This is a genomic window from Shewanella sp. 5S214 (assembly GCF_041439795.1).
GTDB classification, from domain to species: domain Bacteria; phylum Pseudomonadota; class Gammaproteobacteria; order Enterobacterales; family Shewanellaceae; genus Shewanella; species Shewanella vesiculosa.
Genome location: NZ_JBGOOV010000010.1, coordinates 1 through 115,343, shown reverse-complemented (window position 1 = coordinate 115,343; position 115,343 = coordinate 1). Strand labels below are relative to the sequence as shown.

The window sequence follows — 115,343 nt, the reverse complement described above, 5'->3', positions numbered from 1 at the left end:
TGATCCGTTATGAGTTTAAGCGTGGTTGTTTAGTGGGTAACTTAGGGCAAGAAGTTGGCGTATTACCAGAAAGTTTTAGGCCGCAAATTATTGAGATATTGGTGAGTTGGCAAGACTGTCTAGCTCGGTGTCTTAAAGAGGCGCAATTACATGGAGAGCTGGCAGAAAGTGCAAACTGTCAACTTTTAGCTGAAAACTTTTGGGTCGGTTGGGAAGGGGCTGTCAGTCGAGCAAAGTTGGTGCAACAGGCCACACCGCTGGATAATTACTGCGATCTTTTTATGGCTGCATTACCCAAGTAATTTTAGCTTAGCCACTCTATTTTAAGTTGGTACAAGTTCACTCAAAATGTATTCATTAATAGACGAGTAGTCTAAATTAGGAGAAGACAATGTTTCATGGCATGTTAATTGAAAAAGATGATCAAGGTTATCGTACTACAGTGAAAAGCATTGATGAAAATGTGCTTCCTGCAGGAGATGTAACGGTAAAAGTACTTTATAGCACGCTTAATTATAAAGATGCCCTCGCTATTACAGGTAAAGCACCTGTGGTGAGAACATTTCCTATGGTGCCTGGTATTGATTTAGTGGGCGTAGTCGAACATAGCGATAGTGATAAATTTGCCGCTGGTGATACGGTATTATTGAATGGTTTTGGTGTCGGTGAAACCCATTGTGGTGGTTTAGCCACTAAAGCACGTTTAAAAAGTGAATGGCTCATTCCACTACCAAGCGCATTTTCCCCGCAGCAAGCCATGGCGATTGGCACCGCAGGCTACACGGCAATGTTATGTGTAATGGCACTTGAGAAAAATGGTGTCACACCCGATAAGGGTGAAGTGTTAGTGACCGGTGCTAATGGCGGTGTCGGCAGTTTTGCTATCGCAATTTTGGCCAAGCTTGGATATCAGGTAGTGGCATCTACCGGGCGGGTTGATCAAAGTGATTATTTGAAAAAGTTAGGCGCTAAAGACATTATTGAGCGTGCGAGCTTATCAGAAGCTGGTCGACCTTTGGCTAAGGAGCGTTGGGCTGGGGCGATAGATTCTGTTGGCAGTCATACATTAGCCAATGTGTGTGCCAGTACAAAATATGGTGGGACTGTGGCAGCATGTGGTTTAGCACAGGGGATGGATTTTCCAGCGAGTGTCGCGCCTTTCATTTTACGCTGTGTGACGTTAGCGGGTGTTGACAGTGTGATGCGACCGTTAGCCGATCGTATTGAAGCATGGCAACGTCTTGGTGAAATCCTTGATCCTGCCATTTTTGATGACATAGTTCATGAAGTCAGTTTGATTGAGGCGATTGATGTCGCCAGTGACTTATTGGCAGGTAAGGTTCGCGGCCGTGTTGTTGTTGATGTAAATCGTTAACATTCATGTTTAATCAGTTAGCCTAAGTTAATGATCGATTAGCTCGCTAAATATTAAAAATGCGACTAAGTAGGGTTATTTTGTTTAAGATGAGCTAATATTGATTTGTGGTTTATTTTTGAACTATTATGTTTGTGAGATAGTATCAAGTAATCAGTAAATAAACGCTGGTATTAAGATATTTTTAGTGTTGATATCAGCGTAAAAAGGCCATTAAATACTTTAAATATTATAATCTTAACTCTTTTTTATTTTACGATTGTTTTTATGATGACTGAACCGTAACAGTTCTTAATCAGTATGGTTAACATGTCAAGGATGATGAAATATTTATGCGCGAGAACATTCTGCTACACAAGCAAGTGACAATATTTATTGTTGATGACGACGATGTAGATGTCATTGGTATTGAAAGAGCCCTCAAGAAACTTAGAATCGCTAATCCCACCATACGCGCCAAAGATGGTATCGAAGCGCTAGAACTGCTTCGTAAAAAAGCCATTGCCAAACCTTATATTATTTTACTTGATATCAATATGCCTCGAATGGGCGGAATCGACTTTTTGAAAGAACTCCGTGCTGACGATGATCTGTGCGGAAGTGTTGTCTTTATATTGACGACTTCAAGTGACGATCAAGATAAAATGTTAGCCTACAAAAAAAATGTTGCTGGATACATAGTCAAAAAACAAGTTGGCGAATCCTTTTTGAACATTGTTGATATGTTGGGGCATTATTGGCGTGTAGTGGAGTTGCCGTACAATGAATAACGTCGCTGCTAACCAAGAGTTACCTATTACGCTGTTAATTATCGATGACGACCTTGTTGATAGGAAATCAATTAGGCGTGCTTTAATGTCCAGTCATCGGCCTATTATTATAATAGAGGCCAAAACAGGCGCAGAAGGGATCGCTCAGTTCGAAAACAATATTGTTGATGTGCTCTTGATTGATTACCGGTTGCCAGATATTGACGGTTTAGCATTAATTAAAGTTCTATTAGCGCGAAAAAAAACAGACGCAACGATTATTATGGTGAGTCAGCATGAAGATGAAATTTTATCATTAAATGCACTCAATGTTGGCGCGCACGACTTCCTGTTAAAAACCGAGGTCAATTCCGAACGTTTAATGAGAACTATCCGTCAGGCGCAACATCGTCAGTTTCTTGAAGGCGTAGTGCGTGAGAAAAATAACGCATTAGAATGGCTAGCAAATAGAGATTCATTAACACAATTAATCAATCGTTATACTTTTGAGAAAACACTTAAAGATGCTTGTACTAGAGTGTTATTCACCGGTGATAACATCGCGCTTCTGTTTATCGATTTAGACAATTTTAAAAAAGTGAATGACACATTAGGCCATTTTACTGGGGATAAGCTGTTACAAAACGTAGCCACTAGATTAGCTTCAGTAATTAAAGACGGTGATTGTTTAGCGCGTCTTGGCGGTGACGAATTCGTTATTTTGGCGAATAATATTGATTCAGAGCAACAAACATTCGCCATTGCCACTCAAGTTATTGATGCATTGACCCCTCCTTTACAAGTCGGAAATACGGCTTTTTCGATAACAGCCAGTATTGGTATTTCTATGTTAGGTGAGTTTGCCTCTTCACCTGAAGCAATGATGAAGTGTGCTGATATTGCCATGTATAAAGCTAAGCAGAACGGTCGAAATCACTTCTGTTTGTATACCGATATTCTTCATCAAGAAACACAGAGCAACGCCATTCTTGAAGAAGAAATGTCTTATGCGCTGCAATTGCAGCAGTTCGTAGTTTATTACCAACCTCAAATTTGTACAAAAACGAAAAAAGTTAAAGGGGTTGAGGCTCTGATCCGTTGGGATCATCCTACCCGAGGTGTTTTAGCGCCAGGTGTATTTCTTGATATGGCTGAAGAATTAAATTTAATTAGTGAGATCGGTCAGTGGGTATTACAAACGGCTTGTAATCAATTAAAGCAATGGCAGTTGCAATATAACCTCTTAGACGAAGAGCTGACCATATCGGTCAATTTGTCTGCCTTACAATTACAAGATGTGCGATTGCTCAGTTTAGTTTCTCATGCCTTAGAATCGAGTCAATTATCACCATGTTGTTTAGAGCTAGAAATTACTGAAAGCTCGATTATTCATAGCCCTGAAAACATAGTTGAAAGGCTCCATGAGCTGACCAGAAAAAATGTAAAATTAGCTTTGGATGACTTTGGTACCGGCTATTCATCGATTAAACATTTACACCTGTTTCCTATTCATTCTTTAAAAGTGGATAAGAGTTTTATTGCTGCCTATAAACAAAAAAAATCCCAAGATAAAGTGCTTGAAGCCATGATTAACTTTGCTAAATACCTTGGACTATGTGTGATTGCCGAAGGGGTAGAAACTGCAGAGCAGCTTGATTTTTGCCAATCTCAAGGCTGCGATTTGATACAAGGTTATTATTATTCTAAACCGATTTGCGCCGCAGATTTTGAAGCTAAATATTTAGCCATATAGTGAGTGAACTGCATATTTGGTAATGAAACACTATTGAGATAATTATGTTAAAGCAAATACCTTTGTTAAATCGTATTAAACCGCATTCATCGGCAATCACTTTTGTATTTGCGGCAGTGTTAATGCTGATTATTTGTCATTTTGTTTATTGGCAAGAAGTCGGCTCGATACAGCGTGAAATTGATACCGTCGCGCGCGCGAAAGCCGACATACTTAGAGAACACATAGATAACTTAAAACGTGAAACTTTATTCCTATCTAAACTGCCTGATGTAAAAGGCATTGCATCACTTGCTCACCAACCAGTATTAGACACTGAACAGCAAGCCCAATTTAATACCCATATTGCTCACTTAAAAGACGTATTTAAATATTATATTCAAAGTATTCCTGAGCTAGAACAAGCGCGTTTTATTGATAGTAAAACGGGCTTTGAGACGATTCGAGTAGAACGAATGAAAGGTAGCGTAATCGCGTTACCTGATTCATCTTTACAACAAAAAAGTGATAGAGATTATTTTATTGAAGCTCAAAAATTACAAGAGGGTGATGTATACGTATCGCCTTTTAATCTCAATCAAGAAAATGGCTCACTTGTCTTCCCTTACTTACCGGTAATGCGGGTGAGTACATTAGTTTTTTCTCAAGCGAAACCGCAAAAAGAATCGATTGGGCAAATCGTGATTAATGTGTCTGCTGAAGTACTATTTTCTCAACTAGATATCACCAGCACTTACTCAAATATTAATATCTATTTAGTCAATGATGCTGGTGATTACTTACTTCATCCAGATAAGACGAAAACCTTTGGCTTTGATATTGGTCAACGATACACACTAGAAGACGATTTTACTGATGTTGGTGACGGTATGTACCTCACCAAGGATGACAGTGATTTTTTTAGTTGGCTTAAGGTATTATTTTTTTCTGAGGAGAATGTTTACTTAGATAGCACCAATACACAGCGAAAAGTGGTGGTGCTTGCGGTGGCAAATAATCACCTAGCAATAACCAAAACACTCACGGTGATTTTTTGGTATTGGGTCATTATTGGCATTTTAATACTGCTATTGAAGAACACAAAAAATGAAGTCGCATTAAAGGCTAAGCAACAACACCTCAATACTGTTTTGACTATGGAGCAAGAACTAAACTCAATATTAAGCCATGCCCCTAATGGTATTATGGTGGTTAATCGACAAGGTATTATCACCCTCGCCAATACTCAAGTTGAACGTATTTTTGGCTACTCTCAAGGTGAGTTGTTAGGCCAATCGATGAATGTACTATTACCGGCAAGGTTTTGTCATGTACACCCTAATTTTATGCAAGCGTTTTTCTCTGCACCTGAAACTAAATTAATGGGCGGCGGTCGAGAATTATATGGCTTACACAAAACCGCCAAAGAAGTACCGCTTGAGATAGGTTTGAGTGTTATTGAATATAAGGGTGAGTTACAAGCTATTTGCGGTATTGTTGACATCACATTGAGAAGGCAATTAGAGCATTTGTTTGAGATGGTTGTAGATACCTTACCCAATGCGGTTTTGCTGGTTGATTATAATGGCGTTATTGAGTTAGTTAATAAACAGACTGAGAGGCTGTTTGGTTATTCAAGAGACGATCTCTTAGGTAACAATATTGCTATGCTGGTGCCTGAGTCTTTTCGTGAACAGCATTTAGCCTGGCGACAATCGTTCTTTATTGCCGCAGGTGAAGAGATTGATACCGAACGCTATTATATTAGTGGTTTATGCAAAGATGGCACTATATTCCCGTTATCCATTGGGTTATGCACTATTGAAACGCATAAAGGTAAAAAACTGCTTTCATCTATTGTTGATTTAACGGATAGCGAACTCGAAGCAAGCGCATTAAAAAAGGTCACCGAAAATTTAGACCGCACCAGTAAAATGGCTGGCATTGGTGGCTGGGAGCTCGATTTAATCACCAACGAGTTGTTTTATTCTGAAGAGACCTATCGTATTCATGGCTTGCCATTGGGTTCTAAATTATCTCTAGACGAAGCCATTGCATTTTATACGCCAGATTCACAACCGATTATCCGCAAAACCCTTACAGAAGCCATTGAAATGGGGAAAGATTGGAATGTTGAGGTGCGTTTTACTAATGCTGCCAATAAGCTCATATGGGTCAAGGTTGCGGGCACTATAGAGTATGAAAATGGTAAAGCCGTTAGGCTTGCAGGAACCATGCAAGATATTTCAGAACGCAAATATTTCATTGAGGAACTTTCCAGAAGTAATACCGAACTGGATAACTTTGCCTACGTTGCCTCGCATGATCTTAAATCGCCTTTACGCGGCATTGATCAATTAGCCAGCTGGTTAGAAGAAGATTTAAAAGACAAATTAGAAGATGAAGATGCTGAGCATTTACGCTTAATGCGTGGTCGTATTAGCCGGATGGAAAAACTGTTAGATGACTTACTCTCCTATTCAAGAGCGGGCAAAAAAGGCGATGTTATTCATTCAATTAATATAAAGTCTGTGGTCGAAAATGTGTTTGATTTATGCAATACCAAAAATGCCTTTTCGCTGGAGTTTGAGTCCGCGACAACCGACATAACGACTGCTAGTGTGCCACTTGAGCAAGTGATAAGAAACCTGATTAATAATGCGATTAAACATCATGACACCGGAAAAGGCACTGTATATGTATCTATGGTGGTGAACGCTCCTTTTTATGAATTTGTGGTTAGAGATGATGGCCCAGGGATACTTGATGAGTTCTCTGAGAAAATATTTACCATGTTCACCACCTTAAAACCTCGAGATGAAGTGGAAGGCAGTGGCATGGGGTTAGCGATTGTGAAAAAGATAGTGGTCGCCATGGGTGGCGAAATTAGCTTAGATACGAGTGTGCAAAAGGGCGCTTGTTTCAAGTTTACTTGGCCAATGGAAATACAAAACTTGATGCCCAACTCCAGAGATGGCGAATAGTGTTAATCTTGCTATCGTATGGATCATTCTTGAAAAAGATTTTATAGGCGCCTCAGCACTTTAGTTTAGCACTTTAGCTCAGCGCTTTAGTTCAGCAACTTAGCTTGGCACCTGATTGGTAAGCTAAATTACGCTGTAAATCGCTACATAAACTGAAATGTTTAGCCCCTACGGATAACTCAACATTTAGCGTATCTGTTGAATCTTTTGGAGGCGATGTTTGGTTAATTTATAAAGTCGTTTATTTGGGTGTCACTATTTATCGCTTATATGCTTAATAATGATATAAGTGATAGTGAAGCGTCATCTGTAAGAAAGTCCATTTAATTTCAATGCGCATCAGCGACTATGCAAGATGCATAAAGACGATAGCGTCATTTCACGGTAAACTATGTAGATTGTAGAGACAGCTTTTTGAGGTCATGAGAAAACATGGTAGAACTGCAGCAAAATAATCCACTTCACGGTTTAAAATCAGAAACGATGATTTCTGAGTTAGTGGCATTTTATGATTGGAAAATTTTATACGCCGCGTTGCGTTTAGAATGTTTCAACACTAATCCCAATATAGAAGCTTGTGTTAAGTTTCTTAAAAAAACCGAATGGGCCAGAGAACGCGTTGAAAATTTTTATTTGTATCGTTTTAAGCGTATGCCAAAAGGTAACTCTGCACAATTTGAACTAAAACCCCGAGAACGTGGCTTTGCTGACGGTATTTTACCACGCAAACCGCAACCTTTAACGGTTGAGTTAGTCGCAGAAATGAAAGCCAAAGCAACCGCCGATTATGAACAAATGAAGCATAATCAAAGTCGTTCATATGCTTCTCCGTCATCAGTTTCATATTCATCATCGAGTCGTTCAAATGACAGCGATGCAGCGACACAGCGTAGTAATAAAAATAAGCCTCAGCCGACATTTGATCCCAACAATCCGTGGAATAAATAACGGCTCGATTAATCTCATGTCCATACTAACGCAACCCAAAGATAATCATAATATTTTGGGGTTGCGTTTTTTATTGGGCATAAATTATATCTTGGTTAGCGATATAGCGTTCAGTGCCTTTCTAAGATTAGGTTGGCTATTTTTGTCAAGGTGTAGACACGCGACACAATGATTGCTTAAATAGAAATGCATGTCTTTGTTGTAATTAACTACGGCGCATTCGTATCAAGGTAACTGGGGTTATGTTGGTCGTGTTGTTAGCTTAATTTGAGGCATAAGGGATTAAGTACCTCACCCATTTTGCTATTAGCATTGGGATACAACAGGATAATAATAATGAAACTGAATAAAACCTTACTCGCCATGGGTATCGCATCTAGCGTGGTTATTGTTGGTTGCGGTGACGACACTCAATACGGTAAAACTCCTCAAGTCACACCTGAGCCTGAAGCCGCTCCTCTACTGCAAGCTTTTGCCCCTAATGGCACTTTAAAAGCGCAAATTCGTCGTACCCAATATGGGGTGCCGCACATTACCGCTGACAATTTAGAAAGTCTTGGTTTCGGTAACGGTTATGCCCAAGCGCAGGATAATTTATGTGTGATGGCGGATGGATTTATCAAAGCCAATTCAGAACGGTCGATGTACTTTGGTCCTCATGCATCGCTTGATTTTACAACTGGTCTTCCGACCAGTGAAGATAACGGTAACCTCATTTCCGACTTTGCATATAAAGCGTTAAAAATACGCCAGCTTGCTGAAAACCAATATTCGCAGTTTAGTTATAATTCGCGAGCACTAATGGAAGGGTTTAGTGCTGGATATAATCAATATCTTAGCGACATTGAAGCCGGGACTCAAACTGGCGAACCATTTTGCGCCGGTCAGCCGTGGGTTAAACCCATTACCGGTGTTGATGTGGCCAGCTATTTATTTTCTATCGCATTATTACCTGGTGCGGCAAACTTTTTAGATTTGATTTTTTATGCTAACCCCGGTGATGGCCAAGAATATTTACCGCGTATAGTGGGACCGGCACCGTCTGCAGCACAGACCGCGTTTGTACATGATATGAACAACACTTTAATTGCCCGTGCGGCAAACATTACCACTCCAGAAACGAATCCTCGTAATTTGGGATCTAATGGTTGGGGATTAGGCAAAGACAAAACCGAAAATGGCAAAGGCATGGTGTTGGGTAATCCACATTTTCCGCATACTGGTAATTTACGCTTTTGGCAGTCACATTTAACCATACCAGGACAAATGGATGTGATGGGCGGTTCGTTAGTCGGCATGCCAGGGTTGGTTAACATAGGCTTTAACAAAGATGTTGCTTGGACGCATACCTTTTCTACCGCCGAACACTTTGTGATGTATAACCTTGAGTTAGTTTCAGGTGACAGATTGCAATATTTGTATGACGGTTCGCCATTGCCGATCACCAAAGAAACGGTTTCGATATTAGTTAATGGCGGCGCGGCAGGCATGCTGGTGGCGGAAAAAGATATTTATACCACAGCTAAAGGTCCAATGGTTGAAGCGCCGCCCACATTAGCGCCGTTTGGGTGGGATGATGGCCAAGCTTTCTTTATTCAAGATGCCAATATGGCCAACAAAGATCCGATTGATCATTGGTTAGCCATGAACCTCGCTAGCAATAAAGATGAATTTCAACAAGCGTTTAAAAATTATGATGGGGTAATATTCAATAACACCATGTATGCCGATAAAGAAGGTAATGCATTTTATATTGATGATTCTACTGTGCCGGGTTTTTCTGATTTAATGATCGATATTATTAGAACCACCCCAGCGATTGTTGCGGCTAAAGCACAGGCAGGATTTACTATTTTACCTGGTAATACCTCCGCATTTAGTTTTAGCGAGCCTATGCCTTACGAGCGTGCGCCCAAGCTTGAGCGAAGTGACTTTGTACAAAATTCAAATAACTCATTTTGGTCGACCAACCTTGCCGCTCCTTTAGAAAACTTCTCTCCTTTATACGGACCAGAACGAGGCCCATTGTCGCTCCGCACTCGCATGGGATTAACCTTAATGAATGATGCTGCGGGTGATGACGGGAAATTTAATATTGACGAATTAGAAGCTGCTTTGTTATCTAACCGCGCCTATCTCGCTGAAATCGTGTTAACTGATTTAATTAGCCAATGTGATCAACAAGGTTCTACGCCTGTGATGGTGAGTGCAACATTGTCTAAAGATATCTCAGCATCGTGTGCAGCATTAAAAGCCTGGAACGGTAAACAAGATAATGATAGTAAAGGGGGTGCGTTAATTCGTGAGTTTGCCCATCAATTTGATCAAAATACTATGTTAACTGAGCCGTTTGATTATATGAGCGCCGCAAGCACACCTAATAAGCTTAATACTGATGGCAGCGCATTAATGGCTTTAGCCCATGCTGCGTTGAATCTCGAAGCGGCAGGCTTTGCTGTTGATGCTGCATTAGGGGACGTGCAATTTGTTGAAAAGTCACTCCCTGATGGCAGTGCTTCTGGGGTTAAGTTACCTTGGCCTGGTAGTCATAATGCTGAGGGGGGATTCAACGTATTTTCAACCAGCTTATCTGGTGATGACACCTTAATCCCTCAACATAAATACGCACCAGTATTAGATGTTGTGACAGGTAAAGCGACAGCATCAGGATTAACCGCACAAGGATATCAAGTGCGTTATGGTTCAAGTTGGATGATGACAGTCAGCTTTACTGATGATGGTCCTAAAGCAAAAGGTATTTTGACTTATTCGGAATCGAGTAACGTACTAAGCCCGAGCTTTTCTGATCAGAGTGAATTGTATTCTACACAAAAGCAGTTACGTCCGTTGTTATTCACTGAGGCAGAGATCCAAGCATCACTTGAATCCACTACAGAGCTGACCTACCAACGAAATTAGTAGTGGTCAGACCAAATAAACCAACCTGTTAGTTGCAGGTTGGTTTTCCATCAACAATTAACTAAGTTTGTGATTAAAATCAATAAAGCTATCAAATTAGCCCCATTCTGTGCCGCTTTTAGATTATCAACCCCTACTTTGGTATAAGAAGACCTAGCTTGACCTATTCTTGTAACTACAACAAACTCACAACTAAATATTATTATAATTAATGGGATAACAAAACAATGTTGATTTTTCTTATTTGTATTGGCGTGCTGCTGCTTGCATACAAGTTTTATAGTCCGTTTGTAGAACGACAAGCTGGTATTGACCCTAACGCAAAAACCCCCCAAGCGCGTTTTGAAGATGGTGTTGACTATGTTCCTGTTCATCCAGCGAAAGCGTTTTTAATTCAATTTCTTAATATTGCCGGAGTTGGACCGATATTCGGCCCCATTTTAGGTGCGTTGTACGGCCCTATTGCACTGGTGTGGATTGTGCTGGGTAATATACTGGGTGGTGCAGTACACGATTATTTTTCTGGCGTAATGAGCATTAAGGAAGACGGTAAAAGCTTACCTGAAATTGCAGGGCATTATTTTAACATCTACTTTAAAGCGGCCATGTTGATCTTTACCGCTATGCTGCTGTTCTTTGTTGGCGTGGTGTTTATCATGAGCCCAGCAGGTTTGCTGAGTAACTTAGATTATTTTAAAGATACTATTTTTGCTAATAATACCTTTTGGGTATTAGTTATTTTAGCTTACTACTTCTTCGCAACATTACTGCCGATAGACAAAATTATTACTAAGCTTTATCCCTTTTTTGGCGCGCTAATGATTGTGATGACAACCTCTATTGCAGTGGCGTTATTAATCCATGCGCCACAACTACCAGAATTTGGCGATGTATTTGCTTATTTTAATCACAGCCACTACAACAATGATTTATTAGAGCCTAATCCAGACGGTTTACCTGTATGGCCATTATTGTTTGTGACCATTACTTGTGGTGCCATCAGTGGTTTCCATTCAACGCAAGCTCCGATTATGGCCCGTTGTTTAACCAACGAAAAGTATGTTCGTCCAGTGTATTATGGCGCCATGGTTGCTGAAGGTATTGTTGCTTGTGTATGGGCAACAGCGGGTATTGCTGCATTCCCTGGTGGTTATGTTGAGCTAAAAGCTATTCTTGCTCAAGGTGGCCCAGGTATGGTGGTTAACCAAGTAGCAACCACTTACTTAGGTGTTATCGGTGGTATTATGGCGGTTATCGCGGTTGCTGTATTCCCTATTACATCTGGTGATACTGCATTTAGATCGTTACGTCTAACCATTATCGATGCGTTTAAAATTCCACAAAGCATGACTAACCGTCTGTTAGTTGCGGTACCTGTGTTAATTATCGCTTACTTTATGACCAAAATTGACTTTACGTTAATTTGGCGTTACTTCGCATTCTCTAATATGTTGTTATCTACCAGCGTATTGTGGCTAGCGACTAAGTATCTGTTTGATCGCGGCGCGTTCCATTGGATTGTTAGTCTGCCTGCTATTATCGGTACTTGTGTGACTCTGTCGTACATTTTAACCGCCGGTATTGGCTTAGGTTTTCCACAAGAGATGAGCCAGCCAGCGGGTATCGTGGTGGGGGTAGTGTGTCTTATCGCTCTGATTATTGCGCACAACAAGCGTAAAGTGACTCCTGCTGCATAATTTTTTACAGCGTTAATTCATTCAAAGGGCTGCTTAATGCAGCCCTTTTTATTGCTCAGCTAAAAATCGATGTGATTAGTGACCCACACGATCAAGCTTTTGTATCAGTTCCATCTTAATACTATTGGGTGTTTGACTGTGCCAGTAGCCACTGACGTAAGCAAATAGCGGTAACATGAACATAGTGGTCAGCAACACTATCAATATCCCTCTGGCGGACAGCTGAATACCATTACGAGTACTAAATTGTAGAGCTTGTTTTTTTGGACAAGCTGATACACAACGCATACAGGCTTGGCACTCGTCGGAGCGAATATTTTTTTGAGTATGGACTGATATATTAGCAGGGCATGCGCGAGTACATTTATCGCAACTCATGCCTTTGGCATCAATTAAACAATGTTGAGTATCGCGGCGTATTTTGAATGGGCTTAAAAAACTGACAATACCTAACAGTGCGCCATAGGGGCAAATATAACGGCAAAAACCTTGGCGACGCCATGCTGCTAAGGCAAAGATAAGACTAAAACCTATTAGTGCTACTATGGATGGCATCATAAAAAACACAGCCATTTTTAAGTCAGCTACTTTGTGATAATTGCCCTCTAAGTAGTGGGGAATACTTGCCGATGGCATAGAAATGACCAAATAAAGCAGCGCTGCGAGTAGCAAATACTTGACCATTCTCAGTGGCCAGTCAATCCATGCTGGTGGTAATAGTTCAGCATGAATAACACGCTTTCTGAGTTTATACAGGTATTCACCAGCAAGTCCCAGCGGGCAAGCCCAGCCACAAAAAGCGCGTTTGCACACCACACCGGTAAGTAGTACGACACAGAGCATCACTACCGCCGCGGGGTGATTTTGATCCCACAGGCCTAAGGTTAAAATTGCTTTAAGTTCTATGCCGCCAGCAATAGGTAAAAATGCATCACCGATATCGGGTCGCATTAACCAAGGTGTTTCTCCAGCATATAATAAGCCTGCGTTGATGGCATATTGCACCCCGACTAATAACATCGCCAGGGCAAAAAAATGTTGGCAAATTTCACGTACTTGGTTGGGTCTACCTTCAGCATTAGCAAATGCAGGTTGGTATTGCCCTACTGCGGTGACGATTAATACTGACACGAGCAATAGGAGCAATAATGGCCAAAAAAAACTGGCTAAGGTGGCACCAAGTAATAATGCTCCGCTAGCGAGTGCCCCCCATTTTTTGCCACTCCAATACAGTAGGCTGGTGCTATACACTAGGGCTAGCATTAAGGTGATTGATTCAATTGTGCTCATTATCCAATGCCTGTGCTGTGGTTCTCTCGGTTAATAATGATAAAACCTCAGCATTCAAGCGAATGTGAGTTGGGTCGCCAAACTTAATAATAGTTTTCTAAATATATGATCTATATTGGTTTGTTTTATTTATGTAAACATTGTTAAGTCTTGTGTTAATTAGCTTGTTTCAATTGATTGTCATTAACCTGTCTTATTTTTTCGTTAACGTATTAAGATGATTTTGTGACAGTAAAAAGTGGCTAATGGCTAGGTTTTCATTTGAGCATTCCTTCGAGATAGACACCTTAAAGCGCTTGATTGCTCAGCATCAGCAGCAATTTCGCCATCAGTCCTTGGCAGATTTATATTACCGTGGTGAAAAATTGTCGGTTACAGCCATTGAGCTAGGTCAACAGCAACAGCCATGTCCTACGGTATTGTTTGTTGGCGGAGTCCATGGGGTTGAGCGCATCGGTGCCCAAGTGATTTTGGCCTTTTTAGACAGCCTACTCAATCGGTTACCATGGGATACTCACTTACAGCAATTATTGCAACACGTGCGCTTAGCCTTTGTCCCCGTGGTGAATCCGGTTGGCTTTTTGCGTGGCAGCCGAGGCAATGGTAACAATGTTGATTTAATGCGTAATGCTCCCATTGATTCAGATGAAGACGTGACCTTTCTTGTCGGCGGTCAGCGACTTTCGCCGCGTTTGCCTTGGTATCGAGGGCAAAATGGTATGGAGCTAGAAACCCATGCGTTAGTGAGCTATGTGCAACAATTACAGCAAGACAGCAGCAGTGTTATGGTGCTCGATGCTCACTCAGGTTTTGGTTTACAGGATCATTTGTGGTTTCCCCATGCGCATACTCGACAACCCTTTGAAGGCATAGGTTATATTTATCAGTTAATGCAGTTGTTCGAAAAAGGCTATCCGCATCACAGCCATTATCAGTTAGCACCTCAAAGCCATTTCTATCGTACTCACGGTGATATTTGGGATTATTTGGTGGCGAGTAATGTCAGCGGGAAACCGTTTATTCCGTTAACCTTAGAAATGGGCTCGTGGGCTTGGGTACGTAAAAATCCACGTCAGCTATTTAACTTCTCTGGTTATTTTAATCCGCAAAAAACACATCGGCATCAACGTATTTTACGCCGTCACCTGGTGTTAATGCAGTTCATTATAGATGCAGCTTATGCGCAAATTATTGAACAAATAAAACCCCAACAACTGACACAATTGACTCAACAAGCTAAGCGCTTCTGGTCTAAAAAGGCTAAGTGAGGATAAACGATGACCACCTTAGTGTTACTCAGAGGCTTAATGCGCGACAGCCGCCATTGGTATGGTTTTGACCAGCGTTTAAACCAGCAAGGGCTCAATGTCATTTGTGTTGACTTGCCCGGTAATGGCCTACTGGTCAATCAACCTAGCCCAGGTAAGATGCAAGACTATTGCGAGGCGGTGTGGCAACAAATTGATGCCGCTTTGCTCAAGCAGGCCATGCGGCCAAGCCAAGTTAAGTTGGTCTTGGTGGGATTATCAATGGGCGGTATGTTGGCGCTAACCATGGCGGCGCAGTGTCGCTCACGAATTCAGCATGTGGTGTTAATTAACAGCAGTGCGGCCAACTTGTCGCCTTGGTATTATCGGTTTCAATGTGTCGGCTTAGTGACCTCTATAACGCATGTTTTGCTGAGGTTTTTGCGCTCTGGTTTAGCGAGCTCTCAGCAAGCCAACACAGGCAAAGGTCACTGGTTAGAAGCGATTGTCGTTGATTTTACCAGCAGGCATTTTAGTCACAACATTGAAGTGATTAATGCTTGGAGTTTACTGAGATTGCAATGCCATACATCATTTATCAATGGACTAAGGCAATTGTACGCCTCGGCCCGTTTTCATAGTCCTGAATTGAATAACATACCGGTCAGCGTGATAGTCGCCAATCAAGATAAGTTAGCGCACCCCAAATGCAGCGAACAGTTAGCGCTATTTTATCAAACACAGTTACATAAAATGGATGATTGCGGCCATGATGCCAGTCTCGATCAGCCACTGAAATTACAGCAAGTATTACTGGATATTATTCGTTAGAAGTCAGTTGTTAGGGCTTATCGAATCGTGATTAGTGACTCTAGCTTGCTTGCCATTTTTTTATGTCTTGCTGCCAAGCATCGGCGGTAAAGTCGATAAATGCTCTGACGACGGTTTGTTGATAACTGCGTGACAAATACACGGCCCATATGGTTTTACCTGGTACCGTCAGTTGGGGTAATACTTCAACCAGTTCTTGGCGTTCAAGGTAGCCATTGGCTAAATCGGTAGGTAAACACACTATGCCATTGCCGCGACGGGCTGCATTGATTAATACGCCCATGTCGTTGGCTTGTAAATTACCGCTCACATCCAATAGGTGAGGTTGTGAGTCTGCAATTATTTCCCAGCGTTGCTGACTAGAGTGGCGTAAACAGTTGTGTTGCAATAAGTCATTAACCGATTCGATGGCTGAATGTTTGGCGAGATAGTCTGGGGAGGCACAAATGACGCTATCGATGTGCATTAAGCGTCTAGCTATTAAGCTTTCATCTGGCTGATGGGTGTAACGCAGGGCGATATCAACCCTGTCGTTAACCAATTGTGAGACATTATCCGACAGTAATAGTTGTATATTAACCTGAGGATGTTGCAGGCAAAAATCCTCAACTACGTCATACAGTTTGTGTTGCCCAAGTCCAATGGGCGAGGCGATACGGATACTGCCTACCAGTTCATTATTATGACTATTGGCGCGACTCTCCATCGCGGTGACTTCACTTAAAATACGCTGGCAATAATTCAGTGCTTCTTCGCCTTGTAAGGTAAGACTCACTTGGCGAGTGGTGCGATGTAATAATCGCAACCCCAACCATTGCTCAACTTCTTTGATATGGCGTGACACTTGTAAACGGCTTAAACCTAGTTGCTCGGCAGCTTGGGTAAAGCTGCCACAACTGGCCACTTCCACAAAGCTGCGTATAGCAGATATTTTGTCCATAACATCATCCTATCGCGACAGCCAAAGGTTATAAGCTTTCTATATTTTCCAATAGGTTATCGGCTTTGTTAATAATGGCCTGTTGCGTGTGCGCATCCATTTTTTGCCAGTTTTTATACACCATAGTCATGCGAGGGTTGTGTTGAAATTTCTCTTGATGGCGTTGAATAAAATGCCAATATAAACTGTTGAATGGGCAGGCGTTATCTTCTGTCTTGAGTTTGACATTGTAATGGCAGCTTTTGCAATAGTCGCTCATTTTGTTCAAATAGTTACCGCTGGCGGCATACGGTTTGGTGGCCACAATGCCGCCGTCGGCAAATTGAGTCATCCCGCGGGTATTGGGCATTTCGACCCATTCGATGGCATCAATGTAAATGCCTAAATACCACTGGTCGACGTCATCTGGATTGATACCCGCGAGTAAACTAAAACAGCCCGTGACCATTAACCGTTGAATATGGTGGGCATAGGCATAATCGAGCGACTGTTTTATGGTGTGGTGCATGCAATTCATCTTAGTGTTGGCGGTCCAAAAATACTCCGGCAGGGGTCGTTGTGCTTGCAAGGCATTTTGCGTCGCGTAGTCGGGCATATTGATCCAATAAATACCGCGGACATATTCGCGCCAACCGAGTATTTGGCGGACAAAACCCTCTACTTGAGCCAGTGAAATATCATCTTGATGCGCTTGCCAATGGGCGATAACTTTATTGATGACTTCGCTAGGTGAAATCATTTTGCTGTTAAGCGCAAACGATAATCTTGAATGATATAGACTCCAATCCGCACGACTATTCTCGGTCATTGCATCTTGGAAATGACCAAAGCGGATTAATAAATGCTGGCAAAAAAAGTCAAGTAACTCACGTGATTGGCGTCGATTAAGCGGCCATAATAATTGGCTTTCTGCTTTGCCTATGGTGTTGATATTATGGCGCTTAAGTCGGGCTAAAATATCACTGACGTCGTTGGCAAACATTAATGGCGCAGGAATATCGCCAAGGTCATTCTTTTTAAAGCTGGCACGGTTTTGCTGGTCAAAGTTCCACTGGCCTCCCAAAGGTTCTCCATCTTGCATCAGCACATTAAAACGTTTGCGCATCCGCCGATAAAAGAACTCCATTTTGGCGTGTTTTTTCGGGGTGAATTCAGTTTGAATATCGCTAAACGGCAGTAAAAAATGTTCACTGTCAGTGCTATTGATAGCAATGCCTGGTAATAAAAGAGAGCCCAATTGCTGGGCTAAACGGTATTCGTCAGCGTGCTGGTATTGAAAATGGGTTAATTGATGCGTTGCAGTAATGTGTTCAAGCAAGGCGGGTAGGTCGGCATAGTGCTGGGTTTCATCTAAGGTCAGGTACAAAACTTGATGACCACTCTTGGATAAAGCCTGTGCAAATTGCGCCATAGAGGCAAAAAAGGCGCAAACCTTCTGCACATGATGAGTGACGTAGCTTGCTTCTTGTCCCAACTCGGCAATCAAATACACCACATTAGGATCGACTTGTTTAAACCAGGAGTGTGACGCATTAAGTTGATCGCCCAAGATGAGTCTCAATGTGCTGGTTTCCGGCAATAATGTTGGTGAAGCATTGGTGTAAAGTGTCGTCATGGTGATTACCTTTATTCAGATTTATGTCGGCGACAGCGTTCAGAACAATATTTAACCTTGTCCCAATCTTTAGCCCATTTTTTACGCCACGCAAACGGGCGTTGGCAAACTAAACAGACTTTATGCTCAAGATGGCGTTTTTTATGTGTCATGACGGTCTTTAGCCTGAGTTGTTGTGGCTATCGGTTTGCCCTTAGTTCGTTTTCGCTTAGGGCTAACATGACGACCTAATACCGCAGCGATATGGCGTTTAACTTGAGGTTGATCGCGGTATGACCACAAGCGATCGCGGGCAATTTGTGATGCCAGAGTAAGATCTATCATAGGTTCAGGGTAATCACGGCCTAAGATTAGGCCATTGAAAATAGCTTCCATTGGCGGTTGCAGCCAAGGTTGATGAATATACTCATTGGGTAAGTTGGTGAGCTCTGGGCACCACAATCGAATAAACTCCCCGCGTGGATCTTGGTCTTGTGACTGCTTGATGGGATTGTATAAGCGTATGGTGTTAATGCCTGTCACCGAGGCTTGCATCTGCAGTTGCGGGTAATGGATCCCAGGTTCAAAATCGAGAAAATAATTGGCTAACGGTAAGCTAGCATGTTGCCACGCAATGTTTAAATGATGGGTCACAAAACTGACCAACATGGCGCGCATTCTAAAATTGATATAACCAGTCTCTCGTAAACAGCGCATGCAGGCATCAATAATGGGGATCCCCGTTTGGCCTTCAGCCCAGCGCTGAATATCTTGCGCTACGTTGTCGTCGCTGCGATAAGGATAATCTAGATACCCAGGGTTTACCGGGGTGAATTCCATGCTGCATTGGCTTTCAAATTTCTGCATAAAATGGCAATGCCAATGTAGGCGCGACATCATCGCCAATAAAGGCTTTTTCCACGCTTTATTGCTGGTTTGTACTGCGTTATAACGGGTTAATGTCGCTTGATACACTTGCTTTAAACTGATGTTTCCCCATGCTAAATAAGGTGATAAGCGTGAACAGTGGCTGCGACTTAAGCTCGGGCTCGAAATACTGCGTTGGTAGTCTTTACCACGGTAGCTTAGAAAACTGCTCAGTATTGCTCTAGCCGCTTTAGGACCACCCGTTTGGAATTGATCATTGTCTGTAATGATGGCCTGATCGATAAGCGGAGTATGGTAGTTGTCGAGCTTTTGCAGCTGACATTGTTGCCAATTTGGGACCGCAATACGGCTGTTCATCACTTGTTGCCAGTGTTGATCCCAGGCTTGACGATGCTTGCGCCCTCGAACTACCGCACCTGTTGGTGATTGTTGCCAAGGGATCTGTTGCTGATGACACCAGAGTGCCACCGCTTTATCGCGCTCAAAGCTGTTGTGTAGACCAATCTCTTGATGGCTGAACATAGTGTTAATTTCAAACTGTTGTGATAACTCGTCCAGTAAATCAATTATTGGTACACAAAAGGCATACACCTGACCATTAAATCGCGCCAGTTGTTGATTCATATCTTGCAGCGACTGCCACACAAAGCGCCAATGACGTTGATTATAATGCGGGTCAGCCAGCATAAAGGGTTCAAAATCATAAATAAGCAAGCAGGGTAAATCATGGTTAAACGCATCGACCAGCGGCTGATGATCAGACAAGCGCAAGTCGCGTTTAAACCAGACGATATTAATAGCCTGTTTGATCGTGTCGGGCATGGCGCCAAAAATCTCATGGTGAATTAGGCTATTAGATACGCATTAGCATGCCGTTTAGATTGCTTTAAACTTCACAATTATGATTTATTTTGTATCTCTAAATGAAACAATTAAGCGCAATAAGTGATATTTATCTCGGATTATGTTGTCTATACACTGGCTTCATTGTTAATTAATAGAGCGAGACAAAACATGAAACTAGCAGTATTAGGCGCAACAGGTTGGATTGGTGGCACTATCATGCAGCAGGCTATTAGCCGTGGTCATGAAGTGGTTGCCGTCGTTCGCGACGCCAGCAAAGTCAGTCAAGATGTGGCCGTACGAACACTTGATTTAACCACTATGACAAGCGATGCCATAGCTAGCGCATTTGCCGACGTTGATGTGGTGATAGCGTCAATCGGCGGCCGCGCCGCACAAAATCATCAAGTGGTAGCACAAACCGCACAGCAATTATTACAGCACTTACCTCAAGCAGGCACACCGCGTTTGTTGTGGGTCGGTGGTGCTGGTAGTTTAGAAGTCGCGCCAGGGGTGACGTTAGTGTCAACAGCAGAATTCCCTGAAGAATATAAAGCCGAAGCCATCGCCCAAGGTGAAGCATTGGCAGTATTCTGCGCTACTGATTCTGCTATCAAGTGGACTTATGTTAGTCCCGCCGCCTTTATTTTCCCTGGCGAGTCCGAAGGCCCGTACCGTGTAGGTGGCGATGAATTCTTTACTGATGCAGACGGCCAAAGCCGAGTGTCAGTAGTCGATTACGCCAAAGCCATGTTAGATGAAGCCGAAAATGCCAAGCATATTAATCAACGTATTAGCGTTGCTTACTAAGTTTATTGAGTGAGCTGATTTATAGAAACAGGCCTAAACCTATACGTAAAGGCTATGCTCTAAAAACGATGCTATTGATAGCATTTTGAGTTTAACGGTACATGCCAGATAACCATGAAACAATCATTTATCATCGTTAAATGGGTACTAGGCACTACCTATTATCTTATATAAATCATAGATATAATAAAAAGGGTGCCAAAATTATTGGCACCCAGTAGCCTTAACCTTTTTTCTTTCTAGGTTTGACTATCTCTGTCGTATTTGACTCTTTTTTCAATTTACGTTTTTCTTTTAACGATAACAATGGTTTTTTCATTTCATGCTTAGACATATTATCACCTAATAATAAATAAAATATTAATAATGCTTATTTAATGCAATAAAAGAGATTGTTGAAATAAATAACCCATCGCCCTCCTTAATCATCTGTCACAGTTAATGCGTAGCTTAATTTAAAAATTTAAGCGTAGATTGCCTTTCTACTCAGAATAACGTATCTCAACCATTTAATAAGATTGTGAGACATGACTATTTAATAAATCTATTTTTAATAGTCCATATAATTAAAATTCGCCATTCTAAGCGAGCTTAAAACTATATCAACGCAATGATTTAATTAAAGATGAGTATTTTTTGATCTGTAAAAACAGATGGGCGTAAAGGGACGCCCGCTTAAACGGGGAATTCTAGGGCGAAGCTCCCTAAAAAAATAATAGAATTAAATATAATAATTGATATTTTCATAACATCAATATAGCAGCTTAAATAATAACTTCAAGCAAATTTGTGGAAATAAAAAAGATAATAGTAACCTTAATATTTTAAATATATGACAAGTCATGAAACCATCAGTTTTCGCTAGATTTAATAAAATTACGGTCACATCGTTATGGTCTGCTATTGATTGAAATCGCTTAATGATAAGTATGCACAATTGGTAACGTCAGTGGATCCAACCCGCTAAATCTCTCGACCCAACATACACAGGTTTTAACAACATTGAGATTAATACTTCTGGGTAAAAGCTTCGGGATAACATTTTTAGGATAAAAAAGGCTCAATGATGTATTACATCAGAAGGTGAAAAGCTTAGTAAGGGCATGATATATATTTCTATGAAAAATATATCATGCTCTTAGGTTTTAATATTAAGCTTATAAGGTTCAAGTGATTGATTTTTATTTCAATTTTTTGCTAGGTAAGTTCAACGTGTATCAATAATTTCGAGCTTAGCGGTTGTATTCGCCAGCTCTTTCAGGTTGATAGAAAATTTCTTTAATTTTAATTTTTATTAACCCTCCACCAGGCTTAGGCCATTCAATTTCATCACCTTGAGAAAGCCCAAGTAACGCACTGCCAACAGGTGCAAGAATAGATATTTTATCACCACTTAAATCAAGGTCTTTGGGATAAACAAGAGTCATCATAAATTCATCACGAGACGATTCGACAGTAAATTTAACTGTTGAATTCATCGTCACAATTGTAGGCGGCACTTCCGTTGGTTCAACTATATTTGCACGGGCGAGCTCTTCTTCTAGCTCACTAATGCCGACCATTTTTTTTGTCGGTAATGACTCAATTAACTTAAAGAGTCTTATAGAATCCAGTGACGAAATAGTTATTTCAGGTCGGTTACTCATTTATCCCTCAAACAGTCCAGTAATTAATGCTTTAAAATTCACCTTGTGATCAAACTTTAATTTAAAAGAAAGTTTAATGAGGTAAAATATATTGATTATAAAATTTATGTACGATCTGAGATGCTATCCCTAATACATTAAAAATACCTTAATAAATTTAATTATTAATCTATAGTGATAAAAATATATACGCCGCCTAAATGATTAACCATAAGAACATCAATAAAGCTACTATCACAACCGACCTCGGTATTTTTATGTATTATCCCATTGATGGCAAAACTCAATAAAGCTTTTCAGCAGCGGGCTATGGTATTTGTCTTTATGAACCACTAACCAAAATGGTCGTTGCATATTAAGATGATTGCTCGCTTGAGGTAGATCCAGCCGAACTACGCGGCCATCGTTAATGGCATATTGTGCCGCTAAAGTTGATAAGCAACCTAAGCCGAGTCCCGCGGAAACACTGTTAATTAGCGCTTCTGTAGTATTAAGTTCAAACACTTCATGCCACGACGCTATTTGCGGCGCTATGGTATGTAAGAAAAACTCTCGCGAGCCTGAGCCTGCTTCACGTAATACCCATTCACTGTGTTCTAAATGGCTAAACTTGCACTTAGCTTGTTGGCTTATAGGTAACTGAGGCGCTGCGATAATACACATCTCATCATGGCTGAATTGAGTAGCGATAAGTTCTGGATGATGACTTTTCCCTTCGATCAAGCCGATATCTAGTTCGTAATCCAGCAGTTTTTGGCAAATAAGCCGTGAATTAGAAATCACCACACTTTGCGAGAAATGCTGATATTGCTGCCGAAATTGGCTCAATAACCCCGGAACAACATGGTTCCCTAGGGTGTCACTGGCACCTATTTTCAATTGACCTGAAAAAGCGTGGTCTGCATCAAACAATTGGCTGATGTTATTTGCTCTACTAAGCAGCTCGTCGGCCAGAGGTAACAGCTTGTGACCTTCTTGATTAAGAATTAAGCGGTTGTTAACCCGATCAAATAGCGCATGACCGAGTTGTTTTTCTAATTCTGCCAGTGCCATGCTCACCGCTGCTTTAGACAAATATAACGCCTCGGCTGCTGCCGTTAGGGTTTTATGTTGAGTAATGCTGCTAAAAACATTGAGCTGTTTGAGTGAAATATTCATCGCGCCTGACTTAGTGAAGGTATTGGCTAATAAACCGATAAAATGGCGGCAGTGACTTTTAAACCGCTAATCGTTTAGTTTTTCTGAACGTATGTTCCGTATAATTGGATATATATAAACAAAGTGCAAGCGTAATATTGGCTTATTCTCTGATGGGTAGTTTGAGGTTGTAATGATTCGAGCAGTAAAAAATTCACTAATGGCCGTACCAACGCCGATGGCAGGGCTGGCGTTGGGTATTGCAAGTTTAGGTTGGAGTTGGGAAAACCTTGTGGATTTGCACCATTATGGACAATGGTTCTCGGCTGCTATTGCCAGTGTGTTGTTACTGATTTTGAGTGGCAAATTTATATTACATTCAAACCTATTGCGTCAAGATCTTGCTCATCCTGTGGTAGGCAGTGTGGTGCCTACCTTTGCCATGGCATTAATGGTGGTATCAAATTCGTTGGGCCATGTCTCTGCGTTAGCGGGTGATTTATTATGGTCATTTGCGGTACTGCTGCACATTAGTTTTTTAGTGGGGTTTATTTATCATCGCAGTAAGCAGTTTTCATTAACTCACATGGTACCGAGTTGGTTTGTTCCGCCGATTGGCATTGTGGTTGCCGACGTTTCTTTTTCAGGTAATGAGCATTTATTATGGGTTGCTCATGGGGCACTGCTTTTTGGAATGTTGTGCTATGCGGTGATGTTACCCATGATGCTTTACCGTCTTATTTTTAGAGAACAAATTCCCGATGCAGCTAAACCAACACTAGCCATTCTAGCCGCGCCAGCCAGCTTGTCTTTAGCAGGATATCTAACCATTACTCAGCAACCATCTCCGGTGATCGTTGGGCTATTATTTGGTATTGGGGTGTTAATGACGGCGATTATTTATCTGTCATTTTTTAAGTTATTACGGCTACCTTTTAGCCCTGGTTATGCCGCTTTTACTTTCCCTATGGTGATAGGTGCGACTGCGTTATTTAAAATGTCGTTATGGATGGAAAGCATCGGCATTGCAAACGAGTATGTACAGCAAATTCATGGTTTAGCTGAACTTGAACTGCTTGTCGCTACTGTGGTGGTCAGTTATGTTTGTCTGCGATACCTGCATTTTTATCAGCCAAAGAAGGTACAACTGGCTTCTTAATTTGCAATAAATATACTATTAGTCAATGCCTTCACTAACACTGTATGCGGCATTTAATATGAGCGAACCAGCATGACTCCAGCAATTGAAATGGCGAAAAAGCATAAAATAGATTTTGAAGTGCATGAATATCATCATGATACTAATAGTGAATCTTATGGTTTAGAAGCGGCGCAAAAACTGGCTGTACCCGCTGCACAGGTGTTTAAAACCTTGGTGGTGAGTGTGGATAATCAATCGCTGGTGGTTGGCATCGTGCCTGTATCGTCGATGCTGAGTATGAAGTTAATCGCTAAAGCTGCGGGCGCTAAAAAAGCCCACATGGCAGAAGCATTAGCAGTAGAGCGTTCGAGCGGTTATGTATTAGGTGGTGTTAGCCCATTAGGTCAAAAAAAGCGTTTAATGACAGTGATTGACGCCTCTGCGCAGCAGTTCGATTGTATCTATGTCAGCGCTGGCAAAAGAGGCTTAGAGATTTCACTAAGCCCAGCCGATTTACAATGCTTACTCAATGCTAAGTTTGCTGATATTTGCGCTCAAACATAATGACATTTGCCATTAACTAATCGCGTTGCCTTTGTGCGGGGCTCAAGCAGCTGATCATTGCACTATCAAGATTCAAGCTATCAAGAGTCAAACTAGCAAGATCCACTTCAGCAATCATAGTGATACAGGATTATTAATTTATTTTTGCTTTAAACTCTGCTTGAGTTTGGTTATTGGCTTTTTGGTACCAATAATCCAGCATTCTCATCACTTCTGCTTGGGTGATATCTTCAGCTGTAACTTCAATTACGTCAGCGCTCGGGCTAATGACCTGACTACTGTGATCGCTTGCTATGGTTGCCCCAGATACAGGATTAAGTGATGGGTTGATTACAGTGCTAGACGCAACAGCCGCTATGGCAGCAGAAGCATTATATTGAGCCATTTCTTGGATAAAATCGCGTCCAATTTGTAAGCCTGATTTAATCAATTTATCTTGGGTAAATGCAATCTTGTTACCACTGCTATCGGTTAATGTTATGGCTGGTTTTAGATTAAATTTTTTGGCACTTGCCGCTGAGTTTATTGGCGGTAGCGTTAATCGATAATCTTGCTCACTGGCGTTAAAGCGCAAGACAATTACGTCAGAGATAAAGTCATTTTGGCTACCATTATCGCGGTAACGAGCTTGATAGCGAAAGGCTATTTGCTGCATACCATTAGGCAGAGTTGAGTCTAGCAATACCTTAGACTGTTGGTGTGATGCCTTATTATTGACGAATACCGTTTCGGTTCTGTCGGGCAAATGCAAACTAGCCGCGATAGCGTATTGGCTGAATAAACTAAAGCAAAGTAACGCGATAATGCTACGCATAATGTGATTCCGTGTAGATTGATTAAGTGGTTGTGAATGCTGGGCGATAATGCTCTGGTAATTCAAAGGTTTTTAGACTGTGACTGATGGGGCATACAAAGCGGAAAAAACACGATGTTAGCGCTAAATCGGGGCAATGTTCAGCACCATTTCCATGTAAACGGTCGCCCACTACCGGATGGCCAAGACTAGCCATATGAATCCGAATTTGATGTTTACGTCCTGTGTCTATTTTTACCTGCACCTTGGATTGATCCAACGTAGCGTCGTAGGTGAGTAAAGTGGCGTGTGATAGCGCGGGCTTATTATCAACAGGGCTATCAATGGTAACGGGCTTGCTCGGAAATGCACCTTCAACAATCACTTGATAGTATTTTTCTAATGCACGTGTTTCAAATAGTTTAGCGATGGCTGCAGTGGTTTTTTTACTGTGTCCAAGCACTAATAAACCGGTTGCAGCGCGGTCCAGACGATGAATAATAAACGCATTGCGTTGCGGTTGTAAGTTCAACTCGGCGTAGCGGTTGATTGTGGTGTGATCACTCCACTTTGAACCTTGGCAACGCATACCATAAGGCTTATACCAAATACTGTATTCACCTTCATCAAACAGTAACTCTGCCGGAGCAACTTGTTCGTCTAAAATATATTGATTGTAATAAAGATGCAGTTTATCTCCGGGTTGCAGAGGTTTTTTCGCGCGCCGAATACGATTGGTTTGCTTGCCGTGACTGTGCCATATAGCGCCTTTTTGCATGGCATCTTTTAGCACTTGTTTACTCAAACCACTGGTTTGTGCCAGTAAATTGATAGCATCAGTACCATGTTCAGTTACATCAATATGGTATTCAGTTTTATCTACAATCATTTGCAACTCTATAGATCCATTCGGTACACGGTCATTTAGGGGTAAATGTTACCTTATTTGGCTGCTGTATGTTTATTAGTTAATGAAACTTTCTCTTGCGTCGCGTATCTGGGTATCATCTGCGGCAAAGTTGTTTTAGCATAATGCGACAAAACATAGCAGCAATTGGAGTAGGTAATTTGGAACACATCATTTGGGATCTTGACCCTGTGCTGATCTCGTTCATGGGGTTAAAGGTTCATTGGTATGGGGCGTTATTTGCATTAGCGATTGCGACTGGCTTTCAAGTGATGAAGCGCATTTACACAAAAGAGGGTTTAGATGTTGAATCTCTCGACAACCTGCTGGTTTATTGTGTGGTCGGCATTATTGTTGGTGCGCGTTTAGCCCATTGTATTTTCTACGATCCGAGTTATTACTTGGCACATCCGTTGAAAATTTTCGCCATTTGGGAAGGGGGACTTGCCAGCCATGGTGGTGGACTAGGGGCGATATTGGCCTTGTATTATTACCAGCGCAAAGTGAAGTTACCGTTTTTATTTTTACTTGATCGTTTAGCGATCGCGACTGCCATATTTGGCTTTTTTGTGCGTTTGGCAAACTTTGCTAATTCAGAGATTATAGGTGATCCAACCACGCAGCCATGGGGCATTATTTTTAAGCGGATTGATATGATACCGCGTCACCCTGCGCAACTGTATGAGTCGTTTGCTTATTTATTGATATTTGTTGGCCTTTACGCCATTTATAAATATACCAATATGAAGCAAAAGCACGGTGCGATATTTGGCGTGTTTTTAGTGTCGGTCTTTAGTGCGCGTATTGCGATTGAAAGCGTTAAAGTCAGTCAAGCGGCCTACCATGAATCAATACTCAGTGCCGGACAATGGTTAAGCTTACCGTTTTTATTCACTGGCATTGTATTGCTGATTATGGCTTACCGTAAACCCAGTTAAGCGCTGAGATACCATATAGAATCTATAACAAAAACGTCCTATGCCAGATGGCATAGGACGTTTTTTTATAAGGATGATTTAGCCATAAGTGACTTATTTATCCTACTGTTATTTTCTATAATGGTTTCATACCAGCAGGCAAATATTTAAAGCGCTGCATTTGTTCGTAATGCGTGTTGACAATTTTTTGCACTTGTTCAGTCGTGAGTTTAGTTTTCCACTGATGCTTGCCACCATTTCTAAAGAAGGCATTAGCATTTTCGTGTTTCTCTACAAAGCCGCGTTTATTTTCTTGGGCTTTTAGTTGTGCGAAAGAAGAGTGCTTAATGGCATTTTTTAATCTAACAGGATCCTTTTTCAAGCCTAAAAATGACTCCACTTTTCTGAAGGCTTTTTTGGGGTCATCCAAAATATCTTCGTAGCGTAAAATCAACTTTGAAGCATCATCGGCGGTCCAACTAGACACGTGCATAGACCAAGAGGTAATGATTTGCGGCACATGTGGTACTTCATTTGGTGTGCCAGTCATTTCTTCTGCCATATAAGCTATGGCTTCATCTATGGTGTAATCAAAGTAATTGGCCATTGAAATGGCCACATCTAGCGGGTTACGAACCACATAAATTGCCCCTGATGTTACCGTCGAATTATGCAGTGGCTGGCTATTATATTCGCCCAAGTAGTTGTGGGTTTTGACAAATGTAGTGCCATTGGCTTGGTGAGCAATATCAGCCTGAACCTGTGGCCTCAGTACACTAATTTCTTCTAAAGTTAGTTCGGTGGTGGCCGTTTTATCTTTGGGTAAATAAGGTCGATAACGGTGCGCAGCCGATTCCGCTGTCGAAATGGTGTGCATGGTATTGATGTCGATTGGCTGATCTTGATTTTGAATGTAATTTTCTAAAAATGCACGCACCCAGGTATTACCCGATTTAGGGTAAGAGGCCACCCAAAGTATGTTTCCCATCCGTAATCCTTTGTTATTATTTTTGCATCGTTCAATGCTGTAAAACTACCGATAATTGTCCGAAATGGCAAGTTTACTGGGGTGTTTAGCGAGGAATTAGAGTGTGATTATAGCGATGATAATATCACTCAATGTAAACCTTGTTATGCATATCACCCTTGATCCCTCACGGTTTATTGTTAAGTAATAAGATTGATTGCTTTACATCAAATCGCGGGTAAATGTAACATGTTTGTTAATGAATGCCTTGCAACAGTTTGCTAGAGGTAATTTAGGCTGTATTAGGTATAAAACAACAAGGAGAGTTTTTGATGAATGTTAATGCAACGCTGGTTGGTCAGTTAATTGTTATTTTCGCATTGGTAGTGGGTGTTATCAGTTATTTTATTGGTCGTCGTAAAACACAATCGCCGATTCTGGCTGGTGTGCTTGGCGCTGTATTATCAATTGTACCGCTATTTGGTTTGATCTATTTAGTGGTGTTGATGCTAAAGAGTGATGTTAATTTAGGCGCAGAAACCGCAAGTCGTTAGCAAGGATGTGTACAATATTGTGACTAAGGACAGCACATATGAAGTATTTACCTTGTTTAGTCGCTAGTGTTTTAGTGTTATATGCGAACTCACTAGCATTTCAACTATCGGTAAAATATTCGCCGGTAATCGATTATCTTCTATTGGTGCCCGATTTGAATAGTCACAGTTGGGAGTACTTATTAATCGCGGGATATGAATCCTTGATTCGGCTGCTGGCAACTTTGTTTATTTTATTGATATTTAGGAAGATTGTTCCTCAGTCTCCCTTTAATGTTAAGGCTGCTGCTTTGATACAGTTGCCATTCGTGCTTCTAGTCGTACTAAATTTCGATTCAACTGATTCAACATTAATTCCTGGCTCTGCTTACGAAGCATTCCGTTTAATCGGTTCTATTTCAGAGTGTGTTTCAGTATTAATGGCTTACGGCTTAATCGTTGCGTACAACAAATTCACCTCAGAAAAAATTGCGGTTACCTCTTCACCATAGCGTTGGGTATTATCAGTTGAGCCTTAAAAGGTGATAGCCAAGTTTTGTGGTACTTTACCGCGCTAACTCGGCTCTCATTCAGTCGCTGTGTCCGTGGGGTTACCCTGTAAACGCTTTGATTTTACCTAAGCAACCCTTTATACTTGCCGCTGCATTTTTATGCAGTGCGCGTTTATTAAATTTTAAGCTTAATGTACATATATTAAAGAGGTTGTCTTTCCGTAATGAATATTAAGCCGCATTAGTTTTTCCTCCCCTATTTGGATCGCTAAGATCCGTCCGTAATTGCTGCCTTGTTGGTAGTTTTTGTTGTATATCATTATCCAATATCATTTTGTCGTATTAATGAGTTAATTTCACTGCTGACGCGCGCAGATATTTCTGGCGTTAACATCTGTTATTGGCATATTGGCTAACATTAAAACAGAGTAAAACACATGATACAAAGCATGAAAAAAGAGTGGTTCTCTAACATCCGTGGAGACCTATTAGCCGGTATTGTTGTCGCGCTGGCGTTAATTCCTGAAGCGATTGCCTTTTCGATTATTGCCGGGGTGGATCCCAAAGTTGGCCTATATGCTTCCTTCTGTATTGCAGTCGTGATTGCGTTTACCGGCGGTCGTCCGGGCATGATTTCGGCCGCGACTGGCGCTATGGCGCTATTGATGGTGACCTTAGTCAAAGAGCATGGTCTTGAGTATTTATTAGCGGCGACGTTATTGACCGGCCTGTTTCAAATTGCAGCAGGTTACTTAAAACTGGGCAGTTTGATGCGATTTGTCTCGCGTTCGGTCGTGACCGGTTTTGTGAATGCGCTGGCCATTTTGATTTTTATGGCACAGTTACCTGAGCTTACAAATGTGACGTGGCATGTGTACGCCATGACCGCAGCTGGACTGGGGATTATTTACTTATTCCCATTAATCCCTGTGATCGGAAAATCCTTACCGTCACCTTTAATATGTATTGTTGGCTTAACCATTTTTGCGGTGTATATGGGATTAGATATCCGTACCGTAGGCGATATGGGGCAGTTGCCAGATACCTTACCGATTTTCCTTTGGCCAGAAGTGCCATTAACCCTTGAAACCTTAATGATCATCTTGCCTTATTCTGCTGGTCTTGCGGTTGTTGGTTTATTGGAATCGATGATGACAGCAACTATTGTTGATGACTTAACCGATACCCCAAGTGATAAAAACCGCGAATGTAAAGGCCAGGGTATTGCCAATATCGGTGCGGGTTTACTGGGCGGTATGGCGGGTTGTGCCATGATCGGTCAATCAATTATTAACGTTAAGTCTGGTGGTCGTGGGCGTTTGTCGACATTTTCGGCGGGTCTTTTTCTGTTAGTGTTAATCGTATTTCTGGGGGATTGGTTAAAAATGATCCCGATGGCAGCACTTGTCGCGGTGATGATCATGGTGTCTATTGGAACCTTCTCTTGGGATTCTATCCGTAATCTTAAACATCATCCTTTATCGACCAATCTTGTGATGGTTGCCACAGTAGTTGTCGTTGTCGCTACCCATAATTTAGCGATTGGGGTATTTGTGGGTGTGCTACTTGCCTCGTTATTCTTTGCCAATAAAGTGGGCCGTTTTATGGTGGTTAAAAGCAGCGACACTACTGCAGAAACCGGGCGTCATTATCACATTATTGGCCAAGTCTTTTTTGCCTCAGCAGATAAGTTCAGTAACTCATTTGATTTCAGAGAAGTGGTTGATAAGGTGACGATTGATTTATCTCAAGCACATTTTTGGGATATTACCGCCGTATCTGCTCTGGATAAAGTAGTGATTAAATTCCGCCGTGAAGGGACTGAAGTTGAGATAATTGGCCTTAACGCCGCCAGCGCGACCATAGTCGATAAATTTGGTGTGCATGATAAACCAGAAGACGTTGAAAAAATGATGTCTGGTCACTAAGCCCATAGCAACAGCATAAAAGGATAATAATGATGACAAATGTGATTGCCTGTATTGATGGTTCAAAAGCCACACACGCGGTATCTGATGCTAGTGGGTGGGCGGCGATGAAGTTGCATGCCCCGGTGACGTTATTACATGTATTGGATAAGTCTGCCTACCCGACAGAGTTAAATTTGTCGGGAAATATTGGCCTTGGGAGTCGTGAGCATCTGCTGGCTGAAATGGTTGAGCTTGAAGGACGCATGAGTAAACTCGCGCTCGAACAAGGTAAATATATGCTCCAAGATGCTCAAACCAGCATTGTAGCTGGACAACCTTCAGTGGTGGTGCAAACACTGCAGCGCCATGGGGATTTAGTGGAAACGCTACTGGAGCAGGAAGCCGATGCCAGACTGGTGGTTATTGGTCGTCAAGGTGAGCAACATCAAGATCAGGCGCAAGCGATTGGCAGTCATTTAGAAAGTGTTATTCGCACCCTTAAACAGCCAATTTTAGTAGTGATGGCTGAGTTTACAACGCCAAGCCGTTTTATGATTGCCTATGATGGCAGTGCCACCTCGAAAACCGTGCTTGAACGAGTGATAAGCAGCCCACTACTTAAAGGGCTCGAATGTCATTTAGTGATGGTGTCAGATAATCAGTCTCAAGCGCTAACCGAATTGACCTCAGTTGCCGACTCTCTTACTGAGGCTGGTTTTGAGGTAACAACTGCGGTTTGTCAGGGCGAAGTGCAAACGGCTCTTGAAGCTTATCAACTCGCACACCAAATTGATTTAATGGTCATGGGGGCTTATGGCCATTCACGTATTCGTGAGTTTTTTGTTGGGAGTAATACCACACGGATGATCAGTAAAAGTCATATTCCATTGTTGTTATTGCGCTAAGCAAAAAAGACTAGCGTCGCTTCGCTGCTAGGGCGGACTATGTCCTGCTAGGATCGCTTCGCTGCTAGGGCGGACTACGTCCTGCAAGGATCGCTTCGCTGCTAGGGCGGACTTACGTCCTGCTAGGATCGCTTCGCTGCTAGGGCGGACTTACGTCCTGCTAGGGTCGCTTCGCTGCTAGGGCGTGACTTCGTCACTGCTAGGGTCGCTTCGCTGCTAGGGCGTGACTTCGTCACTGCTAGAGTCGCTTCGCTGCTAGGATTTTATAGGATCTCGCCGCGTAGCGTCCTAGCAGCGCAGCGATCTAGGCTTTTGCTTTTAAAGCGTTCTGCGCTTTAATTCACTAAGACACTAGCGGTTAGGCCAAGCTCGTCGTACTTGGCCGTAGTGACTTTTCTGCTTTAACCGCACACACCTTATACTCAGGGATTTTAGCAATCGGATCTAATGCATTGATGGTCAGCTTATTGGCTGCCGCTTCGGCAAAGTGAAACGGTAAAAATAATACTCCTACCTGAGCTCGCTTAGTGACAAAGGCGGCTATCTCTATTTCTCCTCGGCGAGTGCTCAGTGTTAGCATATCACCGTTATTGACGCCCAATTGCTCGGCATCAAAAACCGATATCATCACTCTGGGCGCACCTTTAATATCCAGTTCCGGGGTTTTGCGCGTCATGGTGCCAGTATGGAACTGTTCCAACAAACGGCCTGTTGACAGGGTTAATGGATACTCGCTATCGGGCATTTCGGCAGGGAGACGGTAACTCACCGGGATCATTCTGCCTTTGCCGCGTAAAAATGTCTCTGTGTGTAAAATCGGTGTGCCAGGATGGTTTTCATCAAGGCACGGCCACTGTAAACCATCTACCTTGTGTTCAAGGCGTTGCCAGGTTAACCCTTGGTATTGCGGGGTAACCTGATTAATTTCTTGCCAAATATCTTTGGTGCTGTGGTAATGCCAGTCTGCATCAAGGCTATTGGCAATCATTTGGATTATTTTCCAGTCTACCAGCGCATCTCCTGGTGGGGTTAACGCCACCCGTAATTGTTGTACCCGACGTTCGGTATTGGTGAAATGGCCATCTTTTTCGGCAAAGGCGGTTGCGGGTAATACCACATGAGCCATTTGGGCGGTTTCGGTTAAAAAGATGTCTTGCACCAGCATGAATTTGATTTTGGATAGTGCAGCGATCACATGGGCTTGATCCGGATCGCTTAGCACTGGGTTTTCACCTAAAACATACAGTGCATCGATTTTGCCTTTGACAATAGCTTGCATGATTTCTGTCGCTGCTAATCCTATGTTTGGATTAAGCGAAGTATTGCCCCAAGCTTTAGCAAACTTAGCTTGATGAATCGGGTCATTAATTTTTTGATAGCCGGGATAATAATTGGGTAAGGCACCCATATCACAAGCACCTTGAACGTTACTTTGGCCGCGCAACGGATTTAGCCCGCCGCCATTGACGCCGATATTTCCACACAGTAGTTGTAAGTTAGAGGTAGACACCACGTTGTCATAACCCGAGGTATGCTGGGTGATGCCCATGGCGTAATACAAGGCCGTTTTGTTTGCGGTGCCGATCATTTTTGCCATAGTGGCAATATCTTTTGCCCTTACACCAGTAATTAACGCCGCATTGGTTAAGTTATAATCTGGCTTCATCACTTCTTGCTTAAGCAATTGATAGTCTTCAATACGGCTATTGATGTAGTGCATATCTTGCCAGTTATTGATGATAATTTGCTGCATGATGGCATTGAGTAACATCACATCTGTGCCCGGCTTATGTGAGACATATAAATGGGCGCTGTCTGCGATAGTGGTTTTCTTTGGGTCGGCCACAATTAAGCGCGCGCCGTGTTGATTGACGGCTCGTTTAATATGCGAGGCAATAATAGGGTGGGCGCTGGTGGTATCCGAGCCGATGATAAAAATCACATCTGAGTCTTTAATACTGGGAATATCATTGGTCATTGCCCCGCCACCAAGGGTATCGGACAAGCCGGCAACTGATGATGAATGACACAGTCTCGCGCAATGATCTATATTGTTGGTACCCATGATACTGCGGGTCAATTTCTGCATTAAATAGTTTTCTTCATTGGTGCATTTAGCCGAAGATAATGCGGCAAACTTGCTTGGCCCAGTGGCATCTTTAATCGGTTGCAGTTGCTCGGCAATATAGCGAATGGCCTCGCTCCAAGTGGCGGGTTGTAGCTGACCATTTTTACGAATTAATGGCGTGGTAAGACGTTTAGGGCTGTTTAAAAAATCAAATCCAGAGCGTCCTTTGACACACAGCATCCCCTCATTCACCTGTGAGTGAGTATCGCCTGTGACGCGCATAACGTGATTTTTGCTTTGGTCGACATGCAGTTCAACCCGGCAACCAACGCCACAATATGTGCACACGGTTGAGGTTCTGGTTAACGCTCTATCGCTGCCTTGGGTTTTATCGCGGGCATCAACCAAAGCACCAGTGGGGCAGACTTGTACGCAGTTACCACATTGCACACAATCGCTGTCATTCATCGATGCAGTAAAGCCAACACGAGGGGCGTTGCGGCTAATGCCTGCGGTTGTAGCGTCAGGAAGTGCTTGATAGCTATTGGCTTCAAAAGCGATAACATTATGACCACTTTGCTGATGGCAGGCGTCAATACAGGCTCCGCAACTGATGCAACGATTGGCATCAAAAGTAATAAAAGGTGCACTGTTATCGACTTTAAATTTACGCGCCTGGGTTTGGTCTAGAGTTTTGCCATCGACTTTATATTCGGTGGCATAGTCACGTAACTGACAAGCGGTATTAGCTTGGCAAGCACATTCTAAACAGCGCATAGCTTCTTTTATTGCCTCATCGGCAATGAAGCCTAGCTCAACTTCGCCAAAGTTCAGTGCGCGATTTAATTGCGATAGCTCAGGCATTTTTAGTCGCGAACGTTTAACTGTGCCCGGGTATAAGTCTGCAGACAATGACGCCGTGTTATCGGCTTTTGTTGAGTTAAAATCTTGAGGCTGTAAATGACAGGTTAACCCCTCAGTGAGTAATCCTTCAATTGCTTCAGCGGCTTTTCGGCCATCGGCCACCGCACCCACGGCGGTTCCTGGGCCGGTGCGAGAATCACCAATAACAAACAGTTTCTCCACTCCTGCAGACATAGTTTGCTCACAACCAAGAAAAGTATGCCAGCGGGTGAGGGCAAGGTGACCGGTGTCGATTTGGTTTTCTGGTTGGTCTAAAAAGTCTAAATCTACCTGTTGAGATACCGCCGCAATAACGGTATCAAAAGCTTCTTCAAAGGTTTCACCTGTGGCTTTAGGCGAGCGTCGCCCTGATGCATCGGGCTCACCGAGCGCCATTTTAGCAAACGTCACAGACTTGACTCGGCCTTGGTCATCACTGTGGTTTTCAATTGGATTGGTAAGAAAGTGAAACTTAACCCCTTCGACCTCGGCTTCATGTATTTCATAGGGTTCTGCGGGCATTTCATCGCGGCTACGGCGATAGATTAAGGTCACATCAGCACCATCGCGCACAGCGGTTCGGGCACAATCAATTGCGGTGTTACCCCCACCAATAACGGCGACTTTTTTGCCAGTGATTAATGTCTTGTTGGTGCAATAATCGCGTAAATAGTCGACACCCAAATAGCAGCCTGCTAAATCGCTGCCAGGGTAATTCATTGGCACCGCTTTTTGTGCGCCAATAGCGAGGCAAACAGCATCATAATTGGCGACTAAATCGTGTAGATTGATGTCACGACCGAGTTCTACGCCAGTTTGTATCTTAAGTCCGTTGCGAGTGAGTAGTTCAATTTCTTTATCCAGAATGTCTTTGGGTAAGCGGTACTCTGGGATGCCGTAACGTAACCAGCCGCCCGCTTTGGCTGCTGATTCCATAATAGTGACATCGTGACCATTATTAGACAGATAATAACCGGCAGTTAGCCCCGCAGGGCCACTGCCGATAATGGCAATACGCTTATTGGTTGCCGGTGCTCTTGGTGGTACATAAGACTCTAGATCATGTAAATCTAAATCTGCGGCATGACGTTTTAATTGGCGAATCGCCACAGGTTCATCAACAAGCCCTCGGCGACACTGGGCTTCACAAAAAGCAGGGCAGACACGGCCAATTGACAGTGGCATAGGTAAGGTTTTTTTGATCACTTTGACCGCTTCTTTATGCTCACCTCTGCCGATATGATACAGATAAGACTGCACGTCAACACCCGCAGGACAGGCAGTTTGGCAAGGGGCTTCACAATCGGCAAAATGGTCGCTGAGAATATGCTTAAGTGCATCTTGACGGATTTTGCTTAAACCGATCGACCGAGTTATCACCTCTAAACCCGCTTCAAGCGGCGTTTCACATGCGCGAACACATCGTAAACTTCCATCATTATTTTTTATGTGTACTTGGCATAAGTTACAGTGCTGCTTGGCTTGATTGTGGGAGAAATCACACAAGCTGGGGATATTAATACCGGCGTCAGTGGCAGCTTTTAATAAGTTATCTGCCTTAGGCAGCGATAACGATATGCCGTCGATAGTGATATCTATCATTGCAATACCTTCTAATTGGTTGAGTCACTGGCTAGGTTTTGCTGCCATTGAGAATACGACGATGAGGGCTTTATTGAGCGACCAAAGCGCAGATCGACTGTGTCTATAGAGGGGAGAACTGTCAGTCATGCAGGTCCATCTTGATAACTTTTTCTCGCCTCCCTAGTCGTATTAGCAGCCATTTACAATAGCCATATACAATGTAGCCAGTTTAATTTGCTGGGCGATACTCAGTTGTGACCTAGATCATTTTTAATGAAGATAAATGAAGCTCATAAATTTAATTGCTATTAAACAATTGCTTGGTGTGTTTTTCTGACTTGTTGAGATGACGAGTTTGGTGAGGTTTTTATATTGCTGTTCTGTATGTTAAACAGTTGGATGCGTTACTGGTTTCGCTGGCGCTAAATTGAAACAGGCTCAACGGATGCCGTTGAGCCTGTTTGTTGTTGCTGCAGTATTTGTTGCCGTTGTATTTGTGGCTATTACAGTGGTTATTTCAGTTTAAATACCACTTCCACTCTGTCGCTAATTGTCACTTGGCCTTGCTGATAAGTTTGCGCGACATCTGAACTTACTTTCATGCTGGCGCGGTACATTTCTGGTTGATTTGATTGTTGCGGAAAGTATCTCACCTGCCATACTCCGTCAATTTCTTCACCAAAGCCTTTGGCTAACGATTGCGCTTTTTGCTTGGCATCCACAATGGCAGCTTGGCGTGCTTGCTCAATAATATCGGCTTCTTTGCTGGATTTTAGCTGTATATTACTGATGTTATTAATGCCTTCTACTAAAGCGCTGTCGAGTAATTCATTTAAGCTGTTCAGATCCACTACTGTGACTGTCATTTGGCGACTTGCGCTATAGCCGGTTAGCTTACGTGGTTCATTTTGCACATACATGTATTGTGGGTTGAGTTGTAAATTAGCACTTTGAATGTGTTTTTTATCAACACCCGCTTTGAGTAAACGCTGCATAAATTGGCTGACCGCTTGGTCGGCTTGATCTTTAGCCGCTTTAGCGCTATCGGCTTCGACTAATACTTCAACATTGATGATAGCCATGTCTGCAGACGCTTCTATGGTGCTGGTTCCCACGGTTTCAATATTTGCGAAACTAAGCTCGGCCGCTTGCACCGTGGATAAACTGCTGCTGGCGGTTAAGGTAAATAATGCGCCAGAGATAATGCTGGTAAGTAAAGTTTTATTCATTGATGACTCCGCTAATGGTTAGCTTAATGCTGTGAAAATACAGGTTTAAATGGGTCTGTTAAGAGTGTAAACGTAGCCAAATTAAAAAAGGGTTTTTTTATTGATCATTATTTACATTAAAAGATATCAGCATAGGTTTTAAGCTGCTCAAGTCATATGAGCAACCCAGACTTTATCATCTTAACATTCATATTGCAGGGTGCGCTTTTTGCTGCAGGCGGTACTCGCTTGGCGTGGTACCTTGCCAGCGCTTAAATGCTCGGCGAAAATTAGCTACATCCACATAGCCTAATTGATAGGAAAGTTGTTTAATACTGCCTTGAGATTGTGACAAGTAGTGCTTGGCAATCTGATGATTTACCGACGCCACAATACTTTTATAGCTACTTTGCTGTTGGGCTAAATGGCGATGTACCGTGCGAGGTGTCATGTGAAAATGCGCTGCAGTGTCGCTTAAGCTTGGCAATGGCACCGGGCTTTGCAGTAAATACTGGTATAGCTTGTCGCTCAAACTTTGTTGACCGTTAAGCTGCTTAAGTTCGTTAATACACCATTGTTTAGCTTGCATAAATGAGCTGGGGTCGGCCATATCAAGAGGTTGTGTCATTGATGCTAGGGTTAACATTAGCTGGGTCTTAGCTTGATTAAAATGAACCGGAGCCTTAAATAATTCTGCGTACTGCTGCCAATAACTGGGTGGCGCAAAACTGATATTCACCTGGCATAATGGTGACGATTGCGGCGTGAGTTGTTGTAACAACTTAGTCAGGGTCACTAAAAGAGCATCCATATAGGGTTGCTGTATCATGCCCAGTGGTTGAACTGCTTCAAGGGTAACAACCAAAGCCTTGGTCGTTTCGTGGATGCTTATCTTAACCAGCGGCGTACGGGTGTTAATAAACTGCTTTAATGTCTCAATGGCTTGTTTGAGAGTGCTGCTGTTAAGCATGGCAAATCCCATCATGCCATGAGTGTTAATACCGATACGATTACCCACATGTAAACCTAAGTCTGGTCTGGCCGAAAGGTGAATGGCAGAGGCGATTAGGCGTTGATAATCATCAAAACTTACTTGATAGTGCGGGTCTTGTAATTGCTCAAGTGTCATACCATTATGAGCTAGCCAGATATTAACATTACAGTCCCACTGGCGCAGCTGTTGGTAAACTTGGTTTAAGTAAAAAATCGGCAGTGGCTGCATAGCATCCTTATCAATGGCTTTTATAGCAATCCTGTTTATCAGTTGTAATGGATTTATCCGTACTTGTCTATTAATGACCCCTTTATGTCCATCTCCCCCTCTTTGCTAGCTTGTCTGCTGGCGTAAAGTAAACCTTTAACCTTTAAAGGACTGTATATGTTGTCGATGTTTACCGCCAAAGCAGTGAGCTTAACCATTAATGACGCCCTTGTGGTTGAGCAAGCCAGCGTAAAACACACTATTTTAACTTCGGCACTGGCAGCCAATATTGCCTTTCCCCATCATTGCCAGGTTGGCAGTTGTGGCGCTTGTCGGTGCCAGTTAGTGTCCGGTGAGGTTAAACAATTAACCGACAGTGCTTATGTGCTGTCAGCCAAAGCAATCGCTCAAGGAATGATTTTGGCGTGTCAAAGCATGCCAATATCTGCTGTCAATATTAAGGTTAATCTGCTTCAGCGTCAGTTGGCTGATGAACCGCAAGAGTGAGGAGATGTTAATGTTTAAGTACCTTAAGTTTATGTCGCTTCACCTTATGGCGCTGATCGCCATTGCCAGTATTACTTTAGGTGAGTCGTACATTAGTATGGGTTTTGCCATTTGGGTAGCGGTGTACTTAGGCGGCGATATGATATTTGGTGATGATGTACAAGCGCCAAGCTATCGCTTTACAGCTTTACTGACGTGGCAGTTATGGCTGGCGTTGCCCTTAACCGTGATGTTGGTATTTGTGTGCTGCTGGCAATTTGCCAGTCAAGATATTGGTCAATATGGGGCTTGGGTCAGCAGTCTTAGTGGTTATGATGTGTTACTCGCGCGTGAAAATACCAGCGTGGTTCAGTATGGGGTGATGGTGATTTATTTGGGCTTAGTGGTTGGGGTAATGGCCACCATTACTGGGCACGAATTAACTCATCGAACTTGGCAGCCGGTGTCATTATTGATTGGTCGCTGGTTATTGGCATTTAGCTTTGATGCTAACTTTGCCATTGAGCATGTGTATGGGCATCACAAATATGTCAGTACCTTGGACGATCCCGCCACTGCGCCTCGTGGTCGTAATGTCTATGCGCACATTGTTATATCGACCATTAAAGGCAACATAAGTGCATGGCATATTGAACGCCAAAGGCTGTTGCGTAAGCAGCTTGCTGTATGGAGTTGGCATAATAAAGCGTTAAGAGGCTATGCCATGAGCTTAGTCATTATGCTGTGGGTGTTCTGGCTGGCGGGTTGGCAGGGATTAAGCTTTTTTGTGCTAATGGGGTTATGGGCTAAAGCGACCTTAGAGATAGTTAATTATATGGAGCATTATGGCTTAGTGCGAGCCGTTAATTCGCCAGTACAGGCGCACCATTCTTGGAATACAAATAAACGAGTGAGTTCGTGGGCGATGTTTAATTTAACCCGCCATTCGCATCATCATGCTCAAGGGCAATTGCCTTATCATCAATTATTGCCATATCCACAGGCACCGCAAATGATTGGTGGCTATCTTAGTACCTTTGTTATTACGCTTATTCCGCCATTATGGCATCGGCTCATGTTGCCTAAATTACAGCATTGGGATGGGCACTTTGCCACGCCTATTGAGTATCAACTTGCTCAGCAAGCCAATGCAAACAGTGGTATTGCTGCTTACCAAGCTTGTGCTTAACCTTACTATTCAGTTAGCGTTAGCTACTCATATTGATGCGGTTACGGCCGGTTGATTTAGCGCGGTAAAGTGCTGTGTCTGCGGCGCAAACCAGTGCGGTTGGCGTGCGGTATTGGCCACTGCGTTCACAGGCGATGCCTTGGCTAACACTGATTTTAGTTTGTGCAGGTAACCCTATGTCGGTAAAGGTTAACTGGTTAATACGGCGTTGAATGTTTTTAGCTATATATTCTGCTGTTAACGGGTTGCTGTTAGGTAAAATAACCACAAATTCTTCGCCACCATAACGGGCAGCCATGGCATTGTTAGAGGGGAGCACGTCTGCCAGTACTTGGGCAATTTTTTGCAAACATTTATCACCGTTAACATGGCCAAACTGATCGTTAAATATTTTAAAATAATCGACATCGATAATGATTAAACACAGCGGTTGGTCGTGATTAATGCTGTCGTTCCAGTTGGTTTGCAGGGCATCATCAAAAGCATGTCGATTGGCAAGACCGGTTAATTTGTCGGTATGCGCTAAGTGGCGCAGTTTATTGTATTCGGCTTTGTGCGAAGTCAGGTTATGCATAATGCCAATAAATAATGGCTCCGAGCCTATTTGTATTGACGGTAAACATGACAATGATAAATCGGCTTCGAGCAACGTGCTGTCGGCGCGGTTAATGATAATTTCTTTAGGCCCATGGTTAAACTGAGTCACTTTATTGCTTTGATCGCTGGCGTTGTTCCACAGGTCAAATAAAGATTGATACTCATCTTTAAAAGGACTTTGTAGATAATCGGTCCAGGTTTGACCAATTAACATTTCAGCTGGAGCACCGAATAATTTAGCGCCTAACGGATTAATCATCTCAATAACGCCAGCGGAGTTAATCACAAATATCGCTTCTGAAATCGCGTTAATCACATTGAGTAAGGTGCGAATTTGTAAGTTATCTACTACAGCCATTTTGCCATTCTGGTTTGCTGAAGTGGCATCAAAAGTGGCATCAAACATCACCGCCGTCGATGATGAGTCGGCTAGGGTTTCAGCTTCAACACGCAGTGGTATTTTTACCGCGTTAGGATATTTAGACAATGAGTCTGTTAATTTAGTCACACGAGAAATCGTGTCATTGAGTTCAGTTAATTTATCATTGGTAAACATGGTGCATTTCCTCAAGCGTTTGGTGTTGGTAACCCCTTGTTGATGTCAAACACTCTATTAGGAATGGGAGCTTTTAACCTTTCGGTAATCTTCTGATTTTAACTTATTGATTTATATTGAATTAAATTCACATTTTATTTTGTCAATGTGTTGTGATTGAGTGGCTTATGTTGCATGTACCTGAGATGCGGCTTAATTTTATTGCTGGGTTTTAGGTTTTTCCTCCCTGGAATCGATAATATTCTTAGCGAGAATAGCCTGTTGTACGGCAATATTTGCTTGTGATTGTGACAGATATTGGGCCGTCATTGGCTAGTGTTTAGAGCGTTATTTAGCAGCAGTTTGCTCGCTGCGCTGTTGGACAATAATGGTGTTTTATACCCAGTGAACGGGCAAAAGGAAAGCCCAAGTAGGGTTTTATTACTGGATAACATATCGAACACAACAACTCAGATCATAAAGTGAAAAGTCATTTATGACCTTTCATTATGCGGCCACTGTTGATATCGCAACTGGATAAATACCAGCCATTTTAGCAATCGTTATGCTATTGGTTAGTTTATCAGGCTGAACAATATTAAAGCTCAGGGATAGCCCTGAGCTTTAATATTAGATGTATTTAATGTTTAGTTTGGGTGATTGACGATTTCAGGATCGGGACTGAGTACCTGCAAGGTATTGCAGCTGTTTGATAATACAAACTGAAAGCCGGTATTGCCTGGTGTTTTATCTAAATCGGTTAATTGAATCAATGTGCCATCGCTGCTGATGGTAATCGCATCGATGATGCCGTCAAATGGGGTAGTAAACGCCGCACCAACAAATTTTAGCCCTTTACCGGTTTTATCAATTAGCTGGTAAGAGATGGTGCTGTATTGGTTAATGACCACATTGCCACACACAGGGGAGCCGTCAATGTTAGTATAAGTAAATACTGGTACATCTTTATCACCTAGGGTGATGGTGAGATTAAAAAAAGTTGCTTGGCCTTGAGTGTTTGACATTATATTCTCCATATTTTTTGTTAAGGGTTAAGGGTTAAGGGTTAAGATACAGGGTAAATCTATAATCGGTTATTGCCGAACTTTCTAGCCGTTGAACTAAATCAGGGTGTTGCGCAAGTTCACTGAGACAGTCTAAAGCCTTAGCATAAGGAATTGTAAATTGTGGGTCGTTATTTTTTTCAACAATAGTTGCTAACAGATTTTTAGATTGCCGACACAAGGTGATAACTTGTTGTGGCTGGCCTATGGAAGCCAGTAATGACGCGGCTAACATATTGCTTTGGGTTAAATTCGCCACATAAAGTGAACTTTGGTTAAACTCAGTGGTTAATTCGCTAAAAGAGGATATTGCTAGACGCGCATAAACAAGGCTTTCTGAAAGCAGTCCTTGTGACGCTAAATAATTCGCTGCGGCCATTTGATATTTTGCCCATAACTCATTTTTTTTGTTGGAGGTTTGTAAGTACAAATCTTCAGCAAATATGGATGCTAATGAGTCAACACTGTAGCTCATAGTGTGTTCAATTGGTTCAAGACTAAAAGCCAACATATTCAGATAATCATGATATTGCAGTATTTTCCAAACTTCATTTTCAGGGTCTTGTTTTAGGGCATTGGTAATAGCAATGAGACCAAGTTTTGCTTTTTCAAAGGCTTGTGAGTTATGACTTCGATAACTTAACAAAATGGCCAGTTGTTGGTAGCTACTGGATAGTCGTTCAAGTAAATAAGGTTGTTTTTCTAATGCTTGATTTGACAGCTGCTGTTGAATTTGTTGGTGTATTTGTATCGCCGCGGTAATGTCGCCTTGGGCGGTGGCTGCGCTAGCAAGCCACGAACGCGCATTGGCAATATCGGCAATTAATTGGCTTTCGGTGTTATCTTGTTGCCATAGTTGTAACTTGAGTAGCAACGATTGCTCAAATGCCCCACGGGCATCGGTAAAGTTTTGCTGCTTCATGTATATCGAGCCAAGAGTGTTGTGGGCATAGGACAACTCCATAATGGCATCGTTATCGTTTGGCGCGTATTGATACATGGCTTGGCTGTATGTTAAATACTGTTCGAACCATGGTTGAGTGGCAAGCCAATCACTTTTATCGTATTCAAGCTGGCCGAGCCAAAAAGCATTGGCGCCTAAGGTTTTGAGTAAACTGAGGTGTTGCGGTTGCATTTCGAGTAACGGCAGCATGCGCTCACGGGCGGCGATTAAGGCGCTGTGGGCCTCGTCGATATTGCCGCGAGAATAAGCCACTTCGCCCATGGCTTCTAAGGTTTGGCCGTGTTGAAAGCGCGCTTCAAAGCTTAAATAGCTGGCATCGTCGGCCGAAAAATCGCTGAAATATTCCAGTGCTTTGTTACTGATCCCATCGAGCAAGTCCATGCGGCCAATGCCGCGCATTTTGTCGGCGAACTCACCGACCATAAAACCGAGTAAGTTTTCTGCCGCAAGGCGTTTTTGTTGTGCCTGGGTTTCGGCCTCAATGCTGCGAATACTCATGGCGACCGAAATGAGTGTCAGTGCCACAAGGGCTAGCATGACTGCACGGCGGCGCCAGCGGCCGATATTGGCTTGTTTGGTTGAGGCTTGAATGAGTGCCAGCTCTTGAGGCTCTAAACTAAACAATTGGTTATCGAGCAATGTGCTTGCTTCTACTAATGGTTTGCCTTCTGCCAGTAAATAAGCATTACTCTTTGACTCGGCCAACCAGCGGTTAGATTGATGCTGTAAACGGCTTTTAATGGCTAAACTGTCGCTGTGTTCGGTTATCCATTTTGTCGCACGGGGCCAGCGCCTTAATAGCGCTTCGTGGGCAATACTAAAGCAGGCTTGATCGTGTTGCAGATGCGAGACAAACAAGCGGTTATCAACCATGGCTTTGACGAGGTTTATCTCAGCATCACTACTGAGATCGCTCCAGCGGGCAGTGTTGCTGGTGATTGATTTTTCGTCTTCGGTGAGGGTGACTAACATCGACAGTATTTTCGGCAGTGCAGCGCGTTCGCTGTTACTTAATTGGCCTAGCACTTCTTCAGCATTTTTACCGATGGCGCCTTCAATCCCCCCTAGCGAATGGTAAACCGACACCAATAATTGGTTGTCATCATCTTTGTTCAAATACAGTGATTGCAAGGTGTATTGCAACATGGGCAAAGCATCAGGGTTTGAGGCGGCGTCACTGCAAAGTATTTCGTCCAGCGGCATTGCGGTATCGGGATCGAGTGTCCAGGTAAGGTTAGCTGCATTGGCCGGCAAACGGATCATTTGCATCAGCTCTGCTCGAGTTGGCGCCGATAAATCGAAATGTGAGCCATTGGCTTTGCCTGCCATTAGGCTAGGGTGGCTTACTACCTGAGGATAAAAGTCATTGCGGCAAGCACTGATAATTAATATTATCCCTGAAACCGCAAGATTTTCGAGGATATCTAATACATTGTTACGTTCGGATTCGGTAAATAATGGCGACGCTAATAAGATTTCTAAACGGTCGATAAACAATGAAAAATGGGGCCGACTGTATGTTGGGGTATTGTCATCATTGATGGATGAATGATTAGCTAAAGCTAGCTGACAATATTCAATAACGGCATTGATGTCGTTTTGCAATTTTTTTGCCAGCATTTCGGCACTGCAATCGGTAAACACCGCTTGGTCATTGATTTCCCAGTCGAGCATGGCACTGGCGATATCGATAATTAAACGGTCTTTAGTGACATCGGCTAAATCTAGGTTGGCATTATCAATGACGCCAACCCCGTTAAAGCCATTTTTGGACATCAAATTAGGCATGATACCGGCATTAATGAGCGATGATTTACCTGTACCGCTGGGGCCGAGGATTAAGCAGAAGGCTCGGCCGAATTCAACTTGTTTAGTGATGCGATTTAATAAGGTGTCAACTTGCTCACTTCGGCCAAAAAATACGCTGGAGTCGTTGGTTTCAAATGCACGTAAGCCCGGAAAAGGCGAGGCGCCTTGCCATTGTGCGGGGGTGACTTTAGCATGGTGACCAACAGGAAATTCAACACTGGCGATGGTGCGATAACCCCGTTTACGAATGGTTTCTATGTACTGCGGATTAGATGCTTGATCGCCTAATGCTTTACGCAGTTGGGTAATCACTTTATGCAGTGGATTATCGCCAATGGCAATGTCACCCCAACATTGACGAATAATATCGTCTGGGGTGAGTACCTCTCCTTGGTGTTGGCATAGCAGGCGTAATACATCCATGGCTTTAGGTTCAAGGGTGCGGATTGTGTCACCCGATTGAACACTGTTACTCTGCGGATTAATTTGCCAATCACCAAAAAAGAAAGTGCTGTTGCTCATGTTTGTTTTCCAATGCGTTAATCACGTTAATGTTGGCCAAATATAAGTCACTCCATGATCACTTTCATCCAGAGCTAAGCTCAGTCAAAAGGCCTATCAGAGTTCGTCTTTATTTGTGCACATTTTATTATATTGTGCGATTACGTCAGTTGTATTTTTGTTATTAAATTGTACCGCAAAACAATCGTTACCTCGACAACTATATCACCTATGTATTGAGTTAATCCCTTTGTTCTAACTGCTTTATTTGTTCTACTATCGATTGATTCACCGGTGTTTTTACGCCATATTTTTTGCCAATTTTAACTACAGCACCATTAATAAAGTCGACTTCGGTTTGTCGTTTCGCCTTGATGTCTTGCCACATAGAAGAACGAGCTTTGGGATCGATATCGAGCATCTGTTTAGCTAATAATGTAAATAACATATTGGGTAGCGATAATATTAGCGGTAACCATTGAGGTTTAACCTTAGTGTATTGATGCAGTTCGATGTCTGCGGCTTCGCAGACGTTTAACCATTCTGTCATTGCACGAGCCAGTTGCCGACGGCTAGCATAATGGCTGAGTTGCTGTTTGATGGGTAAGTCGCTAAGAGCATTTAATGCATTGTTAAGGTTTAACAATAGCTTGCCATAAATTATTGGCAGCATATTTTGATGCAAGTCGCAGCCAAAACCCTGTTTAATCATTGCTGCCTGAATTGCCTGTGTGTGATGGTTTGTTTGTAAGGTAAACACGCCTTCGGTACCTTTATGAAAACGGCTATTGGGCTGTTGTAACACATTAAAGGGGGTGATGCCCTGGAGCAGATTACAGTGGCTTAGAGACTGGTTAATGCTGTCGAAGCTGCCGAGGCCATTTTGCATAAAAATAATACTGCTGTCGCTGTGCGTTATCGCGATTAATGACTTGGCGATACTGCTAACCTGGTGGCACTTTAAGGTGACGAAAATTACATCAAATGGTATGTCAATTGGCGCCTGATCGATATCAGTGATAATGGCTGGTGGCATGACGGTTTGTAAAAAGCCTTGGTAGTCACTTAAGGTAATACCGTTATTGGCGATAATGTTTTTTTTCATCGTCGGCCTGCAAATGAGGCTAACATCAAAACCAGACAAACACAGCTGGCCGGCTAAATAGCAGCCAGTAGAACCCGCGCCATAAATTGCAATTCTCATTGGATTATGTCTCTTTTTTTATTATTAGTAAGCTAAGCTTTCAATCCAACCCCCGAGGCTGTGATGACTTGTAACATATCAGCATTTTTAGCCGTGTAGAAATTTAAAAATAATAACAGAACTACAATGAACCATAATCACCTTGCAGCGCTGAGATTTAGTGTTATCGCCATGTCAATTCACGCAGATGCCGCCGATATTAAAAGCAAATGGACGATGATGAATTTAAAGAAGTTATGATACGGCCCATGTATTAGGCCGCAAGGTTGTCAGCCATGCCCATGCTGCCCAAGGCATTAATTTGCCTTTTGTGATGTAGGCCGGGGTTATATATAAACGCTAGTGCTAACTTGTTGCGGCACAATGATGGTTCAAATAGCCACAATGCCGCAGTTTTATTTTTTTAATAATTAAAAATCAATTAGTTATTTAACAAGGGAATAATCTATTTGATTTTTGGCGCTAGTGTTCGCATAATAGCCAATTGTGTTTATACAGTACTCTTCACTATAAACCTGTAGAAGGTTCTTCCACTTCAAGGCGTCAATAATGAATTCATACGGATGTTGATTGTAGCTAAGGAATGCTCATGTCGATTGATACTCTCGCGTTATTAGTTTTTATCTTATTGGCTTTGATCGCTTTATTGCTGTTTGCTAATTTGAAAGAGTATCGACAAGAAAAAACACAAAAACACCTTATCAATTCTTATGAGCAAATCCTCGATCACGTTGGCGCTTATATTTATGTCAAAGATACCGATTGCCGCTATGTATATTGTAACCAACTCACTTTAGATTATTTTGGCGTTAGCCTTGAACAATTAAAAGGGACGTCAGACAGTGATTATTTGCCTCCTGAAGTGGTGGATGTTTTGCAACATAATGACCATAAGGTGTTAACGCTTCAGCGTAAAGTATCTGGTGATTTTGTCATAGAGGGTGAAAACGAGACCAATGTTTACCATGAAGTTAAGCAGCCTCTATATGATAAAAAAGGTCAGCTCATGGGGTTAATTGGCATTTCTACCGTTATCACCGAAGAATATAATCTACGTGTCAAACTGGAACATCTCGCCAATAGCGATCCATTAACAGGGCTTTATAATCGTCGTTCGTTTAATGCATTCTGTGACCATGAGTTTGCTCGGGCAATGCGCTATGTTGAATCGCTGTCATTTATGATTATCGACATTGATTTTTTTAAGAATGTTAATGATACCTTCGGCCACTTAGTGGGCGACGAGGTGATTAAGCGGGTGGCTGATATATGCAATGAACATGCGCGTGAGTCGGATATATTGGCTCGAATTGGCGGTGAAGAATTTGCCATTATATTACCCAATACTAATATTGATTCTGCTTATGAACTGGCTGAGCGTTTACGAAAAGCTCAGCAACAATACGATCAACAGCAAGCGCCTTGTATTACCATCAGCATAGGTATTTCAACCTTAGACTCACAAGACAATACTTTTATCGATATGTTTAAGCGTGCAGATAAAGCGTTATATTCGTCAAAAAATATCGGCCGTAATAGTGTTAATGTAGCCTAATTGCATGTGATTATTGATCATTTCAGTATGATGGCTAAGCCGATTTAATCGCATCAGCCAATGCGGCGGCATCACGCAACTAACAATAGATCTTAAAAATTGTTAATTTAAGTTGCACACAATTAGTTATCGTGATTATCATATGTCTCAAGCAACGCACATTTACTGTCAATTTGAGTGCTTAAGTCAGTTAGAACTCAATATGCTTAGACAGTTTTAGTCTAAATTGATCCAGACGTTGTTTTAGATCGCTCAGTTCAGCAAGGTCGATACCGCATTGCTCAACAATACATTCGTGGATCTGCTGGGCCCGAGGTTGGAGAAGATAACCTTTTTCGGTTAATTGCATGCATAGCACTCGCTCGTCTTTAGGCTCGCGAATACGCTTAAGCAGTCCATCGGTTTCAAGGCGTTTGATGACTGGAGTTAATGCACCCGATTGTTGCCCAAGTTTGCTGGCTAAGGTTTTTAAACTTAAACCATCTTGCTCCCAAAGCACTAGCATTACTAAATATTGAGTGTAGGTGAGCCCAATAGAGTCAAGTAAAGGTTTATAGAGCTGCACGATTGCCAATGACGTCGAATAGACAGCAAAACAGAACTGATTCTCAAGTAGCATGGGTTTGTTTTTATTCATATCAGTGCTTAGCTCGCAAAATGGTTGGTGGTATTTAGGCTGATCAATTTAAGTAAAAGAAACGTATTAGTCGACCTTGGTTGTATATGGTATCAGTGTTTAGCTGATATGTATTACAGGTATGAATAGCTTTTAACATTTGCTAATCACTTAGGTCATATTGTCTTCTCGTGCACCATCTGATGGTGCCTATGTCATTTAAAGGATACAAGATGAACACTCAAAACCGTCGTATTGTTCTTGCCAGCCGCCCCCAAGGTGAGCCAGTTGCTCATAATTTCCGTTTAGAAACCGTTAACAAACCAGTGCCTGGCGAAGGTGAAGTCTTATTGCGTGCGGTGTATTTATCACTTGATCCTTACATGCGTGGCCGTATGAATGATGCCAAATCATATGCCGAGCCGGTTGCTATTGATGATGTCATGGTTGGCGCCGCGGTATCACAAGTGGAAGTGTCTAATCATCCTGATTATAAAGTGGGTGAGTGGGTATTATCATTTGGTGGTTGGCAAGATTACTTAGTGTCTAACGGCGAAGGCTTAATGACATTAGGTGACAATCCTACTCATCCTTCTTATGCTCTAGGCATTATGGGAATGCCCGGTTTTACTGCGTACATGGGGTTATTAGACATTGGCGCGCCCAAAGCGGGTGAAACTGTTGTGGTTGCCGCGGCCACTGGTCCTGTTGGTGCAACAGTTGGTCAAATTGCTAAATTAAAAGGTTGCCGCGTTGTAGGTATTGCTGGTGGCGCTGAAAAATGTCGCCATGCCAAAGAAGTACTCGGTTTTGACGAGTGTATTGACCATAAAGCGCCTGACTTTGCACAGCAATTGGCAACACATTGCCATGATGGCATAGATGTGTATTTTGAAAATGTTGGCGGCAAAGTATTTGATGCTGTGATGCCGTTACTCAATACCAGTGCTAGGGTGCCAGTCTGTGGCTTAATTTCTCAGTATAACGCGACGTCGTTACCTGATGGTCCCGATCGTTTGTCATTATTAATGGGCACTTTGCTGGTTAAGCGCATTAAGATGCAAGGTTTTATTATTTTTGACGATTATGGCGATCGTTACCCAGAATTTGCCCAAGATATGGGCCAATGGTTGGCACAAGGCAAGATTCAGTATCGTGAACAAATTGTCGAGGGTCTTGAAAATATGGCCTCAGCCTTTATTGGGCTTTTAAAAGGCGAAAATTTCGGCAAGATTGTCATTAAAGTAAACAATCCTCTGTAATCTGAGTGATTACGAATAAATTTACACTATTTAAGGAATAACAATGAAAGTATTAATGGTATTGACCTCTCACGACACACTAGGCGACACAGGTGAGAAAACCGGTTTTTGGTTAGAAGAACTCGCTGCGCCTTATTACGCATTTACAGATAAGGGTGTTGAAGTGGTACTGACTTCACCTAAGGGTGGCAAGCCACCATTAGACCCAAAAAGTGATCAAGCTGATTTTCAAACCGATTCAACTCGTCGTTTCGCTACTGACGAAAAAGCTCAGGCACTGTTAGCCAATACTCATACATTGGCATCAATTGACGTAGCAGAATATGACGCAGTATTTTATCCTGGTGGCCATGGTCCATTGTGGGATTTAGCGAACGACAAAGATTCTATTGCGTTAATTGAGCAATGCTACAAAACAGAAAAGCTTTTAGGTTTGGTATGTCACGCTCCTGCAGCGCTTAAATACCCTAAAAAGCCAGACGGAACGCCACTTGTTGCCGGTAAAAATGTTACCGGTTTTACTAATGGCGAAGAAGAAGCGGTACAGTTAACCAACGTAGTGCCATTTTTAGTTGAAGACATGCTGCAGGAAAATGGTGCAACCTACTCTAAGGGTGACGATTGGCACCCATATGCCGTGGTTGATGGTAAGTTAGTCACAGGTCAAAACCCTGCATCATCAGAGTTAGTGGCTGAAAAAATGTTAGCGTTATTAAGCTAATCAGCTGCTTGGTTGAGTTGTTATACTTAACCTTAACTCGAGATTACAAATAAGTAGATTGATAAAAGTAAACCCAGTGAGTTGTTCATTAGGTTTACTTTTCATCACCAACATTACAAGGACGGCTTAATGATTAAATTACATCACTTAAATAAATCACGCTCAAAACGTATAATTTGGTTGTTAGAAGAATTGGGCGTGGACTATGAGCTGGTTGCTTATCAGCGTGATGCAAGCACATTTTTAGCGCCAGAGTCGTTAAAAGCAGTTCATCCTTTGGGTAAATCTCCAGTATTAGAGGCCAGCGGTTACACTATTGCTGAGTCTGGTGCGATTACTGAGTATTTAATTCAAACCTACGGTGCAGATAAGCTGATGCCGACACCCGGTTCTGCAGATTACATTGATTATTTACAATGGATGCATTTTGCTGAAAGTTCTGCTGCATTGCCATTATTATTGAAGATCTTTGTTAAAATGGATGGGGCTGAAACTCGCTTTATCGGTGGATATGCCGATGCTGAAACCGCAAAAGTTATCAGTTACTTTAATGACCGTTTGCAAGGTAAGTCATATTTAGTTGGCAACAGTCTTAGCGGCGCAGATATTATGATGTCGTTTATTGCGGAGCTTGTTGGCCAAAATGGCGAGTTTGAAAAATATCCAAATATTGCAAAGTATTATCAGCAATTAATGAGCCATGCATCATTTAAAAAAGCGATGCAAATCGAAGCTGAACACGATCGTTAATCATTAATGCGTATCCATTTAAAAGACGAACTCAGTTCGTCTTTTTTATTGCTGCAGCGGTTATTTTCATTCAGTTACCCCTAGATTATTGATTATGCTTTTACCATCGGCAGGCCAATGTTTAACAGGCCATACAGTTGGTTTTTGGTTAAAGATTGTTCGCTGTCATACTAAGGTGTTACTATAACAAGGGTTTTATTGCGTGCTACAAGGTTAGATTATGACAACTTTATCAAATGAGGAACTTGCTTATTTCAGTGATGTTTTTTCACCGGCAGATGACTGCACAGACAACGCTTTATCGAAACATTCGTTAAGTGTCGCAACTGAAGTACCCCAAGTGCTTGCGCATATTTTGGGAAATGCCAAACTCACTTTGCTCGCTGAAATAAGCTACTATCGCTTATGGTTTCCATTGACCTTAACAATAGATGATCTTGGACAATTCTCTCCAGAATTGGGGATCCCAGAAGTGATTGATATGCGAGGCGGAGAACGTAGTTGGCGACTGGATGATGTTAAAAATATCAAGGTGATTGATCATGACACTGAGAAATACGTTGAAGTGTTATCCCTGTCTAGCTCGGGTATGACCATTAAGGTGCCGCAAGAACTTAACACTAAAATGCCCCGTTTAACCCAATTGATTTTACCTAATGGTGTTCATCTAGATATGTTGTTTGAACCTGTCAGGACTGAAAATGGGGTGATGGCGGCAAAGATTAGTGCAGAAGGTGAGTCGCGTGAAATATTGCGCCAATTTTTATTTAGCGAACATAAAGCTAAGTATGCACACCTTTATAAAAATATTAACTACTAACGATAAAATCCTTAGCTAACATAACTTTAACCGCATCGATAAAGTCATTGTCATTTTTGGCCTGAATTAATTGGCACAACTCATCACCTACACTGGTAAAGCGATAATAGGTAAATAATAAGTGCTGATCTTTAGGCTTTAGAGTCAAGGTAGTATTAGACATTGCTAACTGAATGTTTTCATTGCTGCTTAGTAACCCTGTTTCAAACTCGCTTTTATGCAAAATCCCCGCATCGACTAGGGTTAAAATACTCGAATAAGGTAAGCCAAATTGCGACAGGCCAAAGTTTGTTTGAGTGTGCTTGCGAAAATATTGTTTTATCCCGCCGTTAATACGATAACTGCTAAGTAATTTAAACCTAGGCTCAGTGTTGATTTTAACTGACATGCCTAAGGCTTTTTCAAATATCTGTGCTTCTCGAAAGGTTAACTGTGTTAACAGTGCCAAGGTGCGAAGGCTAAAGTTGCCTGGATTGACGATTTCGCTGGCTAAGATTCTGGCCCATAAATCTTGCATTTTTCGATTATGGATCTGTTCTGCCATCTTAAAAAATTGATAACGCCAATCAGGATCTAACTCCACTCCAGTCACATCCGATGGCGTATAGTTAAGTGCTAATGCAAAAATGCTCTCAAGATTAGTTTGATGTTGGCTAAGTTGTTTGCGTTGACGGTATTGCGCCCGTTCTGCAACGGATGCGGTAGACGGACGATAATCGTCTTCACTGGCTAAACCGATAATGCGTCCGAGCAATAAGGTTTTTTTGCGCGCAGACACTTGAGTGTTGTCATCTTGTATCTCAGTTACATCAATATCAGCCATCACTCATCCTCTCAGTGCTTTGCGTTTGCGCCAGGTATTTTTGGGTATGACATTTATGTTGAATCGTTTAGTTTTTTGTAGTCAACGGAGACCATAAGGCTTCTTTACCCGGCACCGGATGGCGCGGCACATTGAATGCTAATGCGAGCGAGCATAGGGCAAACCCAGTACCAATAAAGAATACTGCTTTAGGCGAGCTTAACCACAATATACCTAATAACGCTGGAATAATCACCGCGGCAATATGGTTAATGGTAAAGCTTACCGACATGGTTGAGGCAATATCTTGTTTATCGGCAATTTTTTGAAAATAGGTTTTCATTGCAATTGCCATGGCGAAAAGCAGGTGATCGATTACATATAAACCCGCAGCAATATTGGCATCGCTGACATAAGCGTAGCTGCTGAAAATAAGCACTAAGCCAAGGTATTCAATAATTAACGCCTTACGTTCCCCTATGCGACCAATAAAGCGGCCAATCTTTGGGGCAAACAATAAATTCACTAGGTAATTAATCAGAAACAAGGCGGTGATTTCAGACACCGAATAGCCAAATTTCTCAACCATCATAAAGCCGGCGAACACCATAAAAATTTGTCTGCGTGCACCAGAAAAAAACGTCAGTAAATAATACAGCCAGTAGCGTTTTCGCATGATTAGATGCTTGTGCTGAATGGAGCCAATGGCAAAACGTGGAAAGTATACCGCCATCATAAACACCATGAGCAAGCCACAACCACCAATGATGCTGTACATCCAGATATAGTCAAGTTTAAGCCAACTCATGATCAGCCAAATTGATCCGTAACCGACGAGCGCCGCAGCGGATCGCCATGCTAACGCTTTTCCCATAAATCCCGGGGCATCGGCTTTATCAACCCACTGTAATGTCAGCGATTGATTGATGGTTTCAAAATAATGAAAACCTATCGACATCAATACCGTTGTTAAATACAGACCAATCACGTCGGGAAACCAGCCGGTAATGCCCACGCCAATACACAACAAGGCCAAAGATGATAATGCAAAGGTTTGTTCTTTGATCATCAGTAATACAAATACCGCGGTAAAGGCTAAAAATCCTGGTATTTCTCTTAGGCTCTGCAATAAGCCAATTTCGGCGCCGGTGAATGCGGCGCGTTCAATCACAAAATTATTGAGTAATGCCTGCCAAACTGCGAATACCATCGACATAACAAAGGTCATCCACAGCAGGAGGTGTTGTGGGTTTGTTCGTTGGATCGAAATGGGGGCAGCATGTGTAAGTGATGTGTCTGACATGGTTGAAACTCTTATCCCTAAGCTTATCCATCTATAGTGACATAAAATAGTTTTCTAAGTGAACTGTATTTTGCCTGCAATTTGGGGTTATCAGTCCATGATTCATTTGCCATGATAAATCTGACACAAGCTTGGTTATTTGGGGTTTTCTGGTCGATGATTTTCTGCGAAGTACTTCACATTGCATTGAGGCAGTGCATATTAGGTGAATTGCTTATCATGATGACGTGATCTGTTTCATGTAAATTCTGTCATCGGTGGTCTAAGATACTGTATTACTTTAAATGATTTCTATAAGAGGTCAGCATGAGTCAGATTTTACTGATCCATTCTAGTGTGCATGGTTACACTCAACAAATATGTGAGTATTTACAACGTCAACTCGCTAGCCAAGATCAGCAGGTGACGGTAGCCCCTTTGGATGACGCTCCCGATTTAGCCTTGTTTGATAAAGTGTATATTGGTGCCAGTATTCGTCATGGCAAACATCGTCCGGCGTTGTACCAATTTATTGAAACCCATCGAGCGGAATTAGAAAGTAAACCCAGTGGTTTTTTTTCAGTGAGTTTAGTGGCGCGTAAACCCCACAAAAATACGCCGCAAACCAACAATTATATGCAACAGTTTTTAAGTCAAAGTGCATGGCAACCTAAGTTGCTGCAGGTATTTGGTGGTAATTTAGATTACCAAGGTTACAACGCATTAGATCGAAATATTATTCGCTTTATAATGTGGCTAACCAAAGGTCCTACCGACCCCAACACTAAGGTAGAATTTACTGATTGGCAAAAAGTGGATCAATTCGCGCAGCAGATCATTAAGGAATAATGGATGAAGCGAGCGACAAGGCTATCGCAATTATTCGATTCTATCGCGACTAAACTGCATGTGATAACCGGCGGATTAAGCGTATTACTTATTGCTACTAGTCCTTGGATATTAATCGGGCGTCGTTTAGCCCCTAATAGCAGCGGGTGGAATCACTGGCATGTTTATGGCGGCCTGTGTTGTGCTTTATTAGCGGTGGCGCTGAGCTTTCATGTTTGTCGTCAGGGTCAATGGCGGCAGTTTTTTCCTTGGCTTGTTGGCGAATGGCGTCAGTGCTGGCAAGACATAAGCGGTTTGGCTCAAGGCCAGTTGCCTCATTCTGGTGGCAAAGGCTTATTGAGCGTGATTGCTGGCATAGGTTTATTATTATTGTTGTTGGTGTCTGTGACAGGTGTTGGCTGGTGGTTGACCCAAGGTGGTGAGTACGCCCTGAGTTTACGTTATTATCACAGTTTGTTTGCCGACTGCTTTGTGGCGGTATTACTGCTGCATGCATTACTTGGACTACTGCATTTACGTGACTTTTTTGATTAGGTTTTCAGTCTGAGTTTGGCACTGTGAGTTTAGTGAGTAAATAAAATGGCTATCAATTGATAGCCATTTTTATTGCAAGTGTTAGGTCTAATCTGTATTTCGACTAAGGATTAGCAGTAAGTTTTTATTTCGATAGAGCTAAAAAATTCATTAATTCAATTAGTTGGTCTAAGCTATTCATCTCATTCATATTAATAGCGTATTTATCATTAACGATAAAGGTGGGGACGCTATTCACTTTATATAGTGCTTGTTGCTGGCGCCACAAGGCTAATTGTTTCTCGGTATTACTGCTGTCGGCGATGTTGTCATAGGTTGCGGCATCGATGCCAAATTGGCTGAAGACTTTTCGAATGTCTTCACGGCTATTGATTTGTGATTGATGCTGGTGACCTTGAGCATTGTGATCATGGCCATTAGCACCTGCATCGCCTTGAATAGCGCTAAACATTGCATGGTTAAGTTTGTCTGCTTGACCAACCTGGTGAATAACAGCCAGTGAACGCATTACTTCAGTGCCTAAGTCACTGTTCATAAAGTCTACATGCTTAGTGTCAAAGCTGATCTGTTTATCTAATCCCGCTTTAATTTCAGGAAGATACTGAGTTTCCATGTTGAAGCAGTTATGGCAGTAAAATGAAAAAAACTCAGTAATTTTAGGTGAACTGGTCACCATGTTATTCGATATTTGAGTGTAATGTTTACCGGCAATAAACGGTGTGGCGAGTGTGCTAAATGAGGCTGTTATTAGCATCAGTGTAATGGCAAAATATTTAATCATGTAAACCTCAAATCAATGTGGATGGCAAGTCATCGCGAGCAATAGACTTATCTGCTTTAGTTAAATAGGGTAAGTTTTTAAGCTGAATTATGACTTAAATCATCACTTAAAAAGGCGCTAATTTCGTGACCGATGCGTGCTTTATGAGGTTAACTGCGGATATTGAAGTGAGCCAATTGAATCATGTGGCGAGATGATGTGATGAGGTGGCAATAAAAGATGTGTTTCTGCTGCAGGTATTATTCCGCTCTGTTGATGTTATTGAGTGCTGTAAGCGTTGGCGATTAACAGTCAATGCGCCGCTCAACATGTTAATGTGGACTCGTTATACACAGTACTATGAGTGATAGGGACAGATACTATGAATGATAGGGACAAATACTGTCGACGTTGTCGTTATGCTAATGGTTTATACAAAGGTGCAGTTAAGCCATTAGCTGGTAATTATGTTTGCAGACTAGAGTGACTCTTTTAGAGTTTGCCATGCTTCGCACACTTCACGGAAACGTTCAGCATTGCCTTGATCGCGGTCTGGATGCCATTTAAGCGCCAGCTTACGCCATTGTTTACGGATGTCTCTATCGGTAGCAGTTTCATCCAGTTCAAACACTTTTAAGGCTTGGCCCACATGCATTAACTTGATATTAACGCCAATATACTCTTTATAAGTTGACCAGAACGACTCGAGCATTTCTCGCACTACGTTAACGCTGGCATCGTAATTAGCCCAGTCGAGATAGTAATCGCGTAATGCACCATCGCGAATATGTTGGACATCTGCACTGGCCGGAATAATCCTAAATATTTGGATTTCCATTGCCTTAACTTGTAACCACTGTTTGGGCATTAATATATCTTGTAATTCATACAAGGCATTCATCAATAAAAAGTTACGTTTAAAAAGATCTTTTTCCGGTAACGGATCAAGGTTGTGCATTAGCCCTTTGGCTTGCAACTCGCTGGCTAAATGATGCACTTTCCAACTTTGATTAGTTGACTGCAATAAACTCAGCACAGGCCATATAAGCGGATTATCACTTTTATTTGCATTGATTTGATTGCTTTTATTTGTATCGTCCCATTCAGGAGCATGGGCCGAGTGTAAGGTTTTATTGAGTAACATGGTGGTGTATTCATCCTGAATTGGCGATAAATTCTACTTATCATGAAACCACACTATGCCATAGCCGTTGTTAATCACAAGTAGATTTATACTCGCAGAGATGTCGATTTGAGCCTACATATGCAGCTTTATTTGGCGATCTGGACCTCGACCTGAATGTAATGCTTAAGGGCTTGGTAATCTGGCGCCGAGCAAATGATTCAATCAAGCGAGGATGGACAGCATCAGCTGGCTGATTACAGGGGATTGCGATTTCATTAAGCGGTTAAATTTTTTATTTACCTTGATCAATTAATTACTATTCTTACAGGCAAGAAAGCTTTATTTGGTATAAAATTCCCCGCAATAAAATAATCGGGGGCTTAACCAATGACAGATAAACACTTTATTAGTGCGCAACAACTACTGGAAGATTCATTTAGACTCGCTGCACAAGTGTATGACAGTGGCTTTCGACCACAGTTTATTGTGGGTATTTGGCGCGGCGGTGCTCCAATCGGTATTGCAGTACAAGAATATTTCGATTTTAAGAAAGTTGAAACTGACCACATCGCGGTGAGAACCTCTTCTTATTATGGCATTGGAACCGATAAGCAAGATAAAAATATTAAAGTACATGGTCTGCATTATATTATTGAAAACGCTAACGCCAGTGATGGTTTGTTGATTGTTGATGACGTCTTTGACTCAGGGCGCAGCATTGATGCGCTTATTGGTAAGTTAAGAAAGTTTATGCGCTTGAACATGCCAACGGATATCCGTATTGCCTGCCCTTACTACAAACCGAAAAACACTAAAGTGGACCTAAAACCAGAATATTTCATTCATTCATCTGAAGATTGGTTAGTGTTCCCACATGAAGTGTCTGGTTTAAACCCACAAGAAATTGCTGAAGGCAAAGCTGACTTTAAAAACATCCAAGAGCTGTTTTTATAAGCGTAATGCAGCACAGCTTATCGCGGTTATTAGCAACGAATTTACTTAGAACTTTGGGTAAAGTTTGCTAAAATACAAGCACTATGCGAGTGCGCCAACATACTTATGTCAATGCGATAATATTAGTATGTTGGCGCACTTTTTTATCCGAATTGATGCGAAATATAGTTAACATTATGGTTTCTGTAGAATTGTTCACCCCAGAGGCTCCTGTAAAGCGCCAGTTAGAACTCTTAGCCCCCGCTAAAAATGCCGATTATGGCATTGAAGCTATTCGTCATGGTGCTGATGCGGTTTATATTGGTGGCCCAGCGTTTGGTGCCCGTCACAATGCTGGCAACAGTATTGAAGACATTGCTCGCTTAGCAGAATTTGCTCATCGTTATCATGCCCAGGTGTTTGTGGCCTTAAACACTATTTTAATGGATGACGAACTTGATAAAGCCCAAAAGCTAATTTGGCAGCTTTATGAAGCGGGCGTCGATGCCTTGATTGTGCAAGACATGGGGGTGTTACAATTTGATCTTCCGCCTATTGCGTTACATGCCAGCACCCAAACCGATAACCGCAGCCCAGAAAAAACGGTATTTTTTGAGCAAGTTGGTTTTTCTCAGGTGGTGTTAGCCCGCGAGCTGAATATTCCCCAAATTCGTGATATCGCAGCCAGCACAAAAATGAAGTTAGAGTTCTTTATTCATGGCGCTCTGTGCGTCAGCTACAGTGGTTTGTGTAATTTAAGTCACGCTTACTCTAATCGAAGTGCTAATCGCGGTGAATGTTCACAAATGTGTCGATTACCCTGTAATTTGACCACGCGTGAAGGCGAGGTCTTAGCCGAAAATAAGCACTTATTGTCATTAAAAGATAATAATCAAACGGATAATTTAGAGGCATTAATTGATGCGGGTATTAGCTCGTTTAAAATTGAAGGCCGTTTAAAAGATATTACTTACCTTAAGAATGTTACCGCACATTATCGCCAGCAGCTTGATGCAATTATTGCCAAGCGTGCCGATCTTGAATCTATCTCTCATGGTCGTTGCGAATTTAATTTTACTCCCGATCCTGATAAAAGCTTTAACCGCGGTAAAACCGATTATTTTGTTAATGAACGGACCGAGGCGATTGAGCATTTTAGTTCGCCTAAGTTTATTGGTGAAAAAGTGGGCCGAATTACTCATGTCGGTAAAGACTTTATTAAAATCGATACCAGTGAAAGTGGTAAAGACATTCACTTTAACAATGGTGATGGTCTGTGTTTCTTTGTTGAGCATTATGAAACTCAGCGTTTGTCTGACGATAAACTCTCTGGTGTACGCATCAACCGCGCAGAGGGCAACACCTTATATTTAACTGAAGTGCCCAAAGATCTTAAAATTGGGGTGATGATGTTCCGAAACTTTGATCATAAGTTCGAAGCTATCCTCAACAAAGATTCAGCTAGCCGTAAAATTGCTGTCGATATGCAATTCTTTGATACTGATGACGGCGTAGGCTTAACGATTACCGATGTGCATAATATTAGTGCCACCGTCACTTTAGTGTGCGACAAAGCTCCTGCTAATGATCAGGCTAAAACCGCTGAAAATTTGAAAAAACAACTTAGTAAACTTGGCAGTAGCGACTTTGTGCTGAATAAGATTAATTTGCTGACACAAACCATGTGGTTTTTACCTGCCTCTGTGGTCAATGAGTTACGCCGCGATGCTGTAAGTGCATTAATGGCGGCAAGGGTTGCCAGTTACCAACGACCTGAGCGTTGGGTGCATGATAAAACGGCGCGTTTTCCACAAAAAGCATTGAGCTTTTTATCCAATGTGGCCAACGAAAAAGCCAAATCGTTTTATCATCAACATGGGGTGATTCAAATTGAAGACACCTATGAAAAAAATAATGTGTTACATGATGCGCCGTTAATGGTGACCAAACATTGTCTCCGCTACAGCTTTAATTTATGCCCGAAAGAAGTTGAAGGTATTAAAGCTGATCCGATGTTTTTAGATGTTGGCAAAGATAAATTGAAGTTAGTATTCGACTGCCATAAATGCGAAATGATGATTGTTGGCTCCAACCAATTAGTCAAACAATAATGGTGTAGCAGCAATATTTTATTCATCATTGCTTTTCCAGTGGCAATATTCTCCTTGTCACTGGATAAGTTTTTTGAATAAGCTGAAAAAACAGCCATTAAATAGCTGCCCAAACTCGTGCGTTTCGAGTACACTGCGCGGCTGAAATTTCACGGGTTTAAGCCTGTGATACCTTAAGTTAGGAAAGAATAGATTATGAGCGATAGCAAAAAGTATGCTTTACGTGTTATTCAAATTGAAAACACGTGGAAAACTGAAATTACTCGTCGTATGACAGCGACTAAAACCATAGTATCAAAAAGCCAAGATGGTTTTGCCACAGAAGCTGAAGCCATTGCATGGGGCGAGCAATCACTGCAAGGTTTTTTAGCTAAGCAAGCTGATCGTAACAAGCGTAAAACTGAGAAACACCTTAAAGCTAAAAGCGTAGCCGCGGCCATTGCTGCTGAATCAGCTATCGACGAAGAAGAACTTTTCGACGCCGAAGATGATGCTGAAGATGACGAAACGTTTAATTAATATGTTATCCAAGATGTAAATGTTATAGATAAGTTTCAATTTTTGTATGTTCAGGATAGGATATGCTCAATTAGAATGGTTTCGATCAACTTATCTTTATCTTGACCAAATAAGGATTCATTTGGATGAACAAGATTGCTGCAATTATTGGCTGCTCGGGGTGCTTAGGGATATTGTTCCTGTTCCCGAGTAGTGCATCTGCTACCTCTCAAATCCCCATGACATTTGGTGAAGTTGGTCATTCATCAGCTACTGCTGTGATGTCTGATGATGTTCAGCAACTGACAAAGCTGTCTGCGAAGTTTGGTTTTTTACCACCATTGGATTGGAAGCTTGCCTTTAATGAAAAACGTGGTGATATGACCATGGCTGAGTTTGTTCCTAGTGATGAGTCGTTAAATAATTGGTCTCGTTTAGTCTGTATGCAAGGCTTTAAGGGCTTAGCCGATGACGTTGAACCAGAACAATTTTTAAATTCAATGGCTGACACTTATCGACAACATTGCCAAGGGCAGGTTATTTATCAACAGCTCGGCAGTTCTAAGGTGGATGGCCTCGAGGCTGTGCATGGTTTATTAGGTTGTACCAGTATGCCTAATATTCATAGCGCTTCAGCTGTGATTGAAACGTCTTTTATATCCCCTTTACAAGGTGAAATGGGCTATTTTACGGTAATAAGTGACGACGATGATGTCTATCTTATTCATAAATCTATTCGTACCGACATATTTACTCCTGATACCGCACCTATCACTATCGATAATTATCGTCAGTTCATGACCCAGCCCTAATCATTTTTTCTCGGTGTTGAACATTAACCCGAAGATGTCATTTACACTTATTTGTATCCAAGTTTCAACTTTACATATTGATGTTTACGAATGTAAATGTGTGCTCACCAGCTCCCTTAGCCTTTAAGACCATCGCAATCTATGAGTTTATTTATCATTAAGTTGAATTATCTGTGAGATTACCTTTTGTCAGTATGAAGTACACCTTAGGATCCGTTATAATCGCCGCGTTATTATTTTGCTGCGCAAACGGTTACGTTTAGCACGCAGTGACTTAATACAAGCTTGTCATAACCAAAGACATATTTTTTAATGTTGAGCTGAGCCTCATGTTATTTTAATCGCTCACCTAAAGGCTAAGTCAGCGTTGAGGTGAGTGAGTCAATCTTTATGGTGCTTGCCGTGGGTCAATATCCCACAGCAGGATAATCGGGAAACCAGTGCAAGTCTGGTACTGCCCCCGCAACGGTGATTGGTGAGAGTCAGGTGCGCAACTCGATTGCGTTAATCATCTAGACTCGCGTGTGCTATGCCATTGAGGTCTTAGCACCACAGCCTTAGTCCGGAGACCGGCCTTAAAGGTGATTTCGATGATTTCGGTGGGCAGATCTCGAAATGTAATATAATACCGCTTGTTGGCATACGCTAAGAATTGATCTGTAGATTTGCCAACAGTCGTCATCTATATTGCGGCACTTTTGCCCCATTTTTCCTTTCAGGAGTTAAAGGTAAATGGGTACTAAACCAACAAAAATTGCATTGCTATTAAGTGCATTCTTCAGTGTAGTCAGTGTGAATGCTATGGCAGCAGACTCAGCGGCTTCATCTTCTTCATCTTCAGCAATCAGCATGGATGAAACCCTAGTGGTTATTGGTCGTAATGCTGCTAAGCCATTAAATATTGCTGCCAACGTCAATGTGATTGATGCTGCTGACATTCAAATGAGCGGCGCGACTAACTTAACCGATTTATTACGTGGACAATCTGGTATTCAGGTGTCGGATAATAATTCGGGAACAGTATTTTCTATGCGCGGATTTTCAGCTTCGCAAGCGGCGAATAACACCCTGATTTTAGTCGATGGACGCAGACTGAATAACATTGATATTGCAGCACCGAGTATTGAATCTATTCCAATTAACTTAATTGAGCGAGTTGAGATTCTATCTGGTAGTGCAGGTGTGTTATATGGCGATCAAGCTGTTGGCGGCGTTATCAATATTATTACTAAAGCACCAACAGAAACCAGTGGTGGCATACAAATCAGCGGTGGCAGTTTTGACACTTATGAAGCTAAAGGTGATATTTCGGGTGCTATCAATGATGCATGGCGTTACTTTTTAGCGGCGAGTTATAACAAAAGTGATAATTACCGCGACAATAACGACAATGACACCAGTTCTATTTTAGGTCGCATTCAGTATCAAACTGACGTAGAAGACTTTTTTGTCGAAGTTAATTATTTTGATAATGATCGTCAAGTACCAGGTGCACTGACCTTAGCGCAATATCAAGCCAATCCTCGTCAAGTGGCTCCTTTTTCTGAGGGTGAATTCACTCATGAAATGACCACCGCATTACGCAGTGGCTATCAGTACCAGTTAAATAATATTTGGGCATTGAGTGCCGATTTAACCTATTCTGACACGTTAATCACCAGTCTGTTATATGGCAGTGAAGGGCGAATTGAGCGTGACTTATTAAGCTTTTCGCCTAAAGCGACCGCCAATTATCACTTAGATCATGGCGACTTGAATTTGGTCACCGGCATTGATGTGAGTACAGGTGAAGCAGATTTTGATACGGCTTCTATTCAACGCAATAATAAACAGACTCAACGTAGTGCTTATGTTCAAGCATCAGTGCCTATTACCAAGACATTATCTTATGTAGTAGGTGGCCGTTACTCGGAAGTGACTGACGATTTGTATGATCAGTTACTTTATCCAAACCGTATTGAAATTGATAATGACGCCCATGCACTTGAGTTTGGTGTTAATTATCGTCCGAGCAGCGAACATCGTTTTTATGTTCGTGCTAATGATAACTTCCGCTTTGCCAAAGTCGATGAACAAGCTTATACACCGTTGACAACTCAGGGGTTAGATCCACAAACGGGTCGCTCTTATGAAGCGGGTTGGGATTATACCACTACCACTCAAACATTGAAGATCAATGCTTATCAACTTGAATTAGAAGATGAGATTGTTTACGAAGGTGGTCGTACCGATGGTCCTTATGGTGGCGGTGCTAACGTTAACGCTGATAAGTCGCGTCGTTTTGGTATAAGCACGGCTTATGATGTGCAGCTTTCAACGAATTGGTTATTAGGTGCGTCGTACGACTATATTGATGCAGAATTCACTCAAGGCGAGAACGACGGTAAAGCATTATCTTGGGTGGCCAAGCACTCTGGTAAAGCTTATATGAGTTACGATATATCTGCTCATTGGCAAGCGTTTGTTGAAGGTGTTTACACTGGCGAGCGTTACATGGAAGGCGACAACAGCAATACTGGCGATAAGTTAGACAGTTATGTATTAACCAACCTTGCGTTGAATTACAGCTATGTAGGGTGGAGTGCCAGTTTACGTATTGATAATTTACTTGATGAAGACTATGTCGGCACAGGGTATTACTCTGCTTATGGCAGTGGCTATTATTCAGGTACTGGTCGTTCAATTAGACTTACAGCGGGTTATCGTTTCTAGATAATTCGGTTGATCAAGTCTTAGTCACAACAGCCAGTAAATTATTACTTATGAAAGCCAGTAAACTATCGCTGGCTTTCGTTTTAATATACCGTTAAATTGATTAACAGTGTGTTAATTTTAAAAAGGTAATCGATAGATATGACGAGTCTTGAGCAACAAGTTTTTACTCAAGTTAAAGCTATTATTAGCAATGAAGAGCAAGTCATTGGTCGTCGTGGCATATTAATTCCATTAAAAAAAGCCCTGATTAACGAAGCTGATATTAGAATCGTAATCGACATAGTCTCTGCTGATCCGGCATTGGCTGCACACTTGTTATTGCGCAGTAATAGCGCCCATTCAGCTGGAATGATATCGACTAAAAGTCGCAGTGTTAAAGATTGCTTAATTCGTTTAGGCCAAGTGAATATCTATCGATATGCATTTTCATTTTATCTTAAAGAACGCCTTGATGAACTTTCTGAACCTTACAAAAAATTAGTTCAAGGTTATTGGGCCTTAAATGAAACGATTGCAGATGATTGTTTAGAACAGTTACGTGAGCAGATTGAAACCGGTGATAACATCAAAATTGATGCGGATGAAATGCAAACCTTAGCATTATTTAGTGTTTTTGGTCAGGTGATTGTATTAACGGCTTTTGCCTATTTAAATGCAGAGCTGTCTCGCCCCGTGTCACTAAAAGTATTAAAATCACTGATTGATAACCAGCAACAACAATTATCCCTTGATGCATTTGATGCATTAGGATTGGATGACGATTTACGCGAAGAATTTTTAATTGCCCATAACTTACGCCAAACACAAAACCCTGATTCTCCAGGACTTGTGCTTCGACGCGTGTTATCTAAAAGAGGTTTATTAATCAACCCGCTGTAAATTTATACCTTCACTTGCTACCAGCTCGAGCCACTGTTGGATTAAATTTGCATTAGTGGCATCGCGGCGATACGCGCCAAACAATGGACGTTTTAGTCCTTCTGCGCCTAATTTTACCGCCGTAAGACTCAGCCCCTGACTTTCTCGGATAGACCAAGTTGGTAGGGTGGCTACGCCGTCATTACAGGCAACTCGCTGCAATAACATTGAGGTCAAGTCGCATTGTTTTTGCTCACCAGGTTCAATACCCGCGGGCTCTAAAAAGTGTTTGTATATGTCTAAACGCGCGAGAGGCACTGGGTAACTGATTAAAGTTTGCTTTGCCAATTGAGCTGGCGTTACAAAGGCTTGTGCCGCTAATGCGTGATCACTGGCAACGACTAACTTTACTTCAAAATCAAATAGATGTTGATAAGCTACGCTATGTCCAGGTACTGGGTCAGAGGTGAGCACTATGTCTAAACTCCCTGTTTCCAGCGCATTGAGTGAATCAAATAAATGACGACTTGAAATATCAATTTGAGCTGCTGGCGCATATTGTTTAAATTGTTCAATAACCGGCATTAACCAACGAAAACAACTGTGGCATTCAATGCCGAGCTTAAGTTGGTGGCTTTCACCCTCTAAACCGCGCTTAAGATCAGATTCGGTTGCAATCACTTTCGGTAAGATTTCTTCCGCTAAATTCAGCAGACGTGAACCTTCGTGAGTAAACGTTAACGGTTTACTTTTACGAACAAAAATAGTTGAGTTAATCCGTGTTTCTAACTCTTTTATTTGATGAGAAAGCGCCGACTGGGTTACAAATCGTTTTTTAGCTGCACCCGCTAAACTGCCACTTTCCTTTAACGCCATCAAGGTGCGAAGGTGTCTAAGCTCTATCATTTTCTCTCCACATGAATCTTGCTCAACTAGCCGATGAAATCAATTCGATTGCTTGACAGCAGAGTAGCACAATAAACTTCTAGACGTCCAGACGCCTATGCGGGTTTTTCTGCATAAATGGCTATAAATTTTGCTTCAACGAAAAGGAAAGCAGCATGAAAATTTCAAGTTTAGGATTTCCCCGCATTGGACGTCAGCGTGAATTGAAGTTTGCACTTGAGCGTTATTGGCGCGCAGAAATCTCATTATTTGAACTGAAACAGGTCGCCAGTGAATTAAAAAAAACGCATTGGCAGTGGCAAGCAGATGCCGGCGTTGAGTTAGTTCCAGTAGGCGACTTTGCTTATTACGACCAAGTATTAACCCTAAGTGCCACCTTAAATGTGATCCCAGATCGCCACCGAGCTACTCAAGCCGATGGCAGTCAAGCGCCTATCGATATAGACACCTTATTTCGTGTTGCCCGTGGCCGATCGCAAACTGGCCAACATGCTTGTGCGGCAGAAATGACCAAGTTTTTTAACACTAACTATCATTATCAAGTGCCTGAATTAAGCGCTGATCAAAGCTTCGAGATTGCCTTTGAACAGTTGTTTGATGACGTCAGTGAAGCGCAGCAACTCGGTCATCAAGTAAAACCGGTATTGCTTGGCCCAGTGACGTATTTGTATTTATCGAAAAGCCTGACTGAGTTTAACAAGCTATCGTTATTACCGCAGCTACTGACGGTTTATCAGCAGATTTTGCAACGTTTTGCAGACCAAGGTGTGAGTTGGGTACAACTTGATGAGCCAGTATTAGCCGCAGACTTAACCGAGGAGTGGCAGCAAGCCATTCGCCACAGTTATCAATTTTTAGCGCAACAAAAGCCGGCATCATTGAAGATATTACTTGCCAGTTATTATGGCTCTATTGGCCATCATCAAGCATTGGTGAGTGCATTACCGGTTGATGGTTTGCATCTTGATTTAGTCACAGCATCACAACAAGTTGAGGCGTTTATCAAAGCGCTCGGCAGCCAACAAATTTTATCGGTTGGAGTAATTAATGGTCGCAACGTGTGGGCTGCCGATGTTGATGTTATTGCTGATCAGCTGGCAGAATTAGCGACCACGTTGGGCGATCGTTTGTGGATTGCACCTTCATGTTCATTGTTACATTGTCCGGTTGATGTTGACGTCGAGACGCAATTGATCAGTCCGTTACAGGGACAATTAGCATTTGCCAAACAGAAACTGTTTGAACTTAGTGACATTCAGCAGCTAATTAACGATCAAGATTCACAAAGCAGCCAAGTGATTATTGATCGTTGCCAGCAAAGGCGTTTAGCCAAAGCTGCTGCAGCTAATCAAGAGGTTGTTCAACGTGTGTTACAGCTTACTGCGAGTGATTTTGAACGTCATAGCCCTTTTGCTCGGCGTATTATTGCTCAGCAACAGAAGCTAGCACTGCCATTACTTCCCACAACCACCATAGGCTCATTTCCGCAAACGCCTGCGATTCGTGGTTTACGCAAACGCTGGCGTAAAGGCGAAATCAATGACACTGATTACCGATTACAGCTTGAGCAAGTCACTCAGGACACCATTTGTCGTCAACTTAAACTCGGTATTGACGTATTAGTGCACGGTGAAGCTGAACGAAATGACATGGTGGAGTATTTTGGTGAACAGCTCGACGGTGTTGGCTTTACTCAATTTGGTTGGGTGCAAAGTTATGGCTCTCGTTGTGTAAAACCACCGCTAATTTATGGTGATGTATCACGTCCTAAGCCGATGACGGTTGATTGGGCTACCTATGCGCAAAGTTTAACCGACAAGCCTGTCAAAGGCATGCTAACAGGCCCAGTGACCATCTTGCATTGGTCGTTTGCTCGAGAAGATATCCCTCGTCAAGATATTGCCAATCAACTTGCGTTAGCGGTGCGCGATGAAGTGATCGATTTAGAAAAAGCCGGCATTGGCATTATTCAAATTGACGAGCCAGCATTTCGTGAAGGTTTACCGATTAAGCAGAGCCAGTGGGCAGATTATTTAACTTGGGCAGTAGATGCCTTTAAGTTGTCGGCGGCTGGTGTAGACGATGCAACTCAAATCCATACTCACATGTGTTACAGCGAATTTAATGACACCATTAATGCCATAGCGGCTATGGATGCTGATGTGATCACCATTGAAACTTCGCGCTCACGGATGGAATTATTGAATGCGTTTGAAGATTTTTGTTACCCGAACGAAATTGGTCCTGGGGTGTATGACATTCACTCGCCCAATATTCCAACGGTAGCCGAAATGGTTGACCTTATTACTAAAGCTTCGCAGAAAGTGCCGGTGAAACAATTATGGGTTAACCCTGATTGTGGTTTAAAAACCCGTACTTGGGATGAAGTAGAGCCAGCGCTGCGCAATATGATTGCAGCGACTAAAGTGCTTCGACGCCAATGTTAATTAGCATGATGCTGCTCACAATGGGTCATTGTGCTCCACCAGCTGATCGCTGGAGTGCAGAACTCTGTGATTAACTTCTCAACCTTGTGATACTGGCTGATGGGGTATTCACTGCGGACTCATTGAGCCTATTTGCTGTGAACTGAGCCATTATTGACTACACTCAAAATACGTCTTTCAGTTAACAAAAGGAGCGATTATGAGTCACACTTATAAAGTCATTGAGCTAGTGGGTTCATCACCGATCAGTTCAGATGAGGCGATCAAAAATGCGATTGCAGAAGCCAATAAAAGTTTATTACATTTGCGCTGGTTTCAAGTTATCGAAACCCGTGGTCACTTGGAAGAAGGTTTAGTGGCTCACTGGCAAGTCACCGTTAAAGTGGGTTTTACCTTAGACCCTAATGCTTAGTTGTCGCATGTTGTTTATGCATCTCTGGGTAGACCCTTTTGGATTGATCTGATCACTCGTTGAGTTTTACGTGAAAGCGCCGACTGTGGCGCTTTTTGTATTTGTTGCACTAATGCCCATTCAATATGTTCAAGCACCATGCCATCTACTTCATCACTGTGTTTACGTTGCTCTAATGCACTAATAATGGCCGGATTAGCCGGAGCATTACCTAATGCTATCGCGATATTACGTAACCAACGTTTATGGCCAATTCGGCGAATCGCGCTGCCTTCTGTTTGGCTTAAAAATTGGCTTTCAGACCACGCAAATAGAGTCAGTAAATCGGGTTGAATAAGCGCACTGCGAGTATGAAAATCTGTCTCTTGGGTCAGTGGTGCTTTAGCATTAACTGGGCACACGAGTTGGCAATCATCACAGCCATAAATACGATTGCCGATGAGTGGACGAAACTCTTCTGGAATAGCGCCCTGCAATTCAATGGTTAAGTAAGATATACATCGCCTTGCATCGACCACATAGGGTTCGACAATCGCATCTGTTGGGCATGACTTTATGCAGGCTACGCAAGTGTTGCAGCCTTCTTCGATTGGGATATCTAACGGCAAAGGTAAGTTAATTAATAACTCGCCGAGGAAAAACCAACTGCCGGCATCAGGGTGTAAAATGAGTGAGTGCTTGCCCGTCCAGCCTAGTCCCGCTTTATCGGCTAATGGACGTTCTAAAATCGGTGCAGAGTCAACAAACGGTCTAAAATCTGTGTTGTGAAAGTCGGATTGTTGGCAATATTGATGAATTTTATCACCGAGTTTTTTAAGCCGTTGGCGGATTAATTTATGATAATCACGTCCACCGGCATAGCGAGAAATATAACCAAGGTTGGGGTCGGTTAAATTACTGGCAAAGCCAGCGTCAGGCGGTAGATAATCCATCCGGGCACAAATGACTCTAATGGTTCCTGGATGTAATTCAGCGGGTCTAGCCCGCATCATTCCATGATTAGCCATGTAAGCCATCTCACCGTGGTAACCTTTATCTAACCAATCTTGTAATACTGCCTCATGTTGGCTTAAGTCGACATCAGCAACACCAATATGAGCAAAACCAAGTTCTTTACCCCAAAGCTTGATCTGTCTATTGAGCACATCAAGCTGAGCTGCGGTCAATGGGCAGGGCTCGGGGATTGAATTGATCTCAGGATCGGTAATTGGATCAGGCGTTAATACTGGGGTCGTTGTTGTCATAACACTATCATTAAGTAAACACATGGAAATTATACGCGTTTTACTCGGCTTTGACACAATTTCGGCCGGCAGCTTTGGCAGAATAGAGCGCTTTGTCGGCTTTTAGCAATAATGGCGACAACTCTGTTTCATTGGTGTAACTGGCGACTCCGGCACTGATTGTTTGATGCAAATTAGGCGAGATTTGTGACCAATCATATTTTGCTATGGTCTCGACTAAGCGATTAGCAATCTCAATGGCTTTTGCTTTGTCGATATTAGGTAATAAAATCAAAAACTCTTCACCACCAACTCGACCAATCACATCAGTGTCACGCATCATGCTTGTACTAATTGCCGCTAGTTTTACCAGTACTTTATCGCCCATATCGTGGCCTAATGTATCGTTAACGGCTTTAAAGTTATCAGCGTCAAATGAAATCAATGATAATGGCGTGGATGATTGCTGAGCGATTTTTAAAAAGTAATTACCTTGAGAATGTGAATCACGTCTATTGGCTACTTTGGTCAGTTCATCGGTGAGCGCTAAACGCCTAAACAGTCGTTTTCTGAGCAGTTGTTTGTAGGCGAAGATAGATACAATCACTAAAATGATCGCGACTAAGCTGATAATAATGATCTGCATGTCTTCATTGCGCTTCATGATGTCCAATTGCAGCTGTTTTTCTTTATCCCTTTGAATAAGCATTGTATTTTCAGTTTGAATCTTGTTGTTATCAAATCGAGCTTGCATCTCCGCATTGCGCTCTGAAAGTACTTTTTTGTCATATGATAGATGTGACTCGACAAACAATTTTAGGGTTTCATACGCCAGTTGCCATTGTTGTGAGGCTTGATATATTTCGCTTTTTAGCTGCAACACTTGATTGAGGCCACGGATATTATTACTGAAATTAAATGCTTTTTCAGCCTGGTCAATATCGATTAATGCTTGCTGATAAAGCTCTTGCTGGTAATGCACCTTGGCCATAAATAAATTCATGTAGCTATAACTGTTATCATTTTTGGGTGTAATCACCTTTTGAGCATCATGCAGAATCACCTCAGCGTCTTTAAGTCTATTTAAGCTGATTAAGTTACCGGCAATACTAATAGATGCATCCGCAGCAGCAATGGGGTTATTTTCTGTTAACCAAAAATCGCGCGTTTTTTGGAAGCGTTCAATGGCTTCTTCATAACGTTCAAGCTTCTCTAATGACAGCGCAATTTGATTATTGGTGAGATTGGCTTCATAAATCTGTTTATTTTTGAGATAACTATTTTCGAGTTTTATTTGATATGTTAATGCGGTCCGGGCATCGCCAAAGCGGCGATAACTATTGGCCAGCTCACCTAAATTAACATTTGCCCAATAAGTTAAATTAAGAGACTCATATAAGTTTTGCGCTGTAATAAGATCTTCAAGTGCTTCAGAAAAATTACCTAAATAAGATAGGATTGCACCTCTAGTGCTTCGGCCATCCGCAATCAAGCGCGGGTCTTCAAGTTTATAAGCATTAAGTATCGCTGTATTTAGGTCGGCAAATAAGCTGTCACTTTCTCCCTGCGCATACAAAAACCAAGCCTTACAATACTGCAGATCAATCTGGATTAAAGAGGGGGCTGGCTGACGATATATTTGCAGGTATTTATCGGCATATTTAACCGCGGCTTGCATTTCTTCCGTTGTGTTCGCCGGCAAACTCCAGCAATTAAGACGTATATAGAGTTCTTGGCGAATAATATCGTCATCCGACAAGATACTTTTATACTCGCTGAGTAATTTACGATTATCTTCATCGGATATAAAGTTACCACTGTCTAATAGTGTATAAATTTCATCGGCGCGTAAATTCTTCACTGGATTAGCATAAGCAATGCTGCTAAATCCAATGGCACAGACAAGCATAATGATATGAATAATGCTGCTTAGCTTTAAAGTGGGCAAGGATGCATTTTCTCAAGTTGTTATTGTTAATTCTATGTGACAAAGACTAACAGACTTCGACTTGAAAAGTCTTGTGATTAAATTATAGCCTTGCATTATTGTTCAATAATCTTATTTTTATCAATATGTTAATCTTATTCACTGTTAAGGGTATTTTTCTGGCGACTCAGGGCTATTTGCATTCAGTTATCTAGACGAGTATAAAGACGCCTTTGGAAATAAACAGAGATAGAAATGTTGCAGAGAATTGTGCAATTTATCGGATTAAGTTTGCTGATAGCATTATCGCCTTGTCATGCTGAAGGAAGCCTGGAAACATCGGGTGACGCTTTGCACATATTACTTCCGGCCACTGCATTGGCAGGAAGTTTAATTGTCGAAGATGATTATCAAGGTGCTTGGCAATTAGTTAAAACCGGTGTATCAAGTCGATTGTTAGTTGAAGCACTGAAATACGGTATAGAAAAAGATCGCCCAGATGGCAGTGGTAATGATTCATTTCCATCTGGTCACAGTGCCGATACCTTTGCTGCAGCGACATTTATCAACCAGCGTTACGGCTGGAAATATGGCATTCCATCATATGCGGTAGCTTCTTATGTAGCATATACGCGTGTTGCCAGTGATCAACATCATGTGGAAGATGTATTGGCTGGCGCTGCCATTGGTATCGTGGCGGGGTGGTATTTCACCGACCCTTATAAAGGGATTAGTATTGTTCCAATTGCCTCATCAGACACTTACGGCGTGTACATTAGTGGCAGATTTTAGAGAGAAAAACATGACAAAAGTTGACCCGCAGTATCAAGAAGTCGCAAAACAAATTTCGTATAACGTAGCCAATAAAGTGTTGCCGATGGATAAGTTACCTGAAACCTTGCTTGAGGCTTATGAAGGTTTGTTTAGCGAACTTATTGACGACAAAGCCAATACGTTTGCCAATGCATGGAATGGTTTGCCAGCGAGTGCGCAAAAGTTAATGACTAAAGCGGAGTTTCATGGCTTTTACATTGCCAATGCGTGGATGCAGTTAAGCCGTGTTGCACAAGAAATTGCTGATAGTGCCGACTCTGAAGAAGAAATGAACAATAATGAATATGATGGTGTATTTGGCCGTTTAGCCGAGCAATCATTGAGAGAGTGTATACGTAAGCTTAAAAAAGCGCGTACTGACAGACCATTATTGAATAGCTTTAAATTAGTCATGTCTGCCTAATTTTGTGCACTTAAGTTTGGCGTTGCCAGATATATAAGCCAAAGTTTATGGGCAGATAAATTGATTGTTTGCTAGAAACAAAAAATCCCAACTCAGGTTGGGATTTTTTATGGTTAAAGATAACTTAAACTTACTTATCAATAAGTTAGAATGACGTACGTTTGTAACGACGGTATTCAGGTTCCCAGAAGTTAGCTTCAATTGATTGCAGCAGTAATTCATCAGTGCAGGGCAGTGCCAAACCTTGATCAATGGCGGCTCTAGCAACAGCAAAAGCAATATATTTACTGACAGATTGAATATCTTCTAAGCGTGGCAATAGCGACCCAGTTCCCTCTTTACCTAGAGGTGAACACTCTGCTAATGCACGGCTAGATGCCATGAGCATTTCGTCAGACACACGCTTCGCGCCGCAAGATAGTACTCCTAAGCCAATGCCAGGGAAGATAAAGCTATTATTACATTGCGCTATCTCAAAGGTCTCATCATTCACAACGACAGGTTCAAATGGACTGCCTGTTGCTACTAATGCTTGGCCTGATGTCCAATGCAAAATATCTTTAGGAGTCGCTTCAACGCGGCTCGTTGGATTTGATAATGGGAATACAATTGGACGTTTACAATGCTTGTGCATTGCTCTAATGATTTCTTCAGTGAATAAACCTGGCGAACCAGATACCCCAATGAGTACAGTAGGTTTAGCGTTGTTCACAACATCAAGTAACGAAATATTGTCGCTGTAATTTTCCCATGCTTCAATCGTAGAGCAAGGTTGAGCTAACTTTTGTTGGAATGGTAATAAGTTAGGCATGTTATCAAGTAATAAGCCCCAACGATCAACCATAAAGACTTGTGAACGAGCTTGTTGTTCACTAATGCCCTCTGAAACCATTTGTGCCACAATCGCTTCAGCAATACCGCAACCCGCACTGCCCGCACCTAAGAAGGTAATCCGTTGTTCGCTAAGCTTACTCTTCGCCGCTTTAGATGCCGCAAGAAGTGACCCAACAGTAACTGCTGCTGTACCTTGAATATCATCGTTAAAACTACAGTATTGATCTTTATAACGCTCAAGCAATGGCATGGCATTTTTTTGCGCAAAATCTTCAAATTGAATTAACGCATCTGGCCAACGACGGCTCACAGCCTGCATGAAAGCTTCAACAAATTCAGTATATTCTTCGCCGCCAATACGTTGATGACGCCAGCCCATGTACATAGGGTCTTCGATTAAATGCGGATTATCGGTACCCACATCTAATGTTACTGCCAAGCAATAGGCCGGACTAATTCCGCCGCAGCTGGTGTAAAGTGATAACTTACCAATTGGGATCCCCATACCGCCAATACCTTGGTCACCTAAACCGAGAATACGTTCTCCATCGGTAACCACAATGACTTTCACTTTTTGGCGAGTTGAGTTATTTAAAATATCATCAATGCGATCTTTATTCGGATATGAAATAAATAAGCCACGGTTACGACGATAGTTTTTAGAAAAGCGTTCACAGGCTAATCCTACCGTAGGCGTGTAGATAATCGGCATCATTTCGCTAATGTTATTACGTACTAAACGATAAAATAGGGTTTCGTTAGTATCTTGAATATTGCGTAAATAGATGTGTTTATCGAGATCATTGGTGAAGTTTTTAAATTGTTCGTACGCACGAGAAGCTTGTTCATCAATGGTTTCAATAACCCAAGGAATGAGGCCTTCAAGATTAAAAAATACCCGCTCTTCTTCACTAAATGCGCTGCCTTTATTAAGCAGTGGTGATTCAAGAATGGCCGGGCCAGCAAAAGGAAGATAGAGGGGGCGTTTGTTATCGTCCATGGGGAACCTTAATGTGTTAGATCCAGTTAGATCATTATTAGAATAGGGCTGGTTTTCTTACGATTATAGATTATCACGTCTGATCTTTTTTGTGGTCTGTTAAGTGAGTCAAATCACATTATTCTTAAGTATTTTTATTCATCTCTCATTTTTGGTTGTTTATATGTAAACGCTAAAAACAAAAATGCGTAGCCTAAGCTACGCATTCATAAAGCATTATCTCAATATCTAGGCGAATATTACTTGCCGCGATGTTTGACTGATAAACCTTTGACGAAGTTTCTTAACACTTGGTCACCACATGGCTTATAGTTTTTATTATCTGGGTTACGGAATAACGCACCTAACTCAGATTTAGTCATCGAAAAATCGGCTAACAGTAACGTGGCAATAATATCTTCTTCACGCATTTCAAGTGCAACGCGTAATTTTTTGAATATTAGATTGTTGGTCAATTGCTTCAAAGGCGCTGGCACTTCTGCTCCAGGCTTTAAGCCACGATTTTGAATGATCAAACCATCTAAGAATTGGCACATTAATGTGTCATTACATGCTTGATAACCTTCTTCTTCCTCTTTTTTCAACAGCGCAATAATCTGCTCTGAAGACATGTCTACATTGGCTTGGCTGAAAATGTTAATCATTTTGGCATTTGAATAGTCAAACACAAAGCGAATACGGCGAAGAATATCGTTGTTAATCATAAGGCTCTCTGGCGCGGCGGCGCATAAATGGTTTAGGTCAATTGACGAAACACTATTATAGCGAGAAATCATTGATCCGTCAGATTATTCGTATGTGGTTAATTGTTTTCTTACTGCTTGGCGTATCTTGTCGTGTAGACCAAAAACACGCTCGATATTATCCAGATCCCACGAGGTGTTTTCCAATATCACAACGGTTAATTGCGATTGCGGATAATAGAGCATTAAGCTGATGTATCCCGGAATATAGCCTGAATGACTGTATTCAATTAAGCCTGCTTGTTGGCTGATTTGCAAACCATAGCCATAGCCTACCTCTCCCCAACGATGCAGCCTGATAGTACTTGCATGGGTCATGGCGTGATAGCTTGTGGCAGATAAAAATTGGCCTTGATGTAAACCATTTACAAACTTAACCACAGCAGCACTACTGGCTTGCATGCCGCCAAATGTAATGAAGTCAGGGTCTACCGTAAAATCAGTTAATTGTGTCCGCTGCTGCTGTTGCTCGGTATAGCCATCAACCAAGCGTGTTTGCTTAGCCTGACGCTGCGCAATTGAACCGGTATTAGCTTGGAGATCAAGCTGATTGGTTAGGGCAAATTGACTAACCAATTGCCCATAAGGTTGTTGGTAAACCTGAGTTAATATATCGCCAAGCAATTTATAGCCATAGTTTGAGTAACTAAACTGGCTGGCAGGTATAAATTGAGACCCGGCATTAAGACTCGGTGATTTAGGCGGTGTGATTCCTGAAGTATGATTTAACAGCTGACTAATCGTGATTGGGTGTTCGGTGATGATCTCAAGGTAATCTGTGATGTTATCGCTTAATGCTAACTTTTTCTGATCCACCGCCTGTAATACAAGCGTGGCGGTGATCGTTTTAGAAATAGATCCAAGCATAAATATGCTGTCTGGTGTTATGCCGATACCTGCTTGGTAATTTACATAACGGTTATGATTGTCGCTTATGGCAATGCTACCGCTAAACGGTCTTGAATCCTTATCTATGATGTTTTGCACATCCGCTGCAGTTAATGCAAATGCACTGAGTTGAAATGACACTGAGGTTACTGTTAATGCCAGTAACAAACGGGTGAATTTTTGTAAGCCAGTTAAGTATTTACACCATTGTGATGTGATCATTTTGTGAGATACCAATAAACAAATAAGATAGCGAAGCCAACTAAATACCATAAACCAATCCACGACAGCCCCACCATAACACGACCATAACGATGCTTTTCCGCTAAGGTGTTACTAGTCATTAACCGGAAGTTAAGCCAAGCAAAAATAACTGTGGTCATAAAAGCAAGGATCATTACAAATTCTAGCAGCGGTAATAAGGCCCCTTTAAAGAATAGAATAAGTAATAAACCAAGCGCACTGATCCCGAGCATGATGGGGGTTAAATAATTGCGTGTTGATGTGGTGTTAGACAACAATTTCCAGCCCATCTCGAGTGTGCGGCTGTAGCCATCTATCACAGTCACTGTGGTGCTAAAAATACATAAAAACGCCACAATGCCAATTAAGTAACGGCTTTCATTACCCATAACTTGGCTATAAAGGGTGATCAATTGTGAGGCAAATGCCGCGCCTGAATCAGAAAAACGCTCACCACTGCCGTGCATGACTAATGCGCCTAGCGCTAAAAATACAATCGCCAATACAGCCGTGGTGACATAGCCTAAATTAAAATCAAAAATAGCCTGCTTGGCGGTCACCGTTTGGGTTTTACGTTTTTCTATTAACCATAACGAGTTCCAAGTGCTGACTTCTATTGGCGCGGGCATCCAACCCATCATCGCCACTAAAAAACCGACATATGCCCATTGCCAGGGAGATTCGCTGATCACTGGAGTGCCGAATCCGCTATGACGATTAAAGGCCAATGCTACGGCGACTAGGGTGGTGAGTGTAAGAGCTAGCATGATAATTTTGGTCATTTTATCAAGCAGTTTGTAGTGGCCTAAAATCAATAGTGCTAACGAGCTGGCCAATACAATTAGCGCTAATAGGTCAATAGATAGCGGAATAAACTGAGTTAACATTGCCGCCGTTAACATGCATACCCCAGCGGTACTGGCAATGGCAGCAATCACATTGAGCCCGGTAAACAGCATCAAATATCCACGGCCTTGCTTATGATAGCCATGCAATAAACTTTCATCAGTGGCTGCAGTGTAGCGAGCGCCAGCAGCGAAGAAAGGGTACTTAACGATATTGACTAATAAAATGAGCCATGCCAGTTGCCAACCAAATTCGGCACCGGCTCGAGTTGAGGCGACTAAATGAGAAGCGCCAATCGCGGCGGCGGCCATTAAGATTCCAGGTCCAGTGGCTTTAAAAAGTGTGCTTGCGCGAGATATCCACGGTAAGTCTGATGCAGTTTGTTGCTTAAGCATAATAAAAAAACCTAGTTTGATGGTTTAGCGTTTAATGACTGTTCTATGCGCAATAAAGTGGCATTCATTTGTTGCAGGTGGTCGAGGATTAGTACATCGGTATTTTCATCGGCAGGGGCGTTACCTTTTTGTGCCATGATTTTTGACTTTTGTGCCAGTACTTGAGATCTAAAGTGAGTAACATCTATAACGCCCGTTAAGCTAATCAATGCGCCTGCAGAAGATTGTCCCGCGGTTTCTATGGTCAGTTTATGAAGGTCAAACATACGCATAATAGGACCTTGAATAAGTGCCATGTCGGTGATTTTATCCAATGGAACGGTATTTTCAGTCCGTGTGAATAAGCCTTTGCGCACAATCAGTTTCTGCTCGGTTAGTTCAGCACTCATATTATTAATGTAATGCCTAGTCGCTAATAGTCCCAATGGAAACCATAGTAATAACAATGGAATACCAATAAAGCTAAGGATAAACACTAGGCTGCCAGACAACAACCAATACAGGCCTAGGTTTGCGTGGAAGTGGGCACTAACTAGTGTTTTATCGCTCATATGACCTCCTTGTTAAATAGATTTAAATTCACTTTTTTTAACTATTTATTCTTGATTAAGTGATTGGTTACATTTACATTAAGCCATTGTATTGACTTTGTTAAATTTTAACCTAAGTTGGATGTGTCAATCCAACAAAGTTGTCAGCGGTATGCTCATACCGCAGTTTGCAGTAGTCATGGATATAAAACAATAATTTAACGTTAAGGATGATCATGAAAAAAAGTAACCTTTTACGCAGTGCTTGCGCTATCGCTGTCTCTCTATCTCTCGCTCCTATCGCCTTTGTTGCACAAGCTGCTGATGCTGGTGCCGATTCAAAAGTGGAACGAATTGAAGTGACGGGTTCTCGTATTAAACGGACTGATATTGAAGGACCTTCACCAGTACAATCGTTGAATAAAGACGATATTGCTAATATGGGTTTTGACAACCTACAACAATTATTAGAACGTATGCCTGCCAACGGTTCAGGTGCATTCTCTACTCGTGGAAACAGTCAAGATTCTACCGCTAACGGTGGTGCATCAATCAGTTTACGTGGCTTGGGCCCTGATGCGACTTTGGTTCTTATCAATGGTCGCCGTGTTGGAGCAAGTGCATTTGCTGAAGGAATTTCAAATTCGTTTGTTGATATCAACAATATCCCGGTATCGGCGATTGAACGTATCGATATTCTTAAAGACGGTGCTTCAGCCATTTATGGTTCTGATGCAATTGCAGGTGTGGTCAATATTGTCTTAAGAAAAGATATTGAAGGTATTGAGCTTAACTTGGGTTATGGCGATGACAATGGCACTGGTTATGATGAAACTACAGCCAGCCTAGTATGGGGCATAAAAGCTGACAAAGGCAGTGCATCAATTATCCTTGATTACTTTACCAATGGCACCTTGTCTGCAGAAGACATGGGCCGCTTTGGCACTGCAAACCAGTCACCTTATGGCGGTGAAGATTACCGTTCATCACGCGGCTTCCCTGGTTATTTCTATGTCAATGGCGTGAAAACCATTGATCCAGATTGTCCTGCTGATAGCGCAACATCGAGTGGGAGTTGTCTATTTGATTACGGTCCATATAACTTAACCATTCCAGCAGCTGAGCGTGTTGGTGCTATTGGCCAGTTTGATTATATGTTAGGTGAAGACTTAACTGCATTTTTAGAGTTATCTGTACAGCACAACACTTCTGAGGCAGGCGGTGCACCAACGCCATTGGATGAAGATGCAGGCTTGACAGTTCCTGGTACTCATCCAAATAATCCTTTTGGACAAGATATTGAGATTGGTCGCTATCGTACAGTTGATGCTGGTGCACGTCGTTGGGATATCGAGTCAGATACCATGCGTATTGTTGCCGGTCTTCGTGGCGTTATCAATGATTGGGACTGGGAAGTATCAGCTCAACGTGGCCGCAGTGAATCGACTCAAACAGGTGACCGCTCACAAGGTTGGGTAAGAACCGATTATTTACAAGCCGAAATTGATGCGGGTAACTACAACCCGTTTGGCGGCACGATGAACTCGCCAGATGTGATTGATCGCATCACCACAAGTCTAGTAAGACAAGGTAAGTCGAGTATTACTGCTTATGACGCCAGCATTTCAGGTCAAGCCTTTACTATCGCTGATCGCGATATCATGATGGCAGCTGGTGCAGAGTATCGTGAAGAAAGTGTCAGTGACGTGCCAGATGAGCAGTTCCAGCGCGGTCTGATTTTTGGTACTGAAGCCGTCTCTGCGTTTGGCTCACGTGATCAACATGCTGTCTATGTTGAGTTTTCTATCCCTGTTGCTGATAACTTTGAGTTACAACTTGCAGGCCGTTACGACAGTTACAGTGATTTTGGTTCAACCACTAACCCAAAAGTTGCTTTCCAATGGGGCATTAGTGACGAAGTCACTGCACGTGGTTCTTGGTCTACGGGTTTCCGTGCACCATCGCTTGCGCAAATTGGCTTAGGTCCTTCTGAAAAGAGTGACTTTTTAACCGATAGCTACCGTTGTGCTGCTGATAACGTTGATTGTGAGCTACTTGACTACAACTTTGTATTTGCTGGTAACCCTGATCTTGAGGCCGAAGAGTCTGAGACTTGGAACCTGGGTATGATTTGGGCCCCAAGTCAGCAGTTTGATATTGGTTTTGATTTATTCAATATCGTCCAAGACAACAAAATTGACTCACTGCAAAACCTAGATGTTTACAACGAACACTGTGGTGATCAAAACAGCACTATTTGTTTACGAAATGCGCCTAAAGCGGGTGAAACCTTTGGTACGATTGACGTAATCAAATCAGCATTTGTCAATATTGGTTCACAAGAAGTACAAGGTGTAGATTTATCTAGCCATTATGGTCTTGAGCTAAACAGCTATGGTGATATCAAGTTTGGTTTAGAATACAGCTATTTAATCAGCTTTGAAAAAGAAGTTGATGGCAATACTGTTGATTACACTGGTGAGTACGAGTACCCACAACACCGTTGGTTAGCAACAACTAACTGGATGATGGATGACTTTGCCGCTAACGTTAACTTAAGCTATATCGGTGAGTTTGAAGACTACAACAAAACTCGTACAGTTGATGCACAGTTGTTAGTTGATATGTCTGGCTCATATCGTTTCAATGATACGGTTAAGCTATCTGTAGGTGTTAATAACGTGTTTGATGAAGAGCCATCATTTGCGATTGGCGATGGCGATGCTGATCTATATGGTTATGCAATGGGTGTACATAACCCATTAGGCCGTTATATTTATACTAAAGTCACAATGAACTTCTAATGACAACGTCATAAGATAACAAAAGCCACATTCACTTAAGGTGCAATGTGGCTTTTTTATTGTCATTATTCTCACGCTATAGGAGCTTAAATGATTACCTTATACGGAACCCAAAAAAGTCGTGCGCTGCGCGTATCTTGGCTTTTAGAAGAGTTAGGTGTTGAGTGGCAGTTTCATGCTATCGATTTTGCTAAAGGTGAAAATAAAGCAGAAGCATTTTTAGCCCTTAACCCTAGTGGTAAAATGCCTGTGATCACCGAGGGTGAGTTCGTGCTAAGCGAATCCGCGGCCATTATGCGTTATTTAGCCGAAAAATACGGACAAGGTAACTGGTTGCCAAAACTAGGTACGCAAGCGTCAGGTATTCATGAACGCTGGGTGAGTTTTGTGATTAGTGAGCTTGAACAACCACTGTGGAGTATGGGTAAACATCGCTTTGCCTTACCACAACCACTTAGATTAGAGGCCATGTTTGCCGTAGCTAAGTGGGAGTTTGATCAAGCCGCTGCTATTGCTGAAGCTTGGGTGCCAGATACTGGCTTTGTCTGTGGCGATTCACCCACCATAGCCGATATTTTATTAGCGCAAACCTTAGGCTGGGCGATGGGATTTGAGCAAACGCTTCCGCCAAAGCTGATGGCATTTCGTGATCGCTTAAAGCAACGTCCAGCTTTAGCCAATGCATTAGCTAAAACTGAAGCACTTGCCAATATCACTCAATAACGGTTATTAAAAAGGAAGCTCGAGGCTTCCTTTTAGTTATTAACGCTCAACATAGAGACATTTATAATTGAGTTGCAGCCCATTTTGCACGGCTTTCACGGCTTTCGCTCATGCCGTTATCTGCACGATAAGCTTTATAGGCTTCAGCATCTAGTGCGACTAAGCTTACATCCACTTCAAGCACGAGTTTACATTCTTTTTTAATCCGCCACGCAGCGGCATTGTACAATTCAGTTAATGGCAAAGAGCTTAAAAATTCTGGATTGTATTGGGTGTAGAGCGCTTGTGTCGGATACACCACAAACGCCAACCGACGCTTAGGTTCTTTTTTAAATAACTCTTCAATACCATCAGAAGTGTTAAGCACCTGCATTTCGATAATATCATCGATTTCTAACAGCTTTTTCTGCGCTGGAATTGGTGCTTCTTTCTCGCCTGATTCCCACAACAACACATCTTCATTACTGGCGTTAGTGATGCTAGCAACTTGTTCTGTTGTTAAGCCGAAAGATTGACGTAAACATTGGATTTCAATTGCATTTAAACCGCTATTTTTAGACATGGACGTTCTCGTATTAAGGATTTATTTAGGTATTTATATTTCGACGTAAATTAGCCGCAATTGGATTTAATTAATGCGTTTTATCGATTAAGCCACACATCTTCGGCCCAATGCCAAAACGATTCCCAAACCTTATCGCTAAATCGGCCTTTTTTCCAAAACAACACTTGGCTTTCTTCATCAATACAATAAAAGCTATCACCGATTTGGCAAATGGCAATTTGCTCTCTGGGTAGCCCAATAGACCAAGCATAGCAGGCGACTTCAGGTAAGTAGGTATGTGAGGATGGATCGGCAGCGGTAACGGGTTCAAGCGTGCCATAAATAACATCACTACCATAAAGTAAGTATTCTTTTAGATCCTTGGGTAAACCAATTAAGATCTGTTCTTCAACCTCTACAAGTTGCTCAAACGTCGGTAGTTCTAGCGGTACCGGTACGGTTTCACTTAATTCTTGTAGTTGTTCAATAATGTCATTCATCGCATCGTCCAGCAGATCGTATTGTAATGGGCGCGAGTATAGCAGATGTGATTGTTGCGGATCTTGTTTGGCAAAAAAAAAGCGCTCATATGAGCGCTAAAAGGGTGGAAACTTGGATGATGAGAAAAGGCTTAGGGCGGTGTAAGTTGTTCATCAAAAGGATAGTTATCAGTGTTTATGCAACTTGTCGTTGTGAACTATATAAACTTTGACGTTTATAACTTAACCAGGCTTTATGGTATTGCTTGTGCGAGTCTTGACGAAGCTTGGCTATCATTGCTTGTTCTATGTCATTTAAGTGTCTAGATGTGGCTTTAGCTTGGGATTCTATTTGTTGGATTTGCTCATAAACATAATGCTCTGGGCCACTTTTGATTTGGGCAATATCATTTAAGTGAAACTGTACTTCAACTACCATTTGGCTCTCGGGCAATTTCACCAATACATTTAAGTCACGATAGCCCGACACTTTTGGATGTGCAAAACGGTTTTTTAATTGCACTATTTCGGTATGTTGACGCAGTTGCTGGTAGCTTAATAGCAAGCTTTTAACGTCATCGGCCACCACACTTGCCCTTGCTATATCTGTCAGTTGACTGGCGTCGCCATTGAACTTTGCTTGTACTTTTTGAGCCGCACGCTGATAACTTTTAGTGGCAGGAGTAATGATGTCGGTGTTGCTTGATTGACTGATCATCTTGAGTAGACTGATAAGTTCTTGTTGCGCCACTGGTGCTCGACTCATTAAAGCGTGCAAGTTATCAGTGTCTTGTAAAACAAGCTCATTATTGTGCTCATGGAGCGCCATTAGCTGCTCAATATCGTTAGCTGATTTTTGACTAAAATCGGAAGGCGGAGCTAACTTGTTATATTTAACCTCGTTAGGCTGAGCAATAGCACCACGAGTAGACAATAAAATTAAGAATATAAAAAAGGTACGAAACAACTTATTCATTGAATAGCTTCCCACATAGTGTCTGTTAATCCAATGTACCGCTTTTTCACTGAATAGGGGCTGAATGAACAAGGTTTAATAAAAAAGGGCATCGAATGATGCCCTTTTGAGAGGAATTGTGACCTTAGTCAATGTTCACAGCGACTTAAATTACCAAATTTTTACGCGACTTTCTGGCGCGATATACATCTTGTCGCCTTGTTTCACGTCATAAGTGCTGTAGAACTCAGGCATGTTAGATAACGCACCTAATGCACGGAAATGGCCAGGTGAATGCGGATCAGTTGCAACGCGGTTACGCATTGCTTCTTCTTTCATTTTTACCCGCCAAATTTGGGTGAAGCCCATGAAGAAACGTTGATCGCCTGTTAAGCCATCAATAACTGGTGCTTCTTTACCGTCAAGTGACATTTTGTAAGCTTTATAGGCGATAGTCACACCTGATAAGTCACCAATGTTCTCGCCTAATGTTAGGCTGCCATTGACGTGTAGGTCGTCAAACACTTGATAACCATTGTACTGAGCGATTAATGCATTGCCTTTTGACTCGAATGCTTTTAAGTCAGCTTCGGTCCACCAGTCACGCATGTTGCCTTCGCCATCAAATTTAGCACCTTGGTCATCAAAACCATGGCCCATTTCGTGGCCAATCACCGCACCAATGCCGCCGTAGTTAACCGCATCATCAGCTTCTAAGTTGAAGAATGGCGGTTGTAAAATCGCAGCAGGGAACACGATTTCGTTCATGGTTGGGTTGTAGTAGGCGTTAACCGTTTGTGGGGTCATGTGCCATTCGTCTTTATCAATCGGCTGACCTAATTTAGCGATATCTTTGTTGTGTTGAACTATCGCAGCACGTTTAGCGTTACCGACTAAATCATCTGCTTTGATGGTTAATTTGCTGTAATCATCCCACTTGTTTGGGTAGCCAATTTTAGGGTTAAACTTAGCTAATTTGTCTTTTGCTGCAACCTTAGTATCAGCGCTCATCCAATCTAATGAATCAATGCTTGAACTATAAGCGCCACGAAGATTTTCAACTAGTTGCTCCATGCGGGTTTTAGCTTCTGGTGCAAAGTGACGTTTTACATACACTTTACCAACCACTTCGCCCAGTGTGTCACTCACAGTGCTGACGCCACGCTTCCAACGAGGTTCTTGTTCTTCTTGACCGTTTAAGGTTTTAGAGAAAAAGGCAAAGTTCTCGTTATCTAATGCTTGAGATAAATTGCTGGCATTATGAGTTAATGCCATCCAAGTCATGTAGTTTTTCCAAGTATCAAGGTCGTTATTTTTAATTACCTCGTTTAAGCCTTGGATATAACTTGGTTGGTTGATAATGATATCAGTTTGCTTGTCGCCGCCAAGCGCAGCTAAATAACCATCCCAGTTAATTTCTGAGGCCAATTCTGGCAGATTCTTAACTTGGTATAGATTGTATGTTTTAGTGCTGTCGCGCGTTTCAACAACGTCCCAATGCTTTTCTGCAATTTGAGTTTCCAGTGCAAGAATGGCTTCAGCGTTGGCTTTTGCATTTGGTAAGCCAGCAAGGTTGTACATTTTTTCAATGTGCTCAACGTAGGCTTTACGGATATTGACGAAGCGTTCTTCTTGATTAAAGTAGTAATCTTTTTCTGGCAGGCTTAAACCATATTGCCAAATATGTGTGGCATAACGGCTTGAGTCTTTAGCATCAATTTCAATATAGAATGCTAAAGGTGTACCACCACCGTTTGCTTGATTTTCACCAAAAAAGGCGGTTAATTCTTTTTTATCTTTCAGGGCTGCAATTTTATCTAAATCAGCTTGGATTGGCGCAATACCTAATTTATCAAGCGTTTCAACATCCATGAATGAGCGATATAAATCAGCCACTTTCTGTTCATCTGTGCCATCGGCTAGATTTGGGGTCGCGCTTAAATCTTCAATGATGGCTTTAACATCATCACGTGCGTTCTCACGTAAGTCGTAAAAAGCACCAATACTAGTACGGTCGCCAGGGATTTCTGCTTTGTTCATCCATGCGCCGTTAACATACATGTAGAAATCGTCTTGGGGGCGCACTGACTTGTCGATGTTATCAAACGTGATACCAGACGTAAGTGCTTTTTCTACTGCAGCAGCAGTCGCCGTTTTTGCTACATCTGCAGCAGGCGTAACGACTGTCTTGTCATTACTACAAGCACTTAAGCCCGCAATTAACGAGGCGCATAGACCGCCAATAACCAATTTTCTCATGTTGTTTCCTTTGCTTTATTTGTAGAGCCCTTCATTGGGGCATTGCAATCAGTGTCACTTAATCCAGCAATAACCCCTTTATCCAAAGGGAAAAGCTATTACTTTTATTATAAATTGTATGTTACGGCCTTATCCGCCTATAAAACAAGCCGCATAGGTGCATTTTTAAGGGGTTTTTTGTGACTATATGTAACTAAAAATGACTGTTGTAGTGAAAAATATCGGTGATTGATTTCTATTTAGGTGTGTAAGCAGCATAATAGTACCAATATTTTTTGATTGAGTAATCATTGTGCGTTTAGACAAATTTATCTGTGAAAGTACCGAACTGACCCGGTCATTAGCCAAGAGAGCCTTGCATCGTGGTGATGTTACCTGTGATGGTGTCGTGGTCAAAAACTCAGGTTTTAAAGTACTACCACAAATGGCAGTGCATTTAGATGGCACGTTAATTAGCATCATTGGTGAACGTTACATCATGTTAAACAAACCGGTAGACACCATTTGTTCAACCATTGATGAGGAATATCCATCGGTATTAAGTTTAATTGATATTGAAAAAATGGACACCTTACATATTGCCGGTAGATTAGATGTCGACACCACTGGATTAGTGTTAATCACCAGCGATGGACAATGGTCGCACAAAATCACTTCACCGAAGAAAGATTGTGGTAAACGCTACTTAGTTGAATTAGCCGAACCTATTGATGCCAGTTTGATCCTAGTCTTTGCTGATGGGGTTGAACTGCGTAATGAAGATGGACTGACTAAGCCTGCTTTGCTCGATATTATTGACCCAACTCATGTGCGATTGACGATTAGCGAAGGTAAGTACCATCAAGTGAAACGCATGTTTGCCGCGGTGGGTAATAGAGTGGTTAATTTACATCGTGAAGCGGTTGGTGCTATCGAGTTAAATGCTGACTTAGCCGCAGGTGAATGGCGCTTTTTAACCGCTGCAGAAGTCAAGTCTGTGTAGTTATCATTTGAATATATAAAAATGCCCGGTTGTCACCATATGATGATTACCGGGCCTTTTTTTATCTGCTCATGGCAAAGCACTTTCTACTCAAATACAAAATCAATTGCGAGGGAATCGTCTTTTATAAGCATCGCTTACCTCGAGCTAATGTTGTCTACACTTATTGAGTTAGACTGATTTTGCCACTAATGGTATTGATATTCACTTGGCCTGCACCTGTTAGAGTTTTGAATTGCAAGGTTTTGCTCGGTGAGTACTTTTGTTTTAGCGGTTTGTCATCGGTTAATTGATTATTAATTTTGCCACCAGGGCCGCCATCAATCATAAAACTGCTGTTAGGTATAGCCGTAAAGGTTAGTGCCATATCTCCACTTATGGTTTCGAGTTGGGCTTTGTTTAACTCTCCCCCGAGAGTCAATTTTGCATCACCACTGATCGTAACAACATTCAACTCAGTGACTTTATTAACTGTGACGCTGATGTCACCAGAGACTTGATCGACAGTTAACTGTGTAAAAGCACTTTGACTTTTTAGTTCGCCACTGACTAAGCGCAGTTCAGCTTCGCCCTGACTATTGTTGTCTGTGATATCGCCTGAAACGGTTTCGAGGTTAATTTTTCCGGCTAACTCAGAGGTATTAATATTGCCTGACACTGTGGTGAGTTTAGTATTACCGCTAAGTTGTTTAGCGGTAATACTTCCGCTAACAACGGCTAATGATATCTGGCCATCAAGTTGCGCTAATTGATAACTTGCAGACACTCCCTCTGCATCTAAGCCAAGCTGTTTCGGAAGGTAAATGGTCAGTTGTGATCCTTGTTGATTACTGCCCTGATAACTACGAGGTAATTTATCTTCGACAATCACGCTATTGCCGTTAACCTCAAATAATAAGCCTTGGCTTAATTCATCAAGTTCACCTTTGATCTGAATGCTATTTTTGTCCCAACTAACCAGCTCAACATTACCTCGTTGTATTTTAACGCTGACCGAAGGGTTATCAGTGACAGTTAATTGTTGGTCAACGGTTTCTTTGGCCATTGACATAAAACTGATACCGATTAACGGCACGATTAACACGTATTTAGCCATGTTCATATTGTATTTCCTTGTGATGCTTGCTTGGATATAAATGGCAGTTTTTGACCTTGCTGTAATAGGTTGATTTGGCGTTGCATGATCCAGCGCCATAGTTGCCACATTTGTTGATTAGTCGGTTGTTGCTTCAATGCTGCTTGTACTTGTTTTGAGGCGGTATCCAGCTCGGCTAGTGCTTGGCTAATATCAGCTTGCAGTTGTTGTGGTGCATCAGTTGATGATAGTTGCCAACTCACTGTGTATTGATTTTGATTAAAAGCTTGTAATTGGCTTTGATGAGTTAAGGCTATTTGATCAACCAGCTCAGCTAATGTTGCTTCTGTTTGGGTTGAGGGTATTGCTAGGCTGACCTCGGTATTCACAGTGGATTGTGGCATGGTTGCCGTTAGTGCAGCCGTTTGTGGCAATAATGAACTCTCATCCGGGCGTTGCCACATCAGCAAGGCCAATAAAGAAAAAATCGTAATACTCGCGGCAATAAGCCAGTAGCGCTGCAGATTTTTTTGTGGATATTGAGGACCTAACTGCAATGCTATCGCTGGCCACAAATCGCTTGTCGACTCTATTTCTAAAGGTAATGACTTGACTAGGTTATCGAGGTCTTGCGCTGACTTATTCATGCAAGCATCTCCTGTAATAATTGTTTGGCATTATGGAACTGGGCTTTGCTGGTTCCTTCGGCAATATTGAGCAGGGCGGCGATTTCTTTATGTTGGTAGCCTTCAACAGCACACAATACAAACACGATTCGAGTACGTTGCGGTAACTTGGCGATGCATTTATCTAATAGATGATAATCATCAAACGTCACCGAGGGGATATTGGATGGGTCAAGTTGTTCTGTCGGTAAATAACGTCGCCACCATGATTGTTGTGCCTTTAGCTCGTTAATGGCTTGGTGGACACATAAGCGATGTAACCAGGTAGTAAATTGGCTATCGCCTCTAAATTGATCCAATTTATGCCATAAACGAATAAAACAAATTTGAGTAATATCATCAGCTAAGCTTGTTTGGCCACTGAGACGAAAACAGATGGCGTAAACACGTTGATGGTGTCGCCGATATAGTTGTTCGAATGCCTGTTGACAACCCAAAGTCGCAATGGCAACTAATTGATTATCGTCAAGTGCCTCTAGATGGTTCAAGGGCTCTGAAATTGGCTGATTAATATTGTGCATCCTTAATGTTGCAATGTTTTCATTATCATTGTGTGGTTATTTGACAGACGCAAGTAGGTAAAAGGTTTAGAGAGGAAAAAAATAAATCATCTGAGCATCATATTAAGGCGGTTTTGTTGAAGGGGAAGTCTCGGATGTTTAATCCGTTGGTCATCATTAAAACTTTCATTACTTTAACGGCTTATGTGTTTGTATTGAGGTTTAGTCACGCATAGCGTTGATTGTTAATTGAGTCAGGACGTAATGCATATTAGATAACACTACAGTTGATGTTCCTGGTGCCGATAAATAGACGCCAGCAAATAATATCTAACTTTATTAGCATCTGATCTTTTATCCACTATATTTATTAAGCACTTTAATAACAATAATTATCCTCTAGGTGGTCAATATATGTTTATCCGTTCAAAACTTATTATCAGTGCAATGGTGTCGTTGACTGCAATAGTGTCCATGTTTGGCTTACAGCGTTACACCGCTTCTGTTCAAACCGATTTATCGATGGCGTCGAAAAATATTATTGAGGTACAAAAGCAAATCCTAGAACTTCGTAAAGACGAAAAAGATTTCTTTGCTCGCTTAGATATGAAATATGTGGCCAACCACAAAAAAATCATCACAAATGTATTCGCATTAATTAAACAAGTTGATGACTCATTACAATCACGAAGTATAGACACTCAACATTTAGATAATTTAGAGCAAAGCTTAACCCAATACCAAAATGTATTTAGTAACATTGTAGAGTTACAAACAGAAATAGGCCTAACCCCAACGTCGGGACTGTATGGACAGTTACGAGAAGCCGTTCATAACGTAGAGCAAGAACTTGCTTTAAATAGCCAAGATTCGATTACGGTTATCATGCTGCAGTTACGTCGAAATGAAAAAGATTTTATGCTGCGTCGTGATATGAAGTATGTCAAAACCTTTGATGAAAATATTGATAAATTTGTGCAGACACTTTCAAGTTCTAGTTTGAGCAGTGAACTCGTTCAACAGCTGGAACAGAAAATTAAACAGTACCAAGGTGACTTTAAACTTCTAGTGGCCAAAGAGCAGCAATTTGGCTTAAAGGAAACCGAAGGGAAAATGGATGACCTGCGTCAAATTATTCAAACAACAGAAGATAATACTCGTCAACTTAATCAGCAAGCCAATGCATATATTGCCGATGCCGAATATCAAAGTATGGTGTTATCTATTATTATCTTTTTAATTATCACCGTAGTACTCGTCGTTGTTACCTTAATGATTATCCGCAGTATTATGGTGCCAGTAGATAATATTACTGCTGTGATTTCGACCATTGAAAAAAATAAAGATTTATCTCTGCGCTGTGATGAATCTGGTCAAGATGAGTTAGCACGGGTGTCGCATCATTTTAACCGTATGTTGCTTTCTTTTCAGGAACTGATTGAGCAAGTTAATGAGTCTGTTGATGCGATGAACGTGTCATGCCATGAATTATCTGACAATGCTTCTTTGGCATCGGAAGGGGTGTTACGCCAACTAAATGAGACCGATATGGTTGCGACGGCGATTACTGAAATGGGCGCGACCATTGACGAAATTGCTAAAAATACTGAATTGGCGGCCACTAAAGCCAGTCAAACTCATGATAATGCTCAATCGGGCCAACAGGGCGTGGAGCTCACCGTACAAAAAATTACCCTGTTAGCGAAACAACTGGTGGATTCTGCCGCGGTGGTTACCGAACTTGAAAAAGACAGTGTAACAATTGGCAGTGTACTTGATGTGATCCGTGGGATTGCCGATCAAACTAACTTATTGGCATTAAACGCGGCAATCGAAGCGGCAAGAGCGGGTGAACAAGGCCGAGGTTTTGCTGTTGTCGCAGATGAGGTTCGCTCTTTAGCGATGCGGACACAATCTTCAACTGAAGAAATCAGCAGTATTATTTCAATTTTGCAATCTCGTACTCACTCCATTGTTAGTCTTATGCAAGAGAGTCAACAGCAAGGGCGTGAGAGTGCCGAACAGGCTGAAATTGCTGGCCAAGTGTTACGTCAAATTACCGATGACGTAACTAATATCATGGACATGAGTACCCAAATTGCTGCCGCGATTGAGGAGCAAAGTATGGTTGCTGCTGAAGTCGGTAAAAACGTGGTAATTATTCGCGATATTGCAGATGAATCTTCACATGCTGCAGAAGAAAATGCCGCAGCATCGGAAGATGTAAGAATCCGCGCTAAAGCCTTAAAAGAAGCGGTAAGCCAATTTAGCGTATAGTGTTGCTATGGTCATTAACAGATAAGATGATCGATAAATAAAAATGGCCTAGCATTTCTGCTAGGCCATTTTTTTATGCTCTTGCTAAACATTCAAGTTAATCAAGCGAATGGTTTAGTTGTTACAGTGTGATGGTATTAACACCATCTGGGGTGCCAACCAGCAATACATCGGCGCCGCGATTAGCAAATAATCCATTGGTGACGACACCAACGATGGCATTGATTTTAGTTTCCATCACTTTAGGATCGAGAATTTGCATGTTGTACACATCTAAAATCACGTTGCCGTTATCGGTTACAACACCTTGACGGTAGACCGGATCGCCGCCTAATTTAACTAATTCACGCGCCACATAAGATCGCGCCATAGGGATCACTTCTACTGGCAACGGAAAATCGCCGAGTATAGGCACTTGCTTGGTATTATCCACAATACAAATAAACTTTTTTGCTACAGCAGCGACAATTTTTTCGCGAGTTAAGGCTGCACCGCCACCTTTAATCATGTCCATGCGGTCATTAATTTCATCTGCGCCATCAACATAGACATCAATCAAATCAACACTGTTTAAATCAAATACTTCAATGCCCAGTTCGATGAGTTTTTTTGTCGACGCTTCTGAACTCGATACCGCCCCTTCAATATCATCTTTCATCGTTGCCAGTGCATCAATAAAGTGGTTGACGGTAGATCCGGTACCCACACCAACGATAGTGCCTTGTTTGACATACTGTAGTGCTGCCCAACCTGCTGCTTTTTTCATTTCATCTTGTGTCATAGCAATATTCTCCATTGTAACAATCAAAAAGTGGGATTTAACAATTGAGGCGATTATAACGCAAATTACTCAAGCACCGTTTGTTGCGCATCATAAAAATCAGCATTTTTAAATGCTGAAAGCACTCGTATGTTAATGTCACTCATAAACTTTTTCTCTAACCTTACGTCCATCACATACGCTTTGACTGTGATGGTTTGTAGAAAGTGGCCAAACTCGTGCTCGTTACCTAAGATGACAATAATAGGTTTATTTAAAAAGGTATAAGGTGAGCATTGAGTCGCTTCTCTGGCAAGGGCAATGGCTTTTTGGTGATCAGCATTCATTGGAATTGTAAATTTCACCACCACCATTTCATCTAAGGCGCCACTATTTGAATTGGGTATTGCTGTTCTCAATGCTTCGGCATTGGGGATCATGACAGTGTCATCATTAAAGGTGCGTATCCAAGTCACGCTCCATTCCAGTTTAATGACTTCACCATAATGGCCCGATAAGCTCACCATATCGCCGACCCTATAAGGTGGATTGATCATCATAATCAATCCGGCAATCATATTTTTAGCCGGTTCTTGCGTGGCTAAACCGATCACGATACTAATCGAACCCACTACTGCGAGGATTAAATTTTCGTGCGGTTCGATAATGCCAACAATCGAATAAACGATAACGCATAGCCACACAAATAAACGCATAAAAGGATATGAGCGATTCCATATTAAGCGGTATTTAGGCAAGGCTTTATTGAGTTGCTTTAAGCAAAATTGCAGTAACACCAGTAGCAGCCATGCCATGATGCAAAGCACTAAAATACTAATGATTCGATCAAAGGAAATAATGTCTAAAAATGCTTTTAATGCTTTACGTGAATCGTCCATTTTCACCTCGTTTAATTAAACAGCTTATTGTTGTTGACCAAGTGGGTGGCGATAATTTTGCTTAATGTTGGAGTGATAAAATAGAAATGCTGAGCAAAATCCTGTTGCGAATATTGGGCAATAATCAGCCCTTGGCGAGCTAGGTACTCTAATTGCAAGCTGCTTTGTTCAATACTAAGAGTAAAAATATGCGCATGGGTATTGACTCGTAATCCGCCATGAATATAAATTTCCGCCAATGAAAATAGGTCACTATCATGGCATTGCTGTAATGCTGATGCGTTAATACAACAAATCTCAATACCGCTATTTGAGCTTTTATCTGAGCTAATATCAACCTGATGAGCGAGTGAATACTGCAATAATAGTGTGGCTAATTGAGGGTGTCCTTGGCTGACAGTGAATAGCTGTTTGAGTTGTTCTTTGTAAGGGTTGGTAATATCAACTTGATCTTTTTTGCTGTCTTTATAGGCCTCTTTTGTCGGCATAACATCCTTGCTGATTAAGCCTAAATCAAGCAGGTGTTTTGTTTGAATCGCGGCTAATTCAGTTTCACTGAAATAATCAAGCTCAATAATATGCTTAACAACATGATGAATTTGGTACTGTGCGCTTAATCGTTGCCATGCAAATTTTTCACAGCTTATGATCCAACAGTGATGTTTACGAGTTTGCATTATGATAGTGGCAAAGGTGACTAAAGCTTGATTGTTGCCTATCATTCGTAACATCAGTTTGTGCATAGCATCAATCAGAATCAGCTGAGGTGGCTGCTTGTTTATAGTAGCTATGGTCTCGGTGATGGTGTCCGGTGGCACAATGCCAAAACAATAACATATATCAGCAATGGCATCATTTTCATTCATTGGCGCTTGGTAAAAACTCATTAGTAGCCATTGAGATGGAAGTGGTTTTGCCTTAGTTTTCGGGACATCTTTTGCGTCTTGAGCAGCAATAGTTTGCAGTAAAGGCAGCAGCTGAGCTAAAAAAGAAGAACCTCCGGCACCACCAGGAGAGACAATGGCACTGATTTCACCATGGTGATTACGCCATTGATCAATTACATCAGATATTTGGCTAAGCTGTTTTTTCCGACCGACAAAATCGTCACAGGTATGATGCTGTTGGTCTAACATCACTTGAGTGATTGGGCCTCTATGAGCTTGAAGCGGACATTGATTCGCTATCGTCTTCAGCGATATTCGTCCTTTCTCAGCATCATCATTCTCTGTTTTAACAGTGTCTTTAGAGGTGAATAAGCTATTAAGCCATGGGTTTAAGCGGCTAAAAAAATGCAAGTTAATGTCCATTTATACTCTCTTTTTGAACGACTTTTTAATCTTAGCATGAAGCCAACAAAAGCGGTATTTGTGCTGAAGTTGATCTTGTTATACACCTCAACACTGCATATCTCTTTGGCTATTTTTGGGGGCGAGGGCTGCATTTTGTTATCGATTTACCGTGCCAGATTTAGCTCGCCAGATGTTATATATGGCTTAATGGATATCTTTGGGACTTGAACTACAAAAAATCCACTAAAATCTTACTAAAAGTGATTATTTATCTATTGTAGGCCTAATTCTTTATCGTATACTCAATGAACATCGTTACGTTTATTTTTCAAGTGAGAGTTATGAAACTCCGTCATTTTTTTGCCTGCATTTTATTGTGTTCAAATACCGTAATTAGCCAGTCGGTAGCTGCTGAACCTGTGTCTCAAAAACAATTATTACAAGAACTAGCATCTAACAGCGCCATGTTAGTCGACTTAAAAACCAATGAAGTGCTGTACTCCAGTAATCCGCACCAAGCATTACCTATAGCGTCGGTTACTAAATTGATGACAGCCATGGTGACCCTAGATGCAAAATTACCTTTAGATGAAAAAATTTCAGTGAAAATTAGCGACTCGCCTGTGATGCGTAATGTCTACTCTCGGGTGCGTTTAGGCAGTGAAGTGAGCCGTGAAACTATGTTGTTAATGACACTAATGTCATCTGAAAATCGAGCTGCAACCTCGCTTGCTCATCATTATCCTGGTGGGTATAAGGCGTTTATTCGTGCTATGAACGATAAAGCAACGGCATTAGGGATGACGCAAACCCATTACGTTGAACCTACCGGGTTATCGGCAGAGAACGTATCGAGTGCTAACGATCTTATTTTACTACTCAAAGCCAGCCAGCAATATCCGTTATTAGGTAAGCTAAGTTCAACTAATAAAAAGCATATTATTTTTCAACATCCGCGTTATGCTCTGGATTTTCAAAATACCAATAAATTAGTTTTTAAAGATAACTGGAATATTGCCCTAACTAAAACCGGTTACACTAATAAAGCGGGCCATTGCTTGGTCATGTTAACCGAAATGGATAAGCGTAAAGTGGCATTTGTTGTATTAGATTCGTTTGGTAAATACACCCATATGGCCGATGCTAATCGCCTTAAAAAATGGCTAGAAACAGGCCGGACAACGCCGATCCCGGCTTCGGCTAAAGCCTATAAAAAGCAACGTCAAATGGCCTTAACTGCTTCAGACAGCTAATTAGGCCCATTTTTATGCCTTACCTTTTCATCGGTAGAGGTTATTAAATTTGCTTTGCGCAAGCTTAAACCTGTAAATATTATTTACAGGTTTTTTTATTTATAAAAATAATAATCATATTAATCAATAAAAAGTACCTTAAAGTACCTATTAAACCATTTTGTACTCGCTGTTCATTACGCTGATTTCGCTCTAAGATACTGGCAATCGTAGTTGTGAGGTATCAAGATGTTAAATATGGATTTTAGTCAGCGAGTGGTGATTAACACTGCCGATCTTGAATGGCAAAATAGTCCCGCAGTGGGCGTATTGCGTAAGCGCTTAGCGCGTGAAGAGGCTGAACGTGGCCATGCAACCAGCATAGTGAAATATCAAGCCGGTGCTAAATTCAACTCACATCCTCATCCGTTAGGGGAAGAGATTTTAGTACTCGACGGAGTATTTTCTGATGAAACCGGAGATTATCCAGCAGGCTCGTATTTGCGTAACCCTGAAGGTTTTGTCCACGCGCCATTTAGCCAGCAAGGTTGTACGCTATTGGTTAAGCTACATCAGTTTCAAACCACTGATTCACAGCAAGTGGCTATCAATACCAAGCAAGCTGAGTGGCTGCCTGGCCATGGCAAATTACGAGTGATGCCGTTACACCAACATGGCACAGAATCGACTGCATTGGTCATGTGGCCCGCGGGGACACATTTTCAACCGCACCGTCATTTTGGTGGCGAAGAAATCTACGTGATTAGCGGAGAGTTTATCGATGAACTTGGGCGTTATCCTGCAGGGACGTGGATCCGCAGTCAGCATCTTAGTCAGCATAATCCGTATGTGGAACAAGATACGGTGATTTTGGTTAAAGTAGGCCACTTGTAATAATCGCTATAAACCCATAAAACGATGGCATTTAGTCGTTACATTCATTATAAAGACTTTACTGATTATTTTAGTAAAGAGTGAATTATGCATGTACCTGATAAGTGGGATATGGGTTCTAGAGAGTTAATACACCAGTTCATTAACCAATATGGTTTTGCGACTCTTGTGTCTACTGATTTAGAGGGCTCACACTTACCTTTACTACTCAAGGCCTCTGAGGGCGAAAATGGTACCTTGTATGGCCATTTTGCTCGTAGTAACTCCCATTGGAAACACATAGTAAACACCAAAGTTCTGTGCATTTTCAATGGTCCGCACGGTTATATCTCACCCACTTGGTATGACTCATATCCAGCTGTTCCGACTTGGAATTACAGCGTAGTACATGCAAAAGGCATTATTGAATTAACTGATGATACCACCACCGCACACGTACTCGAATCGACCATCCAACAATATGAACCTTCATTGCTCGAAAGTGGTGGTTTTATTGCAGATGATTACCAACAAAAATTAGCCAAGGGCATTGTTGGTTTTAAGATCGTCATCGATGAGTTACAAGGCAAACAAAAATTAGGCCAGCACCGTAACCAAAGCGATCAACAAGGTGTGGTTAAAGGATTATCACGGTCAAATAGAGCTGATGAAAAACAGCTATTAACTTATATGATGAACAATAACATAGGATTAGGTAATAAATAGGTGGTTCAATGGCGAAAATGTCGTTAGGATTAGCCTAAACAATCCTACCAATTCAGTCTGTTACATTCAATTACAGCATCACTCTTTAAGGACAAAAAGTGCATAGCGATGTTTCTTTAGCGCGGTTTAAGCAATTTCCAAGGTTAATGTGGATATTGCTATTTGGCTCGTTTATTACCCGTGGCAGTTATTTCATGGTGTGGCCATTTTTGGCTGTTATCTTGTATGAAAAATTTGCCTTAACTGCCACTGAAGTCGGTTTAGTGCTGTCGAGTGCGGCGATTATTTCGGTATTCACTAGCTTTATTGGTAGTGCATTGTCTGACCGAATTGGTCGCCAAATGCTCATGTACCTCACGGGTGTGCTCTATATCATCTCGTTTTCATTACTGGCACAAGTTGATTCAGTTAAAGGCTATGTAGTGGTGATGACATTGTGCTCTATTGCTACCTCGTTATGGCGACCTCTTACCTCTGCCACCATTGGTGATATTATTGATGATCCCCAATCCCGTGAATTGGCAATGCAATCACTGTATTTTGTCGTCAATGTGGGTTGTGCTGTCGGGCCTATGTTAGGTATTTGGTTAGGCTTAACCGGTAAACAATCGAGCTTTTATATTACTGCAGCGGCTTTTGCTGCTTTATTAGGGTTACTGTTTTGGGGATTTAGACATCAAACACGGCAAACTAGTCCATCAATAACCGAACAGGTGCCTGATGGGCTTATTCCCACCATGGGCGATGCAACATCAGCGGTTAAGCGAAAGCCTGCGGTGATGAGCCGCAAGCAAATAGTGGCGATTTTATTGCAAGACAAATTGCTTCAATGTCTTATTGTGGCGAATATTTTGTGTATGTTCATTTATGCTCAAATGGACAGTTCGCTTATTCAATATCTTACCCGAGCGAATGCGCCTAATTTACTGACGCTAATTTCTGCAATGATTTTTACCAATGCCTTGGTGATCATATCAACTCAATTTTTACTATTAAAATTAATGGCCGGCTCCAGTTTAATTCATCGGATCCAGTTCGGATTGATCCTGTTGATGTGCTCACAAGTGTGGTTAGCCTATAACCCGATTGATTTATTTTGGGGCTGGATTGGCGCCATTATTATCATGAGTTTAGCCGAAACCATTTTGTTCCCTACGATGAATGTGCATATTGATCGACTTGCGCCTAAACATTTGCGAGGAGCCTACTTTGGTGCGGCATCATTTTATGAAATTGGTTTCGCGTTTGCGCCATTGGGCGGCGGGATTATTCTGGATCATCTTGGAGGATATTGGTTATTTATTATCGGTGCCATCTTGTCGCTAGTAGTGATTTATTTATACAGTATTTTGGATAAGCTACCGAGACCTAATTTTGCTGCAATAGAGTTGAGCTAAAGGTCAAGCTCTTTGATGGTCAGTTACCATTAAGGCTTTTTCACTATAGTAAGTGGCGCTATTTTGCTATTGTTTTGCGTAATCTGATGTGGATGAGTTAACTTTTATTGTATTGAGGGAAGGGCGTATTTTATGGCTGTAACACAGATTAGTGAATTTATATCCTCTTTAACTGAGCGAGCGGAGACCGTGAGCTTTGAAGAGTCTATGGCATTGATCGATAGCCATTATGATTTTAGTCCAAGTGCATTTAAAAATGGTGATCTGCTCAATGAGGCAGGGCAGAATTCAGGTTCTTGTAAGATCTTGGCATTTGGACAAATTCATCAATTATCTAAGCCGCAAACCTTGGCAATGTTCGGCCAACATTATCGAGATGTTTTGGCCACGCCACAGGGCTCTGATCATCAAAATATCCGTCAGTTTTTACAACATGGTTGGCAAGGAGTGTTGTTTTCACAGTTGGCATTGGAACTGAAGTCATAGCCGTATAGAAACATGCTATCGATTAATGTCGACAACAGCGTGCAATAGCACTACATTTGCAGCCACATCAACCGTATCATTAAAAGTATTTGGTTTTAACGGTAAGGCATATCGTTGGTTAAGCATGTTTACTAGCGCCTATTTGATCGCAAAGGAATCAATTTTATGAATCGTTATATATTACCTCTTATTGTGTTAAGTACCTTAACGGTGCTTTCAGTCAGCCACAGTGTTGCTAAAGATCATGATTCGCATGAGCATAGCCATAAGCAAAAATCTGAAAAACACGACAAAAAACATCATAAGAAACATGATAATGATAGCAATAATTACCAGACTTATTTTAGTAATGACCGTCAGGTAATTATTAATAATTACTATTATACCAGCCGTGATGCCAAGCATTGTCCACCAGGGTTAGCCAAGAAACACAATCGCTGCGAACCACCGGGCAGTGTTAAACAATGGCGTAAAGGCCAAGCGCTGCCTGCGGATGTTGTTTACTATGATGTGCCTTCTGCACTAACCGTCCAGCTAGGACGGACACCTGAAGGACAGAAAATTGTTCGTGTGGGGACTGATTTACTATTGATCAGTGTTGGTACTGGTATGGTGATAGATGCAATACAAGATCTTAATGATGTGTTGTAGGGAGTTGCTATAACACTTGATTAGGATAAAGCTATTACAAGGCTTTTAGTGCCTTGCTTAATACACGGGTTTATCCCAAAAAATGTTAATGTTTATCGCCTCCCCGCTCAAGCCAACTGTTATCTGCATTGCAATAAAAAGCCGACCCCAGGTCGGCTTTTGTTTAAGCTGATATGTTACACATGTTTAATCATGTTCGAATATCACTTCCTTTAAATCACTGATCGTATTCAAGGTTAAATCGCCTGGTTGAGGACTCCAAGTCACTCGCAGGTAGTTAGCTAAGTCTCTTAGCTGCTCATCGGTAAATTTATCAGCATAGCCTGGCATGGCATAAAAGCTGGTGGTAGTGTTGTAATGTTGGCTTTTAATTCCCTTTAACATCACCGCGACTATGTTGTGGGGGCTGGCTTTATCTAAAGTGGCATTTCCTGCCATGGCAGGGGCCACATTAGGTCGACCTTCACCACTTTGACCATGACAACCGGCGCAATATCCCATGTAGAGATCATACCCTGGTAATTTACGCTGATGGCCGTTAAAGGTGAGCGCTTTCGCGGCTATCTTCTTATCGGTATCGAGTAAGTAACTGCTTACTGCGAACATATCATCGTCAGTTAAGTGGCTAAAGCTGTGGTACACCACAGGATACATGCCACCAAATACTGTACCTTTTCGAGAATACCCCTCAGTAAACAGCGACTTTAAATCATCATGAGTCCAGTTTTGGCGATTCAGTTCGGCTGGAGTAATATTCGATGCTTCAAGCCCTTCGATAATTGCACCTTGAAAGTGTTTGTCTTGCTCCATGGCAAATAAGCTGTCTCTTGGAGTATGACATTCAGCACAATGGCCCAAAGCATTGACTAAATAGTTACCGCGGTTCCAACGTTCACTCTTATCTTTTTTAGGGGTAAACTTTTTTGCATCATGGGCGACTAAATTCCATGCCTTAAGGCCAAAGCGGACGTTAAAAGGGAAGTAGACATCATTGTCGAGATTAGCTTGTTTAATGGGTTTGGTGCCCATCAAATAAGCATAAATCGCTTGGGTATCTTCATCGGTTAACAGGCTGTAAGACGTATAAGGCATCGCAGGATATAGATTACCGTTTATGCCGACACCATGATGCATAGCATCAAAAAAATCTTCGTAGCTGTATTTACCTATACCTGTTTCTTTGTCTGAGGTGATATTGGTTGAGTACACAGCGCCAAATGGCGTTTCGAACGGTAAACCACCGGCTAATTCGCGGCCACCCACTGCGGTATGGCAAGCCACACAGTCACCTATCTTCATCAGATAAGCACCGCGTTCGATGTCACCACTATTATTGACACGCTCATCGGCCGCGCTACAAGAACTGGCGAACACGCTTAGACCTATGGTCAATAATAAATTTTGACCTAGTTTACCAACCTTTATAAGGCGGGCAGTATATTGTTGGTCGCATGGTTTCATGAGAGTGTTAACCCCTTTGTTTTGAGGATTAAATCTTTCATCGCCGCATAGTATTTAACGTAGCCAGTACAGCGACATACGTGCTCAGCTAAGGCCTCTTCTATCACTTGCTCCACTTTATCTTTGGCGATAGGTTTACGTTCCAGTCGTTCTATCAGTGCCGTCGATTCATTAACAAATCCTGATGTACACCAACCGCATTGAAACGAGAAATGTTCCAAGAAAGTTTGTTGTACTGGGCTCAGTGTAGTGATTTCGCCTTGAGCATTTTGCTTGGCATGGCCTTCAATGGTACGAATACGTTTGCCATTAAACCGCTCGACGCCGTTGATACAAGTGCGGACAACTTCACTCATGCCTTGGTCGTCATCGACGATGACAGTGCAGGCATGACAGACGCCAACGCCGCAACCAAACTTAGTGCCAGTGAGATTTAAATACTCATGTAAAAATTCAATCATCATGGTGCCATCGCCGACATCAATCGGGCCAACAGCTTGGTTATTTATGGTTAACTTTATTGACTGGCTCATGCCATGGCCTCCTTGATTTTTTTCGCTGTCATAGGCAGATCGTAAAAGCGCACTTGAGTCGCCTGATAAACAGCTTCAACCAGTGCGGAAACGACAGGTATCATCACCACTTCGGCAATACCACGGCTTGGATCTGTTTCAGACAATTGCGGTAAAATAGTATGTCGCTGACTCCAAACGCCAACATGTCTTGCTAGCGGTACCTTATAGCGATTGAGGTTCCACGTACCGTTACCAGCCCCTGCTTCAAATGGCGGTAATTCTTCATGTAGAGCATGGCCAATTCCCATAGCAAGACCGCCTTGAATTTGCCCCTCAACTAATTCGTTCACAATCACTTTACCGGCTTCTAACCAAGTGTGAGAACTCAGTAATGTGACTTCACCATTGCCTTCATTTACTGCCACTTCGACTAAGGTTGCGCACGGAGCATAATAAGTCACCATGGCATTATTTAGCTCAGCTTTGGGGTAGCGCATAGCTTGGCGATCGATTAAGTGATAACCGTTAGAGTTCATGCGAGCGATACGAGCAGCGCTGCCATGATATTTATCACCTTTTCCGTATTGCAATGCTAAGGCATCTAGCGCGATACGCTCCTTGGTACCGAAAATCTCAAAATCCGCTTCGGCCCACGCCCAGCGGTTAAAGGCATGACCCATTACGCCAACCACTAAGCCCAAATCATGGGCGCGTTTAGCCAAGATATCGATTGAAAGCGGAGGGAAGCCCAATGCAGTTAGCTTGCCGCCAGTCCAACGGCCATCGCGGGGGTCATTGAGATTGGTTGCGCCCATTGGCGTATTGAAATACAACTCGTTCCAAATAGACACGGCTGCGGGCCACAGTCCGTGACGATAAATAATATCGGCGGCAATACGGGTAACATGGCTTTGATAATACGCCGACATCGATGCCGATGATGCCATGGCTTTAACCGGTGTCCAGCGAGGGTTAGCGGCCATTTCATCTTGGCGTTGTTGTGAAATAATATAAGGATTGTCGGTTTGTACTAATTGCATCGCATCCCAAATATCGATTTCGGCCAGTTTCACTTCGTCGGCAAAATTCCCTAGTGATTCACTCACCACTACAGCTTGAGAGGTTTGCGTGCCAGTACCCATTTCGATAAAGCCAATATCCAAGCTTATTTTACCGTCTTTAGACAATTGAATCGCAGCGCTGGGAGCCGCGGCGCCTGTACCATAGTCTTTAGTGGCAATACCAAAACCAACGCCATAGCGCATGCCAGGGTGTTTCGCTTCATAGTCTTTTTTATTGATTACGCGTTGTTGCCACACGGTATCTTGTTCGGCCATGTCGAGCATTTCACGATAGCGCAGGGTGCCGTTAGGTATTGCACCTTGGGTATTACGTTGCCCCGAAACCATCACATTAGCCGCTCGTAACTTAAACGGATCGACCTCTAGCTCAGCTGATATCTCATGGATCATACTTTCCATTGCGGTCATCGATTGCAATGTGCCATAACCCCGCATCGAACCCGCATCAGGATTACGCGATGCATAAGCGGTGGCGACAATGTCATTACGCGGGGTGTAGTAAATGCTTTGCATTGCTGTCGCGCCAACCGAGGTTACTGATGGGCTGAAGTTTTCACGTCCACCGCCATCAACCGTCATCTGTGAAGTTAATGCTTGAATTTTTAGGGTCGCTTTATCGACAGCTAAGCGGCTTTTCATGGTAAATGGATGGCGCTTTAGACCTGATTGAAATTGCTCAAATCTGTCGTTGGCTATACTTACTGGCCCCTTGGCATAAATGGTTGCCAGTACACCATAGTAAGGAAATATCGAATGATCTTTCGCGCCAAAACCGCCACCAATATAAGGCGAGTGCACCACGAGATTATTCACTTTACCCGCTAATGGCCCCGACGACAGCATGTGCACGGCCATCTCTTGGAAGTCTTGTGGCGATTGTGCAGTAATCACGGTATGGAATGTTTGGCTATTGGCATCAAACCAACCATTGAAGGCCTCAGGTTCCATCATCATAGGATCAATGATTTGAGTGCGATATTCTCGTTCTAATACTTGCCATTGCTGACTCGTTTTAGCACTTTCAATTTGTTTATCTATTTCGCCAGCATAAAAAAGACCGCGCTCAGACACTGAGCCTTGGGCATTTGCATCACCTGACCATTCGGGTTTGTAGTTTTTAATATTGGGAAAAAACAACCCATCGTGCAGTGGACTGTATGTATCCTCACTGGCACCATCTTCACCTTCTACCCGAATAATACGCCAATTGGCATAAGGGTTTTTAGTCTCGGATACAAAAGGCGTTTCTTCACCATAGCGCAACAAAGCCTTGTCAAATTGCAGTAAAGATTTAGCTTGTTTAAAGGCATGAAAACTGTCGAATAATAAAATCGCTACTGCATGCCCCAGATAATCTGCGGTCTGTCCCTCGGCCAGCAACATATTATCACCGTAAAAGTCAGGCAACTTAACCTTGTCGCGGGCAAGATCTGCCGCAGTGATCACCTTGTAGGGTTTAGCCGAAGCGGGGAGATGGTCGAGCGAGAAGCCTTGATAAACATGGGCTGCATCAGTGGCTCGCAGGATAAAAGCATAGCCTTGCTGTTTTGGCCATCCTGCCATATCCATTGCGCGGTAGTCGCGGCCATAGACTTTTTGGCCAGTAACTTTGGCAATACCGTCGTTACGAAATTTGGGAGTAGATTGCCCGTTAGTCTGAGTTTGCCATTGTGCTGCTAGTTCTGGAGAAATAATCGACGCATTGGCTCGACTCATTTCCCACAGTAAAGGCGCTGAATAAACAGCGACGCCACCAATCACGCATTGTTTGATAAAGGTCCGTCTCGACGCATTAGATACATCCATATCTCACCTCTGAAATTTTAATAGTAAAATCAGGCTCTAATGTAATATGCGCCTGATAAGCTTTTTCCTTGATGGTAATTTTCACTGTTAAATAATGTTGATTATCAACATAACGTATAACCAAGTTAGCACGATAAAATTGCAAATAACAATTGCAAACCGCTTTGCTAATGGGCAGTACATCAGCCATCTTTTAGGTTAAGTGATAATACTAAATAGAACATAATCATATAGTTGTAGACATATACTATGTGCAGCGCTATCTTAAGCCTACTACAAGGATCAACCTTAAGCGCTTAATCTTGGCGATTAATGGCAAATGGCATCAGGATGATGTGTCACGTAGCGCTTACGACACCACAATGACTTTCTTGGCAATCCATTTTCAACTTGTTGATAATTAATATATCTTTAGCCTAATTCACCTAGATAATCTCTGTGTTTTTAAGTGAGTTAGCCGGTTATTGTAGCTTGCTAAGCGGTGCTGAGATTAACAACAGAATGATAAACTTGATGGCATTGAGTGAAATACAAGTCGATAAGCTTACCACAGAGTTGCTTTATGGTTAATTACTACCATTAATTGATAGATTCAAAAGGGGATCTATTTAGTTGCTAGGAATGAAATGCATTTACCCACGCTGATTGTCATTACTTTACTCACCAATTTGTTGATTGGTTTTTACCTGTCGATACTTTATCGACGCAGACCTAAAGACAAGTGTTTTAAATATTGGGCGCTATCATGTGGCTGCTTTGTGTTTGGCATTTCAGCCTCGGTCTCTAGAGGATATGACGTTCCGGCATTTTTTAGTTTTTTTATCGCTGATTTCTTCCTCATTGTCACAGCAGTATTAGTCTTACTTGGGTTAATACGCTTTTCACGATTTCGTTTCACTAAAGCTAAACGCCAGCGTAGTATCGCCATTCTCTGTTTAATGACTTTGGCACTATTCTTTAGCTATCATAATCCGGCGTTAGTTACCCTAGTCGGTTCCTTGAGTGTTGCAATGCTATTTATTGCCGGTGCCTGGCTTATTAGGCGTTCAGTATTTAATGAACCTATCTACACAGGAACACTGCAGTTCATTTTTATTTTGCACAGTGTCGTTTTGATAGTTCAAGCCGCACTCGTTTGTTTTCATTGGGATAACATCAATTACAGTGGTTTGCCTGAACAGGCCATATACACTCTGCTTAGCCACGTTACATTGACAACACTTACAGCTTTATTATTGCCTTGGTTGTCATTTTTAAAACTGGAACGGAGTCTTACTATCAAGTCACAACGGGATGGTTTGACTAAGCTGGCTAATCGCACATTCTTTTTCAGCCAGGTTGAACGTCATTGGCTGCAATACCCGCAGGTAAAGGTCGTGTTGATGATGATTGATATTGATCATTTTAAGGAGATCAACGATAAATTCGGCCATCACGTTGGCGATATAGCCCTTAAAGCGGTAGCTGACATTATGTCTAAAGGACTCAGAAGCCACGATCTTATCGGTCGTATTGGTGGTGAAGAGTTTGCTGTTATCTTATATAACATTGAGTTAGATGTAGCGCAGCAAATTGCTAACCGTCTGTGTAATCAAGTTATGAAGCAAATGGCTGTTATCGATGGCCATAATATTAATTTGACCATCAGTATCGGTATGGTGCAAGTTTTGCCAGCCCATAATCAGATCCATGGCGCTTTTAAAGTTGCCGATGAGGCGTTATATCACAGTAAACACAGTGGCCGAAATACGGTTACCTTAGGTCAACTTACTGAGGTATAAAGCTAATAGAGGCCCGATGCTTACGCTGTCCTCAACCTAGTCATGGCGCTTAATTAATGTTTAACAGCAAATGACATGATTGATGGATACCCTGTTGCAAAGCCATTGTTAAACTAACAAAGAGATTGAGATATTAACCAATGCCTCAATCTCTTTGTGTATAAAACGTAGAAATAGAATTAACTAATATTAAGTATTAAGTTGATTGGCAAACTGACCAACCGCATTAACAACCTTTTGTGCCCCATCTTGAATTTCTGACATTACCTCTCCAGATTGGGTAGACAGAGTTAATCCTTGTAGTGCTTGTTTTTTCCCCGCCTCAATCATGCTAACGGCATTTTCAGTGAGTTTTTTGTTTTTAGACACTACCTCAACGATTTCTTCGGTAGCCTTGCTGGTGCGGGATGCCAGCTGTCTAACTTCATCGGCAACCACTGCAAAACCTCGGCCTTGTTCGCCAGCGCGAGCCGCCTCAATCGCGGCATTTAATGCCAGTAGATTCGTTTGGTCGGCGATACCACTGATACTTTGCACCAGTGCCCCAATCATTTGCGACTGTTTGTCTAAATCTTCTATCCCTTGGGCTGCAGCGTTCATTTGTAACGCTAACTTGTTCATGACCTCAACCATCTCTAACAACACTTTATTACCTCTTTGTGCTGTTATATCGGTTTGTTGAGAGGTGCTGTAAGCGATATCGGCCGCTTCTGATATTGCCTGTTCACGGTTAACTTGGTCTGTAATGACAGTCGCAAATTTCACTACTTTGTACAGCTTATTATAGCTGTCGAAAATCGGGTTGTAGGAGGCTTCTAACCAAACAACTCTGCCATAGCTATCAACACGTTTAAAGCGATCTGCAACAAAATTTCCGTTACGAAGTTTTTCCCAAAAATGTTGATATTCGGTGGAGTTATACTCCTGCGGTTCACAGAAAATTTTGTGATGCTTACCGACAAGTTGGTTTTTTTTGTAGCCCATGGCATTTAAAAAATTATCATTTGCTGTTAACACAGTGCCATCTAAATCAAACTCAATAACCGCAGTAGAGCGTTGTAAAGCTTGGATTAAATCCTCATGCTCTTTTGAGGTTTCAATCGTGCGGGTAAGATCATTGGCGTATATCGAGAAATATTTTACTTCTCCGCTGCTCTTTTTTACCGGCTGTAAAATTGCCCTTAGCCAAGCCTCTTCACCATTACCTTTAATTATTTGCAGTGCGCCAGCCCAATGTTGCGACTGTTTTATCGCAGTACACATTGACTTGTAATGAGCTGTTCCTCTGGCGCGTTGGGGCACCATATCAATTAACTGTTGTCCAATGGGAGAGTGTTGTTGAAACAACATGTCATTAGTAAAATGTTGATTTACTTCAGTCACTTTGCCATCAGCAGCCAGTGTCATTGATATCATCTCACTATCGAGACTTTTTCTGACTTGCTGCATGGAGAACAATTCTTCTTTCAATTGTTCATTTTCTTGCTTTAAGCGACCATTAAACATCAACATATAGATTTCCAATAAGAGTTATTAATTAAGTTATTGAGATGAATTAGCTTAATAGGCAGGTTTATGAGTACTGATACGTAATAATTAACGCAATAGATCAGTTTGGTATCAAAACTGTAGACCTAGTACACTAATATCTCCTCAAGTAAAAGTCAGTATTTTAATGATTATTTAACTTAGTGACGATAAATCATCTTATTACTGTTAATTCACCTTGCTGGTTTTTTTGAGTCGTAATTCCGTTTTGTCTTTGGGGAAGGTATCAACAGTTTACGATCGCAAGCTTGGCCTTGTATTGCCAGAAGAGGCTGCATTTAACCCTCCGAATAGGCGTGGTTTAATCGCTGCACATGCTGGTTCTGTGGCTTGTTCGAGACTGTCCTCAATGTTACTTTCAGGCTCAATTCTCCCATAGCAATGATTTGATCATTCCTAATGTATCTATGTCTCATTTACTTAACTCTATGCTTGAGCTAAACCTTAGCTTCGTTAACACTATGTAAAGCGTTAGCTTGGCCCTGACATCACAATAGCGTCATTATGTTGAGTAATATTAATGAAACCAATAATTTGTAGCAGTGCATTAGAGGCCGTTTCATTTATTGAAAATGGTGAAACCTTATGGACTCACTCTATGGGGGCAACCCCCATATTACTGCTCGATGCGTTAGCCAAACATGCGTTAACAAAGCATGGTTTAACATTATTGCAGTTACATACCGAGGGGGCCGAGTCGCTAAGTGATCTCCGTTTAAAGGATCATATTCGCCATCGTTGCTTCTTTGCCGGATCACCCACGCGGTTGTTGCTACAAGGAGGTGATGCCGATTATGTGCCCATTTTTCTTTCTGAAGTGCCTAAATTGTTTCGTTCTGGCGAGCAGCACATCGATACTGCCATTATCCAAGTGTCTCCACCGGATAAGCACGGTATCTGTTCTTTAGGCATATCGGTCGAGGCCACGCTAGCGGCTTGCCAAATGGCGGGTAAAATCATTGCTCATATTAATCCTATGATGCCTCGTACTCATGGTGATGGCTTTATTCATTATAATAAGTTGGCCGCAGTGTATGAGCAGAGCATGCCGTTACCACAACATTTATTCGCTCCAAGCGATGCAATCAGCCTGGCCATCGGCCAACATGTGGCAAAACTGGTAGGTGATGGTGCTTGCTTACAGATGGGCATAGGTGCGATCCCTGATGCTGTGCTGGCATGTTTAACCGCACATAAAGATTTGGGCGTACACACAGAGCTTTTCTCTGATGGGGTGCTTAATCTGATTGAACTTGGAGTGATAAACAATAGTCTTAAGAAAGTTCATCCCGGCAAGACTGTGACAGGCTTTGCATTGGGTAGCCAACGACTTTATGATTTTGTAGATGACAACCCTTCGGTAATATTCATGGATATTGAGCAGGTTAATGACACGGCTATTATCCGTAAAAACCCCAATGTGATGGCAATAAACTCAGCGTTACAGGTCGATATTTCAGGGCAGGTGTGTGCTGATTCACTGGGCACTCAAATATACTCAGGTGTAGGTGGTCAGATGGACTTTATACGCGGCGCAGGCCTTTCTGAAGGCGGCCGTTCTGTCATCGCATTGCCCAGTACTGCGGCTAATGGCACAGTCTCACGGATTGCCACAGTACTATCGCCAGGGGCTGGCGTAGTAACCACTCGTGCGCATGTGCATTATATTGTCACCGAGTATGGAACCGCTTATTTACGCGGTAAATCGTTACGCGAGAGAGCCCGAGCACTGATTGATATTGCCCACCCTAAGTTTAGAGAGCAGCTTTGCCGAGAAACCTTTGATACTTGGCGACTTAAGGTTTAGCGTTACCCTAGATTACTCTAGTCATTACGCCAATGTTATTGAGTCTGTACTTAGTTTGTTGTATCTACAGGTTATATTAGATTGATGAATTAAACGACTCACGCTGCTTGCAACGATTAACCTCGGAGTAAAAATCACTATAATGACGGTGAATATTGGGGTAGGTTAATCGGCAATAATTCACTAAAAAATAGTGACTTAATTATAATCATTTAACTGTTATTAGCTTACTGAATTGATATAAACTTTGGCCATTAACTGTATCAGAGGGTATTCGTCGTATGAGTACATTAACAAAAGGTTCACGCCAATCAGGTTTTACCCTGATAGAGCTAGTGGTTGTTATTATTATTTTAGGCATTTTGGCAGTAGTTGCTGCACCTAAATTTATCAATTTAAAAACTGACGCCCATATAGCCGCTATTGAGGGGGCGACAGGGTCGATCAAAACAGCGGTCACTTTATTTAAAACCAAAACACTGACATCGGGTAATACATTAACTGATACTGTTGAGTTTTCTGGTATAAAAGGCAGTAATTACCAGCCTTGGGCTGCTGCGGCCAATCCAACCGGAACTGGTTTTAACGCCGGTTATACTTCTGCACCAGAGATATTCAAAGCAGCAGGTTTGGACGTTAATGACTGGGCTTATCGCATTTACACATTGAGTGGGAGTTATATTCTTGCTGCAGCACCCAAAGGTGTTTTGGCTGTAGCTGAGCCAACGTCGGCTGAGGTTATCGCGACGAGTTGTTACTTCCAATATCATTGGAAGACTGCTGGTGAACCAGAGATTACCAAGGTAATTACAGGGTGTTAATAACTCAGTGGTCATCCACTGAGTTGCTGTTTCGCTTATGGCCTGCGGCCACTAACGGCTAACACTTTAGTGCCGCAGGCGATAATATGATAAAGAAGATTAAACGATTATTCGTTTAACACACCAACAAGGTTTATGATTTAATAGTCTCAATAATGAAGTTGATGAGGTCTAATCATGATAATAGCCTGTCCCCATTGCGATACCTTAAATCGCGTCCCTGAAGAACGTCTTGAACAACAACCCACTTGTGGAAAGTGCAAACAGAGCCTATTTGTGGGTGAGCCGATAACACTAACTGCCGCAAATTTTAGTCACCATGCTAATAAATCAGAACTGCCACTGGTGGTCGACTTTTGGGCTAGCTGGTGTGGTCCGTGTAAAAACTTTGCCCCAGTATTTACACAAGCAGCTAAAAAATGGGAGCCCAAATTTCGTTTCGGCAAACTCAACACAGAAGAGCAACAAGCTCTCGCTGCCCAATTCAATATTCGCTCTATTCCAACCTTGATGGTATTTAAACAAGGCAAAGTTGTTGCACAGCAATCGGGCGCTATGCCTGCATCATCATTTAACCAATGGCTAGAGTCGATTAAATAGATTGTGGACGTTAGATTACTCATTAAAAACGCGATAAACTATCGCGTTTTTGCTTAGCTTTATTTTGATTGTTGTTTAAAAGGATTTGATAAACATGAAAAAAATCTTAGTTATCTGCTTATTTGGCCTCGCATTATTTAGCTTTTTAGACCGAAAGGTTTCAACCACTCAAATTGTACAAAACGTTTATGCTGATTATACCGCTGACAGTGACAGTGTGTTGCAAAATGCTATTGATAATAAGCTAAGTAACCTTCAAGTTGGTGGTTCAGGGGATGTGGTAAAAATTCTTGCTGACGATCTGAAAGGCAGTCGCCACCAACGATTTATTCTGAAAATTGCCGGCGGTAACACGCTATTAGTTGCCCATAATATTGATTTAGCCCCACGGATAGAAAACTTAAATGTCGGCGATACGGTCGAGTTTTACGGCGTTTATGAATTTAACAACAAAGGCGGCGTTATTCATTGGACTCACCACGACCCACGTGGACAACATCAAAGTGGCTGGTTAAAGCACAATGACAGTATTTATAAATAAACAGTCGCTTGACTCAGGTTCAGTAAACTTAACAATTCGCTCAATTTACTATCCGTTTATTTCTACCTAATGATATTTGAACCGAGTAAAGTTGTTACACAACGATCCAGTACCATGCCTGCATCATCATTTAACCAATGGCTAGAGTCGATTAAATGAGTTTAGTGTCAGTAAAGATAAGTGTGTAGTGTCAATATGAAGCTAAGTTTAATGGGGGAATAATAGAGTTCGGGAGTCTGGTACTTATACATCATGGATCAGTTAATAGGATAAGGGATTACTTACGTATTCGGGTACGTAAATAAAAGGTCTCGGTCCTGATGATATATTACAGTGACCGAGACCTTTGTTAGCGTCATTATAATTATTATTTGTGAACTGACTTAATCGCTTCTTTTACACTACTATACAAGCGTGAAAGCATTCTATTGAAAATGGCTCGAATAGTGGCATAAGTTAAGTCAACTACGGTTGTGACTACAGCCCCTGCAAAAGACAACATATGGCCGAGTAGGCCTCTGACATCGTCGGCGAAAGAATCTGCCGCGGCAGCAATTTTTTCAAGGGTTTTGGCGACAAGATCATAGAATGTCAAACCGTAAGAAGCCGTCGCTTGCGCTACAATTGCACCATAATAGCCTGCCTCTTTTAAGACAGTAATTAATGCTGCACTGAGTTTGTCGCTCCACTGATCTGAATAGCTTGCTTGATTGCGGTTTTCATAACGTAATTTTACCGGCTTTAAATATTCGCTAGCTTTAACATGTAAATGGCCCCAATGCTCAGTGTTTGCAGAGACTAAATAACCTGGTTCGGCTCCAGCTTTAGGATCCATACCATGAGCACTAATCCTCAAACCTTGACTGTTATCTAAGCGATATTCCACTCCTTGATAAGGCGCATGAATAAAAGGCCATAAAGGCACTTTTGGGACTACATCAGCGCCGTGGGTGCAGCGAAAAATTTGATTTAGTCTATGGGTGTTAGCCGAGGCAAAACCTTGTTGTCCAACTCTTGGGGAGCCAAAAGTGTATAAATTAATATTTGAAGCGTA

Annotated in this window: 96 protein-coding genes, 1 pseudogene and 1 riboswitch (1 of these 98 running past the window's edge); of the genes and pseudogenes, 52 read left to right on the top strand and 45 right to left on the bottom strand. The window is 42.0% G+C overall.

Going from position 1 to position 115,343, the window contains the following annotated elements; genetic code table 11:
• The 8 genes from ACED29_RS08965 to ACED29_RS08930 all read left to right on the top strand — a co-directional run.
• Positions 1-302 carry the 3' end of a TetR/AcrR family transcriptional regulator gene (locus ACED29_RS08965; RefSeq protein WP_273059372.1) on the top strand. 340 nt of this gene lie to the left of the window's left edge, so 302 of the gene's 642 nt are visible here — the last part of the coding sequence; its start codon lies beyond the left edge, outside the window; the stop codon is at positions 300-302.
• 89 nt (positions 303-391) lie between these two features.
• The gene (locus ACED29_RS08960; RefSeq protein WP_371697493.1) at positions 392-1,375 is read left to right on the top strand and encodes an MDR family oxidoreductase; all 984 of its coding nucleotides are present in this window, start codon (positions 392-394) and stop codon (positions 1,373-1,375) included.
• Between the two features lie 332 nt (positions 1,376-1,707).
• Positions 1,708-2,145 carry a response regulator gene (locus ACED29_RS08955; RefSeq protein ID WP_371697492.1) on the top strand — a complete coding sequence of 146 codons (438 nt, stop codon included), beginning with the start codon at positions 1,708-1,710 and terminating at the stop codon, positions 2,143-2,145.
• Positions 2,138-3,877, top strand: a complete 1,740-nt coding sequence (locus tag ACED29_RS08950) for a putative bifunctional diguanylate cyclase/phosphodiesterase (protein WP_371697491.1) — start codon at positions 2,138-2,140, stop codon at positions 3,875-3,877. The genes ACED29_RS08955 and ACED29_RS08950 overlap by 8 nt, the downstream gene beginning before the upstream one ends.
• 44 nt (positions 3,878-3,921) lie before the next feature.
• Positions 3,922-6,840: a PAS domain S-box protein gene (locus tag ACED29_RS08945; RefSeq protein WP_371697490.1), complete on the top strand. Its 2,919-nt coding sequence runs from the start codon at positions 3,922-3,924 to the stop codon at positions 6,838-6,840.
• Positions 6,841-7,272: 432 nt separating this feature from the next.
• Positions 7,273-7,788: a VF530 family protein gene (locus ACED29_RS08940; RefSeq protein ID WP_124015512.1), complete on the top strand. Its 516-nt coding sequence runs from the start codon at positions 7,273-7,275 to the stop codon at positions 7,786-7,788.
• 336 nt (positions 7,789-8,124) lie between these two features.
• The gene (locus ACED29_RS08935; RefSeq protein ID WP_124015513.1) at positions 8,125-10,707 is read left to right on the top strand and encodes an acylase; all 2,583 of its coding nucleotides are present in this window, start codon (positions 8,125-8,127) and stop codon (positions 10,705-10,707) included.
• A gap of 227 nt (positions 10,708-10,934) precedes the next feature.
• Positions 10,935-12,404, top strand: coding sequence for a carbon starvation protein A (locus ACED29_RS08930; protein WP_124015514.1), 1,470 nt, complete (start codon positions 10,935-10,937; stop codon positions 12,402-12,404).
• A 75-nt stretch (positions 12,405-12,479) separates the two neighbouring features.
• On the opposite strand, the gene ACED29_RS08925 is transcribed toward ACED29_RS08930, so the two are convergent.
• Positions 12,480-13,694 carry a 4Fe-4S binding protein gene (locus tag ACED29_RS08925; RefSeq protein WP_371697489.1) on the bottom strand — a complete coding sequence of 405 codons (1,215 nt, stop codon included), beginning with the start codon at positions 13,692-13,694 and terminating at the stop codon, positions 12,480-12,482.
• A gap of 245 nt (positions 13,695-13,939) precedes the next feature.
• Here ACED29_RS08925 and ACED29_RS08920 point away from each other — a divergent pair, with 245 nt between their 5' ends.
• Together ACED29_RS08920 and ACED29_RS08915 are read left to right on the top strand one after the other, a co-directional pair.
• Complete coding sequence (locus ACED29_RS08920; RefSeq protein ID WP_124015516.1) at positions 13,940-14,962, top strand: DUF2817 domain-containing protein; 1,023 nt, start codon at positions 13,940-13,942, stop codon at positions 14,960-14,962.
• A 9-nt stretch (positions 14,963-14,971) separates the two neighbouring features.
• Positions 14,972-15,772: an alpha/beta fold hydrolase gene (locus tag ACED29_RS08915; protein ID WP_371697488.1), complete on the top strand. Its 801-nt coding sequence runs from the start codon at positions 14,972-14,974 to the stop codon at positions 15,770-15,772.
• Positions 15,773-15,812: 40 nt separating this feature from the next.
• On the opposite strand, the gene ACED29_RS08910 is transcribed toward ACED29_RS08915, so the two are convergent.
• From ACED29_RS08910 to ACED29_RS08895, 4 genes are read right to left on the bottom strand one after another with little or no spacing between them, the layout of a single operon-like run.
• Complete coding sequence (locus tag ACED29_RS08910; protein WP_182741588.1) at positions 15,813-16,712, bottom strand: LysR family transcriptional regulator; 900 nt, start codon at positions 16,710-16,712, stop codon at positions 15,813-15,815.
• 28 nt (positions 16,713-16,740) lie between these two features.
• Positions 16,741-18,327, bottom strand: a complete 1,587-nt coding sequence (locus ACED29_RS08905) for a cryptochrome/photolyase family protein (protein WP_371697487.1) — start codon at positions 18,325-18,327, stop codon at positions 16,741-16,743.
• Between the two features lie 11 nt (positions 18,328-18,338).
• Complete coding sequence (locus ACED29_RS08900; RefSeq protein ID WP_124015520.1) at positions 18,339-18,479, bottom strand: DUF2256 domain-containing protein; 141 nt, start codon at positions 18,477-18,479, stop codon at positions 18,339-18,341.
• Positions 18,469-20,016 (bottom strand): deoxyribodipyrimidine photo-lyase/cryptochrome family protein, encoded by a 1,548-nt coding sequence (locus ACED29_RS08895; RefSeq protein ID WP_371697486.1) that lies wholly within the window; start codon positions 20,014-20,016, stop codon positions 18,469-18,471. Before ACED29_RS08895 ends, ACED29_RS08900 begins: the two co-directional genes overlap by 11 nt.
• Before the next feature lie 192 nt (positions 20,017-20,208).
• Between ACED29_RS08895 and ACED29_RS08890 the strand changes: the two genes are divergently transcribed.
• Positions 20,209-20,847, top strand: coding sequence for an NAD(P)-dependent oxidoreductase (locus ACED29_RS08890; RefSeq protein ID WP_182722666.1), 639 nt, complete (start codon positions 20,209-20,211; stop codon positions 20,845-20,847).
• Between the two features lie 1,232 nt (positions 20,848-22,079).
• Here ACED29_RS08890 and rnk read toward each other — a convergent pair.
• Entirely contained in the window at positions 22,080-22,493 is a 414-nt protein-coding gene (rnk, locus tag ACED29_RS08885) for a nucleoside diphosphate kinase regulator (RefSeq protein ID WP_124015522.1), read from the bottom strand.
• 255 nt (positions 22,494-22,748) lie between these two features.
• Entirely contained in the window at positions 22,749-23,651 is a 903-nt protein-coding gene (locus ACED29_RS08880; RefSeq protein WP_182722667.1) for a LysR substrate-binding domain-containing protein, read from the bottom strand.
• 172 nt (positions 23,652-23,823) lie between these two features.
• Here ACED29_RS08880 and ACED29_RS08875 point away from each other — a divergent pair, with 172 nt between their 5' ends.
• Together ACED29_RS08875 and ybaK are read left to right on the top strand one after the other, a co-directional pair.
• Entirely contained in the window at positions 23,824-24,789 is a 966-nt protein-coding gene (locus ACED29_RS08875) for a TDT family transporter (protein WP_371697485.1), read from the top strand.
• A 72-nt stretch (positions 24,790-24,861) separates the two neighbouring features.
• Entirely contained in the window at positions 24,862-25,335 is a 474-nt protein-coding gene (gene ybaK, locus ACED29_RS08870) for a Cys-tRNA(Pro) deacylase (protein WP_124015525.1), read from the top strand.
• Positions 25,336-25,468: 133 nt separating this feature from the next.
• On the opposite strand, the gene ACED29_RS08865 is transcribed toward ybaK, so the two are convergent.
• Both ACED29_RS08865 and ACED29_RS08860 read right to left on the bottom strand, forming a co-directional pair.
• A complete protein-coding gene (locus ACED29_RS08865; RefSeq protein WP_371697484.1) occupies positions 25,469-26,149 on the bottom strand; it encodes a DUF2057 family protein in 681 nt (226 codons plus the stop codon).
• A gap of 22 nt (positions 26,150-26,171) precedes the next feature.
• The gene (locus tag ACED29_RS08860) at positions 26,172-27,017 is read right to left on the bottom strand and encodes a pseudouridine synthase family protein (RefSeq protein WP_371697483.1); all 846 of its coding nucleotides are present in this window, start codon (positions 27,015-27,017) and stop codon (positions 26,172-26,174) included.
• A 179-nt stretch (positions 27,018-27,196) separates the two neighbouring features.
• Here ACED29_RS08860 and lgt point away from each other — a divergent pair, with 179 nt between their 5' ends.
• Entirely contained in the window at positions 27,197-27,973 is a 777-nt protein-coding gene (gene lgt, locus ACED29_RS08855) for a prolipoprotein diacylglyceryl transferase (protein ID WP_124015528.1), read from the top strand.
• A gap of 115 nt (positions 27,974-28,088) precedes the next feature.
• Here lgt and ACED29_RS08850 read toward each other — a convergent pair whose 3' ends face one another.
• Positions 28,089-28,940, bottom strand: a complete 852-nt coding sequence (locus ACED29_RS08850; protein ID WP_124015529.1) for a sulfotransferase domain-containing protein — start codon at positions 28,938-28,940, stop codon at positions 28,089-28,091.
• A 311-nt stretch (positions 28,941-29,251) separates the two neighbouring features.
• Here ACED29_RS08850 and ACED29_RS08845 point away from each other — a divergent pair, with 311 nt between their 5' ends.
• The 4 genes from ACED29_RS08845 to ACED29_RS08830 all read left to right on the top strand — a co-directional run bounded on the left by ACED29_RS08845 (position 29,252) and on the right by ACED29_RS08830 (position 32,779).
• Positions 29,252-29,473 (top strand): hypothetical protein, encoded by a 222-nt coding sequence (locus tag ACED29_RS08845; protein WP_124015530.1) that lies wholly within the window; start codon positions 29,252-29,254, stop codon positions 29,471-29,473.
• A 38-nt stretch (positions 29,474-29,511) separates the two neighbouring features.
• Positions 29,512-29,964 carry a hypothetical protein gene (locus tag ACED29_RS08840; RefSeq protein WP_273059340.1) on the top strand — a complete coding sequence of 151 codons (453 nt, stop codon included), beginning with the start codon at positions 29,512-29,514 and terminating at the stop codon, positions 29,962-29,964.
• A gap of 437 nt (positions 29,965-30,401) precedes the next feature.
• On the top strand, positions 30,402-31,892 hold the full coding sequence (locus ACED29_RS08835; RefSeq protein ID WP_182697514.1) for a SulP family inorganic anion transporter: 1,491 nt from the start codon (positions 30,402-30,404) through the stop codon (positions 31,890-31,892).
• A gap of 32 nt (positions 31,893-31,924) precedes the next feature.
• Positions 31,925-32,779: a universal stress protein gene (locus ACED29_RS08830; RefSeq protein ID WP_371697512.1), complete on the top strand. Its 855-nt coding sequence runs from the start codon at positions 31,925-31,927 to the stop codon at positions 32,777-32,779.
• 358 nt (positions 32,780-33,137) lie between these two features.
• On the opposite strand, the gene fdhF is transcribed toward ACED29_RS08830, so the two are convergent.
• From fdhF to ACED29_RS08815, 3 genes are all read right to left on the bottom strand, one after another.
• Positions 33,138-37,352 carry a formate dehydrogenase subunit alpha gene (gene fdhF, locus ACED29_RS08825; RefSeq protein WP_371697482.1) on the bottom strand — a complete coding sequence of 1,405 codons (4,215 nt, stop codon included), beginning with the start codon at positions 37,350-37,352 and terminating at the stop codon, positions 33,138-33,140.
• A 494-nt stretch (positions 37,353-37,846) separates the two neighbouring features.
• Positions 37,847-38,563 carry an oxidative stress defense protein gene (locus ACED29_RS08820; RefSeq protein ID WP_124015534.1) on the bottom strand — a complete coding sequence of 239 codons (717 nt, stop codon included), beginning with the start codon at positions 38,561-38,563 and terminating at the stop codon, positions 37,847-37,849.
• Positions 38,564-38,750: 187 nt separating this feature from the next.
• Complete coding sequence (locus ACED29_RS08815) at positions 38,751-39,764, bottom strand: AraC family transcriptional regulator (protein ID WP_182697512.1); 1,014 nt, start codon at positions 39,762-39,764, stop codon at positions 38,751-38,753.
• A 156-nt stretch (positions 39,765-39,920) separates the two neighbouring features.
• On the opposite strand from ACED29_RS08815, the gene ACED29_RS08810 reads away from it, so the two are divergent.
• Together ACED29_RS08810 and ACED29_RS08805 are read left to right on the top strand one after the other, a co-directional pair.
• The gene (locus tag ACED29_RS08810; protein ID WP_124015536.1) at positions 39,921-40,250 is read left to right on the top strand and encodes a 2Fe-2S iron-sulfur cluster-binding protein; all 330 of its coding nucleotides are present in this window, start codon (positions 39,921-39,923) and stop codon (positions 40,248-40,250) included.
• A gap of 10 nt (positions 40,251-40,260) precedes the next feature.
• Complete coding sequence (locus ACED29_RS08805; RefSeq protein WP_220487571.1) at positions 40,261-41,418, top strand: alkane 1-monooxygenase; 1,158 nt, start codon at positions 40,261-40,263, stop codon at positions 41,416-41,418.
• Between the two features lie 19 nt (positions 41,419-41,437).
• Here ACED29_RS08805 and ACED29_RS08800 read toward each other — a convergent pair whose 3' ends face one another.
• The 4 genes from ACED29_RS08800 to ACED29_RS08785 form a co-directional block, all read right to left on the bottom strand.
• Entirely contained in the window at positions 41,438-42,571 is a 1,134-nt protein-coding gene (locus ACED29_RS08800; RefSeq protein ID WP_182697510.1) for a sensor domain-containing diguanylate cyclase, read from the bottom strand.
• A 626-nt stretch (positions 42,572-43,197) separates the two neighbouring features.
• On the bottom strand, positions 43,198-43,575 hold the full coding sequence (locus tag ACED29_RS08795; protein WP_182697509.1) for a DP-EP family protein: 378 nt from the start codon (positions 43,573-43,575) through the stop codon (positions 43,198-43,200).
• Positions 43,576-43,609: 34 nt separating this feature from the next.
• A complete protein-coding gene (locus tag ACED29_RS08790) occupies positions 43,610-46,909 on the bottom strand; it encodes a winged helix-turn-helix domain-containing protein (RefSeq protein WP_182697508.1) in 3,300 nt (1,099 codons plus the stop codon).
• Positions 46,910-47,129: 220 nt separating this feature from the next.
• Positions 47,130-48,092 (bottom strand): 2-dehydropantoate 2-reductase, encoded by a 963-nt coding sequence (locus ACED29_RS08785; protein WP_182697507.1) that lies wholly within the window; start codon positions 48,090-48,092, stop codon positions 47,130-47,132.
• A gap of 589 nt (positions 48,093-48,681) precedes the next feature.
• Here ACED29_RS08785 and ACED29_RS08780 point away from each other — a divergent pair.
• Positions 48,682-49,647, top strand: coding sequence for a GGDEF domain-containing protein (locus ACED29_RS08780; RefSeq protein ID WP_273059327.1), 966 nt, complete (start codon positions 48,682-48,684; stop codon positions 49,645-49,647).
• Between the two features lie 190 nt (positions 49,648-49,837).
• Here the strand turns inward: ACED29_RS08780 and ACED29_RS08775 are convergent, their stop codons facing one another.
• Positions 49,838-50,284 (bottom strand): MarR family winged helix-turn-helix transcriptional regulator, encoded by a 447-nt coding sequence (locus ACED29_RS08775; RefSeq protein ID WP_124015543.1) that lies wholly within the window; start codon positions 50,282-50,284, stop codon positions 49,838-49,840.
• Between the two features lie 212 nt (positions 50,285-50,496).
• Here ACED29_RS08775 and ACED29_RS08770 point away from each other — a divergent pair, with 212 nt between their 5' ends.
• The 4 genes from ACED29_RS08770 (at position 50,497) to ACED29_RS08755 (ending at position 53,816) form a co-directional block, all read left to right on the top strand.
• A complete protein-coding gene (locus ACED29_RS08770) occupies positions 50,497-51,525 on the top strand; it encodes an NADP-dependent oxidoreductase (protein ID WP_124015544.1) in 1,029 nt (342 codons plus the stop codon).
• Between the two features lie 43 nt (positions 51,526-51,568).
• Positions 51,569-52,246 (top strand): type 1 glutamine amidotransferase domain-containing protein, encoded by a 678-nt coding sequence (locus ACED29_RS08765; protein WP_207891308.1) that lies wholly within the window; start codon positions 51,569-51,571, stop codon positions 52,244-52,246.
• A gap of 129 nt (positions 52,247-52,375) precedes the next feature.
• On the top strand, positions 52,376-52,996 hold the full coding sequence (locus ACED29_RS08760) for a glutathione S-transferase family protein (RefSeq protein ID WP_124015546.1): 621 nt from the start codon (positions 52,376-52,378) through the stop codon (positions 52,994-52,996).
• 220 nt (positions 52,997-53,216) lie between these two features.
• Positions 53,217-53,816: a hypothetical protein gene (locus ACED29_RS08755; RefSeq protein WP_124015547.1), complete on the top strand. Its 600-nt coding sequence runs from the start codon at positions 53,217-53,219 to the stop codon at positions 53,814-53,816.
• Here ACED29_RS08755 and ACED29_RS08750 read toward each other — a convergent pair.
• Both ACED29_RS08750 and ACED29_RS08745 read right to left on the bottom strand, forming a co-directional pair.
• The gene (locus tag ACED29_RS08750) at positions 53,806-54,639 is read right to left on the bottom strand and encodes a TIGR03899 family protein (protein WP_124015548.1); all 834 of its coding nucleotides are present in this window, start codon (positions 54,637-54,639) and stop codon (positions 53,806-53,808) included. The two genes, ACED29_RS08755 and ACED29_RS08750, sit on opposite strands and share 11 nt — an antisense overlap.
• A gap of 67 nt (positions 54,640-54,706) precedes the next feature.
• Positions 54,707-55,921 carry an MFS transporter gene (locus tag ACED29_RS08745; protein WP_273059323.1) on the bottom strand — a complete coding sequence of 405 codons (1,215 nt, stop codon included), beginning with the start codon at positions 55,919-55,921 and terminating at the stop codon, positions 54,707-54,709.
• Positions 55,922-56,227: 306 nt separating this feature from the next.
• Between ACED29_RS08745 and hemG the strand changes: the two genes are divergently transcribed.
• Positions 56,228-56,749 (top strand): menaquinone-dependent protoporphyrinogen IX dehydrogenase, encoded by a 522-nt coding sequence (gene hemG / locus ACED29_RS08740; RefSeq protein ID WP_124015550.1) that lies wholly within the window; start codon positions 56,228-56,230, stop codon positions 56,747-56,749.
• Positions 56,750-56,752: 3 nt separating this feature from the next.
• Positions 56,753-57,283, top strand: a complete 531-nt coding sequence (locus tag ACED29_RS08735) for a cytochrome b/b6 domain-containing protein (protein WP_124015551.1) — start codon at positions 56,753-56,755, stop codon at positions 57,281-57,283.
• Between the two features lie 124 nt (positions 57,284-57,407).
• Here the strand turns inward: ACED29_RS08735 and ACED29_RS08730 are convergent, their stop codons facing one another.
• Both ACED29_RS08730 and ACED29_RS08725 read right to left on the bottom strand, forming a co-directional pair.
• Complete coding sequence (locus ACED29_RS08730; RefSeq protein ID WP_182697499.1) at positions 57,408-58,064, bottom strand: thiol:disulfide interchange protein DsbA/DsbL; 657 nt, start codon at positions 58,062-58,064, stop codon at positions 57,408-57,410.
• A gap of 457 nt (positions 58,065-58,521) precedes the next feature.
• Complete coding sequence (locus tag ACED29_RS08725; protein WP_124015553.1) at positions 58,522-59,187, bottom strand: DNA-J related domain-containing protein; 666 nt, start codon at positions 59,185-59,187, stop codon at positions 58,522-58,524.
• A gap of 369 nt (positions 59,188-59,556) precedes the next feature.
• Between ACED29_RS08725 and ACED29_RS08720 the strand changes: the two genes are divergently transcribed.
• The 6 genes from ACED29_RS08720 (at position 59,557) to ACED29_RS08695 (ending at position 67,117) form a co-directional block, all read left to right on the top strand.
• Entirely contained in the window at positions 59,557-60,123 is a 567-nt protein-coding gene (locus ACED29_RS08720) for a phosphoribosyltransferase (protein ID WP_101085918.1), read from the top strand.
• Positions 60,124-60,299: 176 nt separating this feature from the next.
• A complete protein-coding gene (locus ACED29_RS08715) occupies positions 60,300-62,213 on the top strand; it encodes a U32 family peptidase (RefSeq protein WP_124015554.1) in 1,914 nt (637 codons plus the stop codon).
• A 195-nt stretch (positions 62,214-62,408) separates the two neighbouring features.
• Entirely contained in the window at positions 62,409-62,732 is a 324-nt protein-coding gene (locus tag ACED29_RS08710) for a DUF3622 domain-containing protein (RefSeq protein ID WP_182697498.1), read from the top strand.
• A gap of 125 nt (positions 62,733-62,857) precedes the next feature.
• Positions 62,858-63,523: a hypothetical protein gene (locus tag ACED29_RS08705; RefSeq protein WP_371697481.1), complete on the top strand. Its 666-nt coding sequence runs from the start codon at positions 62,858-62,860 to the stop codon at positions 63,521-63,523.
• A 374-nt stretch (positions 63,524-63,897) separates the two neighbouring features.
• A riboswitch (cobalamin riboswitch) is annotated at positions 63,898-64,116 on the top strand.
• Between the two features lie 139 nt (positions 64,117-64,255).
• Positions 64,256-66,235 carry a TonB-dependent receptor gene (locus ACED29_RS08700; RefSeq protein ID WP_371697480.1) on the top strand — a complete coding sequence of 660 codons (1,980 nt, stop codon included), beginning with the start codon at positions 64,256-64,258 and terminating at the stop codon, positions 66,233-66,235.
• Positions 66,236-66,376: 141 nt separating this feature from the next.
• Positions 66,377-67,117 (top strand): HDOD domain-containing protein, encoded by a 741-nt coding sequence (locus ACED29_RS08695; protein WP_182697495.1) that lies wholly within the window; start codon positions 66,377-66,379, stop codon positions 67,115-67,117.
• Here the strand turns inward: ACED29_RS08695 and ACED29_RS08690 are convergent.
• The gene (locus tag ACED29_RS08690; protein WP_182722685.1) at positions 67,100-68,002 is read right to left on the bottom strand and encodes a LysR family transcriptional regulator; all 903 of its coding nucleotides are present in this window, start codon (positions 68,000-68,002) and stop codon (positions 67,100-67,102) included. The two genes, ACED29_RS08695 and ACED29_RS08690, sit on opposite strands and share 18 nt — an antisense overlap.
• Positions 68,003-68,157: 155 nt before the next feature.
• On the opposite strand from ACED29_RS08690, the gene metE reads away from it, so the two are divergent.
• Positions 68,158-70,449 carry a 5-methyltetrahydropteroyltriglutamate--homocysteine S-methyltransferase gene (gene metE / locus ACED29_RS08685; RefSeq protein ID WP_371697479.1) on the top strand — a complete coding sequence of 764 codons (2,292 nt, stop codon included), beginning with the start codon at positions 68,158-68,160 and terminating at the stop codon, positions 70,447-70,449.
• Positions 70,450-70,648: 199 nt separating this feature from the next.
• Entirely contained in the window at positions 70,649-70,861 is a 213-nt protein-coding gene (locus ACED29_RS08680) for a dodecin (RefSeq protein WP_124015561.1), read from the top strand.
• Between the two features lie 14 nt (positions 70,862-70,875).
• Here the strand turns inward: ACED29_RS08680 and queG are convergent, their stop codons facing one another.
• Both queG and ACED29_RS08670 read right to left on the bottom strand, forming a co-directional pair.
• The gene (gene queG, locus ACED29_RS08675) at positions 70,876-72,105 is read right to left on the bottom strand and encodes a tRNA epoxyqueuosine(34) reductase QueG (RefSeq protein WP_182755045.1); all 1,230 of its coding nucleotides are present in this window, start codon (positions 72,103-72,105) and stop codon (positions 70,876-70,878) included.
• A 40-nt stretch (positions 72,106-72,145) separates the two neighbouring features.
• The gene (locus ACED29_RS08670; protein ID WP_182741330.1) at positions 72,146-74,032 is read right to left on the bottom strand and encodes a diguanylate cyclase; all 1,887 of its coding nucleotides are present in this window, start codon (positions 74,030-74,032) and stop codon (positions 72,146-72,148) included.
• Between the two features lie 234 nt (positions 74,033-74,266).
• Between ACED29_RS08670 and ACED29_RS08665 the strand changes: the two genes are divergently transcribed.
• Together ACED29_RS08665 and ACED29_RS08660 are read left to right on the top strand one after the other, a co-directional pair.
• Complete coding sequence (locus tag ACED29_RS08665; RefSeq protein ID WP_124015564.1) at positions 74,267-74,803, top strand: phosphatase PAP2 family protein; 537 nt, start codon at positions 74,267-74,269, stop codon at positions 74,801-74,803.
• Positions 74,804-74,813: 10 nt separating this feature from the next.
• A complete protein-coding gene (locus ACED29_RS08660; protein WP_124015565.1) occupies positions 74,814-75,248 on the top strand; it encodes a DUF3069 domain-containing protein in 435 nt (144 codons plus the stop codon).
• A gap of 145 nt (positions 75,249-75,393) precedes the next feature.
• Here the strand turns inward: ACED29_RS08660 and ACED29_RS08655 are convergent, their stop codons facing one another.
• From ACED29_RS08655 to ACED29_RS08635, 5 genes are all read right to left on the bottom strand, one after another.
• A complete protein-coding gene (locus tag ACED29_RS08655; protein ID WP_182697490.1) occupies positions 75,394-77,082 on the bottom strand; it encodes an NAD-dependent malic enzyme in 1,689 nt (562 codons plus the stop codon).
• Between the two features lie 239 nt (positions 77,083-77,321).
• The gene (locus ACED29_RS08650) at positions 77,322-77,786 is read right to left on the bottom strand and encodes a DUF1456 family protein (RefSeq protein ID WP_371697478.1); all 465 of its coding nucleotides are present in this window, start codon (positions 77,784-77,786) and stop codon (positions 77,322-77,324) included.
• An 84-nt stretch (positions 77,787-77,870) separates the two neighbouring features.
• Entirely contained in the window at positions 77,871-78,935 is a 1,065-nt protein-coding gene (locus tag ACED29_RS08645) for a serine hydrolase domain-containing protein (protein ID WP_371697477.1), read from the bottom strand.
• Positions 78,932-80,197, bottom strand: coding sequence for an Nramp family divalent metal transporter (locus tag ACED29_RS08640; protein ID WP_182697488.1), 1,266 nt, complete (start codon positions 80,195-80,197; stop codon positions 78,932-78,934). The genes ACED29_RS08645 and ACED29_RS08640 overlap by 4 nt, the downstream gene beginning before the upstream one ends.
• An 11-nt stretch (positions 80,198-80,208) precedes the next feature.
• Positions 80,209-80,748 (bottom strand): PH domain-containing protein, encoded by a 540-nt coding sequence (locus ACED29_RS08635; RefSeq protein ID WP_371697476.1) that lies wholly within the window; start codon positions 80,746-80,748, stop codon positions 80,209-80,211.
• Positions 80,749-80,963: 215 nt separating this feature from the next.
• Here ACED29_RS08635 and ACED29_RS08630 point away from each other — a divergent pair, with 215 nt between their 5' ends.
• Together ACED29_RS08630 and ACED29_RS08625 are read left to right on the top strand one after the other, a co-directional pair.
• Positions 80,964-83,531 (top strand): TonB-dependent receptor, encoded by a 2,568-nt coding sequence (locus tag ACED29_RS08630; RefSeq protein WP_124015571.1) that lies wholly within the window; start codon positions 80,964-80,966, stop codon positions 83,529-83,531.
• 90 nt (positions 83,532-83,621) lie between these two features.
• Positions 83,622-84,254, top strand: coding sequence for a glutathione S-transferase family protein (locus ACED29_RS08625; protein WP_371697475.1), 633 nt, complete (start codon positions 83,622-83,624; stop codon positions 84,252-84,254).
• Between the two features lie 61 nt (positions 84,255-84,315).
• On the opposite strand, the gene ACED29_RS08620 is transcribed toward ACED29_RS08625, so the two are convergent.
• The 4 genes from ACED29_RS08620 to ACED29_RS08605 all read right to left on the bottom strand — a co-directional run bounded on the left by ACED29_RS08620 (position 84,316) and on the right by ACED29_RS08605 (position 88,491).
• Entirely contained in the window at positions 84,316-84,816 is a 501-nt protein-coding gene (locus ACED29_RS08620) for a DUF4447 family protein (protein ID WP_124015573.1), read from the bottom strand.
• 80 nt (positions 84,817-84,896) lie between these two features.
• Complete coding sequence (locus tag ACED29_RS08615) at positions 84,897-85,298, bottom strand: SMI1/KNR4 family protein (protein ID WP_124015574.1); 402 nt, start codon at positions 85,296-85,298, stop codon at positions 84,897-84,899.
• Between the two features lie 175 nt (positions 85,299-85,473).
• Entirely contained in the window at positions 85,474-86,253 is a 780-nt protein-coding gene (locus ACED29_RS08610; RefSeq protein ID WP_124015575.1) for a RelA/SpoT domain-containing protein, read from the bottom strand.
• Positions 86,254-86,403: 150 nt separating this feature from the next.
• Positions 86,404-88,491 (bottom strand): M13 family metallopeptidase, encoded by a 2,088-nt coding sequence (locus tag ACED29_RS08605; RefSeq protein ID WP_124015576.1) that lies wholly within the window; start codon positions 88,489-88,491, stop codon positions 86,404-86,406.
• Positions 88,492-88,783: 292 nt separating this feature from the next.
• Between ACED29_RS08605 and rsuA the strand changes: the two genes are divergently transcribed.
• On the top strand, positions 88,784-89,473 hold the full coding sequence (gene rsuA / locus ACED29_RS08600; protein ID WP_371697474.1) for a 16S rRNA pseudouridine(516) synthase RsuA: 690 nt from the start codon (positions 88,784-88,786) through the stop codon (positions 89,471-89,473).
• Positions 89,474-89,636: 163 nt separating this feature from the next.
• Here the strand turns inward: rsuA and ACED29_RS08595 are convergent, their stop codons facing one another.
• The 3 genes from ACED29_RS08595 to ACED29_RS08585 are packed head-to-tail and all read right to left on the bottom strand — an operon-like array spanning position 89,637 to position 91,755.
• On the bottom strand, positions 89,637-90,575 hold the full coding sequence (locus ACED29_RS08595) for a DUF4097 domain-containing protein (RefSeq protein WP_371697473.1): 939 nt from the start codon (positions 90,573-90,575) through the stop codon (positions 89,637-89,639).
• Entirely contained in the window at positions 90,572-91,195 is a 624-nt protein-coding gene (locus tag ACED29_RS08590; RefSeq protein WP_371697472.1) for a hypothetical protein, read from the bottom strand. Before ACED29_RS08590 ends, ACED29_RS08595 begins: the two co-directional genes overlap by 4 nt.
• Complete coding sequence (locus ACED29_RS08585; protein WP_124015580.1) at positions 91,192-91,755, bottom strand: RNA polymerase sigma factor; 564 nt, start codon at positions 91,753-91,755, stop codon at positions 91,192-91,194. The genes ACED29_RS08590 and ACED29_RS08585 overlap by 4 nt, the downstream gene beginning before the upstream one ends.
• A 393-nt stretch (positions 91,756-92,148) precedes the next feature.
• On the opposite strand from ACED29_RS08585, the gene ACED29_RS08580 reads away from it, so the two are divergent.
• A complete protein-coding gene (locus ACED29_RS08580) occupies positions 92,149-94,011 on the top strand; it encodes a methyl-accepting chemotaxis protein (protein WP_371697471.1) in 1,863 nt (620 codons plus the stop codon).
• Positions 94,012-94,132: 121 nt separating this feature from the next.
• Here ACED29_RS08580 and rpiA read toward each other — a convergent pair whose 3' ends face one another.
• From rpiA to ACED29_RS08565, 3 genes are all read right to left on the bottom strand, one after another.
• Positions 94,133-94,792 (bottom strand): ribose-5-phosphate isomerase RpiA, encoded by a 660-nt coding sequence (gene rpiA, locus ACED29_RS08575; protein WP_182697480.1) that lies wholly within the window; start codon positions 94,790-94,792, stop codon positions 94,133-94,135.
• 65 nt (positions 94,793-94,857) lie between these two features.
• Positions 94,858-95,670 carry a mechanosensitive ion channel family protein gene (locus tag ACED29_RS08570; RefSeq protein WP_371697470.1) on the bottom strand — a complete coding sequence of 271 codons (813 nt, stop codon included), beginning with the start codon at positions 95,668-95,670 and terminating at the stop codon, positions 94,858-94,860.
• An 11-nt stretch (positions 95,671-95,681) separates the two neighbouring features.
• The gene (locus tag ACED29_RS08565) at positions 95,682-96,980 is read right to left on the bottom strand and encodes a hypothetical protein (RefSeq protein WP_371697469.1); all 1,299 of its coding nucleotides are present in this window, start codon (positions 96,978-96,980) and stop codon (positions 95,682-95,684) included.
• A gap of 323 nt (positions 96,981-97,303) precedes the next feature.
• Between ACED29_RS08565 and pbpG the strand changes: the two genes are divergently transcribed.
• The 6 genes from pbpG (at position 97,304) to ACED29_RS08535 (ending at position 102,327) form a co-directional block, all read left to right on the top strand.
• Positions 97,304-98,215 carry a D-alanyl-D-alanine endopeptidase gene (pbpG, locus tag ACED29_RS08560; RefSeq protein ID WP_371697468.1) on the top strand — a complete coding sequence of 304 codons (912 nt, stop codon included), beginning with the start codon at positions 97,304-97,306 and terminating at the stop codon, positions 98,213-98,215.
• A gap of 228 nt (positions 98,216-98,443) precedes the next feature.
• Positions 98,444-99,088: a cupin domain-containing protein gene (locus ACED29_RS08555; protein WP_371697467.1), complete on the top strand. Its 645-nt coding sequence runs from the start codon at positions 98,444-98,446 to the stop codon at positions 99,086-99,088.
• Between the two features lie 87 nt (positions 99,089-99,175).
• Positions 99,176-99,793 carry an FMN-binding negative transcriptional regulator gene (locus tag ACED29_RS08550; protein ID WP_182722701.1) on the top strand — a complete coding sequence of 206 codons (618 nt, stop codon included), beginning with the start codon at positions 99,176-99,178 and terminating at the stop codon, positions 99,791-99,793.
• A gap of 98 nt (positions 99,794-99,891) precedes the next feature.
• Positions 99,892-101,190: an MFS transporter gene (locus tag ACED29_RS08545; RefSeq protein ID WP_371697466.1), complete on the top strand. Its 1,299-nt coding sequence runs from the start codon at positions 99,892-99,894 to the stop codon at positions 101,188-101,190.
• Between the two features lie 132 nt (positions 101,191-101,322).
• Positions 101,323-101,676 (top strand): HopJ type III effector protein, encoded by a 354-nt coding sequence (locus tag ACED29_RS08540; RefSeq protein ID WP_182697475.1) that lies wholly within the window; start codon positions 101,323-101,325, stop codon positions 101,674-101,676.
• A 165-nt stretch (positions 101,677-101,841) separates the two neighbouring features.
• Complete coding sequence (locus ACED29_RS08535; RefSeq protein WP_182697474.1) at positions 101,842-102,327, top strand: hypothetical protein; 486 nt, start codon at positions 101,842-101,844, stop codon at positions 102,325-102,327.
• A gap of 186 nt (positions 102,328-102,513) precedes the next feature.
• On the opposite strand, the gene ACED29_RS08530 is transcribed toward ACED29_RS08535, so the two are convergent.
• From ACED29_RS08530 to ACED29_RS08520, 3 genes are read right to left on the bottom strand one after another with little or no spacing between them, the layout of a single operon-like run.
• A complete protein-coding gene (locus ACED29_RS08530; RefSeq protein WP_371697465.1) occupies positions 102,514-103,788 on the bottom strand; it encodes a c-type cytochrome in 1,275 nt (424 codons plus the stop codon).
• The gene (locus ACED29_RS08525) at positions 103,785-104,321 is read right to left on the bottom strand and encodes a (2Fe-2S)-binding protein (protein WP_124015592.1); all 537 of its coding nucleotides are present in this window, start codon (positions 104,319-104,321) and stop codon (positions 103,785-103,787) included. Before ACED29_RS08525 ends, ACED29_RS08530 begins: the two co-directional genes overlap by 4 nt.
• Positions 104,318-107,191 (bottom strand): xanthine dehydrogenase family protein molybdopterin-binding subunit, encoded by a 2,874-nt coding sequence (locus ACED29_RS08520; protein WP_182722705.1) that lies wholly within the window; start codon positions 107,189-107,191, stop codon positions 104,318-104,320. Before ACED29_RS08520 ends, ACED29_RS08525 begins: the two co-directional genes overlap by 4 nt.
• A gap of 626 nt (positions 107,192-107,817) precedes the next feature.
• Between ACED29_RS08520 and ACED29_RS08515 the strand changes: the two genes are divergently transcribed.
• Positions 107,818-108,972 carry a diguanylate cyclase gene (locus ACED29_RS08515; RefSeq protein WP_371697464.1) on the top strand — a complete coding sequence of 385 codons (1,155 nt, stop codon included), beginning with the start codon at positions 107,818-107,820 and terminating at the stop codon, positions 108,970-108,972.
• A gap of 189 nt (positions 108,973-109,161) precedes the next feature.
• On the opposite strand, the gene ACED29_RS08510 is transcribed toward ACED29_RS08515, so the two are convergent.
• Positions 109,162-110,484 carry a PAS domain-containing methyl-accepting chemotaxis protein gene (locus ACED29_RS08510; protein ID WP_371697463.1) on the bottom strand — a complete coding sequence of 441 codons (1,323 nt, stop codon included), beginning with the start codon at positions 110,482-110,484 and terminating at the stop codon, positions 109,162-109,164.
• Between the two features lie 556 nt (positions 110,485-111,040).
• Here ACED29_RS08510 and ACED29_RS08505 point away from each other — a divergent pair.
• The 4 genes from ACED29_RS08505 to ACED29_RS08490 all read left to right on the top strand — a co-directional run bounded on the left by ACED29_RS08505 (position 111,041) and on the right by ACED29_RS08490 (position 114,289).
• On the top strand, positions 111,041-112,327 hold the full coding sequence (locus ACED29_RS08505; RefSeq protein WP_371697462.1) for an acetyl-CoA hydrolase/transferase family protein: 1,287 nt from the start codon (positions 111,041-111,043) through the stop codon (positions 112,325-112,327).
• A 281-nt stretch (positions 112,328-112,608) separates the two neighbouring features.
• A complete protein-coding gene (locus ACED29_RS08500) occupies positions 112,609-113,148 on the top strand; it encodes a type II secretion system protein (RefSeq protein WP_182697468.1) in 540 nt (179 codons plus the stop codon).
• 177 nt (positions 113,149-113,325) lie between these two features.
• Positions 113,326-113,748 (top strand): thioredoxin TrxC, encoded by a 423-nt coding sequence (trxC, locus tag ACED29_RS08495; protein WP_182755003.1) that lies wholly within the window; start codon positions 113,326-113,328, stop codon positions 113,746-113,748.
• 94 nt (positions 113,749-113,842) lie between these two features.
• Positions 113,843-114,289 (top strand): DUF3465 domain-containing protein, encoded by a 447-nt coding sequence (locus ACED29_RS08490; protein WP_371697461.1) that lies wholly within the window; start codon positions 113,843-113,845, stop codon positions 114,287-114,289.
• A gap of 367 nt (positions 114,290-114,656) precedes the next feature.
• On the opposite strand, the pseudogene ACED29_RS08485 reads toward ACED29_RS08490, so the two are convergent.
• A pseudogene (locus tag ACED29_RS08485) lies at positions 114,657-115,343 on the bottom strand (lipase family protein); the annotation flags it as partial.

Excerpts from the sequence above, each read along its gene's own strand:
- ACED29_RS08960 (WP_371697493.1), top strand. The coding sequence starts at position 392 with ATGTTTCATGGCATGTTAATTGAAAAAGATGATCAAGGTTATCGTACT.
- ACED29_RS08955 (WP_371697492.1), top strand. The coding sequence starts at position 1,708 with ATGCGCGAGAACATTCTGCTACACAAGCAAGTGACAATATTTATTGTT.
- ACED29_RS08950 (WP_371697491.1), top strand. The coding sequence starts at position 2,138 with ATGAATAACGTCGCTGCTAACCAAGAGTTACCTATTACGCTGTTAATT.
- ACED29_RS08945 (WP_371697490.1), top strand. The coding sequence starts at position 3,922 with ATGTTAAAGCAAATACCTTTGTTAAATCGTATTAAACCGCATTCATCG.
- ACED29_RS08940 (WP_124015512.1), top strand. The coding sequence starts at position 7,273 with ATGGTAGAACTGCAGCAAAATAATCCACTTCACGGTTTAAAATCAGAA.
- ACED29_RS08935 (WP_124015513.1), top strand. The coding sequence starts at position 8,125 with ATGAAACTGAATAAAACCTTACTCGCCATGGGTATCGCATCTAGCGTG.
- ACED29_RS08930 (WP_124015514.1), top strand. The coding sequence starts at position 10,935 with ATGTTGATTTTTCTTATTTGTATTGGCGTGCTGCTGCTTGCATACAAG.
- ACED29_RS08925 (WP_371697489.1), bottom strand. The coding sequence starts at position 13,694 with ATGAGCACAATTGAATCAATCACCTTAATGCTAGCCCTAGTGTATAGC.
- ACED29_RS08920 (WP_124015516.1), top strand. The coding sequence starts at position 13,940 with ATGGCTAGGTTTTCATTTGAGCATTCCTTCGAGATAGACACCTTAAAG.
- ACED29_RS08915 (WP_371697488.1), top strand. The coding sequence starts at position 14,972 with ATGACCACCTTAGTGTTACTCAGAGGCTTAATGCGCGACAGCCGCCAT.
- ACED29_RS08910 (WP_182741588.1), bottom strand. The coding sequence starts at position 16,712 with ATGGACAAAATATCTGCTATACGCAGCTTTGTGGAAGTGGCCAGTTGT.
- ACED29_RS08905 (WP_371697487.1), bottom strand. The coding sequence starts at position 18,327 with ATGACGACACTTTACACCAATGCTTCACCAACATTATTGCCGGAAACC.
- ACED29_RS08900 (WP_124015520.1), bottom strand. The coding sequence starts at position 18,479 with ATGACACATAAAAAACGCCATCTTGAGCATAAAGTCTGTTTAGTTTGC.
- ACED29_RS08895 (WP_371697486.1), bottom strand. The coding sequence starts at position 20,016 with ATGCCCGACACGATCAAACAGGCTATTAATATCGTCTGGTTTAAACGC.
- ACED29_RS08890 (WP_182722666.1), top strand. The coding sequence starts at position 20,209 with ATGAAACTAGCAGTATTAGGCGCAACAGGTTGGATTGGTGGCACTATC.
- rnk (WP_124015522.1), bottom strand. The coding sequence starts at position 22,493 with ATGAGTAACCGACCTGAAATAACTATTTCGTCACTGGATTCTATAAGA.
- ACED29_RS08880 (WP_182722667.1), bottom strand. The coding sequence starts at position 23,651 with ATGAATATTTCACTCAAACAGCTCAATGTTTTTAGCAGCATTACTCAA.
- ACED29_RS08875 (WP_371697485.1), top strand. The coding sequence starts at position 23,824 with ATGATTCGAGCAGTAAAAAATTCACTAATGGCCGTACCAACGCCGATG.
- ybaK (WP_124015525.1), top strand. The coding sequence starts at position 24,862 with ATGACTCCAGCAATTGAAATGGCGAAAAAGCATAAAATAGATTTTGAA.
- ACED29_RS08865 (WP_371697484.1), bottom strand. The coding sequence starts at position 26,149 with ATGCGTAGCATTATCGCGTTACTTTGCTTTAGTTTATTCAGCCAATAC.
- ACED29_RS08860 (WP_371697483.1), bottom strand. The coding sequence starts at position 27,017 with ATGATTGTAGATAAAACTGAATACCATATTGATGTAACTGAACATGGT.
- ACED29_RS08850 (WP_124015529.1), bottom strand. The coding sequence starts at position 28,940 with ATGGGAAACATACTTTGGGTGGCCTCTTACCCTAAATCGGGTAATACC.
- ACED29_RS08845 (WP_124015530.1), top strand. The coding sequence starts at position 29,252 with ATGAATGTTAATGCAACGCTGGTTGGTCAGTTAATTGTTATTTTCGCA.
- ACED29_RS08840 (WP_273059340.1), top strand. The coding sequence starts at position 29,512 with ATGAAGTATTTACCTTGTTTAGTCGCTAGTGTTTTAGTGTTATATGCG.
- ACED29_RS08835 (WP_182697514.1), top strand. The coding sequence starts at position 30,402 with ATGATACAAAGCATGAAAAAAGAGTGGTTCTCTAACATCCGTGGAGAC.
- ACED29_RS08830 (WP_371697512.1), top strand. The coding sequence starts at position 31,925 with ATGACAAATGTGATTGCCTGTATTGATGGTTCAAAAGCCACACACGCG.
- fdhF (WP_371697482.1), bottom strand. The coding sequence starts at position 37,352 with ATGATAGATATCACTATCGACGGCATATCGTTATCGCTGCCTAAGGCA.
- ACED29_RS08820 (WP_124015534.1), bottom strand. The coding sequence starts at position 38,563 with ATGAATAAAACTTTACTTACCAGCATTATCTCTGGCGCATTATTTACC.
- ACED29_RS08815 (WP_182697512.1), bottom strand. The coding sequence starts at position 39,764 with ATGCAGCCACTGCCGATTTTTTACTTAAACCAAGTTTACCAACAGCTG.
- ACED29_RS08810 (WP_124015536.1), top strand. The coding sequence starts at position 39,921 with ATGTTGTCGATGTTTACCGCCAAAGCAGTGAGCTTAACCATTAATGAC.
- ACED29_RS08805 (WP_220487571.1), top strand. The coding sequence starts at position 40,261 with ATGTTTAAGTACCTTAAGTTTATGTCGCTTCACCTTATGGCGCTGATC.
- ACED29_RS08800 (WP_182697510.1), bottom strand. The coding sequence starts at position 42,571 with ATGTTTACCAATGATAAATTAACTGAACTCAATGACACGATTTCTCGT.
- ACED29_RS08795 (WP_182697509.1), bottom strand. The coding sequence starts at position 43,575 with ATGTCAAACACTCAAGGCCAAGCAACTTTTTTTAATCTCACCATCACC.
- ACED29_RS08790 (WP_182697508.1), bottom strand. The coding sequence starts at position 46,909 with ATGAGCAACAGCACTTTCTTTTTTGGTGATTGGCAAATTAATCCGCAG.
- ACED29_RS08785 (WP_182697507.1), bottom strand. The coding sequence starts at position 48,092 with ATGAGAATTGCAATTTATGGCGCGGGTTCTACTGGCTGCTATTTAGCC.
- ACED29_RS08780 (WP_273059327.1), top strand. The coding sequence starts at position 48,682 with ATGTCGATTGATACTCTCGCGTTATTAGTTTTTATCTTATTGGCTTTG.
- ACED29_RS08775 (WP_124015543.1), bottom strand. The coding sequence starts at position 50,284 with ATGAATAAAAACAAACCCATGCTACTTGAGAATCAGTTCTGTTTTGCT.
- ACED29_RS08770 (WP_124015544.1), top strand. The coding sequence starts at position 50,497 with ATGAACACTCAAAACCGTCGTATTGTTCTTGCCAGCCGCCCCCAAGGT.
- ACED29_RS08765 (WP_207891308.1), top strand. The coding sequence starts at position 51,569 with ATGAAAGTATTAATGGTATTGACCTCTCACGACACACTAGGCGACACA.
- ACED29_RS08760 (WP_124015546.1), top strand. The coding sequence starts at position 52,376 with ATGATTAAATTACATCACTTAAATAAATCACGCTCAAAACGTATAATT.
- ACED29_RS08755 (WP_124015547.1), top strand. The coding sequence starts at position 53,217 with ATGACAACTTTATCAAATGAGGAACTTGCTTATTTCAGTGATGTTTTT.
- ACED29_RS08750 (WP_124015548.1), bottom strand. The coding sequence starts at position 54,639 with ATGGCTGATATTGATGTAACTGAGATACAAGATGACAACACTCAAGTG.
- ACED29_RS08745 (WP_273059323.1), bottom strand. The coding sequence starts at position 55,921 with ATGTCAGACACATCACTTACACATGCTGCCCCCATTTCGATCCAACGA.
- hemG (WP_124015550.1), top strand. The coding sequence starts at position 56,228 with ATGAGTCAGATTTTACTGATCCATTCTAGTGTGCATGGTTACACTCAA.
- ACED29_RS08735 (WP_124015551.1), top strand. The coding sequence starts at position 56,753 with ATGAAGCGAGCGACAAGGCTATCGCAATTATTCGATTCTATCGCGACT.
- ACED29_RS08730 (WP_182697499.1), bottom strand. The coding sequence starts at position 58,064 with ATGATTAAATATTTTGCCATTACACTGATGCTAATAACAGCCTCATTT.
- ACED29_RS08725 (WP_124015553.1), bottom strand. The coding sequence starts at position 59,187 with ATGTTACTCAATAAAACCTTACACTCGGCCCATGCTCCTGAATGGGAC.
- ACED29_RS08720 (WP_101085918.1), top strand. The coding sequence starts at position 59,557 with ATGACAGATAAACACTTTATTAGTGCGCAACAACTACTGGAAGATTCA.
- ACED29_RS08715 (WP_124015554.1), top strand. The coding sequence starts at position 60,300 with ATGGTTTCTGTAGAATTGTTCACCCCAGAGGCTCCTGTAAAGCGCCAG.
- ACED29_RS08710 (WP_182697498.1), top strand. The coding sequence starts at position 62,409 with ATGAGCGATAGCAAAAAGTATGCTTTACGTGTTATTCAAATTGAAAAC.
- ACED29_RS08705 (WP_371697481.1), top strand. The coding sequence starts at position 62,858 with ATGAACAAGATTGCTGCAATTATTGGCTGCTCGGGGTGCTTAGGGATA.
- ACED29_RS08700 (WP_371697480.1), top strand. The coding sequence starts at position 64,256 with ATGGGTACTAAACCAACAAAAATTGCATTGCTATTAAGTGCATTCTTC.
- ACED29_RS08695 (WP_182697495.1), top strand. The coding sequence starts at position 66,377 with ATGACGAGTCTTGAGCAACAAGTTTTTACTCAAGTTAAAGCTATTATT.
- ACED29_RS08690 (WP_182722685.1), bottom strand. The coding sequence starts at position 68,002 with ATGATAGAGCTTAGACACCTTCGCACCTTGATGGCGTTAAAGGAAAGT.
- metE (WP_371697479.1), top strand. The coding sequence starts at position 68,158 with ATGAAAATTTCAAGTTTAGGATTTCCCCGCATTGGACGTCAGCGTGAA.
- ACED29_RS08680 (WP_124015561.1), top strand. The coding sequence starts at position 70,649 with ATGAGTCACACTTATAAAGTCATTGAGCTAGTGGGTTCATCACCGATC.
- queG (WP_182755045.1), bottom strand. The coding sequence starts at position 72,105 with ATGACAACAACGACCCCAGTATTAACGCCTGATCCAATTACCGATCCT.
- ACED29_RS08665 (WP_124015564.1), top strand. The coding sequence starts at position 74,267 with ATGTTGCAGAGAATTGTGCAATTTATCGGATTAAGTTTGCTGATAGCA.
- ACED29_RS08660 (WP_124015565.1), top strand. The coding sequence starts at position 74,814 with ATGACAAAAGTTGACCCGCAGTATCAAGAAGTCGCAAAACAAATTTCG.
- ACED29_RS08655 (WP_182697490.1), bottom strand. The coding sequence starts at position 77,082 with ATGGACGATAACAAACGCCCCCTCTATCTTCCTTTTGCTGGCCCGGCC.
- ACED29_RS08650 (WP_371697478.1), bottom strand. The coding sequence starts at position 77,786 with ATGATTAACAACGATATTCTTCGCCGTATTCGCTTTGTGTTTGACTAT.
- ACED29_RS08645 (WP_371697477.1), bottom strand. The coding sequence starts at position 78,935 with ATGATCACATCACAATGGTGTAAATACTTAACTGGCTTACAAAAATTC.
- ACED29_RS08640 (WP_182697488.1), bottom strand. The coding sequence starts at position 80,197 with ATGCTTAAGCAACAAACTGCATCAGACTTACCGTGGATATCTCGCGCA.
- ACED29_RS08635 (WP_371697476.1), bottom strand. The coding sequence starts at position 80,748 with ATGAGCGATAAAACACTAGTTAGTGCCCACTTCCACGCAAACCTAGGC.
- ACED29_RS08630 (WP_124015571.1), top strand. The coding sequence starts at position 80,964 with ATGAAAAAAAGTAACCTTTTACGCAGTGCTTGCGCTATCGCTGTCTCT.
- ACED29_RS08625 (WP_371697475.1), top strand. The coding sequence starts at position 83,622 with ATGATTACCTTATACGGAACCCAAAAAAGTCGTGCGCTGCGCGTATCT.
- ACED29_RS08620 (WP_124015573.1), bottom strand. The coding sequence starts at position 84,816 with ATGTCTAAAAATAGCGGTTTAAATGCAATTGAAATCCAATGTTTACGT.
- ACED29_RS08615 (WP_124015574.1), bottom strand. The coding sequence starts at position 85,298 with ATGAATGACATTATTGAACAACTACAAGAATTAAGTGAAACCGTACCG.
- ACED29_RS08610 (WP_124015575.1), bottom strand. The coding sequence starts at position 86,253 with ATGAATAAGTTGTTTCGTACCTTTTTTATATTCTTAATTTTATTGTCT.
- ACED29_RS08605 (WP_124015576.1), bottom strand. The coding sequence starts at position 88,491 with ATGAGAAAATTGGTTATTGGCGGTCTATGCGCCTCGTTAATTGCGGGC.
- ACED29_RS08595 (WP_371697473.1), bottom strand. The coding sequence starts at position 90,575 with ATGAACATGGCTAAATACGTGTTAATCGTGCCGTTAATCGGTATCAGT.
- ACED29_RS08590 (WP_371697472.1), bottom strand. The coding sequence starts at position 91,195 with ATGAATAAGTCAGCGCAAGACCTCGATAACCTAGTCAAGTCATTACCT.
- ACED29_RS08585 (WP_124015580.1), bottom strand. The coding sequence starts at position 91,755 with ATGCACAATATTAATCAGCCAATTTCAGAGCCCTTGAACCATCTAGAG.
- ACED29_RS08580 (WP_371697471.1), top strand. The coding sequence starts at position 92,149 with ATGTTTATCCGTTCAAAACTTATTATCAGTGCAATGGTGTCGTTGACT.
- rpiA (WP_182697480.1), bottom strand. The coding sequence starts at position 94,792 with ATGACACAAGATGAAATGAAAAAAGCAGCAGGTTGGGCAGCACTACAG.
- ACED29_RS08570 (WP_371697470.1), bottom strand. The coding sequence starts at position 95,670 with ATGGACGATTCACGTAAAGCATTAAAAGCATTTTTAGACATTATTTCC.
- ACED29_RS08565 (WP_371697469.1), bottom strand. The coding sequence starts at position 96,980 with ATGGACATTAACTTGCATTTTTTTAGCCGCTTAAACCCATGGCTTAAT.
- pbpG (WP_371697468.1), top strand. The coding sequence starts at position 97,304 with ATGAAACTCCGTCATTTTTTTGCCTGCATTTTATTGTGTTCAAATACC.
- ACED29_RS08555 (WP_371697467.1), top strand. The coding sequence starts at position 98,444 with ATGTTAAATATGGATTTTAGTCAGCGAGTGGTGATTAACACTGCCGAT.
- ACED29_RS08550 (WP_182722701.1), top strand. The coding sequence starts at position 99,176 with ATGCATGTACCTGATAAGTGGGATATGGGTTCTAGAGAGTTAATACAC.
- ACED29_RS08540 (WP_182697475.1), top strand. The coding sequence starts at position 101,323 with ATGGCTGTAACACAGATTAGTGAATTTATATCCTCTTTAACTGAGCGA.
- ACED29_RS08535 (WP_182697474.1), top strand. The coding sequence starts at position 101,842 with ATGAATCGTTATATATTACCTCTTATTGTGTTAAGTACCTTAACGGTG.
- ACED29_RS08530 (WP_371697465.1), bottom strand. The coding sequence starts at position 103,788 with ATGAAACCATGCGACCAACAATATACTGCCCGCCTTATAAAGGTTGGT.
- ACED29_RS08525 (WP_124015592.1), bottom strand. The coding sequence starts at position 104,321 with ATGAGCCAGTCAATAAAGTTAACCATAAATAACCAAGCTGTTGGCCCG.
- ACED29_RS08520 (WP_182722705.1), bottom strand. The coding sequence starts at position 107,191 with ATGGATGTATCTAATGCGTCGAGACGGACCTTTATCAAACAATGCGTG.
- ACED29_RS08515 (WP_371697464.1), top strand. The coding sequence starts at position 107,818 with ATGCATTTACCCACGCTGATTGTCATTACTTTACTCACCAATTTGTTG.
- ACED29_RS08510 (WP_371697463.1), bottom strand. The coding sequence starts at position 110,484 with ATGTTGATGTTTAATGGTCGCTTAAAGCAAGAAAATGAACAATTGAAA.
- ACED29_RS08505 (WP_371697462.1), top strand. The coding sequence starts at position 111,041 with ATGAAACCAATAATTTGTAGCAGTGCATTAGAGGCCGTTTCATTTATT.
- ACED29_RS08500 (WP_182697468.1), top strand. The coding sequence starts at position 112,609 with ATGAGTACATTAACAAAAGGTTCACGCCAATCAGGTTTTACCCTGATA.
- trxC (WP_182755003.1), top strand. The coding sequence starts at position 113,326 with ATGATAATAGCCTGTCCCCATTGCGATACCTTAAATCGCGTCCCTGAA.
- ACED29_RS08490 (WP_371697461.1), top strand. The coding sequence starts at position 113,843 with ATGAAAAAAATCTTAGTTATCTGCTTATTTGGCCTCGCATTATTTAGC.